Origin of the sequence: Flavobacterium piscisymbiosum (genome assembly GCF_020905295.1) — a bacterium.
GTDB lineage: Bacteria > Bacteroidota > Bacteroidia > Flavobacteriales > Flavobacteriaceae > Flavobacterium > Flavobacterium piscisymbiosum.
In genome coordinates this window covers 2,306,256-2,421,598 of sequence record NZ_JAJJMM010000001.1, presented here as the reverse complement: position 1 = coordinate 2,421,598, position 115,343 = coordinate 2,306,256, and the positions used below count along the sequence as shown (strand labels likewise).

General features: G+C 32.9%; 95 protein-coding genes, 6 tRNA genes and 1 pseudogene (2 of these 102 cut by a window edge). 39 read left to right on the top strand and 63 right to left on the bottom strand.

Annotation, left to right across the window (positions count from 1 at the left end):
* From tuf to LNP81_RS10710, 9 genes are all read right to left on the bottom strand, one after another.
* Window positions 1-885, bottom strand: partial view of an elongation factor Tu gene (gene tuf, locus LNP81_RS10750; RefSeq protein ID WP_031456758.1) — the 5' portion only. 303 nt of this gene lie to the left of the window's left edge; only the first 885 of its 1,188 coding nucleotides appear in the window; its start codon is at window positions 883-885; the stop codon falls past the left edge of the window.
* 55 nt (window positions 886-940) lie between these two features.
* A tRNA-Thr gene (locus tag LNP81_RS10745) sits at window positions 941-1,012 on the bottom strand.
* A 92-nt stretch (window positions 1,013-1,104) separates the two neighbouring features.
* Window positions 1,105-1,185 (bottom strand) — tRNA-Tyr (locus LNP81_RS10740).
* A gap of 122 nt (window positions 1,186-1,307) precedes the next feature.
* Window positions 1,308-1,381: transfer RNA gene (locus tag LNP81_RS10735), tRNA-Thr, on the bottom strand.
* 91 nt (window positions 1,382-1,472) lie between these two features.
* A complete protein-coding gene (gene hpf, locus LNP81_RS10730; RefSeq protein WP_056245753.1) occupies window positions 1,473-1,775 on the bottom strand; it encodes a ribosome hibernation-promoting factor, HPF/YfiA family in 303 nt (100 codons plus the stop codon).
* Between the two features lie 34 nt (window positions 1,776-1,809).
* Complete coding sequence (locus LNP81_RS10725) at window positions 1,810-2,703, bottom strand: tyrosine-type recombinase/integrase (protein WP_230035705.1); 894 nt, start codon at window positions 2,701-2,703, stop codon at window positions 1,810-1,812.
* 138 nt (window positions 2,704-2,841) lie between these two features.
* Window positions 2,842-3,036, bottom strand: coding sequence for a 30S ribosomal protein S21 (rpsU, locus tag LNP81_RS10720; RefSeq protein WP_026985791.1), 195 nt, complete (start codon window positions 3,034-3,036; stop codon window positions 2,842-2,844).
* A 181-nt stretch (window positions 3,037-3,217) separates the two neighbouring features.
* Window positions 3,218-4,360 carry an acyl-CoA dehydrogenase family protein gene (locus tag LNP81_RS10715; protein ID WP_230035703.1) on the bottom strand — a complete coding sequence of 381 codons (1,143 nt, stop codon included), beginning with the start codon at window positions 4,358-4,360 and terminating at the stop codon, window positions 3,218-3,220.
* Window positions 4,361-4,377: 17 nt separating this feature from the next.
* Window positions 4,378-5,265 (bottom strand): ComEA family DNA-binding protein, encoded by an 888-nt coding sequence (locus tag LNP81_RS10710; RefSeq protein WP_230035701.1) that lies wholly within the window; start codon window positions 5,263-5,265, stop codon window positions 4,378-4,380.
* A gap of 274 nt (window positions 5,266-5,539) precedes the next feature.
* Here LNP81_RS10710 and LNP81_RS10705 point away from each other — a divergent pair, with 274 nt between their 5' ends.
* Window positions 5,540-6,991 carry an amino acid permease gene (locus tag LNP81_RS10705; protein ID WP_230035699.1) on the top strand — a complete coding sequence of 484 codons (1,452 nt, stop codon included), beginning with the start codon at window positions 5,540-5,542 and terminating at the stop codon, window positions 6,989-6,991.
* Window positions 6,992-7,066: 75 nt separating this feature from the next.
* Here LNP81_RS10705 and LNP81_RS10700 read toward each other — a convergent pair whose 3' ends face one another.
* The 5 genes and pseudogenes from LNP81_RS10700 to LNP81_RS10680 form a co-directional block, all read right to left on the bottom strand.
* Window positions 7,067-7,294 carry a PspC family transcriptional regulator gene (locus LNP81_RS10700; RefSeq protein WP_007810860.1) on the bottom strand — a complete coding sequence of 76 codons (228 nt, stop codon included), beginning with the start codon at window positions 7,292-7,294 and terminating at the stop codon, window positions 7,067-7,069.
* A gap of 178 nt (window positions 7,295-7,472) precedes the next feature.
* Window positions 7,473-8,744 (bottom strand): annotated as a pseudogene (locus tag LNP81_RS10695) (DUF2851 family protein).
* 76 nt (window positions 8,745-8,820) lie between these two features.
* Window positions 8,821-9,303, bottom strand: a complete 483-nt coding sequence (locus LNP81_RS10690) for a 3'-5' exonuclease (protein WP_230035697.1) — start codon at window positions 9,301-9,303, stop codon at window positions 8,821-8,823.
* An 80-nt stretch (window positions 9,304-9,383) separates the two neighbouring features.
* Window positions 9,384-10,745, bottom strand: coding sequence for a pyridoxal-phosphate dependent enzyme (locus LNP81_RS10685; RefSeq protein WP_230035694.1), 1,362 nt, complete (start codon window positions 10,743-10,745; stop codon window positions 9,384-9,386).
* Window positions 10,746-10,792: 47 nt separating this feature from the next.
* Window positions 10,793-12,760 (bottom strand): putative porin, encoded by a 1,968-nt coding sequence (locus LNP81_RS10680; RefSeq protein ID WP_230035692.1) that lies wholly within the window; start codon window positions 12,758-12,760, stop codon window positions 10,793-10,795.
* A gap of 173 nt (window positions 12,761-12,933) precedes the next feature.
* Between LNP81_RS10680 and rnhB the strand changes: the two genes are divergently transcribed.
* On the top strand, window positions 12,934-13,596 hold the full coding sequence (gene rnhB, locus LNP81_RS10675) for a ribonuclease HII (protein WP_230035691.1): 663 nt from the start codon (window positions 12,934-12,936) through the stop codon (window positions 13,594-13,596).
* 59 nt (window positions 13,597-13,655) lie between these two features.
* Here rnhB and LNP81_RS10670 read toward each other — a convergent pair whose 3' ends face one another.
* The 6 genes from LNP81_RS10670 to LNP81_RS10645 all read right to left on the bottom strand — a co-directional run bounded on the left by LNP81_RS10670 (window position 13,656) and on the right by LNP81_RS10645 (window position 18,555).
* Window positions 13,656-14,507 (bottom strand): nuclear transport factor 2 family protein, encoded by an 852-nt coding sequence (locus LNP81_RS10670; RefSeq protein ID WP_230035688.1) that lies wholly within the window; start codon window positions 14,505-14,507, stop codon window positions 13,656-13,658.
* Between the two features lie 171 nt (window positions 14,508-14,678).
* Entirely contained in the window at window positions 14,679-15,278 is a 600-nt protein-coding gene (locus tag LNP81_RS10665; RefSeq protein WP_230035686.1) for an NAD(P)H-dependent oxidoreductase, read from the bottom strand.
* A gap of 78 nt (window positions 15,279-15,356) precedes the next feature.
* A complete protein-coding gene (locus LNP81_RS10660) occupies window positions 15,357-16,175 on the bottom strand; it encodes a DUF6597 domain-containing transcriptional factor (RefSeq protein WP_230035684.1) in 819 nt (272 codons plus the stop codon).
* A 111-nt stretch (window positions 16,176-16,286) separates the two neighbouring features.
* Complete coding sequence (lipB, locus tag LNP81_RS10655) at window positions 16,287-16,988, bottom strand: lipoyl(octanoyl) transferase LipB (RefSeq protein ID WP_230035682.1); 702 nt, start codon at window positions 16,986-16,988, stop codon at window positions 16,287-16,289.
* Window positions 16,989-16,993: 5 nt separating this feature from the next.
* Window positions 16,994-17,737, bottom strand: coding sequence for a hypothetical protein (locus tag LNP81_RS10650; protein ID WP_230035680.1), 744 nt, complete (start codon window positions 17,735-17,737; stop codon window positions 16,994-16,996).
* An 86-nt stretch (window positions 17,738-17,823) separates the two neighbouring features.
* The gene (locus LNP81_RS10645) at window positions 17,824-18,555 is read right to left on the bottom strand and encodes a hypothetical protein (protein ID WP_230035678.1); all 732 of its coding nucleotides are present in this window, start codon (window positions 18,553-18,555) and stop codon (window positions 17,824-17,826) included.
* A gap of 415 nt (window positions 18,556-18,970) precedes the next feature.
* Here LNP81_RS10645 and lysS point away from each other — a divergent pair, with 415 nt between their 5' ends.
* Window positions 18,971-20,674: a lysine--tRNA ligase gene (gene lysS / locus LNP81_RS10640; protein WP_230035676.1), complete on the top strand. Its 1,704-nt coding sequence runs from the start codon at window positions 18,971-18,973 to the stop codon at window positions 20,672-20,674.
* Window positions 20,675-20,770: 96 nt separating this feature from the next.
* Window positions 20,771-21,193 carry a hypothetical protein gene (locus LNP81_RS10635; protein ID WP_230035674.1) on the top strand — a complete coding sequence of 141 codons (423 nt, stop codon included), beginning with the start codon at window positions 20,771-20,773 and terminating at the stop codon, window positions 21,191-21,193.
* Between the two features lie 280 nt (window positions 21,194-21,473).
* Here LNP81_RS10635 and LNP81_RS10630 read toward each other — a convergent pair whose 3' ends face one another.
* The 4 genes from LNP81_RS10630 to LNP81_RS10615 form a co-directional block, all read right to left on the bottom strand.
* Window positions 21,474-22,073, bottom strand: coding sequence for a hypothetical protein (locus LNP81_RS10630; protein ID WP_230035672.1), 600 nt, complete (start codon window positions 22,071-22,073; stop codon window positions 21,474-21,476).
* A gap of 73 nt (window positions 22,074-22,146) precedes the next feature.
* Window positions 22,147-23,172: a 2-hydroxyacid dehydrogenase gene (locus LNP81_RS10625; RefSeq protein WP_230035670.1), complete on the bottom strand. Its 1,026-nt coding sequence runs from the start codon at window positions 23,170-23,172 to the stop codon at window positions 22,147-22,149.
* An 85-nt stretch (window positions 23,173-23,257) separates the two neighbouring features.
* Window positions 23,258-23,674 (bottom strand): hypothetical protein, encoded by a 417-nt coding sequence (locus tag LNP81_RS10620; protein ID WP_230035668.1) that lies wholly within the window; start codon window positions 23,672-23,674, stop codon window positions 23,258-23,260.
* Window positions 23,675-23,680: 6 nt separating this feature from the next.
* Window positions 23,681-24,604, bottom strand: coding sequence for a DUF4274 domain-containing protein (locus LNP81_RS10615; RefSeq protein WP_230035666.1), 924 nt, complete (start codon window positions 24,602-24,604; stop codon window positions 23,681-23,683).
* Between the two features lie 235 nt (window positions 24,605-24,839).
* Here LNP81_RS10615 and LNP81_RS10610 point away from each other — a divergent pair, with 235 nt between their 5' ends.
* Both LNP81_RS10610 and LNP81_RS10605 read left to right on the top strand, forming a co-directional pair.
* Window positions 24,840-25,271 (top strand): DUF4890 domain-containing protein, encoded by a 432-nt coding sequence (locus tag LNP81_RS10610; RefSeq protein WP_230035665.1) that lies wholly within the window; start codon window positions 24,840-24,842, stop codon window positions 25,269-25,271.
* A 165-nt stretch (window positions 25,272-25,436) separates the two neighbouring features.
* Entirely contained in the window at window positions 25,437-26,177 is a 741-nt protein-coding gene (locus LNP81_RS10605; protein WP_230035663.1) for a DUF4890 domain-containing protein, read from the top strand.
* 47 nt (window positions 26,178-26,224) lie between these two features.
* On the opposite strand, the gene hemL is transcribed toward LNP81_RS10605, so the two are convergent.
* From hemL to LNP81_RS10585, 4 genes are all read right to left on the bottom strand, one after another.
* On the bottom strand, window positions 26,225-27,511 hold the full coding sequence (gene hemL, locus LNP81_RS10600) for a glutamate-1-semialdehyde 2,1-aminomutase (protein WP_230035661.1): 1,287 nt from the start codon (window positions 27,509-27,511) through the stop codon (window positions 26,225-26,227).
* 128 nt (window positions 27,512-27,639) lie between these two features.
* Window positions 27,640-28,536 (bottom strand): glucosaminidase domain-containing protein, encoded by an 897-nt coding sequence (locus LNP81_RS10595; protein ID WP_230035660.1) that lies wholly within the window; start codon window positions 28,534-28,536, stop codon window positions 27,640-27,642.
* The gene (locus LNP81_RS10590) at window positions 28,529-29,425 is read right to left on the bottom strand and encodes a 1-aminocyclopropane-1-carboxylate deaminase/D-cysteine desulfhydrase (protein WP_230035659.1); all 897 of its coding nucleotides are present in this window, start codon (window positions 29,423-29,425) and stop codon (window positions 28,529-28,531) included. Before LNP81_RS10590 ends, LNP81_RS10595 begins: the two co-directional genes overlap by 8 nt.
* A gap of 9 nt (window positions 29,426-29,434) precedes the next feature.
* On the bottom strand, window positions 29,435-29,770 hold the full coding sequence (locus LNP81_RS10585) for a hypothetical protein (RefSeq protein ID WP_230035658.1): 336 nt from the start codon (window positions 29,768-29,770) through the stop codon (window positions 29,435-29,437).
* Between the two features lie 113 nt (window positions 29,771-29,883).
* On the opposite strand from LNP81_RS10585, the gene LNP81_RS10580 reads away from it, so the two are divergent.
* From LNP81_RS10580 to ilvA, 5 genes are all read left to right on the top strand, one after another.
* Window positions 29,884-30,066, top strand: a complete 183-nt coding sequence (locus LNP81_RS10580) for a C1orf53 family protein (RefSeq protein ID WP_059115986.1) — start codon at window positions 29,884-29,886, stop codon at window positions 30,064-30,066.
* Between the two features lie 13 nt (window positions 30,067-30,079).
* On the top strand, window positions 30,080-31,054 hold the full coding sequence (locus tag LNP81_RS10575; RefSeq protein WP_230035657.1) for a 2-hydroxyacid dehydrogenase: 975 nt from the start codon (window positions 30,080-30,082) through the stop codon (window positions 31,052-31,054).
* Between the two features lie 643 nt (window positions 31,055-31,697).
* Window positions 31,698-33,674 carry a urocanate hydratase gene (hutU, locus tag LNP81_RS10570; RefSeq protein WP_230035655.1) on the top strand — a complete coding sequence of 659 codons (1,977 nt, stop codon included), beginning with the start codon at window positions 31,698-31,700 and terminating at the stop codon, window positions 33,672-33,674.
* Window positions 33,675-33,750: 76 nt separating this feature from the next.
* Entirely contained in the window at window positions 33,751-34,290 is a 540-nt protein-coding gene (locus LNP81_RS10565; protein WP_230035653.1) for a DUF4136 domain-containing protein, read from the top strand.
* Window positions 34,291-34,849: 559 nt separating this feature from the next.
* Window positions 34,850-36,094, top strand: a complete 1,245-nt coding sequence (gene ilvA / locus LNP81_RS10560; RefSeq protein WP_230035651.1) for a threonine ammonia-lyase IlvA — start codon at window positions 34,850-34,852, stop codon at window positions 36,092-36,094.
* Window positions 36,095-36,176: 82 nt separating this feature from the next.
* Here the strand turns inward: ilvA and LNP81_RS10555 are convergent, their stop codons facing one another.
* Complete coding sequence (locus LNP81_RS10555) at window positions 36,177-38,327, bottom strand: RICIN domain-containing protein (protein WP_230035648.1); 2,151 nt, start codon at window positions 38,325-38,327, stop codon at window positions 36,177-36,179.
* Window positions 38,328-38,710: 383 nt separating this feature from the next.
* On the opposite strand from LNP81_RS10555, the gene LNP81_RS10550 reads away from it, so the two are divergent.
* The 3 genes from LNP81_RS10550 (at window position 38,711) to LNP81_RS10540 (ending at window position 41,723) form a co-directional block, all read left to right on the top strand.
* Window positions 38,711-39,121: a group III truncated hemoglobin gene (locus LNP81_RS10550; protein ID WP_230035646.1), complete on the top strand. Its 411-nt coding sequence runs from the start codon at window positions 38,711-38,713 to the stop codon at window positions 39,119-39,121.
* 93 nt (window positions 39,122-39,214) lie between these two features.
* Window positions 39,215-39,661 carry a hypothetical protein gene (locus LNP81_RS10545; RefSeq protein ID WP_230035644.1) on the top strand — a complete coding sequence of 149 codons (447 nt, stop codon included), beginning with the start codon at window positions 39,215-39,217 and terminating at the stop codon, window positions 39,659-39,661.
* A 304-nt stretch (window positions 39,662-39,965) separates the two neighbouring features.
* Window positions 39,966-41,723, top strand: coding sequence for an aromatic amino acid hydroxylase (locus LNP81_RS10540; RefSeq protein WP_230035642.1), 1,758 nt, complete (start codon window positions 39,966-39,968; stop codon window positions 41,721-41,723).
* 154 nt (window positions 41,724-41,877) lie between these two features.
* Here the strand turns inward: LNP81_RS10540 and LNP81_RS10535 are convergent, their stop codons facing one another.
* The 6 genes from LNP81_RS10535 to LNP81_RS10510 form a co-directional block, all read right to left on the bottom strand.
* On the bottom strand, window positions 41,878-42,507 hold the full coding sequence (locus LNP81_RS10535; RefSeq protein WP_230035640.1) for a DUF4230 domain-containing protein: 630 nt from the start codon (window positions 42,505-42,507) through the stop codon (window positions 41,878-41,880).
* Between the two features lie 225 nt (window positions 42,508-42,732).
* On the bottom strand, window positions 42,733-45,051 hold the full coding sequence (gene tamL, locus LNP81_RS10530) for a translocation and assembly module lipoprotein TamL (protein WP_230035638.1): 2,319 nt from the start codon (window positions 45,049-45,051) through the stop codon (window positions 42,733-42,735).
* The gene (locus LNP81_RS10525) at window positions 45,035-50,134 is read right to left on the bottom strand and encodes a translocation/assembly module TamB domain-containing protein (protein ID WP_230035636.1); all 5,100 of its coding nucleotides are present in this window, start codon (window positions 50,132-50,134) and stop codon (window positions 45,035-45,037) included. The genes tamL and LNP81_RS10525 overlap by 17 nt, the downstream gene beginning before the upstream one ends.
* A 194-nt stretch (window positions 50,135-50,328) precedes the next feature.
* Window positions 50,329-51,288 carry a GSCFA domain-containing protein gene (locus LNP81_RS10520; protein ID WP_230035634.1) on the bottom strand — a complete coding sequence of 320 codons (960 nt, stop codon included), beginning with the start codon at window positions 51,286-51,288 and terminating at the stop codon, window positions 50,329-50,331.
* A 97-nt stretch (window positions 51,289-51,385) separates the two neighbouring features.
* Window positions 51,386-52,150: a hypothetical protein gene (locus LNP81_RS10515; protein ID WP_230035632.1), complete on the bottom strand. Its 765-nt coding sequence runs from the start codon at window positions 52,148-52,150 to the stop codon at window positions 51,386-51,388.
* 119 nt (window positions 52,151-52,269) lie between these two features.
* Window positions 52,270-53,094: a hypothetical protein gene (locus LNP81_RS10510; protein ID WP_230035630.1), complete on the bottom strand. Its 825-nt coding sequence runs from the start codon at window positions 53,092-53,094 to the stop codon at window positions 52,270-52,272.
* Between the two features lie 211 nt (window positions 53,095-53,305).
* Here LNP81_RS10510 and LNP81_RS10505 point away from each other — a divergent pair, with 211 nt between their 5' ends.
* Window positions 53,306-55,051 (top strand): ABC transporter ATP-binding protein, encoded by a 1,746-nt coding sequence (locus tag LNP81_RS10505; RefSeq protein ID WP_230035629.1) that lies wholly within the window; start codon window positions 53,306-53,308, stop codon window positions 55,049-55,051.
* Between the two features lie 314 nt (window positions 55,052-55,365).
* On the opposite strand, the gene alaS is transcribed toward LNP81_RS10505, so the two are convergent.
* Window positions 55,366-58,110, bottom strand: a complete 2,745-nt coding sequence (gene alaS, locus LNP81_RS10500; protein ID WP_230035627.1) for an alanine--tRNA ligase — start codon at window positions 58,108-58,110, stop codon at window positions 55,366-55,368.
* A gap of 262 nt (window positions 58,111-58,372) precedes the next feature.
* On the opposite strand from alaS, the gene LNP81_RS10495 reads away from it, so the two are divergent.
* The 8 genes from LNP81_RS10495 (at window position 58,373) to LNP81_RS10460 (ending at window position 65,880) form a co-directional block, all read left to right on the top strand.
* Window positions 58,373-59,350: a peptidoglycan DD-metalloendopeptidase family protein gene (locus tag LNP81_RS10495; protein WP_230035624.1), complete on the top strand. Its 978-nt coding sequence runs from the start codon at window positions 58,373-58,375 to the stop codon at window positions 59,348-59,350.
* A gap of 49 nt (window positions 59,351-59,399) precedes the next feature.
* A complete protein-coding gene (locus tag LNP81_RS10490) occupies window positions 59,400-59,732 on the top strand; it encodes a MerR family transcriptional regulator (protein WP_055094707.1) in 333 nt (110 codons plus the stop codon).
* Window positions 59,733-59,766: 34 nt separating this feature from the next.
* Complete coding sequence (locus LNP81_RS10485; RefSeq protein WP_230035623.1) at window positions 59,767-60,354, top strand: LemA family protein; 588 nt, start codon at window positions 59,767-59,769, stop codon at window positions 60,352-60,354.
* Window positions 60,355-60,425: 71 nt separating this feature from the next.
* Window positions 60,426-60,863 carry a TPM domain-containing protein gene (locus LNP81_RS10480; protein ID WP_230035621.1) on the top strand — a complete coding sequence of 146 codons (438 nt, stop codon included), beginning with the start codon at window positions 60,426-60,428 and terminating at the stop codon, window positions 60,861-60,863.
* Between the two features lie 3 nt (window positions 60,864-60,866).
* Window positions 60,867-61,688 (top strand): TPM domain-containing protein, encoded by an 822-nt coding sequence (locus tag LNP81_RS10475; RefSeq protein ID WP_230035619.1) that lies wholly within the window; start codon window positions 60,867-60,869, stop codon window positions 61,686-61,688.
* Between the two features lie 74 nt (window positions 61,689-61,762).
* Complete coding sequence (locus LNP81_RS10470; RefSeq protein ID WP_041517419.1) at window positions 61,763-62,176, top strand: RrF2 family transcriptional regulator; 414 nt, start codon at window positions 61,763-61,765, stop codon at window positions 62,174-62,176.
* A 251-nt stretch (window positions 62,177-62,427) separates the two neighbouring features.
* Window positions 62,428-64,974, top strand: a complete 2,547-nt coding sequence (locus LNP81_RS10465; RefSeq protein WP_230035617.1) for a TonB-dependent receptor — start codon at window positions 62,428-62,430, stop codon at window positions 64,972-64,974.
* A 162-nt stretch (window positions 64,975-65,136) separates the two neighbouring features.
* Complete coding sequence (locus tag LNP81_RS10460; protein ID WP_230035615.1) at window positions 65,137-65,880, top strand: DUF2490 domain-containing protein; 744 nt, start codon at window positions 65,137-65,139, stop codon at window positions 65,878-65,880.
* Between the two features lie 77 nt (window positions 65,881-65,957).
* On the opposite strand, the gene LNP81_RS10455 is transcribed toward LNP81_RS10460, so the two are convergent.
* The 4 genes from LNP81_RS10455 to era form a co-directional block, all read right to left on the bottom strand.
* Window positions 65,958-68,720, bottom strand: a complete 2,763-nt coding sequence (locus LNP81_RS10455; RefSeq protein WP_230035613.1) for an outer membrane beta-barrel protein — start codon at window positions 68,718-68,720, stop codon at window positions 65,958-65,960.
* Window positions 68,721-68,876: 156 nt separating this feature from the next.
* Entirely contained in the window at window positions 68,877-70,187 is a 1,311-nt protein-coding gene (der, locus tag LNP81_RS10450) for a ribosome biogenesis GTPase Der (RefSeq protein WP_065448301.1), read from the bottom strand.
* A 380-nt stretch (window positions 70,188-70,567) separates the two neighbouring features.
* Window positions 70,568-71,530 (bottom strand): hypothetical protein, encoded by a 963-nt coding sequence (locus tag LNP81_RS10445; RefSeq protein ID WP_230035611.1) that lies wholly within the window; start codon window positions 71,528-71,530, stop codon window positions 70,568-70,570.
* Window positions 71,531-71,593: 63 nt separating this feature from the next.
* Window positions 71,594-72,475, bottom strand: a complete 882-nt coding sequence (era, locus tag LNP81_RS10440; RefSeq protein ID WP_056194996.1) for a GTPase Era — start codon at window positions 72,473-72,475, stop codon at window positions 71,594-71,596.
* A gap of 116 nt (window positions 72,476-72,591) precedes the next feature.
* On the opposite strand from era, the gene LNP81_RS10435 reads away from it, so the two are divergent.
* Window positions 72,592-72,664, top strand: a tRNA-Met gene (locus tag LNP81_RS10435).
* 273 nt (window positions 72,665-72,937) lie between these two features.
* Here LNP81_RS10435 and LNP81_RS10430 read toward each other — a convergent pair.
* The 4 genes from LNP81_RS10430 to LNP81_RS10415 all read right to left on the bottom strand — a co-directional run bounded on the left by LNP81_RS10430 (window position 72,938) and on the right by LNP81_RS10415 (window position 75,753).
* Window positions 72,938-73,498: a hypothetical protein gene (locus LNP81_RS10430; RefSeq protein WP_230035609.1), complete on the bottom strand. Its 561-nt coding sequence runs from the start codon at window positions 73,496-73,498 to the stop codon at window positions 72,938-72,940.
* Window positions 73,499-73,505: 7 nt separating this feature from the next.
* The gene (locus tag LNP81_RS10425) at window positions 73,506-73,883 is read right to left on the bottom strand and encodes a DUF2071 domain-containing protein (RefSeq protein ID WP_230035607.1); all 378 of its coding nucleotides are present in this window, start codon (window positions 73,881-73,883) and stop codon (window positions 73,506-73,508) included.
* 162 nt (window positions 73,884-74,045) lie between these two features.
* Window positions 74,046-74,681 carry a hypothetical protein gene (locus tag LNP81_RS10420; protein WP_230035603.1) on the bottom strand — a complete coding sequence of 212 codons (636 nt, stop codon included), beginning with the start codon at window positions 74,679-74,681 and terminating at the stop codon, window positions 74,046-74,048.
* 607 nt (window positions 74,682-75,288) lie between these two features.
* Complete coding sequence (locus LNP81_RS10415) at window positions 75,289-75,753, bottom strand: DUF6314 family protein (protein WP_230035601.1); 465 nt, start codon at window positions 75,751-75,753, stop codon at window positions 75,289-75,291.
* A 662-nt stretch (window positions 75,754-76,415) separates the two neighbouring features.
* Here LNP81_RS10415 and LNP81_RS10410 point away from each other — a divergent pair.
* Both LNP81_RS10410 and LNP81_RS10405 read left to right on the top strand, forming a co-directional pair.
* Window positions 76,416-77,558 (top strand): helix-turn-helix domain-containing protein, encoded by a 1,143-nt coding sequence (locus LNP81_RS10410; protein WP_230035599.1) that lies wholly within the window; start codon window positions 76,416-76,418, stop codon window positions 77,556-77,558.
* A gap of 126 nt (window positions 77,559-77,684) precedes the next feature.
* A complete protein-coding gene (locus LNP81_RS10405) occupies window positions 77,685-78,575 on the top strand; it encodes an alpha/beta hydrolase (RefSeq protein WP_230035597.1) in 891 nt (296 codons plus the stop codon).
* 168 nt (window positions 78,576-78,743) lie between these two features.
* Here the strand turns inward: LNP81_RS10405 and LNP81_RS10400 are convergent, their stop codons facing one another.
* The 3 genes from LNP81_RS10400 to LNP81_RS10390 form a co-directional block, all read right to left on the bottom strand.
* Window positions 78,744-79,862, bottom strand: coding sequence for a DUF6794 domain-containing protein (locus LNP81_RS10400; protein ID WP_230035595.1), 1,119 nt, complete (start codon window positions 79,860-79,862; stop codon window positions 78,744-78,746).
* A gap of 336 nt (window positions 79,863-80,198) precedes the next feature.
* Window positions 80,199-82,049, bottom strand: coding sequence for a TlpA family protein disulfide reductase (locus tag LNP81_RS10395; protein ID WP_230035594.1), 1,851 nt, complete (start codon window positions 82,047-82,049; stop codon window positions 80,199-80,201).
* A 112-nt stretch (window positions 82,050-82,161) separates the two neighbouring features.
* Window positions 82,162-82,662 carry a hypothetical protein gene (locus LNP81_RS10390; RefSeq protein WP_230035592.1) on the bottom strand — a complete coding sequence of 167 codons (501 nt, stop codon included), beginning with the start codon at window positions 82,660-82,662 and terminating at the stop codon, window positions 82,162-82,164.
* A gap of 232 nt (window positions 82,663-82,894) precedes the next feature.
* On the opposite strand from LNP81_RS10390, the gene LNP81_RS10385 reads away from it, so the two are divergent.
* The 4 genes from LNP81_RS10385 (at window position 82,895) to LNP81_RS10370 (ending at window position 86,220) form a co-directional block, all read left to right on the top strand.
* Window positions 82,895-83,590: a pseudouridine synthase gene (locus tag LNP81_RS10385; protein ID WP_230035590.1), complete on the top strand. Its 696-nt coding sequence runs from the start codon at window positions 82,895-82,897 to the stop codon at window positions 83,588-83,590.
* Window positions 83,591-83,905: 315 nt separating this feature from the next.
* Window positions 83,906-83,977: transfer RNA gene (locus LNP81_RS10380), tRNA-Glu, on the top strand.
* A gap of 245 nt (window positions 83,978-84,222) precedes the next feature.
* Window positions 84,223-84,726: a GNAT family N-acetyltransferase gene (locus tag LNP81_RS10375; RefSeq protein ID WP_230035587.1), complete on the top strand. Its 504-nt coding sequence runs from the start codon at window positions 84,223-84,225 to the stop codon at window positions 84,724-84,726.
* A 399-nt stretch (window positions 84,727-85,125) separates the two neighbouring features.
* Window positions 85,126-86,220 carry a Ppx/GppA phosphatase family protein gene (locus tag LNP81_RS10370; RefSeq protein ID WP_230035585.1) on the top strand — a complete coding sequence of 365 codons (1,095 nt, stop codon included), beginning with the start codon at window positions 85,126-85,128 and terminating at the stop codon, window positions 86,218-86,220.
* Between the two features lie 67 nt (window positions 86,221-86,287).
* Here the strand turns inward: LNP81_RS10370 and LNP81_RS10365 are convergent, their stop codons facing one another.
* From LNP81_RS10365 to LNP81_RS10355, 3 genes are all read right to left on the bottom strand, one after another.
* Window positions 86,288-87,169 (bottom strand): helix-turn-helix domain-containing protein, encoded by an 882-nt coding sequence (locus LNP81_RS10365; RefSeq protein WP_230035583.1) that lies wholly within the window; start codon window positions 87,167-87,169, stop codon window positions 86,288-86,290.
* 201 nt (window positions 87,170-87,370) lie between these two features.
* A complete protein-coding gene (locus tag LNP81_RS10360; RefSeq protein ID WP_230035581.1) occupies window positions 87,371-89,311 on the bottom strand; it encodes an oleate hydratase in 1,941 nt (646 codons plus the stop codon).
* Between the two features lie 120 nt (window positions 89,312-89,431).
* Window positions 89,432-89,908, bottom strand: coding sequence for a GNAT family N-acetyltransferase (locus LNP81_RS10355; protein ID WP_230035579.1), 477 nt, complete (start codon window positions 89,906-89,908; stop codon window positions 89,432-89,434).
* Window positions 89,909-90,124: 216 nt separating this feature from the next.
* Here LNP81_RS10355 and LNP81_RS10350 point away from each other — a divergent pair, with 216 nt between their 5' ends.
* The 4 genes from LNP81_RS10350 (at window position 90,125) to LNP81_RS10335 (ending at window position 93,112) form a co-directional block, all read left to right on the top strand.
* Complete coding sequence (locus tag LNP81_RS10350; protein ID WP_230035577.1) at window positions 90,125-90,667, top strand: DUF4494 domain-containing protein; 543 nt, start codon at window positions 90,125-90,127, stop codon at window positions 90,665-90,667.
* Between the two features lie 185 nt (window positions 90,668-90,852).
* Window positions 90,853-92,379 carry an ArnT family glycosyltransferase gene (locus tag LNP81_RS10345; RefSeq protein WP_230035575.1) on the top strand — a complete coding sequence of 509 codons (1,527 nt, stop codon included), beginning with the start codon at window positions 90,853-90,855 and terminating at the stop codon, window positions 92,377-92,379.
* Window positions 92,380-92,387: 8 nt separating this feature from the next.
* Window positions 92,388-92,912, top strand: coding sequence for a DUF4269 domain-containing protein (locus LNP81_RS10340; RefSeq protein WP_230035573.1), 525 nt, complete (start codon window positions 92,388-92,390; stop codon window positions 92,910-92,912).
* 127 nt (window positions 92,913-93,039) lie between these two features.
* A tRNA-Met gene (locus LNP81_RS10335) sits at window positions 93,040-93,112 on the top strand.
* A gap of 379 nt (window positions 93,113-93,491) precedes the next feature.
* On the opposite strand, the gene LNP81_RS10330 is transcribed toward LNP81_RS10335, so the two are convergent.
* Together LNP81_RS10330 and LNP81_RS10325 are read right to left on the bottom strand one after the other, a co-directional pair.
* Window positions 93,492-94,058, bottom strand: coding sequence for a hypothetical protein (locus tag LNP81_RS10330; RefSeq protein ID WP_230035571.1), 567 nt, complete (start codon window positions 94,056-94,058; stop codon window positions 93,492-93,494).
* Between the two features lie 495 nt (window positions 94,059-94,553).
* On the bottom strand, window positions 94,554-96,566 hold the full coding sequence (locus LNP81_RS10325; protein ID WP_230035569.1) for a M13 family metallopeptidase: 2,013 nt from the start codon (window positions 96,564-96,566) through the stop codon (window positions 94,554-94,556).
* A 491-nt stretch (window positions 96,567-97,057) separates the two neighbouring features.
* On the opposite strand from LNP81_RS10325, the gene LNP81_RS10320 reads away from it, so the two are divergent.
* Entirely contained in the window at window positions 97,058-98,605 is a 1,548-nt protein-coding gene (locus LNP81_RS10320; RefSeq protein WP_230035567.1) for a S41 family peptidase, read from the top strand.
* A 226-nt stretch (window positions 98,606-98,831) separates the two neighbouring features.
* On the opposite strand, the gene LNP81_RS10315 is transcribed toward LNP81_RS10320, so the two are convergent.
* Entirely contained in the window at window positions 98,832-99,137 is a 306-nt protein-coding gene (locus LNP81_RS10315; protein ID WP_230035565.1) for a hypothetical protein, read from the bottom strand.
* Between the two features lie 254 nt (window positions 99,138-99,391).
* Here LNP81_RS10315 and LNP81_RS10310 point away from each other — a divergent pair, with 254 nt between their 5' ends.
* Window positions 99,392-99,880: a DUF1761 domain-containing protein gene (locus tag LNP81_RS10310; protein WP_072959598.1), complete on the top strand. Its 489-nt coding sequence runs from the start codon at window positions 99,392-99,394 to the stop codon at window positions 99,878-99,880.
* Between the two features lie 114 nt (window positions 99,881-99,994).
* The gene (locus LNP81_RS10305) at window positions 99,995-101,140 is read left to right on the top strand and encodes a peptidogalycan biosysnthesis protein (protein ID WP_230035563.1); all 1,146 of its coding nucleotides are present in this window, start codon (window positions 99,995-99,997) and stop codon (window positions 101,138-101,140) included.
* A gap of 40 nt (window positions 101,141-101,180) precedes the next feature.
* On the opposite strand, the gene LNP81_RS10300 is transcribed toward LNP81_RS10305, so the two are convergent.
* The 3 genes from LNP81_RS10300 to LNP81_RS10290 all read right to left on the bottom strand — a co-directional run bounded on the left by LNP81_RS10300 (window position 101,181) and on the right by LNP81_RS10290 (window position 104,533).
* Entirely contained in the window at window positions 101,181-102,572 is a 1,392-nt protein-coding gene (locus LNP81_RS10300) for a hypothetical protein (protein ID WP_230035561.1), read from the bottom strand.
* 18 nt (window positions 102,573-102,590) lie between these two features.
* Complete coding sequence (locus tag LNP81_RS10295) at window positions 102,591-103,496, bottom strand: hypothetical protein (protein WP_230035558.1); 906 nt, start codon at window positions 103,494-103,496, stop codon at window positions 102,591-102,593.
* A gap of 167 nt (window positions 103,497-103,663) precedes the next feature.
* Window positions 103,664-104,533 carry a diacylglycerol/lipid kinase family protein gene (locus LNP81_RS10290; RefSeq protein WP_230035556.1) on the bottom strand — a complete coding sequence of 290 codons (870 nt, stop codon included), beginning with the start codon at window positions 104,531-104,533 and terminating at the stop codon, window positions 103,664-103,666.
* Window positions 104,534-104,599: 66 nt separating this feature from the next.
* Between LNP81_RS10290 and LNP81_RS10285 the strand changes: the two genes are divergently transcribed.
* Window positions 104,600-105,562 (top strand): App1 family protein phosphatidate phosphatase, encoded by a 963-nt coding sequence (locus tag LNP81_RS10285; protein ID WP_230035554.1) that lies wholly within the window; start codon window positions 104,600-104,602, stop codon window positions 105,560-105,562.
* Between the two features lie 520 nt (window positions 105,563-106,082).
* On the opposite strand, the gene LNP81_RS10280 is transcribed toward LNP81_RS10285, so the two are convergent.
* Entirely contained in the window at window positions 106,083-107,996 is a 1,914-nt protein-coding gene (locus LNP81_RS10280; protein WP_065449499.1) for an ABC-F family ATP-binding cassette domain-containing protein, read from the bottom strand.
* 75 nt (window positions 107,997-108,071) lie between these two features.
* On the opposite strand from LNP81_RS10280, the gene LNP81_RS10275 reads away from it, so the two are divergent.
* Complete coding sequence (locus LNP81_RS10275; RefSeq protein ID WP_230035552.1) at window positions 108,072-108,464, top strand: DUF983 domain-containing protein; 393 nt, start codon at window positions 108,072-108,074, stop codon at window positions 108,462-108,464.
* On the opposite strand, the gene LNP81_RS10270 is transcribed toward LNP81_RS10275, so the two are convergent.
* The 6 genes from LNP81_RS10270 to porK all read right to left on the bottom strand — a co-directional run.
* Entirely contained in the window at window positions 108,405-109,508 is a 1,104-nt protein-coding gene (locus tag LNP81_RS10270; RefSeq protein WP_230035550.1) for an NAD(P)/FAD-dependent oxidoreductase, read from the bottom strand. The genes LNP81_RS10275 and LNP81_RS10270 overlap by 60 nt on opposite strands.
* Before the next feature lie 73 nt (window positions 109,509-109,581).
* The gene (gene porN / locus LNP81_RS10265) at window positions 109,582-110,571 is read right to left on the bottom strand and encodes a type IX secretion system ring subunit PorN/GldN (protein WP_230035548.1); all 990 of its coding nucleotides are present in this window, start codon (window positions 110,569-110,571) and stop codon (window positions 109,582-109,584) included.
* Window positions 110,572-110,881: 310 nt separating this feature from the next.
* Entirely contained in the window at window positions 110,882-111,871 is a 990-nt protein-coding gene (gene porN, locus LNP81_RS10260; RefSeq protein ID WP_230035546.1) for a type IX secretion system ring subunit PorN/GldN, read from the bottom strand.
* 45 nt (window positions 111,872-111,916) lie between these two features.
* A complete protein-coding gene (porM, locus tag LNP81_RS10255; RefSeq protein ID WP_230035544.1) occupies window positions 111,917-113,458 on the bottom strand; it encodes a type IX secretion system motor protein PorM/GldM in 1,542 nt (513 codons plus the stop codon).
* A gap of 52 nt (window positions 113,459-113,510) precedes the next feature.
* Window positions 113,511-114,146: a type IX secretion system motor protein PorL/GldL gene (porL, locus tag LNP81_RS10250; RefSeq protein ID WP_208682420.1), complete on the bottom strand. Its 636-nt coding sequence runs from the start codon at window positions 114,144-114,146 to the stop codon at window positions 113,511-113,513.
* A gap of 57 nt (window positions 114,147-114,203) precedes the next feature.
* Window positions 114,204-115,343 carry the 3' portion of a T9SS ring complex lipoprotein PorK/GldK gene (gene porK / locus LNP81_RS10245; protein ID WP_230035541.1) on the bottom strand. 264 nt of this gene lie beyond the right edge of the window, so only the last 1,140 of its 1,404 coding nucleotides appear in the window; its start codon lies beyond the right edge, outside the window; the stop codon is at window positions 114,204-114,206.

The following is a 115,343-nucleotide window of genomic DNA, read 5'->3' as shown; positions in this document are numbered from 1 at the left end:
AATGATAACCATTCCTCTTTTGATAGATTCTTTATCAATACCTCTTAACAATAAACCTACGTTATCTCCAGCTTCACCTCTATCAAGGATTTTACGGAACATCTCAACTCCTGTAATAGTAGAAGTTAATTTATCAGCTCCCATACCAATGATTTCAACTGGATCTCCTGTATTAGCAATACCTGTTTCGATACGACCTGTAGCAACAGTTCCACGACCAGTAATTGTAAATACATCTTCAACCGGCATCAAGAATGGTTTAGCTACGTCACGTACTGGCTCTTCGATCCAAGCATCAACAGCTTCCATTAATTCAATGATTTTTGGTACCCAAGCAGGATCATTATTCAATCCTCCTAAAGCAGAACCTTGAACTACAGGACCATTATCTCCATCATATTCGTAGAAAGATAATAAATCTCTGATTTCCATCTCAACAAGCTCTAACAATTCAGCATCATCAACCATATCCACTTTGTTCATAAAAACAACGATTCTTGGAATACCTACCTGACGACCTAAAAGGATGTGCTCACGAGTTTGTGGCATTGGACCATCTGTAGCAGCAACTACTAAGATAGCTCCGTCCATTTGAGCAGCACCAGTAACCATGTTCTTTACGTAATCCGCGTGACCTGGACAGTCAACGTGAGCGTAGTGACGGTTAGCTGTTTCATACTCTACGTGTGATGTATTAATAGTAATACCTCTTTCTTTCTCCTCTGGAGCGTTATCGATTTGATCAAACGATTTTGCTTGACAGTAACCAGCATCAGACAATACTTTTGTAATTGCTGCAGTTAATGTAGTTTTTCCGTGATCCACGTGTCCAATTGTACCTATGTTTAAGTGCGGTTTGGAACGATTAAAATTCTCCTTTGCCATTTTACTTAATTTTTAATCTTAGTTATATATTAATTTTCAATTTCCTACTTACTTGAGCCAACTACGGGAATTGAACCCGTGACCTCTTCCTTACCAAGGAAGCACTCTACCTCTGAGCTAAGTCGGCAGAGAGTTCTAATTTTAGATTTTTGATTTTAGATCTTAGATTTTTCAATCTACAATCTCAAATCTACGCTCTGAAATCTTAACTTCTTTTTGTGGGGAGAGCAGGATTCGAACCTGCGAAGTTCACACAGCAGATTTACAGTCTGCCCTCGTTGGCCGCTTGAGTATCTCCCCAGACAATCTTAGATTTTTGACTTAAGATTTCAGATTACTCTAAAACCAAATTAAGAAACCTAAATTTGTTTTATTCCATAATTTTAAAGAACAAATTTCAAATCGCATTTGAAATATTTTAGAGCCGGCGGAGGGACTCGAACCCACGACCTGCTGATTACAAATCAGCTGCTCTAGCCAACTGAGCTACGCTGGCAATATCAATAAAAAAGTCCGCTATTTCTAACGGACTGCAAATGTAGCTATTTTATCTTTTAATCAAAACATTTTTTAAAAAAAATTTTCAATTATATGTGTGCTCGTATTTTTTCTTTCCTTTTTACCAATACACGTTCTAGGGATTCTGCCGAAAGCTCGACCGCTTCTTCAAACGTTTTGCATTGTTTTTTAACCAAAAAATCATCCCCCGGGACATTAATCTTAATCTCTACCGCCTTATTCTCCTTATCACTCGTTCTCTCAACCTTTAAAAAAATGTCAGCCGAAACTACTCGATCGTAATATTTTTCTAATTTATCCATTCTTTCCTGAATAAAATCCACTAATTTTCTGTCAACAGTAAAGTTAACTGCATGAACATCTACCTTCATAATACAAATTTTAGGGTTAAACATTTAAGAACCATCATTTATTTCTTGGATGCGCGTCACCATACACCTTTTTAAGCTCTGCTAAACTATTATGAGTATAAACTTGTGTAGACGCCAAACTCGAATGTCCTAATAATTCTTTAACTGAATTTAAATCTGCTCCGTTATTCAGCAAGTGAGTTGCAAAAGTATGCCTAAGCACGTGCGGACTCTTTTTCACCTTTTCAGAGACTTTACTAAAGTATGAATTTATTAATCGATACACAAAAGATTCACTCAATTTTAACCCTTTTGCTGAAATAAAAAAATAATCATCATCAACAATCTCCTCAAGCAAAGCTCTTTCCTGCAAATACAAATTAAACTGATCAATAATTATTGGCAAAACCGGAATAATACGCTCTTTATTACGCTTTCCTAAAACCTTAATTACATTTGAAGATAAATCAACATTGTACTTCATTAAACTTATCAGTTCTGCCCTTCGCATTCCTGTAGTATAAAAAAGATCTACTATCAATTTATTCCTCACTTCTTCGAATCCGGAAGGGTTTCCAAATTGCTGCATCAAATCTGCCAATTCTTTTTCTGAAAATGGAATCTGAACAATTTTTGGTGTTTTTAACGCCTTATGCTTCAGCATTGGACTCACCTCTATTTGTTTTGTTTTTAAAAGAAATTTATAAAAGGCTTTCAGGGAAGACATTTTTCGATTGACAGACACATTAGAAATATTATCATCTACAAGCGAAACAATCCAACTTCTTATTTGACTGTAATTTACCTGTTCGATATTTTCCTGCTCAAAATGTTCTTTATTGAATGTTTCGAAAAATAAAATATCATTCAAATAAGCATTGACTGTATGTGGGGAATATTTTTTCTCTAATTGAAGATAATCGCGAAATGCTTCTTTATTTGATTTCATAGGAATACACACTTTTCATTTACACAAACCCATATTCTACTTATATAAAGAATATTATTTACCTCAAAATTAAGCATAAAAAAACCGTTAGTATCAAAATTTTGATAACTAACGGTAATTATTTTTGAAAAGCTAATACTAACTCTCTAAACCATCTCTCATGTTTTGGATGTAAGCAGCTTTTTGAATTTGTGCTCTTTTGATAACAGAAGGCTTAATAAAAGCAGTACGTGCTCTTAGTTGACGAACAGTTCCTGTTTTATCAAATTTTCTTTTATAGCGCTTTAATGCTCTATCGATATTTTCTCCGTCTTTAATTGGTATAATTAACATAATATTGACACCTCCTCTCGTTAAGGGTGCAAAAGTATGTATTAATTATGAATTATGGGTTATGAATTCTAAATTATTTTAAAAGAAAATAGAACATAGAAAAAAGAGAATAGATTTCTCCATAAATCGATCCCTAGAAAAGAGCCAATAATAATATTCTTTATTCTTTATTCTTTATTCTTTATTCTTTTAGCAAATTTCTCGAAATAACTAACTTTTGAATTTCGGTAGTTCCTTCTCCTATAGTACATAGTTTTGAATCGCGATAGAATTTCTCTACAGGATAATCTTTTGTGTAACCATAGCCTCCATGAATTTGAACGGCTTCGTTTGCGATTTTTACACAGGCTTCTGATGCATACATTTTTGCCATTGCACCAAGTGTGGTAACAGGTTTGTGCTGCTGTTTTAAGAATGCTGCTTTATGCAATAATAATTCTGAAGCTTCGATCTCTGTTGCCATATCGGCCAGTTTAAACGAAATTCCCTGAAAACTGCTAATAGGCTGACCAAACTGATGTCTTTCTTTTGAGTATTTAAGTGCGGCTTCGTAAGCACCTTTTGCGATTCCTAGTGACAAAGCTCCAATTGAAATACGTCCTCCATCTAATATTTTCATGGCCTGAACAAATCCCTGCCCTACTTCTCCTAATCTATTGGCATCAGGAACACGGCAACCATCAAAAACTAACTCTGCAGTTTCGCTGGCACGCATTCCTAATTTATTTTCTTTTTTACCTGACGTAAAACCTTTCATTCCTTTTTCGAAAACAAAAGCGGTCATTCCTTTAGAATCACCTTTTTCTCCGGTACGTACAATTACAACTGCAATATCTCCAGAGATTGCGTGCGTTATAAAGTTTTTGGCACCATTTACAACCCATTCATCCCCGTCTTTGACAGCTGTTGTATTCATTCCGCCGGCATCAGAACCTGTATTGTGTTCTGTTAAACCCCAGGCTCCTATATGTTCTGCCGTAGCTAATTTTGGTAACCATTTTTTCTTTTGTTCTTCGTTTCCAAAAGTTAAAATATGATTGGTACATAATGAATTATGCGCGGCAACCGATAAACCAATTGAAGGATCTACTTTTGAAATTTCCTCGACAACTGTAATATATTCATGATAGCCTAATCCTGATCCTCCGTATTCTTCAGGCACTAAAACTCCCATAAATCCCATTTCGCCTAATTTTTTAAATAGGTCAACTGGAAAAATCTGAGCCTCATCCCATTCCATAATATTAGGTCTGATATTTTTTTCGGCAAAATCTTTTATAGACTGAGCAATCATCGACTGCGTTTCGTTATATTCAAAATTCATTGTAAGCTGCTTTTGTTTTAGAACTCCAAATATAAACTAATTATTTTTGCTTTATCAACAGGAAAACCTTTAATTTTTGATAAATCCTCAATATTATTAATATTTCCGTTCATACTTCTATAAGTTACAATTTGTTTTGCCAATGTATATTTAAAATAAGCGAACTGTGACAATTCTTTTAAGGACGCATCGTTTATGGCGATCTTTTTAAAATTTGGAGGTACTATAACTTTAAAATGAGTATTAAGTTCACTGATAACTTCTGGCGAGAGTCCCCAAATATCACTCATTTGTTCCATAGAAACAAAACAGCCTAAAATTTCTTTTTGCTTTAGAATTCTTACTGATAGTGCTTCTCCAATGCCATAAATCTTAACTAAATCTTCCTGTGTTGCCTGATTGATATCTAAAACGTTGATCTTTTCTTTTTTATTGAATTCTTTTTTTACAAATTCTTTTCTTTCGTTTTTGAAGGTTGTTTTGTTTTGAACCCAATCCGGAAATTTGAAAAGCGGAGCCATTACATTTAATAAAGAATCTGAAACTTTTGTTACTTCCTGAAACTCTTTTGCAGAACTGACATATTTATTTTCTCTCCGAAAAGCCAACAAACGATCTATCTCCTCAACAGACATTCCTAACTTATATCCTTTATAGTCTGTTATGAAATTTGGATTGAAAGAATACACCTTGGGCTTATCATTATATTTTGAAATTTTGAGAGAATCAATTTCCGACTGTAAAGACAACCATTGTTCTTTTTCGGGGAAAGATTTTTCAGCTACATTAAAATCAGCAAAAAAATAAATTGTCTGTAATATCATTATAATTCCAAAAAGTAAAAAAATTCCTGTACGTTGATGATTTGTAAACTTGAAATACTTTCCAAATATTTTAAAATTCATTTTATTAAAATTTTTCTGTTTCTAATTAAGCGCCTAAATTAAAGGAAAAAACAATATTTTATTAAGAATAATACTAAAAATATTAAAAATTTTAAAATTACATTTTTCACTAATAAACCTCAATTAGTTTAATGAATCTCAGCCTGTAAAGAATAATCAACGATGGTTTTAGCATAAAATTTAATATTTTATAACTTAAAAAGAGATATTTGTTTTTATTTTTTACAAAAAACGATACATTTGGAGCTTAATAACAATAAACCAATATTATAATATGTCAATTTGGAAAACTAAACCACTTTCGGTATTGCTTGACGAAGCTTCCGAATCTGAAAAAGGCTTGAAAAGAACTCTATCTTCACGGTCGCTCGTTGCACTTGGAGTTGGAGCCATTATTGGAGCCGGATTATTCTCGTTAACAGGAATTGCTGCTGCAGAACATGCAGGACCAGCAGTTACTCTTTCTTTTGTTTTAGCAGCCGTTGGATGTGCTTTTGCAGGACTTTGTTATGCAGAATTTGCTTCTATGATTCCGGTTGCGGGTAGCGCATATACATACTCTTATGCTACAATGGGAGAATTTATGGCTTGGATTATTGGTTGGGATTTAGTTTTAGAATACGCTTTGGGAGCCGCAACCGTCGGGGTAAGCTGGTCCCGTTACTTATTAGAATTACTAAACAAATACGGAATTCACCTCCCCCATCAATTTATATGTTCACCCTGGGAAACTCTTAAACTTAGTGACGGTACAGTAATCGAAGGCGGTATTGTAAATTTACCGGCTATTTTTATTGTGTCTATGTTATCTTTATTATTAATAAGAGGAACAAAAGAATCTGCGTCTTTAAACAACTTTTTAGTTGTTGTAAAAGTTGCTGTAGTACTTGTTTTCATCATTTTAGGATGGAGCTTTATTGACACTGCAAACTACACACCTTATATCCCGGCTAACACTGGTGTTTTTGGTGAATTTGGATGGTCAGGAATTGCTGCAGGTGCGGGAACTGTATTCTTTGCCTTTATTGGTTTTGATGCTGTATCTACAGCTGCACAAGAAGCTAAAAATCCTCAAAAAGGAATGCCAATTGGTATTTTAGGATCTTTGATTATTTGTACCTTATTATATGTATTTTTTGCTCACGTAATGACAGGTCTTGTTAATTATAAAGAATTTGCCGGTGATGCTAAACCTGCTGCAACTGCTTTTGCCAAAACAGGTTATGACTTTTTACAAACAGGTTTAATTGTAGCTATTTTAGCAGGTTATACTTCTGTAATATTAGTAATGCTTTTGGGCCAAAGCCGTGTATTTTATACTATGAGTAAAGATGGTTTGTTACCTCCATTCTTCAGTTCTATTCACTCTAAATTTCGTACTCCATGGAAAACTAACCTTTTCTTCTTAGTATTCGTAAGTTTATTTGCTGGATTGGTTCCAGTAAGTGATTTAGGACATATGGTAAGTATTGGAACATTATTAGCCTTTGTACTTGTTTGTATTGGTGTAATGGTGATGCGTAAAAGAATGCCAGATGCTCCAAGATCTTTCAGAACACCTTTAGTACCATTTGTACCTATCGCAGGTATCGTAATTTGCTTGGCTTTGATGTATTCATTACCTAACGAAAGCTGGGTTAGACTTGTAGTCTGGATGGCATTAGGAGTAGTAATTTACTTTGTTTATGGTAAGAAAAACAGTAAACTGAACAATCCGGGAAAATAATTTCCTAAAGAGATATAAAAAAAGGATCATAGAGTAAATTACTTTATGATCCTTTTTTTTATGTTTTAAATAATCTTATAAATCGAAAACTGATGTTCGTTTTGCACGAATTAAATCTTTTAGGCGAATCCAAAATGCCAAAGTAAGATAAACTCCAAATCCTAAACCTGCCGTAACAAACGAAATATAGATAAAAAATAATCGTACACTCGTTACGCGCATACCCAATTTATCTGCCAATCTTGAAGAAACATGAAAACCATATTTTTCGAAAAAGAATTTAAGTTTTAAAATTGCTGACATATTTAGATTTTAGATTTTAGATTTTAGATTTTAGATTTTAGATTTTAGATTTTAGATTTTAGATTTTAGATTTTAGATTTTAGATTTTAGATTTTATCCTTCGCATTCGCTCAGGATGAAATTATATATGCAAGTAACAAAAGTACAAAATTATCTCATTGACACATTTTCTAATTATCTAATTATTCTTTAGCAACTCCATTCCTAATGCACATTTTAGACATGATTTTTTATTGCAATATTCATTTTTAAGTTCTAATAATGTTTGTGTTTCAAAAGCATCTTTAGCAGAAATTCCAAAAGATTTAAATTTATCAATTATAGCATTTTTCTCAGGACTAACTTAATTCATAAATGTTATCAACTCTTCGGCAATAGATTCACCTCTTATGTTTGAATAAGCAAACTGAATAGGAATTATGGTATTTATAATAATCAAATCCAGGAAAGATTTCGACAAAGATTTTGGTTTCTTTATACTTTCTTTATCAAACTGATAATGATTGCTCCAATACACACTTGCTGAAACATTCAATAAATCGTAAACGCTTTTTACTGACTTTAGAACTGTTATTTTCGAAAATAAATTTTGATGTTTATGATATAAATTAGCCAATTGCGAAAGCCTGATTGTTGGAAAATTATCCGGTCGATGTTTGAAAAACTGGACTGAATCGATATGAGATTTTTCTAACTGGTATTTATTAAGCAAATAATAATACCTTAATTTTAGATCTGTAAAATAAATATCTTCTTTATTATCATCTAATAAACCGGAAGCGCCTAAAAGTAATGCTTCGAGGTTTTCTATTTCGAAGCTTTCTTTACGGATAATGGAGAAAGGAATGGATTTCGCAATTTGCAAAAAAGTATTGCCATTTGTATTTAAACCAAAATTCTTTGCTAGCAAGGAAAATAAAACCCCTTCCCAATCCTGATTTGTTTCTTCTAGTAAATCGTAAATAAATTTTGATTTGCGCTCTAAGCGATCAAAGAACAATCTTTCCTGCCAGTTTTTTAATATAAAATCATCAATTTTCGCGATATCTTTTTCGCAAAATATCCACGATTTAGGTGCTACTAACGAATTATAATTGGATAAAATTTCCGATGAAACATAATCTTTCAGGATCAAAACAGGAATTTCTCTATTGCCTTTACCAAATATTTCGGTGTCATGTTCCCAAACTATGTGTAAAATTACATTTTCGTACGCTGGGTCTTTTTCATGACCATGAACATACCAATCTGAAGATTTTAAATGAATCTCGACATTTCCTGCCCATTTTTGATTTCCTATTGTTATTTGGGCATTAAAAAAATCCGGTCCTGCAAGTTCTAAATAATCTCCGGTTTTAGTAATCGTGATTTGTTCATCTTGAGCAGTTTTCAAATTCAAAGTGTCGAACTTTTTGAATTTCCAGAGATAATGAAGAAAATCTTCTTTCATTTTTTAGACTTTTACTTTGATTTATAAAAAGCCTAAAATTAATTAAAATAATATTAATCTTACAAAATATTTATTTTTATCTCAACATATATAATTTTGCACAAGCTCTCGCATCAGATAATGCTTCGTGGTGATTGAGCTGAATTTTCATTTCGCGACAGCAGTCACTTAATTTAGTGGGCTTGAATCCTTTTGCTTTGTAGATCTTAACGGTACATTCCCATTTTTCGGCAATATTCAAATCCTCATATTGCAAACCGTAAAGCGTCATCGATTTCATTAAAACATTACGATCAAAACTTTCGTTGTGTGCGACCACTACTCTGTTTTTTAATCTTTTTTCGATCTCGGGATAAACCTGCACAAAAGTTTTAGCATTTACAGTATCTCTTGGATAAATACCGTGTACACGAATCGTAAACGGATTGTACTCATTTTTGGGAGGCTTAATCAAAGTAACAAACTCATCTGTAATTATCCCGTTCTCTACAGTAACGATACCAACAGAGCACGGATGATGTCCTGTAGCAGTTTCAAAATCTATCGCGGTAAAAGTCATTTTCGAATATATTAAGCTAAAAAATCCATAAACCTAATTTCAAAATTAGATTTATGGATTTATGAATTATTAAAATCGTATTATTTTATAGATCCAATGATATCATATTTTGTAATAATATGATGATTACCATTTCCTAAATCAACCAAAACGGCGTCATTTTCTTTGGTAAATAATTTAGAAACTTCTTCGATTGGTGTTCCTAATTTTACAATTGGAAAAGGTTTTCCCATTACTTCTTTGATTGGTTTTTCGGCTACGTTTTTATCTGCAACATAACTTCTAAACAAATCTGTTTCATCAACAGAACCAACAAAACCAGTAATATCTACAACAGGAATCTGCGAGATTTTGTATTTACGCATACGTTCGATCGCGTGAGAAACCAATTCTTCTGTACGAACCACGATTAATTCTTTATCGATATGATCTTTAATTACGTCTTCGGCCTTTGTAATGTTTTCTTCTAAGAAACCACGTTCGCGCATCCAGTCGTCATTAAACATTTTACCTACATAACGGCTTCCTGAATCGTGAAACAATACCACAACCACATCTTCTGGCGTAAAGTGTTCTTTAAGCTGTAACAATCCTTTTATACAAGCTCCTGCAGAATTACCAACAAAAATAGCTTCTTCCAGAGCAATTTTTCTGGTATAAACCGCTGCATCTTTATCGGTTACTTTTGTAAATCCGTCAATTAAAGAAAAGTCAACATTTTTAGGCAAAATATCTTCTCCAATTCCTTCGGTGATATAAGAGTAAATTTCGTTTTCGTCGAAAATTCCGGTTTCATGGTATTTTTTAAAAACAGAACCATAGGTATCAATTCCCCAAATTTTAATATTTGGATTTTTCTCTTTTAAATATTTTCCAACACCCGAAATAGTTCCTCCTGTTCCTACTCCCACTACAAAATGTGTAATTTTCCCATCAGTTTGTTTCCAGATTTCTGGTCCGGTTTGTTCGTAATGTGCCAAAGAGTTTGACATATTATCGTACTGATTTACATACCATGAATTTGGCGTTTCTTCGGCCAGACGTTTTGAAACAGAATAATAAGATCTTGGATCTGTTGGTTCAACATCTGTAGGGCAAACTACAACTTTGGCACCCACAGCACGCAAAATATCCATTTTTTCTTTAGACTGCTTGTCAGATATTACACAAATCAGTTTATATCCTTTAATGATCGCTACAAGCGCCAATCCCATTCCTGTATTTCCAGAAGTTCCTTCAATAATAGTTCCTCCAGGTTTCAATCGGCCATCTGCCTCTGCATCTTCAACCATTTTTACGGCCATTCTGTCTTTTACAGAATTTCCGGGATTAAAAGTTTCGACTTTTGCCAATACTAACGCATCAATTTCAGCAACAATTTTGTTGAGTTTTACCAATGGTGTATTACCAATTGTTTCTAAAATGTTATTTGAAAAGTCCATTTCTATTTAATTTAATATTTGATTTTTAATATGATATAAGCCTAATTCTATTGGAAGAAATTCCAAACTAAACCAAAGCGGATTACAAAATCACGATAAGGATTATTAGGAGCCGAATAATAGTCGCTTTTAGAAAAAAGAGCATTTATGTGTTCTGCTTTAAGATAGAATCGGGTTTGGCGAATTCTGGCATTTAGGAAAAGATCAAATAATGGATAACCTCCAATTTCTTTTTCTTTCTGAACATAAAACTCTCCAACAACAGGGTTGTAACCATTCGCGTAATACTTTGTAAAATAATTAAAAACGATTCCGGTTTGCATATACAGTGCTTTCTTAAAAAAGTAACCTGAATAATAAAATGTATTTCTTGTTACAAAATCAGGCACATTTAAAATTAAATCTGACTGATCTACTTTTTGATATAAAAGTGTATTATCAAGAGCGAAAGGACCAAATTTAAATTCACGACTTGCTTTTATCTCCAGATAGTTAATTGCATTTCCGTATTGGGCCGGATTTATAATCTGTGTATTTACAGCCTTTTGAGCTGGCGAAGAAACATCTGCAAAATACAAATGATCATTTAGAACCGTATACTGAACTTCTGCATTCAGCCAAGGCGTGCTAACAGCGGCACTAAGCGAATTGATTTTCTCGTTTTTGAAATTATTCGACCAATTGTATTGCACATAACTACTTTGGTACAAGTTGTAGTTATTATTTGGTAATTTATTGATGTTACGGTATCTAAAATCAAACTGAATTTTATCATTAAAATCATATTTTAACTTAGCATCTAAATCAGAAAGTGACTGGTTTGTAATCGATCTTGAATATAAAAAACGTCCGTTCCATTTGTTTTTTTGATATTCAAATTGACCGCCAACATTATTAATTTGCAGAAATAAATTATCCGGAATAACAGTTCCATCGGCATCTACCAAGATTCTTCCGTATTTATAATTCGATCTGTAGTCGTCTACAAAAAAATTAAATTTCCCTAAAAGAGAATTTTCATAAGCTACTCCTACCTTATTGTATAATCTTTCGTAATGTGTCTGATCGTTTATACCACTTGTTACGTACGAATCTCCAAATCGTTTTACTGATCTGGTTCCAACAGTCGAGAGAACAGTTGCCTGCTTGTATTCGAAAGCCTTGTTTTCGTAATTAAACTGATGCGTTACATATAAATTATTATTCCCCTCAGTTGGATTTATTCTAAAAGCATGATCAAAAAACAAACGTCGGCCTTTTAAAAATGATTCCGCATCGGTAAGATACACTTGCAATCTTTGACGGTTTTTATAATCCGGATTATCACTTTCAAAGTCTGCAGGCGTAGTAATTCCGCCATTTTCTTCGTTTAAAACATCCTGATACGTATAATGTGCATTTATCGCATATCTTCTGTCGCTTGTAGCGTAACTTGTTGTAAATCTAAAATTTCCTGCACTTACCAATTGGTTTATATAATCTCCCTCTGAACGTAAACCTCTGTATGCGATAGAAAAATTAAGGTTTTTTGATGTATTTAATGTAATAAATGAATCTACGTTCTGACCTTTATTTATTGTTGTATTAAAAAACAACTCCGTTAAAGGTGTTGCCGCTGAATAGTAATTGATTTGATCTGCTTGAAGATAATTAAAATGTTTTCCGTTAAAACCAATTTCCGGATAAGGAGAAAAACTAGTCAGACTGTATTGCAAAGTATTATAAGCTTGTCCGATATTTGCGAAAGACAAAAGTCCGAAATCATCTTTACGAAGATTATTTTGTTTGTAGGCGCTTTTTAATGTTAACGAAGTATCAACATAAGTAGTATCATGCTCCAGCGTAATAATCTGATATTGATCTATTGTTGCTATTTTTGCTTTTTTCTTTTTTATAGTATCAGTTATACTTGAATATTTAGTATTCATATCTAAACTATTTTTAGAAGTATTTTTTTCCTGAGAAAACAATAAAGTGGGTACAACTAATAGGTATAGAAAAAAGAATATTCTCATTTGATCGCTTTATATGGAATTATTTTGGCAAAATTTGTCTGGCAAAGGTAAAAGATAAAAACGTATAAATAAAAAAACACTTGAATTTATACTACTGCTTTGGCAAATAGTAAGAGAACGAATGTTTTTAAAGAAAATTTTATAATATTTGCCAATTAAAACACAAAAAGGAAATGCTCGAAAAAAATTTCTCAGGATTTAATTTAGAAACCGGAACTGACGAAGCTGGCCGAGGTTGTCTGGCTGGTCCGGTAACGGCTGCTGCAGTAATTTTACCAAATCATTTTGAGCATGAATTTTTAAACGACAGTAAACAATTGTCTGAAAAGATGAGAGTTTTTCTAAAACCAATCATCGAGCAGCATGCGCTTTGTTTTGCTGTTACGCATTTGCATCCTAATGAAATTGATGAAATTAATATTCTAAACGCTTCAATGAAAGGTATGCAGGAATGTATCCTAAAACTACATCATATACCTGAATTTATTATTGTAGATGGTAATCGTTCTTTAAATGCAAAATTGGGTTTAAAGAATACTTTTGGCAAACAATTTTCTATGACTGAAATTGAATTACTAAAATCGATTCCAAATCAAAGCATTATAAAAGGTGACGGTAAATTTTTAAGTATCGCCGCAGCTTCTGTCCTGGCCAAAACGTATCGCGATGAATACATGGATCAGATTCATGAAGAATTCCCGATGTACAACTGGAAACAAAACAAAGGTTATCCTACCAAAGAACATCGGGAAGCCATAAAAAAATATGGAACTACAAAATATCACCGAATGAGTTTTAGGCTTTTGCCGGATCAACTCGAATTGAATTTTGAATAACAAAAAAGACTTATCCGTTTAGATAAGTCTTTTTTGTTATTGAGAGATTTAACTTTGTATTATTTTTTACTTTTCAGGAATTCTGCAAATTGCTTGGTATCAAAATAGAAAGGTCTTATTGCTGTAATTTTTCCGTTTTTTAAATCGAAATGTTCCGAGATTGGCACTGAAAGTGTTTTACCTGATTTTTTTGCTTTCGCCTTTATGGCAAAATAAATAATTACCTCATTTTTTGTCGCATCGCTAAAATAAACAGGCTCTTTTTCTATTTCTAAATCAAAAAACTCAGCTGATTTCGCATACATTTTTACCCATTCATTAAAACCTGTAAATTTTCCTCCATAAGGCAATCCTTCGGCCTGATTATAAACTGCACCTTCTTCTATTAAATGTGCCATTGCAGTAAAGTCCCTGGTTTTAAAAAGGCTTTCGTAATATTGCGCCACAATCTTAAAATTGTCTGTTTCAAGGTTATTCAAAATCTCTGCCTCAGATAAAGTGGCTTCCGGATTCCAAAAACCAATAATCTTACTTACCTGACCTTTTCCGTTGAGTCGGGCAAAATCACGTCCGGCCATTATAAGTTTACTTTTTGCATCTAAAATTTCCCAATCCCAGCTTACATAATTGTCTTTTACCACTTTTGGTCCCGAAGTAAAAACTGCATCCGGGTATTTTTTATAAAATTCATTTATAACATTGTTTAAGGCAGCCGTTCCTTTTATGGATGCAGAAGGATCTTCAAAAGTACTTTCCTCCAGCCAGATTGTTTTAATTATTTTTAGCCTTACATCGCTCTTGCGTTCTGACCAGGCCTTTTCATAAACATCGATTGGATTTAATTTATCTTTCTTTTGAGCAAAAAGACCATTAATCATAAAAATAAAACAGATAAAGTAGATTTTTCTCATAAGTCATTAAATTAGGTTAGCTAAAGCTTTTATTAAAAGTATAAAACCAAATTTAGTATAAAAAACTCATAAATAACCACACTTCCTATAATTTACGGTACATTCAAAAACTTAGCTTTTAGTAAACTACTTTTATCTTTTTTACAATTATTATCACTTTTAAATCAATTTTTATCCCAAAACAGATTCTTTATCGATGCACTTAAAAGTAGTTTTGATCTGATTTTCCCACTCCGAAATACTTTCTGCCGAAGCTCTGTCTGCTTTATCGAAATAAAAATGCTGCTCGATTTCTAATCCGGAATACGTAAAAATTCCTGTATCCGAAGTTAATGCCAAAGCTTTATCCATTCCCATTGCTTCATATTCTGCATTTGATTTCCCGTGCGAATTAATAATGATTGTTTTCTTCCCCGTCAATAAACCTTTCTGAACGCCCTGATCGTATCTGTAGGCAAATCCGTAACTAAATACGCGATCAATATAACCTTTCATAATGGCCGGCATTCCTGTCCACCAAATGGGGTAAATAAAAATAATACGATCTGCCCAGGTGATAAAGTCTTGTTCTGTTTGAACATCATCGGCAACCTTTCCCATTCTTTGTCCGGTCATATCTTCTAAAGAAAGTACGGGATTAAAATTGATCTCATTCAAATCGCGAATTGCAATTTCTTCTCCGGATTCCTGAAGGCTTTCGAGTACGGTTTGTTTGAAGAAATGATTTAAACTACCTGAATTGGGATGTGCATAAACAATTAAATTTTTCATATTGTCTGTTTTTAAAGATTAACATGACAAATGTAGAACGCAAGGTTTCAGTACAATTGTAAGAAAACGAAATCTGATTTATTCTGATTTTGAGCTGCAGATATCGTTTTGAAATTTCAGGAATTTCGTGGGTGAAATATTCATATAATATTTAAAGTCATGAATGAGCTGACTTTGATCGTAATAACCGCATTCGGTAACAATCGTTAACCAATCTGTTTTAGAATTGTTTATTATATTTTCCTGAATTTGATTTACCGCTTTTAAAAACCTCTCATACCGATTCGCTTCTTTAATAGTATATCCAAAAAGTTTCTTTTGATTGAGCTGAATATTTCTTTCGGTTTGATTGATCTGCGAAGCAATTGCTTTTATGGGATTCAGATTATGGTTTTGAAAATCTGTTAAAAGCGTTGTTATCTCGTTTTGCTTCCTTAAATATGGTTTGCAGAAATCTAAAATATAATCGACACGCTCTTTTGTATCAGAAAGTTTTTGAAGTTCTTCCCACAAAAGAGTAAAGCAATTTTCATCAATTAAAGCGTCAGGATGATTGGGCAAAGAATCAAACATTGCATTGCCAAAGAATCTGTAAAAAGCATCTTCTTTGAAATTGGCTACCAAAATCTCTGAATTGGGTTCTAAAGTATAATCGAAAGCTTGTTTTATAGGGCCAAGAACCATACATTTTTCAACTTCTAAAAAAGTATTTTGCTGTGATTTTAAAGATGATTTTGTCCCAAAGTTAAAAACCAAAATGGTTTGAAAACTTGGTAATAAGGTTTTTGTTATGGGAAATGCCGTTTTATTTTCGGCAAAGTAAAAATGAGAAAAAACAGTTTCAAATGCTGAAGGAACGGCAATTCTATAATTGTTATTTTCTTCAGCATTTTTCATACTAGTTGAGTGTAATTATTAACACAGAGAACACAAAGTTTTTTACCCTTAAAATTTTGTAAAAACATAAAGAGCACAAAGCTTTGCGAACTCTTTGCGGTTAATTAAGATTTACGAAACAAATTCTGCTTCGAATAATTGGGTCAAATGTTTTACGATTTTAGCCTTTACTTCGGCTTCATCAACTTTTTCTACACCAAGTTCTACTTGTAGAGAAGTAACCCCTTTTCCGCGAATTCCACACGGAATAATGTTGTCAAAATATCCTAAATCAACATTTACATTTAGCGCAAATCCGTGCATGGTTACCCATCGTGAAGCGCGTACGCCAAGCGCACAAATCTTGCGTGCAAACGGAGTTCCTGCATCAAGCCAAACCCCAGTTTCACCTTCGCTTCTTCCGCATTTTAAGCCGTATTCTTCTAAAGTCAGGATTATAGCTTCTTCCAGAAAACGCAAATATTTATGAATATCTGTAAAGAAATTTTCTAAGTCTAATATCGGATAACCTACAATTTGTCCCGGCCCGTGATAGGTAATATCTCCACCACGATTGATCTTATAAAAAGTAGCTCCTTTTGCTTCAAGCTGTTTTTCGTTTAATAAAAGATTTTCAAGATCTCCGCTTTTACCCAAAGTATATACATGCGGATGTTCTACAAAAAGTAAATAATTGGGGGTTGGCAAATCGAGTTCTTCTCTTCGGTTTTTAATTTTTAAGTCGACTATATCCTTAAAAATCTCTTCCTGATATTCCCAGGTCGATTTATAATCTTTACTTCCTAAATCCTGAAGTTGAATTTTTTTATTCATTTTAATTATTTTTCAAACTCTACATCAAAGTTAAGTTTGTCAGGATTCTCCATATAATCCGTAAAAGGGTATTGAATTGTAATTGATTTTCGATCCTCGCTAAACAAAGCATTTGGGTTCGATACTTTTTTTATTTTCTTAGGAAAATGATACTTTATAATATAGGTCGAAGAAGCAAAAATCATCTTAGACATATCTGCGGTAGAATCTTTCGCTTTTGCAGCTAATTTTTGTTTATCGATTACTGCTGTACGTGTAAATTTCTTTCCATCGTATGTATAGCTTAATTTACTGTTATTATCTCCTAAGCCTTTCCCCAATGGTGACGCAGCATTTGCTCCGCCTTCTAATTTTTGAAGTGCGCTCAAAGATTGCAAAGCATCTTGTAGCTCATTTACATTTTTAAAATCAGTCGAAATGGTCATTAAAAACTCTTTTTTCTCACCATTCATTTTGGTATTTACTACAAAATTTTCGAGTTTTTTAAGTTCTTTTTGGGCTTCGGGAGACAGTTTTGCAATGCTGTCTTTTTTCTCTTCAAACAATTGCTTGAAAGTAAAAGTAGAATCTATATTCTTTTTGGCATCAGGTCCAAGCTGGTCACCAGCCATCGCCATCAAAGATGAACCATCCATATCTACAGAAAATTTTCCGGTTCCGTTATCGTTTACATATATATTTTCGGTTAGGGTGCAGCTTGTTAATGTTGCTAATACAAAACAAAAACTAAGTAACTTGTATAATTTCATAATGGCTAATTTTTTATCAAAGATACGAAGACTATTTTATTTTTTGAGATTCTAAGAAACTAAGGTTCTAAGATACTAAGACAACACTATTGAAGGTCTTTTTGCTCTAAAACCACTTCCAGATTCGTTATTTCCGGATTTTTTAAACAATCTGAAAGTTGAAATTCTAATGTCATTGTTTTTTTATCTGAACTAATAATAGCTTTTTCGTTTGAAACCGATTTTATTTCTTTTGGAAAATGATATTTTAAGGTATAGGATTGCGCTAATTTATACTTAGCATACATTTTTTTCCTTTCTTCCAGCATTTTTTTGTCCTTATCAAACTTTTGCTGATCAACAATTACAAGATTTCTTTTGAAAGTAGAACCATCGAAAGTATATTTTATTTTGAAGGATTCTTTTGAAACCGGATAATTTTCTTTTAAAGAACTTGCCAAACTAAGACTTTCATAAAGATTAGGTATTTCTTCTATTTTTTTAAAGTCAGAAGAAATTACATTAAAATTTTCCATTTGAACCGGATCCACTTTAATATGCATTTTTACATTGGCATGTTCCTGAAACAATGCTTGGTCAGATTTATTAAATTTTACAAACGTTGCTGCATACTTTGTTATATAATCCTGAAAAACGAATATTGTATCTGTAAATTTTTCAGAATCAGAATAAGGACGTCCTAATTGCAAATAACTATTTTCGTCGCGTAATTGAAAAACTTCAATAGTTCCGCTTCCGTCTGGATTGATGTTGATAGTTTCGGTAATTTGGCAGCTCGAAATTAAGAGTAAAAGTAAAAAGGCTTTTATGTAGTTCATTTTCTTTAAGATACTAAGGTTCTGAGTTGCTAAGATACTGAGGTTTTTTTGTTTAATTTTTACAGAAATGTTTTTTCATTCGTTTAGTTTGTCATCCCGAACGGAAGATCGCACGAGAAGTGCCGCAAACTAAATCGCCAATCTTTGTCGAACTTCTTGTGTGATCCTTCGTTCCTGAGGACGACAAAGATTTTGTAAACGCACTAACTAAAATGCCTTTTAAAAACTAAAACTTCTAAAATAGCCCCGATAGCAGCGGTATCCTTTTTTGCTTTTTCGGCAAAAAAGATACAAGTGAATAGCGGGACAAAAGGTCTTTGAAATGCAATAAATTACTGCTTCAAAAAATCTAAAACCTGCATTCTGAAATCTACATTCTTTTCTTTATCTTTGCGCACTTAAAAAAGAGCACAAAATGGCATTATCAGAACAAGAAATCATCCGAAGAGAAAAACTTCAAAACTTACGCAACTTAGGAATCAATCCTTATCCGGCTAATCTTTTTCCTGTAAATCATACTTCGAAGCAGGTGAAGGAATCTTTTGAAGAGGGTAAGAAGGTGATCGTTGCCGGACGTTTAATGAGTGTGAGAGATCAGGGGAAAGCTTGTTTTGCTGAATTGCAGGATAGCGAAGGACGTATACAATTGTACGTGAATCGCGATGTTTTGTGTGAAGGTGATGATAAAACTTTATACAATACTGTATTTAAAAAACTAACTGATTTAGGTGACTTTATTGGTATTGAAGGTGAATTGTTTACTACAAAAGTTGGCGCTCAATGTATTCGTGTTGACGGATTTACTTTCTTGAGTAAAACTTTACGTCCGTTACCTTTACCAAAAGTAGATGAAGAAGGAAACGTACACGATGCTTTTAATGATCCTGAATTACGCTACAGAATGCGTTATGTAGATTTAACTGTGAATCCCCAAGTAAAGGAAAATTTTATCAAACGTACCAAGTTGTATACTGCAATGCGTGGTTATTTTAACGATGCAGGATATCTTGAAGTTGAAACTCCGGTTTTACAATCGATTCCTGGTGGAGCTGCCGCACGTCCGTTTATTACGCACCATAATTCGCTTGATATTCCGCTTTATATGCGTATTGCAAACGAATTGTATTTGAAAAGATTAATTGTTGGTGGTTTTGAAGGTGTTTATGAATTCTCGAAAAACTTTAGAAATGAAGGTATGGACAGAACGCATAATCCTGAATTTACCGCTATGGAAATATATGTAGCCTACAAAGACTACAACTGGATGATGGAATTTGCTGAAGGTTTGCTTGAGCATTGCGCAATCGCCGTAAACGGAACCAGCGAAGTGACTTTTGGTGAACACCAAATTAACTTTAAAGCGCCTTACGCTCGTGTTACAATGACGGATTCTATCAAGCATTTTACAGGATTTGATATCTCTGGAAAAAGCGAAGAAGAATTGTTTGACGCTGCAAGGGGAATGGGAATCGATGTTGATAAAACAATGGGTAAAGGAAAATTGATTGATGAAATTTTTGGCGCTAAATGCGAAGGAAATTATATTCAACCTACTTTTATTACTGATTATCCTAAAGAAATGTCGCCTCTTTGTAAAGAACACCGTGACAATCCTGAACTTACTGAGCGTTTTGAATTGATGGTTTGTGGTAAAGAAATTGCAAATGCGTATTCTGAATTAAACGATCCAATTGATCAACGTGAGCGTTTTGAAGACCAAATGCGTTTGGCTGAAAAAGGTGATGACGAAGCAAACGGAGTTATCGACGAGGATTTCTTAAGAGCATTAGAATACGGTATGCCACCAACCTCCGGAATGGGAATTGGTATGGACCGTTTGATTATGTACTTAACAAACAACGCATCGATTCAGGAAGTTTTATTGTTCCCGCAAATGCGTCCGGAGAAAAAACAAGCTCAAATTGAATTGTCTGATGAAGAAAAATTCATCGTAGATTTATTGAAAGGAAATGAAAACAAAATGGATCTTCAGCAACTAAAAATTACTGCTAATTTAAGCGGTAAAAAATGGGATGCTTCTATGAAAAACTTATCTAAACACGGTTTGACGAAAGTGGCTGTTGAAGGTGAGTTTAAGTTTGTGGAATTGGTGGAGTAAATTTGAAAATTCCAAAATTGTATTAATATTCAAACCCGACAGATTTTTAAAAATTTGTCGGGTTTTCTATTTAAATTTAATGACTTAGAAACAATTATGTCGAAAATCAAAAATTATTTTCTTTATACAGTATTTATTTTATTCACAATATTGGGTGTGTATTTATTGGTTGATTCATTTATAAATAAAGAATACTTTTCTGAGACTGTTGTAGTTAAAAAAAGAATTGAGTATTTCAATTGTATTCTTTTCTTCGGAGGTTTAGGCTACATCTATTACCTTATTAAAGAGAAGAAAATTGACACGAATACAAACACGTTTAAAACGAATATTGCTATGTTTTTTGGCTGCTTAATATTTGTTTTGAATTGTTTGTTTCTGATTCTATACCCTGAAGAATTTAAAAGAGGAAATAAATTAATCAAAATAATTATTGGCTACACTGGTATATTATTTTTTGGCGCTGGTTTACTTATGGCAGTGTATAAATTAATAAAAAATCTTTCTAAGACAAATTAATAAAATCTATCATAAACCCGACAGGTTTTATTTTATATACCTTGCTTTAAAAAAGTCGAATTGATTCAGAACGAATAGAAATATTCCGTGTAGGAATATCTCATCGGTAGAAAAAAATATTGTTTTTGTATGGTGTGTCCTGTAGGGACACCTGTTTTTTTTACAGAAATAAAACATCTGCTTCGTTAATCAAACGTTCCTACGGAACGTATAACCATATTTCAATTTTAATTCTACCGAGCATACATTCCTACGGAATGATTTTTTTATAATAATCTGATTAAAACGAATACTTCTCTAATTTCTTTCCCTGAATATCTAAAACCTTAGTATTTTCTTTAGGAGTTTCACCTTTCCAAATTTCCTGAACGGATGGGTTTGACGGGTATTTGCCGTTTTTCATTTTTATGAGATGAAATTTTCCACCAGTTTCGAATATAAGATCGTAAAACTTTTCAGATGCTGAAGTGGTAACGAGAATCGGGAAATCGGTTACGGTAAACTTATTGATTAAACTTCCGTCATTATTTAGGATGTAACCGGAACAACCTCCGCTTCCGCAAAAATAAGGATTAGAGAAACCAACGAAATATTCGTCTTTTTTATCGTTATTCAAATCGAAAGCTTCGTAGTAAAAAAATCTGTCTTCTTTTGTCATTGCAGGAAGATCTGTCTTTAATAGAATATTCAATTGCTTACGGATCAATTCGACTGCTTTGTCCTCTTTTACTGGAGCATCGCTTACATCTGCCGTTCCCGCAACGGTTTTTGATAAGGTATCTTCTACAATTGTTTTAATAACGTTATCTGCAGGTTTTTCTTTGTTTTGGCATGAAATCATTCCCAGAATCATAACTGCCACTAAAATTTTATTTTTCATATTTCCTATTTTTTAATTCTTGTGATTACGTTTATAAACCTGTCGGGTTTGCCAATCTTATTCAATTTATTTTTTAAACCAGCAAAGCTGCTTTGTTTTCAATATTATTATTGGTCAATAAATCTTTTATGTTATTGAAAGTTACCAAAGCAATCTGAGTTAAAGCTTCGTTGGTAAAAAAGGCCTGATGCGCCGTAACCAAAACATTTGGAAAACTCATTAAACGCTGAATCGCATCGTCCTGAATAATATCAGCAGAAAGATCTCTGAAGAATAGTTTTTCTTCCTGTTCGTAAACATCGATTCCGAGATATCCTATTTTACCTTCTTTTAAACCTTCAATTACAGAAGAAGTTTCTATTAATCCGCCACGACTTGTATTGATAATCATAACGCTGTCTTTCATTTCGTCGATAGACTTTTTATTAATGATATGTTTGGTTTGCTCGTTTAATGGACAATGCAGTGAAATAATATCACTCGATTTGAAGATTTCTTCAAGAGAAACAAATTTCACTCCGTCTTTTATCATTTCATCATTGGTGACAATATCATAAGCCAGAACTTTGCATCCAAAACCTAAAGCGATTTTTGCAAAAGCTTTCCCGATATTTCCCGTTCCAATGATTCCGATTGTTTTTCCGAATAAATCAAAACCTAATAATCCGTTTAGGGAAAAGTTTTGTTCACGAACTCTATTGTAGGCTTTATGAGTTTTTCTGTTTAAAGTCAAAATCATTGCGATCGCATGTTCTGCAACTGCCTGAGGCGAATATGCCGGAACACGACATACTTTTATGTTATATTTTTTTGCTGCTTCAAGATCGACGTTATTGAAACCGGCACAACGCAACGCAATAATTTTCACACCTTTTTCTGCCAATTGTTTTATCACGGCTTCATTGACAATATCGTTTACAAAAACACAAACAATTGTAGCATTTTCGATTAGAATTACAGTTTGAGGATTTAGTTGTGTTTCGAAAAAATCCAACTCAAAACCAAAATCTTCATTGTACTTATTAAAGAAAGATTTGTCGTAAGGCTGTGTCGAAAAAAAGGCAATTTTATTATTGTTTGATGTGGCATTTAAACTCATAATCGTTTGTTTTGGGTTTTAACTTCTGGTATTACTAAAGTAAGCAATTAATTCTGAAGTAAATTTCTGATACTAAAAAATCAACTTATTTTGGATATTCTTTGCCATGCGCTATAGTAATTCCGTCTTTTGGGTGTAAAGGAGAAACATCATAATCTAAACTCACCAATATTTTTAAACCATCAATAGGTTCTACTTTATTTTGACCATTCCAACCCATTTTTAAACCATATAAAATAAATTCTCTAATATATTTAGGCCTGTTTAAATTAACAACTTCTTCATCTTTAGTAGATAATTTGGTTAATTTCGTCCCCGTACTTAAAGGATTTCCAGCATAAGCGTCTTCCCATGTAATAAAATTAATTTGCAATGGAGTTTGCTTATAATTCTCTAAGAATATTGTTATCGCAAATGTTGCGATTTCTGTGCTACCTCCAAATCCTGTGACAGTTTTATATAAGTAGACATTGTCTTCAACAGTAATTTTTCTTAATACCATGATTTATTATACTCTAAATTTCAAATGATCTGTACTAAAAAGCAAACCAATTCCGCTATAAGGATCTTTTTTCAAATCATAAAAATTATTTACTCCGGCCAGATCCTGATATAAATCTGAAATTATCGAAGATTGCTGAAATCCATCTATGGTATGGTTTATAATAGTATCTGCCAAACACGTCAATTCTTTCGTAGCATTTGCAACTCCTATATTATTTCCGGTTTCCCAATCCCAAATAACCCAATTCCAGTTGTGTTTTTTATGAACGCAATCCATCCATAAATAAGAGAGATTCTTAATTTTTACCTTCCCTAATTCTTTTGTTTTCCAATGTTCAACGCTTTCAATTATAGCGTTAATCGCATCATCAGTTTTATCATAAACAAAATCGGGATTTGAAATCTGAATGATTTTTACAGCATCTGCAATCTTCGTATTGATTGTTTTCAATTCTTTCTCGTTGGGATTCCTTAAAAAAGCAAACTCAATATCTTGTCGTTCGAAAACAGTTCCTGGTGATTTTTCCAGCATTTCTGGCGGAATACATTTTGTATTAGAATTTTCATCCAAAAACTCTTCTTGAGGATCAAAAGAAAAATTTTCCTCTTCATAAAAGCCGGAAATATATCTTTCTTCAATTTCTTTTATTAATGGATAACTTTCATAATTAATATCTTCTTTTATGTCTTCTTCATTTTTGAATTTACAGAAATAATCCGGCTGCAACATCCAATACAAACAAAGCGCTGTTCCTTTGTCCAGATGTTTTTGTTTGATGATCCATAGAAAAGGTTCGATTCCATCATCATAATTCCAATGCTGTACAAATTGATGCAATTCGGCAGCATTTAATTTTTGATACGACATTTCTCCGTTTACGGCTTTAAGAACTCGGTTTTTGTTTTTCTTATTAAATAATTCTTCCATATTGTATTCTGGTAATTCTATTTTAAAATTTTTAATACACTAACAAATTTAAAACCTATTCTTGTAAAATAGCATGATCTCCGATAATTAAACAGTTAAAAAGCCATTGCACATCAATACACAATATCGTTATTCGCTTTTTCGTTTTGTTAAATAAACTACAATTCTGATTATCAGATTAAACCTATTCAATTTGATAAAGTCTAATTACTATAACAATTAAAAAACGTACATCATGAAAAAATTATTTATCGCAGCTTTGCTATTCGTTGGAGTAGTAAGTTTTGCACAAGAAGCAGATCAGGCTCCTAATCGTGAACCAAGAGAAAGACTAACTCCGGAACAACGTAATGAGAAACAGTTAAAAAAAATAACTACTGAATTAAATTTAGACGCAAATCAACAAGCTCAGGTAAAACAACTTTTAGCGGACCGAAGTGCTAAAGCTGAAAAATTGAGAGCAGAACGAAAAGACCGAAAAGAGAAACCTACTGCTGCAGAAAGAGAAGCTTTTAAAACTGAATTAAAAGCTGAAAAAGATGCCAATGATGCTAAAATGAAAGCTATCCTAAATGCAGATCAATACAAAAAATGGACTTCTATTCAGGAAGAAAAAAGAGAGCAGGCGAAAGAAAAAATGAGAGAGTACAAAAAAGAAAACAACTAATAACAGTTACAAAAAGAGGTCTAAATGGCCTCTTTTTTAGTTTATATACTATTTTATGTTTTCATTAATAGTTTGTGTTAATTAAAAGACAAATCTTACAATCTAATTAAACCTAGCAAACTTCTTGAAGTCTAATCGATATAAACCTCTTAAAAAAAACGAATTATGAAAAAATTATTTATCGCAGCTTTATTGTTCGTTGGAATGGTAAGTTTTGCACAAGACATCAATCAGAAAGCTACACGTGATCAAAGAGAAAAATTAACTCCGGAACAACGTAATGAGAAACATTTGCAAAAGTTAACTTCTGAATTGAATTTAGATACAAAACAACAAGCGCAAGTAAAACAATTATTAGCCGAAAGATCTGCTAAAGGAGAAAAAATTAAAGATGCCAATAAAGATCGTAAAACAAAACCAACTGCTGCAGAGAGAGAAGCTTTTAAAAAACAATTGGAAACTGAAAGAGCTGCAAATGATACTAAAATGAAAGCTATTTTAAATGCGGATCAATACACAAAATGGACCGCTTTGAAAAAAGATCACAAAGGTAAAGGAGATCATAAAGGTCACCGAGATATGAAATCTCCGCAAGAACGTGATCAGGCACATTTGCAAAAATTAACGACTGACTTAAACTTAAGTGCAGATCAGCAAAAACAAGTTGGTCAACTTTTATCTGACAGAAGTACTAAAATGGAAATGCTGAAAAAGAGCCGTGGAGAAAACGCTGCAGCACCAACTGAAGCAGAGAAAAAAGCCATGAAAAAACAAATGGAAGAAGATCACAAAGCGACTGATGCCAAAATGAAATCTATTTTGAATGCTGATCAATATACAAAATGGACAGCGATTCAGAAAGAGCGTAAAGACAAAATGAAAGAACACAGAAAAGGAAAAAAATAATCCTGATCAACAAAAAAGAGGCTCAAATGAGCCTCTTTTTTTATGTATTAAAATGTTTTCGAAACTTTATCGATCGCATTAATTGTAAAGTCTAAATCTTCGTAAGTCAGCGCATCTGTAATAAACCAGGTTTCGTATGCAGATGGCGCAATGTAAACACCTTCGTTTAATAAACCGTGAAAGAATTTCTTAAACGTTTCGTTATCTCCTTTTGCAGCGGTTTGAAAATCAACCACCGGACTAGCATCAAAATGAACAGAAATCATAGAACCCACTCTATTGATGGTAAAAACAATATTGTTCGCTTTTAAAACTTTATCAATTCCTGCTTCCAGATAAGCTGTTTTTTCTTCTAAACGGGTAAAAATTTCACGATCATTATCAAGTGCCTGTAACATTGCCAATCCTGCAGCCATTGCTAACGGATTTCCTGATAATGTTCCTGCCTGATAAACCGGACCAAGCGGTGCCAGATAATTCATGATTTCTTCGCGTGCAGCAAAAGCACCAACAGGTAAACCTCCGCCAATAACTTTCCCAAAAGTTACAATATCAGCATTGATATTATATAATTCCTGAACTCCACCACGAGCCAAACGGAAACCAGTCATTACCTCATCAAAAATTAATAAAATTCCGTTTGCTGTACATAATTCTCTTAAACCTTCTAAGAAACCTTTTTGTGGCGGAATACAACCCATATTTCCGGCAACTGCTTCGATAATAATCGCTGCAATTTCGCCTTTATTCGCTTCGATTAAAGTTTTTACATTCTCTAAATCATTGTATTTCGCCAACAAAGTATCTTTTGCGGTTCCTTCTGTAACGCCAGGGCTATTTGGCGATCCAAAAGTTACGGCTCCACTCCCAGCCTGAATCAAAAATGAATCAGAATGTCCGTGGTAGCAACCTGCAAATTTTATTATTTTATCTCTTTTTGTAAATCCGCGCGCCAGACGAATTGCACTCATACAAGCCTCTGTACCTGAATTTACAAATCTTATTTTATCTATATTCGGAACCATAGAAACCGCCAAAGCAGCGATTTGAGTTTCCAATTCAGTTGGCATTCCAAACGAAGTTCCCAATTTTGCTTTTTCAATCACAGCATCAACAACGGGTTGATACGCATGGCCTAAAACCATTGGTCCCCATGAGTTGATGTAATCTATTAATTTATTTCCGTCCTCATCATACAAATACGCACCTTTGGCACTTTTTACAAAAATAGGAGTTCCCCCAACGGCTTTAAAGGCTCTAACTGGTGAATTTACTCCTCCCGGAATTACTTTTTCTGCTTCAGCAAAAAGCTGACTACTTCTTTTATATAACATTTTTAGATTTTAGATTTTAGAGTTCTGATTTTAGATTATAAACTGCGAACTCTATTTTAAAATTTGAATTTTAGATTTTTTGAATACTTCCAAACTGAGACTGAAAACCGCCACTGAAAACTTAAAACTTATTTCACTTTCAATCGCTGCCCTATAGAAATGGCATTGTCTGAAAGATTGTTTTTCTGTTTTAAATCATCAACCAATACGTTGAATTTTTTTGAAATTGAATATAAGGTATCTCCTTTTTGAACTTCGTATAAATTAGGATCGTTCGAGTTTGAATTTGATGAACTTCTAGATGGAATTGAAGAATTTTTAACTGTAGTTGATTTCTCAAAAGGCTTGTAATTTCTTCCGGTAACCTGACAGTCATATTGATGCAGATTGTATCTTTCGATATAACTTATTAATTTGTCCGGATAATTAGGATCTGTAGCATAACCGGCAGCTCTCAAACCTTTTGCCCAGGCTTTGTAATCGTCTTTTTCGTAAGTAAATAAAGTTTCATATCTTTTTTTACCAACCAGAAACAGAGCGTGATCTCTATAAGATTCTGCTGCTTCGGGATATTTTCTAAAACATTCCTGAGCTGAATCATCGTCATGGCGAACACTTTCTCCCAACCAGTCTTTATGACATTTTATTCCAAAATGATTGTTTGCTTCTAATGCTAAATCACCTCTTCCTGCACCGGATTCTAAGATTCCCTGTGCCAAAATAATACTGGCAGGAATACCGTATTTCTGCATATTGCCCATTGCAATATCTTTAAACTGCAAAATATAGTTATTGATTAAATCGCCTGTTACAACTGTTTTCGAAGTAGATTGAATAACCTCAGTTGTATTATTTGTAGAAGGATAATTTTTACCAATTGGCTTAACAGGAGTTTGCTTTTTGGTAGCTGCCACTCTTGGCCTCTGTATTGCTGCTGCTTTTTTGGTCGTTGCAATAGCAGGTTTACTGGACGAACAACTTACTAAAGTAGCAAGAATCAAGAATGTTATTATTTTTTTAACCATTGCTTTTAAGTATTGGTAATTTTTTCTGTTTCAATTTTATATTCATCCCCTCTATTCCCTGCAATCCGCCGGTATGAAGGAGTAATATTTTTGAATCTTCAGAAAAATAGTTTTTATGGATTAAATCTATAACGCCAAAAACCATCTTTCCTGTATAAATTGGATCTAAAGGCACTTTTGTTTCTTCAAAAAAAGTATTGATAAATTCAATTAATTCTAAATTTATCTTCCCATAACCTCCAAAATGATAGTCAGAAATCAAATTCCAGTTATCTTGTTTTGCAAAAATACGAATTTCATTGGTTAAAAAGTCACCTTTTAACGCCGGAAACCCTAAAACTTTCTGATTTGGCAAGGCACTATTGATCAATCCGGAGATTGTTCCGCCTGTTCCAACTGCACAACAAACGTAATTAAAAACGGAATCTTCCTCCGTCAAAATCTCTTCGCAGCCTTTTACGGCCAATTCATTTGTTCCGCCTTCGGGCACTAAATAAAAATCGCCAAACTTCTCTTTTAGTTTTTCGATAAACGAAATTTCACTTTTATTTCGATACTCTTCGCGGGTTACAAACTCAAATTGCATTCCGTTTTCCTGAGCGAATTTCAAGGTTGGGTTTTCTTCAATTTTATCAAAAAGCTCGTCTCCGCGAATGACGCCAATTGTTTTAAAACCTTGTTCTTTTCCTGCATACGCGACCGCCGCAATATGATTCGAAAAAGCTCCGCCAAAAGTTACCAATGTTGTTTTATTTTCGGCTTTCGCCTGAAGTAAATTGTATTTTAATTTTCGTAATTTATTCCCCGAAATAAAAGGATGGTTGAGATCATCTCGTTTTATAGTCAGCGAAATATGATTAGGAAAACTGATATGAATTTCCTGATTCAAAATCTATTTTTATTTTAAAGTTATGTAATTCAAAAAACCAAAAAAGGATCGGTTTTTCAAATAATCTAAATCCGTTTCATTTGCATATGCTTCTCTCTCAAAACTTATATTTCTATAAGCCAAATCTTTGTTTTTGTATTGTACGAGCCTGATTATATATTCTAAAACATAAAAGATATAAAAAGGTAAAATCAATAATTCTAATTGTTGTCTCAAATGAATTTTTTCATGATTGACAAAAATAGGATTATTTTTATCCAAATCATATTTTAAAATTACAAAAGGAAATACAGCCATTCCGCGATATCCTTTCGGAATTAAATATTTAGCAACAATTAGAAACATTCGCTGTAAAATTTATAAATTTGTAGATAAAAAATGTTCGATTTCATTAAAATCATAATCAAATTCGTTTATTTGATTTTAAAAAGAAAAGAACATCAACCCTATGCAGATTTATGAAAGAGCAAAGTAATGAAAATAAACTAATCGAAGGCGAAGATTTTTACTATACGCCCGAAGGTTATAAATGTTTTACCGAAAAACACCATTTAAAACGTGGTTATTGCTGCAAAAGTGGTTGCCGTCATTGTCCTTATGGATTTGATAAAAAAACAGGACGAATAAATAAACCGTTATAAAGAATAAACAAGTATGAAGGTTTTTATAAATAAAAATATACCAGAAGCAGGCATTTTATTACTTCAGGAAAAAGGCATCAACATTACCGTAAATCCAACAGAAAATGTATTGTCAAGAAATGAGTTTATAAAAATCTGTCAGGAAAATGATGTTTTACTAAATGTTGGAGCCAATAATTTGGACGAAGATTTTTTTCAGCAATGCCCAAATTTAAAAGGAATCGCTTTATTTTCTGTTGGGTTTGATGCTGTTAATATTCCGTCGGCCAATAAAAGGAAAATTCCCGTTGGCAATACGCCGGATGTTTTAAGCAGAGCCACATCAGATATTGCTTTTTTATTGATGCAAAGTGTTGCCAGAAAATCATTTTATAGTCATAAAAAAATTATAAACGGAAAATGGGAAAGCTTTAATGCTTTAGAAAATTTAGGACAGGAACTCTACGGCAAAACATTAGGGATATTTGGTCTGGGAAGAATTGGTTTTGAAATGGCCCAAAAATGTAAAGCTGCATTTGGAATGAACATCATTTACCACAATCGTTCTCATAATGAAAATGCCGAAAAAGAACTTGATGCCAAATATGTAGATTTTGAAACTTTACTTTCTAAAAGTGATGTTTTAAGTGTTCATTCGAATTATAGCGAAGAGAACAATGAACTATTCAATAAAAATGCTTTTGCAAAAATGAAATCCAATGCTATTTTCATCAATACGGCAAGAGGAAAATTTCATAATGAAGATGATTTGTTTTACGCCCTGACTAATAATGTAATTTGGGGCGCCGGACTTGACGTGACCAATCCAGAACCTATGAAAAAAGACAATCCGTTATTATCATTGTCCAATTGTTGTATTTTACCGCATATTGGTTCAGCAACATACGAAGCAAGAAATGCAATGGCAGTTTGCGCCGCACAAAATATAATAGCACTTTTTGAAAATAAAAAAATGCCGTTTTGTGTTAATGAAGAAGTTTATTTATAAATTAAAATTCCAAATTTTTAAATTCCAAATTCCAATTTAAAATCTAAAATATTTATATGGATATCCGCTCAAGAAAATTTAAGATTACGATCCACAAATCGTATCACAGGTCGGATATTCGTTATCCTTAGTTTAATTAGAAAATGTGGCAATATTGGGAAGTAGATAATTTAAATAAATTCCAAATTTTAAATTCCAAATTCCAATTGCATCAATTAATATTTTGCTCCGATGGAGCTTTTATGAAATGACGCATATTGTTTTCTATAAATATTACGCCTTTCCAAGGCTAAAAAAACTCCGTTATGAGTGGCATATTTATAGAATAAAACATTATCATGGCTTTGAGCTCCAGCGGAGCGATATAATTAAGCATAATAATTTCAGATATTGAATTTTACGTTTACAAAAATCTAAAATCAACAATCTAAAATCTAAAATTTGATCTCCAGCGGAGCGAAACATAATAATTTCAGATGTTGAATTTTACGTTTTTACAAAATCTAAAATCAACAATCTAAAATCTAAAATTTGAACTCCAGCGGAGCGATATAGTAAAAAAAACAAAAAATTAATCTGTTGTTAATCTAACTAAAATACCTTAGTATCTTAGAATCTTAGCAACTTAGTATCTCTAAAAAAAATGACTTTTCAAGAACAAATAAAACAGGGAATTCCATCCATACTTCCTCCAAAAAAAGATTACGATTTAGCGATTAACCACGCGCCAAAACGAAAAGATATTCTTTCGTCAGAAGAAAAAAAACTGGCTTTAAAAAATGCATTGCGTTATTTTGAAGCCAAACATCACGCTGAATTAATCAAAGAGTTCTCAGAAGAATTAGAAAAATACGGTCGTATCTATATGTATCGCCTGCGTCCGGATTATAGAATGTACGCGCGACCAATTGACGAATATCCTGGAAAATCATTGCAGGCAAAAGCGATAATGCACATGATTCAGAACAATCTGGATTATGCTGTGGCACAACATCCGCACGAATTAATTACGTATGGAGGAAACGGAGCTGTTTTTCAGAACTGGGCGCAATATTTATTAACAATGCAATATTTGTCAGAAATGACAGATGAGCAAACGTTGACAATGTATTCAGGTCATCCAATGGGATTATTTCCTTCGCATACTGAAGCGCCAAGAGTTGTGGTTACTAACGGAATGGTAATCCCGAATTATTCTAAACCCGACGATTGGGAAAAAATGAATGCTTTAGGCGTTTCGCAATACGGACAAATGACCGCCGGAAGCTATATGTATATTGGTCCTCAAGGAATTGTACACGGAACTACGATCACGGTTTTGAATGGTTTTAGAAAAATAAAACTAAATCCTGAAGGAAATTTATTCGTAACTTCAGGACTTGGCGGAATGTCTGGCGCACAACCAAAAGCCGGAAATATTGCGGGTTGTATTACGGTCTGCGCCGAAGTAAATCCGAAGATTACCAAAATTCGCCACGAACAAGGCTGGATTAATGAAATCGTAACCTCGACAGAAGAATTGGTAAAAAGAGTCACTTTGGCGAAAGCCAATAAAGAAGTGGTTTCGATTGCTTATTTAGGAAATGTGGTGGATGTTTGGGAATGTTTTGATAAAGAAAACATCAAAATTGATTTGGGTTCAGATCAGACTTCACTTCATAATCCGTGGGCTGGAGGTTATTATCCTGTTGGAATTTCGTTTGAAGAAGCCAACGAAATGATGGCCAATAATCCGGACTTATTCAAAGAAAAAGTTCAGGAATCTTTACGTCGTCAAGCGAAAGCAATTAACAAACATACTGCAAAAGGAACTTACTTTTTCGATTACGGAAATGCCTTTTTACTTGAAGCTTCCCGCGCGGGTGCTGATGTTATGGCGGAAAATAATATCGATTTTAAATATCCGAGTTATGTTCAGGATATTATGGGACCAATGTGTTTTGATTACGGATTTGGGCCTTTTAGATGGGTTTGTACTTCAGGAAAACCAGAAGATTTACAAAAAACAGATAATATCGCCAGTCAGGTTTTAGAAGAATTGGCAAAGACTTCTCCAGATGAAATTCAGCAGCAAATGCAGGATAATATCAAATGGATCAAGGGAGCGCAGGAAAATAAACTGGTTGTAGGTTCTCAGGCAAGAATTCTTTATGCCGATGCCGAAGGACGAATTAAAATTGCCGAAGCTTTTAATCAGGCGATTGCGAAAGGCGAAATTGGAACTGTTGTTTTAGGGCGCGATCATCACGATGTTTCGGGAACTGATTCTCCTTACAGAGAGACTTCTAACATCTATGACGGCTCTCGTTTTACGGCCGATATGGCGATTCAAAACGTGATTGGTGACAGCTTTAGAGGAGCAACCTGGGTTTCGATTCATAATGGCGGAGGAGTTGGCTGGGGAGAGGTTATAAATGGTGGCTTTGGTATGGTTCTTGATGGTTCTAAAGAGGCTTCAAAACGTTTAGCATCAATGCTTTTTTGGGATGTTAACAACGGAATTTCAAGACGAAGCTGGGCCCGAAACGACGAAGCTATTTTTGCAATAAAAAGAGCAATGGAAGTTCAGCCGTTATTAAAGGTAACTTTACCCAATATTGTAGATGAAAATCTATTTTAATAAATTGTCACCCTGAGCAAAGTCGAAGGGCACTCAGCCTGACAAAAATACCAAGAACATTAAAAATTTTAAACATATGAAAACATTCAAATTAGTACCCGTTTTTTTGCTTTTGATACTAGCCTCATGCAGCACGGTAAGTGTATATTCTGATTACGATAAAAACGTAGATTTCGCGCCATATAAGACGTACGCTTTTTTTAAGCCCGGAATTGATAAGGTCGAAATTTCTGATTTGGATAAAAGACGTATCCTACATGCCATAGACGAACAAATGCAAGCCAAAGGTTTTACAAAAAGCGAAAACCCTGATTTATTAGTAAATATTTTTACAAAATCAAGAGAACAAGTAAATGTAAACCAATTTAGCGCCGGTTGGGGTTACGGTTGGGGTTGGGGATGGAATCCTTACATGATGTACGGAGGAAACCAAACTACAGTATCAACTTCTACCGAAGGAACTTTATTCATTGATTTAATCGATGCTAAAAAGAAAGAAATGATCTGGCAAGGTGAAGGAGTTGGAACTTTAACCAAAAACGTCGATAAAAAAGATGCAAGAGTAAAAGAAATTGTATCGAAAGTTTTAGCGCAATATCCTCCGGTTAAAAAGTAATTTTTAGTCGCAGTTTTCAGTTTTTTCAAAAAAACTAAATAAAGCTGCTGAATATTTCGTAAAATAATCAATACATTTGCCATTCAATTATCTGAAATGAAAAACTTAAATATCATTATTATCTCTATTAACATTATTGCAATTCAGCAATAATGGTGAGGTATTATATAAATAAGTAAACAAAATACAATTTATTAAACCTCCCAAACGGGAGGTTTTTTTATTTAATGATTTTTTTGCCACAGATTAAAAGATTATCAGATCAATTCTAAGACCTTTGGATAGGAAAAAAAATTACCACGGAGAACGCAAAGTTTTTTAAATATGCTAAGTTTAATAAAAACACAAAGTTCACAAAGCTTTGTGTACTTAGATTGTGTAACACAACTTAATCTTAGTGAACTCTGCGAAAAACCTTTGTGTTCTCTGCGGTAAAAAATAATTAGGTAGTATTACCTTTTTAATATTTCTCCACAATATTTAGCGTTGATCCAGATTATCATAGATTAAAATATTTTTAAATCATTTAATCTGTGGCAAAAACAAAAAACAAAACAAAATGAATTTATTTAACGAAGTACTTGCTGCAAAAAAGCAACTCGAAAATGTAGTTGCCGCTACTCCACTCACTCAAAATTTAAATCTTTCAGACGAGTTTCAATCGACTATTTTATTGAAACGGGAAGATTTACAAATTGTGCGGTCGTACAAGATTAGAGGCGCTTACAACAAGATTTCTTCGTTGAATGAAAAAGAAAAAGCAATAGGAATTGTTTGCGCCAGTGCAGGAAATCACGCGCAAGGTGTAGCCTATTCTTGTAATCTTTTGCAAATACAAGGCAAAATTTATATGCCAAAAACAACTCCGAAACAAAAGGTAAAACAAGTGCAGTTGTTTGGAAAATCTTTTGTAGAAATTGTACTAACCGGAGATACTTTTGATGATGCTTATGCTTCGGCCACAGCAGATGCAATCCAAAATCATAAAATATTTATTCATCCTTTTGATGATGAAAAAGTAATTGCCGGTCAGGGAACTGTAGGTTTAGAAATTCTGGAAAGCTACAAAGAACCAATAGATTATATTTTTGTTCCGATTGGTGGTGGCGGACTGGCTTCTGGTTTATCTGAAGTTTTTAGGCATTTGAGTCCGAATACTAAAATTATTGGGGTTGAGCCCAAAGGTGCGCCTTCGATGAAAACCTCGATTGAAGAAAACAAAAATACAGCCTTAAAAACGATTGATAAATTTGTAGACGGCGCCGCTGTAAAACAAGTTGGAGACAAAACTTTTGAAATTTGCCGATACAATCTTGAAGACATAATTCTGGTTCCCGAAGGAAAAGTATGTACGACAATTTTACGTTTGTACAATGAAGAAGCAATGGTTGTTGAACCTGCAGGAGCATTAACAATCGCTGCTTTAGATTTTTATAAAGATAAAATAAAAGGCAAAACAGTAGTTTGTGTTGTAAGCGGAAGTAATAATGATATCGAAAGAACTGCCGAAATAAAAGAGCGCTCTTTACTATATGAAGGTTTGATGCATTATTTTATGATTCAGTTTCCGCAGCGTCCAGGAGCTTTAAAAGAATTTGTGAATAACATTTTAGGCCCGGATGATGACATCACTTATTTTCAGTTTGCAAAGAAAAACAGTCGTGAAGTTGGTTCTGTCGTTGTTGGTTTAGAATTAAAAAATAAAAAAGATATCATGGCTATCAAATTAAATATGACCAAAAATGGTTTCGAATTTCAATACCTGAATGACAATCAGGATTTGTTTACACAACTCATAGGATAAAACAAAAGGCTGTCTGAATTTAAAATCAGACAGCCTTTTTCAAACCAAAATAAAATCACTAATTAAAATTCAAAATTGGTAATTATTTCTTTATCACTTTTTTAGAATATGTGCTTTTACTATCGTTAACTTTAACTACATAAATACCTTTTGGTAATTGCGAAATTTCTATTTCGGCTTCAGTACCAGTTGTAAAATCAACGCTTCTTTTTAAAACATTTTGACCTGAAGCATTGTAAACTTCGACTTGTCCTGAACCTGAATTTGGCGTATTAATTTTTAAATAGTTGTTTGTTATATTGATATAAAGAGAAAAATCAGATACGGTATTGGCCTCTTCTTCTACAGCAGCTTTCCTGGCTGCAGAAGCTTCAACCTGTACCAATTGCCATTGCTGATTTAATCCTCCCGTATACGCCCAAACCTGAATATTGGCTCCGTTTGCAGTAGAAACACTTTCGACATCCAATGATTTTCCGCTATTTACATTAATAATACTATAATAACCTCCGCCAAGATTGTTCACGGTCCATTTAAATTCATTTGAAGATGAGAATGCTCTTTGCTGTACTTTTATTCCATCGGCAGTACTATTACTTTCCGGAGCCAAATACAATCCTGTCGATTTTACAATGATATAGTAATTGCCGCTTCCGTCAGGAACAAACTTCCAACGTTGGTTACTTCCTCCTCCACCGGTAATATCATATTGCTGAATGCGTCCTCCGCTTGTAGTCGAATTATCTGCAACATCTAATCCTTTATTGCTGTTTCTTGAAATAATGTTGTAATATCCAGGCAAAGAAGATGATGGCGGCGATCCTGCAGACCAATTGAAAGTAACTGCTGATGAAGCGGGAACTGTATAATTAAATGCTGATGATCCTGAAACCACTTTTATCGTATTGGCCGATCCTGAATTGTAAACCACAAGTGCAATCGATCCGTCAGGATTTCTAAATCCGACAGTTTGAATTGTGCCGCTTGTACTTGAAGATGAAATTCTTACAGCGCCCGGTTTTACAAATTTTGAGATCTGACCAATAATATAATAAGCCACATTTTTAGTATAACTTGTACTATTATTTACTGTAACAGCTCCTAAACAACTGTTGCATCCTCCAGGAGTACGCGGTCCTAAACTTGGATTATTGGCCGCGTTCCATTCCAGAACTGTTTTTGACCAGTTATTGGTACTTCCAATCACGACATTTTGCATGTGCCAGCCAAAATCTCCGCTAAAACTTCCGCCTGATCCGGTGTATTGTTCTGTAAAATAAACATTTTTGTTTGTAGCATTTCGTACTGTTGACATGGCCGAAATATTTCCTAAATACAAATGAAACGCTGCACCATCAACATAACTGCTATTGTTTAAAACATCGATAGGATAAGCTGTATTGTCGCAATTATGATCAAAAGCGATGATTTTTATGTTTCCGTAACCTGCCGCAGCCATTTGAGGCCCAAGTTGCTGGTTAATAAAATTCTTTTGTTCTGTAGAATTCATTAGCATGCTTGGTTCATTATGGGGATTCTCTGGTTCGTTTTGAGGTGTGATTCCCCAAATTGAAATTCCCTGCGCTTGCATTGCTGCAAAATACTTTACAAAATATCTCGCGTAGGCGGCGTAATATTGTGTTTGTAAACTTCCGCCAATCCAGGAATTATTAGTTTTCATCCAGCGTGGCGCTGACCACGGAGTGGCTAATATTTTTATGTTTGGATTGATCAGCTTAATCTTTTTTATAATGGGAATTAAATACGTCAAATCTGGTCCGTTGAGACTGAAATTATTCATATTAACGTCTCCTGAAGTTTCGTTATAACTATAAGACGAACTGCTTAAATCAGAAGCCGCTATACTAATACGAACTACACTGGCGTTTAAGCCTGTAACAGGATTGTACAAATCATTTAATAATTGATTTTGCTGAGTCGCTGCCATTGCGCTTATTACTTCGCAGCTTCCTTCGGTAAGGGTATAACCAAATCCGTCCATGGTTTGGTAGGTTGTTCCGGCATTTATCGTAATTGTAGAAGGATTAGTTCCTGAATTTGTCCCGAAACTTACTGTAGATTGCTGCTGTAATAATCTTGTCTGATCACCTGATGTGATAAAAGGTGTTACTGTTTGGGCATTTGTTTTGATAATAACGAAAAGCATTATAATAATGACCTGAGTCAAAATTGCTTTTACCCGATTTGTAGGTTTGTGAGTAGTTTTGTGCATTTTTTTAAAGTTTTGTGGTTTTTAGATAGTTAATTTTTTGTCATTTTATTATGATTATTTTTATTAAAACGCATCTAAATTACATCAATCTTTCACGAAATCGATATAACTGAGACTTTACAAATACACATCATTTGTAAAAATTACCTTAACAAAAACTCATCTTTTATTTTTCCAAATAATTAATTATCAATTACTTATACTCTAAAAAATCACAAAACATTACTTTTATATTTTATTACACAAATAAATATTTTAAAATCAAGCTTTTAGATCATCTTCTAAATACCCTATCCTGTTATAAAATTTTCACAAATGATAAATCTCATAGAATAAACTTAGAGTTATAGCTTATTTTTGCGGTTTATATAATTACTAAAAATATGGAGACGCTTAAAGATATTTCGAACTTAGAAGACATTAAACAAATGGTGAACAGCTTTTATGCAAATGTTCGAAAAGATGAGCTGATTGGTCCTATCTTTAATGACAAATTGCTAGATCGCTGGGAACCTCATCTGCAAAAAATGTACGGATTCTGGCAAACTATTTTATTTGATGTAAGAGCTTATTCAGGAACTCCTTTTCCGCCACACAAACAATTACCTGTAGATAAAACGCATTTTGACCGCTGGATTGCAATTTTTAATACCACAATCGATGCACAATTTGTCGGCCCAATAACCGAAGAAGCTAAAATGCGTGCTGCAAATATGGCCTATATGTTCAGCCACAAAATTGAATATTTTAGAAATGCTGAAAACGAACTGAGAAATACATCAGGTAAATCTTAAAAATATTCAAGATTTAGATTGGATACTATTTTTTATTAAATAAATTTGATTTGAAAATACTGCTAAAGCCAAATCAAAAACAATTTAATTAAAATGAAAAAAGTTATCCTGTTCTTTACAATCTGTTTCTCTTTTTTAAGTCATTTGAATGCACAATCTCAAGCTCCGGTTTCTAATTTATACAAAGGAACTATTGATGGAAAAACACCCATAACTCTTTATATCAAAACAGAAGAAAATCCATGTACTGCTGATTTGATGTTTGCCTCAATGTATCGCTACAATAAATCAAGCAAATGGATTCAAATTTATCCCACGCAGAACAAAAAGGCTGAAAATGAATTTGTAATGGTCGAACATGATTTTAGCGGTGTTTTAATTTTAAAGAAAACGGGAAATACTTTTTCAGGTTTATGGATCAGCCCTGATACTAAAAAGCAATTGAAGGTAGATTTAAAAGAGGCTTCAATGACTAAAAAAGAAGTTGAAAGCTATGAAAAGACAATGGAAAGAGTGAGTTTTGACAATAACGACTGCTAGAATTTTCACTTTTATATTAATGCTTCAAAATCTATAAAATCAAAACAACTCTTGCGCAAAAAAATAATATCTTCTGAAAACTAAAGTCCTAGCCCTGATAGAAGCGGCATCCTTTTGTGGCGGGGTTCGCCACAAAAGATATAGCGGATAGCAGGAAACAGCTCCTAAAAACTACACAGGCTCTTAAGACAAACTTCACGAAAAACGCAATAATAAATCATTTCGAATAAAAAAATTGTAACGAATAGCAAAAAATAGCGGTCTTAATTCGTAATTTTACATTCTAATCTACAACGTTTTCGAAATGAATGCAAGTATTGAAACAAACCCGTTATTAGAGCGATTGCCTAAACATTTAAAGCAATTTATTAAACCTCAGGATTATAGCGATTACACTCCTATAAATCAAGCTGTTTGGCGTTATGTAATGCGTAAAAATGTAGATTATTTATCGAAAGTTGCGCATAGTTCGTATCTAGACGGATTGCGTAAAACGGGAATCGAAATTGATTCGATCCCAAGTATGTACGGGATGAACAGAATTCTGACCGAAATTGGCTGGGCTGCTGTTGCCGTTGATGGGTTTATCCCGCCCAATGCTTTTATGGAATTTCAGGCGTATAATGTTCTGGTTATTGCCTCGGATATTCGTCAGCTTGAACATATTGAATATACGCCTGCGCCGGATATTATTCACGAAGGTGCCGGCCATGCTCCTATTATTGCAAATCCTGAATATGCTGAGTATTTGAGACGTTTTGGTGAGATTGGCTGTAAAGCGATTTCATCACACAAAGATTATCAGATGTATGAAGCGATTCGTTTGCTTTCGATTTTGAAAGAGGCTGAAGATACACCGCAAGAAAAAATCGATGAAGCCGAAAAAGCGGTTGCCGATTTACAGAATAATATGGGAGAATTGTCTGAAATGGCCCAGATTCGAAATCTGCATTGGTGGACGGTTGAATATGGCTTGATTGGAACGGTTGAAAACCCAAAAATATATGGTGCCGGATTACTTTCGTCTATTGGTGAAAGTGCCTGGTGCATGACAGATAACGTAAAGAAAATTCCTTATGATATCTCGGCTGCGAATCAAAATTTTGATATTACGCAGTTACAACCTCAACTTTATGTAACGCCAAATTTTTCTTATTTAAGTTTGATTTTGGAAGAGTTTGCGAATAAAATGGCATTACGTACGGGAGGTCTTTCGGGGATTCAGAAACTGATTCATTCGAATGCTTTAGGAACTATTGAGTTGAGTACGGGTTTACAAATTTCGGGAGTTTTTACTAATGTTCTGGAAGAGGAAGGAAAACCGGTTTACATTCAGACTACCGGAAAAACAGCTTTATCGTACCGTGAAAAAGAATTGGTGGGTCACGGAACTTTGACGCATCCGGAAGGTTTTGGAAGTCCGATTGGGAAACTGAAAGGCTTTAATCTTGCGATTGAAGATATGAGTCCGAAGGATTTACAGGCTTATTCTATTGTTGAAAATGAAACCGTAAAACTGGAATTTGAAGGTAATATTATTGTTGAAGGCGAAATTATAACCGGATCAAGAAACTTACATGGAGAAATTATCCTGATTAGTTTTAGAAATTGTACGGTAACGCATGGCGAAACAATTTTGTTTCAGCCGGAGTGGGGAAATTATGATATGGCAATTGGTAAAAAAGTGGTTTCTGCTTTTTCCGGTCCAGCCGATGTGAATAGTTTTGATTTGATTAATTCTGTTCCAAAAACAACTACTATTAAAGCCAAACATACGGACGAACGTGATGATCTTGAGGTTTTATATCAAACGGTTCGTATGATTAGAGAAAACAAAGATTCTAAATCTGAATTGAAAGCTGTTTTTGAAAAACTTCAAAAAAACCATTCTAGTGATTGGTTACTTTCTGTTGAAATTGCTGAGCTTTTGAAGGATTCAAACGAAGACCAGCTTTTACAGGAAGTCTTGGTTTATTTGGATCAATTGAAAGTAAAACGTCCTGAAGTGGCGCATTTGATTGCTGGTGGATTGGATTTGATTTTCGATAAGAAAGCGGTTTAATTTACTGCCCGAAATTTTTTTTTAATCTCGCAAAGACGCAAAGTTTTTAACTTTAAGTTTTTTTCTTTGTGACTTTGCGACTTTGCGAGATTCTTTATTTAGCCACTTTATAATCTATAAAAAAAACTTTGTGTCTTAGCGCCTTCGTGGCAAATCACAACTTCAAATCTTCATTAAAATCCTTATCAGATTCTATTGTTTTTCCTTCATATTGCAATTTCCACCCCATTGAATTGGTTAGGATTAAAATCTTAGATAATTCGCTGATTAATCTGTTTTGAGCGTTGGTTTTTAGTGTCGATTTTTCGATTTTCTTGGCCAGATTTGCTTTTACTGATTTGTTGATTTTATTGTAATCTTCTCCTGTAAACGGATTCAGTTTGCTTTGTTCTACATCATAGAATTGAATATCAGGATTGATGGTTATTTCTTCTTTCGGAATATTTAGAATGGTGATGGTTTTGTTTTTTTCGTCGATATCGTATTTCATTTTATGCAAATCGTAGGCAACGGTAACATTTGCATTTACGACAACAAGGGCTTTCTTTTCAAAAGAAACCATATCCATCAAATATTTCTGTTGGTTTTTGTAGGTGATGACTTCTGAGAAATGTCCTTCGGTGACTACCAGTTTACCAACATTAAGGATTTGTTGCTGAATAAGATTGGTATTATAATCAATAGTAGAATCGTCGTCTTTTTTGAACTCGCAATATTTGAAACCCAGAACTATTACAAGTACGAGCGCAGCTAAAACTATTATTCTCTTTATTAAATTTTGCATTCTATTATTTTATTAGACCAATTTACTTCTTTTTCTAAGAGGATAAAAGTTTTTGACTAGGAAGTTTCTTTGTCATAAAGTTTTTTTTTCGCCACAAATTTCACAAATTTTCACAAATTCATAGTTTGCGCATAATAATCAATTTTAAGAATTTTAAATTCACGCCATTAATAAATTATACACAAAGTATTAGCGTAAATTCGTGTAATTCGTGGCTAACTTTCTCTAGAACGGATATCCAATTGCGATGTTTAAAATCAGGTTGTCTTTTCTCCACGGTCCGCTTCCGAAATTAATATCATCGATAACCCATCTTTGACCGTCTGGTAAATCAGGTCTGCGCAATGGAAAAGCTAAATCGGTTCTTAGAACCAGAAAAGACAAATCAAAACGCAATCCGGCTCCGGCTCCAACAGCAATATCTTTCATAAAGTCTTTGGTAATTTGTCCACCCGGTTTATTGGGATCAGCGTTTAGCAGCCAAACATTTCCCGCATCTACAAATACAGCTCCGCGAACGATGCTAAAAAGTTTTGCTCTATATTCTGTACTAAATTCCAATTTTAAATCTCCTGACTGATCTGGCAAATATGAATTGTCTGTTACCGTATTTACATAACTTCCCGGCCCCAGAGATCTGGCTCTGAAGGCACGAATACTATTGGTTCCTCCTACTACAAATTGTTTTGATGTTGGCAATGCACCAGAATTTCCGTATGGAAGTCCAGCCCCAATAATAATCCTACTCGCCCATTCACTTTCTTTACTTAATTTTAAATAATGTCTGAAATCAGCTCTTATTTTTACAAACTGACTAAACGGAACATCGAAAATTTTTATCGTATCGTTCTTTCTTACATTTGCACCTGTAGCCAAACCCGTAATATTTCCTGCTAAATCTAATTCGCCATTAAAATAGAAAGTATTCTTTTTACGTTTTTGCATAGTGTTCGTATACGTATATGAATACGTTGGACCAAAAATTAATTGCTTTTCAATTACTTTTCCTAAAGATGCATCTTCCTTAATATCTTCCCTATATTCTGCCGTTACATTATTGGGACTTACATAGGTAACATCAATAATATTCAACTGGTGTTCTTTTCTAACATTCTCTTTCCATTGATAACCAAAGGATGTTTTAAACGAATTCAAAGCATAGAGTTGCGTTCTGTTTTGATATTCGTATCGTACTGTTGCTTTGGTTCTTGGTACATATTCGCTATTTCCTTTAACATGAAAAAACGGAACAATAAATCTGGGCCATGTCAAACTAGTTTCTGTTCCCAGTTTGTATATGTTTTTCCCGTTATTGGTTCCCGAAAGCTGAAAATCAGCTCCTCCAAAAACAGATACGGTAAGCAATTCTGCACCACGAAAAAGGTTTCGGTTGTTCCAGTTTACGTTCACTTCTGTTCCTGTATAACTTGCTGAGTTTGTTTTTCCTAAAACTTCTACACGAATAAATTTCTTAGGTAAAAGTGTTAAGTAGTAATACGAATCTAATGCGTTTTTTATACTGTCTGATGGTTTGAATTCATTTTTTACAAAACTAAAGGTGCCCAGATTTACAAAACGGTTCAAGGTCAGATTATGATCTTTTCTGTTGTATACATCTCCTTTTTTGAAATAAATCGATCTATCAAAAACTCTGGGTTTAAACGTATTTGCCGTATCAATAATAGTAAAATCCTTATATTGAAGAATATCTTTCTGAGTGTATTTTACACTGTCTTTCGAAACTGTAAAATTAGGATATACTACAATTTTATTAATCTTATATGCGGTCAAAGCTTTTGGTGGCGCATCTGCTTTTATTACCAGCCTTATTTTTACTTCATGATCACCTTTACTGCTGTCTACCTGAGCCAGAAGATAATCGGGATTAAAATAATAATATCCTTTTTCTTTCAGCCTTGCATCTATCCTTTCTCTTTCTGCTTTTATAATATCAAGATCATACGGTTTTCCTACTTTCAACAAACTTCTTCGGCTTGATCTTCCAATTATTCTTGACATCGCCAGAGAATCATCCGGAAAAATTACACTTTTTATAATGTATTGTTTTTTGGGTGTAACGGTATATTCTGCTGTTACTCGTTTGTTACTTACAGTCGAATCTGCACTGACACGAGTTTTAAAATAACCACGATTTTCAGTAAAATTTCGTAAAACCGATGCATTATAATCTAAATCGACTTTACTAAAAAGTACTGGCGGTTCGCCTACTTTATTGCGCAGCCAATATCGAATTCCTTTTTGCTTTTTAGGTTCTCCTGCAATATTGTAAATCCATAATTTAGGGCGTAAACCAAATATTTGCTTATTGGGTTTTGGACGCAATAAATCTTCCAGTTCTTTCTCCAGTGCTTTTCTGTCTTTCTTTTTTATAATAGAATCTTTTACTGTCACAGAACCTCCTGTGTACAATAAATCTCCTTCAGGCAAATATTTTGTACTGCTGCATCCAAAAACAAAAAATAAGGATAGCACTATAAAATATTTTACATATCTAATGTTCATATTGCTATGTCTTTTGCTCATTTCCTTCAATTTTATTTTCTTCGTTTTCTTCTTTTTTCTTCTCTTCTTTTTCTTTTTGCTTTCTTTTTTCGTTGCGCAATTTCTCTTCTTTTATCATTTCCTTTTCGGCTGCACTACGATGAAAAAGTTCTCTGAATTTATTATAACTCATCGTGATAATAAAAGCGACTCCGGTCTCAACTACCTGTCCTTCTACCGCAACCTGATATTCATTTTTTCTATACGCACGAAGCATGTATCGTCCGTCTTTGGTTAGTTGATAATCTAATGCAACATCTCCGGCAATATTGGTACTTTCTTCATTGGCGCGTTCCTGTCCTTCGACTGCAAAACTGCTTCCTACGGTTACTTTTAACCTGTCGTTTAATAGTTTTTTAGAAACCCCTACATTTAGATCGGTTCTGTTTTCTCTGGTTCCTGTTGTATAATCATCTGTTGATTCCAGGTCGAATTCAAGCTGAACTCCGGTAATTAATTCTCCCGCCAAATCATTTAATTGTTGCGAAAGTATTTTACTCACACTTTGTCTGGCTAAGGATTCTGCACTTGTTCCGCCGCTTTCGCTTGCAAATGGATTTTCTCCGATGAATCTATTCAATAATAATAGCGCAAAAACCTGTTTGTTTAATTCTGCTGGTTCTTGTCGTAATTGTTCCAATTTGGTTTGCGTAAGCGATACAACATCTGTAGAAACATCATAATTTCCGTCCGGAAGTACGATATCAAAAGTAATTTCCGGTTTTAAAAGTTCACCATTCATTTTCAATAAGGTCTGAAAAGGAATTTTTTGTTTATAGGTATTTCTCACCGTCGGATTGTCTGTTGGTAATTGATTGCCAAGCAAATCTATCGGCGCTGTTTCTACTTTATAAATAGCCGTAATATTCAAAGTTGCCATTGTAGGTTCTCCATTCCAGGTAATAGAACTTCCTTTTTGAATATCAAATTTTCGTCGGATCATATTGAAATTCATTTCGTATGCACCTTCAGAAAACTCGTATTTACCTGTTAAGGTCGTTTTACCTGACGGATCTATTCCTCCTGTAAGTTGTGCCTCACCTTTTAGATTCAGGTAATCCCCGTTTCCTTTGTCGATCACCAATGTCAGTTCTGCTTCTTTATCGATAGCGATTTCAACGCTTACATCCATACCAATCAACTGCGATTGATTTAACTGATTTTCCATTGCAACAGTTTGCTTCAATAACATATTATCTTCATCAACAAACTCTACAATACCTTCACGATCTGCGATTGAAGGATCTGACTGCGGCAGTACAACCGTAAAATTGGTTTCTTTATTAATTTTTATCGTTCCATCGATAACCGGGCTGTCAAGATTTCCTTTAATATTTAGTTTTGTGTCTAAAAACATATCACCATAAAACAAATCATTATCGGCTTCTTTAGAATGTATTGCTCTAAAATCGTCTGCCGTAACTACTAAACCAAAGTTATATACTTTGAAATCCGGAGACTGAATCGTTCCGTCTACAGATAATTCGTTGTCGTTTTCGTCTTGAAGTGTGAACTTATCAAAAGTGATTACATCATTATTAAAGGTGATTTTTTCCTTATCTGTTTTGAAAAATGAATTCAGTTGCGTGATTCTAAATCCTGTATCATTAAAATTTAATTCGCCCGAAACTTTTGGACTTGATGCATTGCCTACAATCTTGAAATTTCCTGATAAATATCCCGTTCCATCGGTAACATTACCCATTGTAAAGCCCTGGATACTTTTGATATACAACTTATTCAAATCTAAATTAAAATCAAGATTTCCATCGTCTATTTTGTAATTTCCGGTCAGGTTTACTTCGTTTCCTTCTCCGGTCAATGCTACATTTGCATTCAGTAAATTGTCTGTTTTATTATCTACTTTTACGGTAATATCTCCAACCGGTTCTCCTTTAAAAGCAAACTGATCTATTTTTAAATCTGATGTAAAAGTAGGTTTGGTCATTACATTTTCGACCACTGCATTACCATTAATCAAACCTTGCATTAAAATTTCATCTTTTTTGACGATATTCATAATCGTCTCAATTTTAAAGTTTACAAATTCAACTTTTAACGGCGCATTATCCTGCTCTCCCTGAGATTGTATTTTTAATTCGTTTCCGGAATTTGCCAGATAAAATTTATTGATATACAATCTTTTTCCTCCAAACTCAATTACATTTTCAGGATCAATAGTCCATTTATCATAATTCAGTATAAAGTTTTCAGCATCGATTTTAAAGATATTTTTAGAATCTTCCGTTTTAAATTCTCCGGCAATAAAATACTGTTGTTTGTCTTTTACATCTTTTACTTCAAGTGCATAAGTCAAAAGATTATTCTCGACTTTTCCTGATAAACTAGTAAACGGAATTTTTAAAGATCCGCTTTCGATCGTTGCTACAGAAACCATATATTCTAAAGCATTTTCTTTGGCCTCGATATTTATTTTTCCGTCAGAAATGGTATTATCAGCATATACAATTCTTGGGATTGTACCTTTTACTTCTAATGAATCTGTTACGTTATTGTATTTTCCTGTAATATTGATAGGTTCTAAACCTGTTAATTTGGGAACTAGTTTAAAAAGTATCGGGTCATTATCTATTTTTAAAGTAAAGGCCAAACGTTGTTCATCTGATTCTCCGTTTACTTTCGGATTTTTCAAATCGATATATTTCGATAATGATTTTTTTATCGCTGCCGTAAGTGTTGTCAGTTTGTATTTCCCATCAACTTCAGCCTTTAAAAACTGAGAAGAAATTTTAATATTATTTCGATTATTATCAGCAAAAGCAATTACGCGAACAGAATCCAGAACAATTGGTTCTGCAGATTGCAAAACCTGAACGTTCGACAGAAACACTTTTCCGTTAAGAAAATCAGGATTACTATTGGCAATATCCGCATCTACATTACCTCTCAATTTCATTGGTCCGGCATGAAGATTCAACTTTTCTAAATCGGCAATATCAAGGTTTAATTTTAATTTTATTGATGGATATTTATCTTGTGTATTTCCGCTAGCAACCAAGTCAAAATTCAAATTTGGATCTTTCATTCCTGATTTTACGTCGAATGAACCGTTTGCGATATTTCCTTTTAATGCTAAATCTTTGTAAGTATATCTATTGAAAACAGCTTTCTGAACCAATCCGTCAAATTGGGCACGAGCTGTTTTTGGGTCTAAACCATTTCCTTTTACTTTCGCTTTAAGCGTAATTTTCCCAATCGAATCGTTTTTGATCAATCGCCCTAAATCAAAATCTAACAGATAAACCGTCGCATCGTATTTCTCTTTTTTCTTAACACGCTGATCAAATAAACCATCCACTTTTGCATTTCCGAAACTACTGTTTAAAGCCAGATTGGTTTTGAAATTTTGAACAGATCCTTTAAATTTTCCCTGCAAATTTAATTGAGAAGGCAACTGAATATTTTTAGGGATTGTTCCTGTTGGCACAAACGAATATATATCTTTAGAAGTACTTGAAACTTTCTTAATATCCAGATCGTAATACGCTTTTTGAGCATCCGGTAATCCTTTTATTTTCCCCGAAAGGGAAACCTTTGTCGTTCCTATTCCGCTCATTTCGAATTGCGGAATATCAAGGTCTTTTATTTTTCCGCTCAGGCGTGTATTCAAATACAAAATTGCATTTGGATTACTTTTAAACGGATTTGTTTTTTGTAAATCCGGAACGAAAAGCAAAATATCTTTGAACCCAATTTTCGACTGATTTAAATTCGCATCCAGAGAAAGATTTCCTAAATCTTTAGAAATCGTTGCAATCGAAGAATAGGCTACTTTAACTTTGTTTTGCAATAAAGTTTGAGGCGTTTTTAAATACAAATCATTCAGATACGCATTTTTAGGTCCGTAAAAGAAATTGGTTTTTAAAGATTGAATCTGTAATCCGCTTTTATCGTTTGCGGTTAAAGCTTTTATATTTCCTGAAATAGTATCGTTTCCGTAGTATAATTTTTCTGCTTTAAAATTCAGTTGATCCAAATCTAAATGACTGTAATCAATTCCTTTTAAAACGGGTTTCGATTGCATATCATCAAATTTGAAAGCAACATCCTGTATATCGATATCATTCAGTTTTACTTTCCAGCCTGCTTGTTTAATGGCAGTTGAATCTAAATTGGGTGTTTTTATTTGTTTGTCTTTTGTACCTAATCTCAGGTTTCCTTTTAGATTTTTTAGTTCGAAAGTATCGAAATCCAACAACTGATTGTTCAGATCGATTTTGTTTACCGATAAATCAAGATTACCGAGTTTTATTCCTGAATCTAATTTTGAATCTTTATTATCATAAGCAATGTCAATTTTAGACAAACTGATTTTGCCTAATTTTAGATTGAAATCTTTTCTTTTCGAAATAGTGTCAACGGTTTCTACCGAAACTTCGGCAATTTTTTCTACTGCATCCTGATCTAAAACCAATTTTAATCCGTCTAATTTAATGTTCGGAATATCAAAATTCATTTTATCCAAATCGAATTCCTTGAATTTGGTATCGAAATGTGTTAGATTCACCTTGACATCATTCTTCGAAAAATCATCTTTAAAACTGAATTTCACATTATCCAAATTCACTTTTACAACTGATATCTTGAATGGTTTCGCATCAGGATCTTCCACTTTTGGCTCTTTTGATTCGAAAGCTTTTATGATGTAATCGAAATTGAAAACGCCGTCTTTATTTCTCGAAATATTCGCATTCACATTTTCAAGTGAAACCGAATTGATTTCTAATTCGCTGCTTACCAGTTTAAACAAATCGACATCAACCTCTAAACGTTTACCAGCCAGTAAAGTATCTTTTTTTTGGTCTTCAAAATAAAAACCTTCCAAAACTATATCTTTCGGGAATTTAATCGAAATATGATCTAATGAAACTTTGGTTTTAATCTTATTATGAAGATAGGTAATCGCTTTGTCCTTCGCATAATTTTGAATAGACGGAACCTGAATTAAAACAATTAAAAGTAATAAAAGTGCAATGATAGAAACCACGCACCAAAGAAGTATACGTAGTGTTTTTTTAAGAAAATGAATGGGTTTCTTATTCATACGTCAATAAAACACGATTAGATTAAAGTTGCGTTATTATAAAGCTGTATTTATACAGTTTACAAAATTGAGAATTTTAAACTTTAACAATTTACATAATTACGCTCAATTATTCTAGAATTTTACTCACAAATAATTATTTTCTTACTTTTGAATATCCCACGAAGGCGCTAAGACACAAAGAAAAGTTAACTTTAAAACTTAATGTGCTTCCATTTTTCCTGAATACTGCTTATCTTCTGTTGAAGTTTAGTTAAGAATTTCTGATGTTGTTCGGAATCCGGATTGAAGCTTCTGTGTCGGAGACTTTTTTGTATTTCTGAAACTTCCTGCATGGTCGAAATACTCTCTTCTGAAATATAGTTTTCACTGAATTTATGCCAGATATAATCGATTGCTACCTGATTAGGATGCAACATATCCTCGGTATAAAAACGATAATCGCGAAGTTCATCCATCATGATTTCGTAAGAAGGGAAATAATTATGAGTTATGAGTTGTGAGTTATGAGTTTTTAAAACCTCATGAAGACCCGCAAACAAATGTGATTTACTTAATTGATTTTCTGCAAAACCATCTTTGATATGTCGTACAGGCGAAACGGTAAAAATGAAGTTTATGTTTGGGTTTAAAACCTGAATTAAATCTATTGTATTCTGGATACTTTTTTGAATTACTTCAACAGGCAATAATTCTTTTGAGAATTGCTTTTGCGGCACTTTATGGCAATTGGCGACGATTTCATCACTTTCTATATTTCTATAAATCCAGGAAGTTCCGTACGTAATGATAATGTGCGTGGCTTCTTTTAAGTGTTTATAGGTTTCTGAAATAGCTTTATTCAACGTTTCCAGCAATTCTTGTCGGTCTGAATTACTTAAATCAGAATGAACTTCGTAACTATGCCAGCGCTCGTTATAAAAGAAGACATCTTTCTCTGTATAAAATTCTTCCTTAACTATTCTTTGAATTATTTTTTCGATCGACACTGGATTAAAAATAATCCCAAACGGATTTGTTGAGTTTTGAAATTTAAAGTAATCGAATTTCTCCGCCATATTTTCTGCAAAACAGGAACCAAGAGAGATCACTTTCGAATTATAATCGATTGGATTATTGGTTTTAGAAATTGGTATTTGGGTTCTGAATTGCATGGCTTTTTATTTAAACACGAATTTCACCAATTTTCACGAATAAAAAAACCAAATACAGAAGTATTTGGTTTTTATTCAATCTTTAAATATTCAAAGGCTAGTATGTATATTCTGTTATTTCATCACTATCAGAATCATCTGTTTGAGTTTGCTTTGTAGGATATCCTTTTGCATCGTATTCGTAAACACTATTAAAAATATTAGTTGTAATTTCCTCTCCCCGTGTGTAAACAGTTGTTAGTTTTGTTACATTATTTAAACTAGCGCTAGTTTCATGATCAATAAGTAAATTAAATCCTAATATATTTTTAAAAGGATTATTTTTAGCATCATATTCATATGTTTTAGTATACGAATATGAATCGAAAACCTCTGTTTTCTTCGTTAGGTTTCCATTTGTATAAATTAAAACACCTTCTGAGCTTTTTGTTTCTACTTTTGTCGTCGGGTCAACAGAATAATTCACAAAAGATATTGTTCCATTTGTGTTATAAGTGTATACTCTTTTAGAAATATAGGTTCTATCGCTCGCAATTTCAGTTAATACATCTGTTTTTAATTTTCCACTTTCATACGTAAGTTCATTTATAGAACTAATATTCCCTTCTTCTGCAAAATCTTCAATTTTAGAGATAACATCTCCAGTATAAGTGTACACTTCTTTATCATTTGCTGTATAACCAGCAGTTACTATCTTATTTCCGTTATACGTTATTGTTGAAAGATCATTGTCACCCGGAGAATCAGAATATTTATAACTAACTATTGTAGGCAGAATGGTATCTGATCCGTTTTCGGAATCACTAGAACAAGAAGCCAGCGTTAAAGCAGCTACTACAAAAAGGCATAATTGTTTTTTCATTTTTGATTAGTTAATTTATTAACGCTGCAAACATACTATAACATTCAATCAAAACCTTACGGGATTCCACATTAAAAGCACGTAATGATTTCGATAATTTCAGCAAAAAAAAAATATTCTTAATAACTATAACCAATTACATCTGTAAATTCATCTGATCTCTTTTTTGTTGGATATCCATTTTCATCGTACTCATAAGTTAGTTTTTCAACATAAGTTTCTACACCCACTTCGGAAGTTACGGTTGTAATTTTTTCGGAAATATTATTAAGTCCAAAATCATTAATTCCAAAATCTCCATTAGACATATCATGTCCGCTAAATATTCCTCCTTCTAATAAAATAAGATCTAATCCTAAAATATTCTTTAGCGGATTGTTTTTATTATCATACTTATATTCATAGACATATTTATAATAAGGATTCAAGTCAGAATATTCTGTTTTGCTCTTCACTAAATTACCGTTTATAAAAGTTAAAGTATGTGTACCATCTTCCGGCTCACCAAGATTTTCATGACGGTATATTTTATAAGAAATTGTATTATCACTATTGTGGGTGTATACTTTTTTATAATAAATGCCTTCTAATTGTGTAGGTAAAAAATAACTTTCTTCTTTTAGTTTTCCATTATCATAAGTATACAAAATAGTACTAAATAATTGATCATCTGTAAAACCTTCTGTCTTAGTAATTAAGTTACCCGTATAAGTAAAAACTGTTTTCATAATGCGCCCATAAGCAAGACATGAAGCGCTCACAATTTTATTCCCGTTATATATTAACGTATTAACATCGATATTTTCCCCATTTTCTCCCTGATAGGTTATGCTTTTTGGAGTTATCATACTAACGGGCACAACTGGCTCGTTATTATCATCATTAGAGCAAGATGTAAGTACTAACAAAGAAGTGGCTAAAAAGTAAAATAATTTCTTTTTCATAATGTTTTTATTTAATTGATTATTAAACAAAAAGAAACATTAAAAAAAAGAACAACTATCTGTATAAGTTTCATTACTAATAGTATAAGGCACATTTAATACATAAATCAGGTAACTAATAAAATTAACATTTTTAATAACATAAATCAACTTCACAAACTCAAACTATTCACTACTTTTGCATCTTCTGTTTTTTTAACATTCTCTCTATATGAAATTATTATATTCTTATATAATCAAGCACAAAATGCTTTTGCTTTTTGCTTTGATTATGGCCTCTATAAACATCTGTTTCAGCTTATCAGACTCTATTATTACCGGTAAATTAATGCAGGATTGCGGAGTTGGTTTGCATAAATACGAAGGAAATGAAATTGGTTTTTTAAAGTCTTTATCCTTCTGGCTCGGACTTTCGCTTGGTGCTGCAATGATATCCAGAATCACCAAAAACTTTCAGGATTACTTTACCAACGTCGTGATTCAAAGAACCGGAGCACAAATGTATACTGATGGTATCAAAAAATCTCTTGATTTGCCGTATGCCGAATTTGAAGATCAGCGAAGCGGTGAAACTTTAAGCAAATTGACGAAAGTTAGATCTGATTCTGAAAAATTAATTACGCTTTCGATCTCTTTGATTTTTCAAACCATTATCGGGTTCATCTTTGTTATTGTTTACGTTGCCCGAATTGATTATCGCATTTCTCTTATCTTTTTGGTTACTGCTCCTATTATTGCTTTAATTAGTTCTTATTTAGGTAAAAAGATTAAAATTGTTTCCCGAAAAATTGTCAACCAAACGAATGCACTTGCAGGTTCTACAACCGAGAGTTTGAGAAACATCGAACTAGTAAAAAGTCTTGGATTAACGTATCAGGAAGAAAAACGTTTGAATTTAAATACATTTAAAATCCTTCAACTTGAATTGGAGAAAATTCGTTTTATCAGAAGTTTGAGTTTTATTCAGGGAACAACAGTTCACTTTTTAAGAACTTGTGTTGTTTTTACTTTATATTATTTCTTGTTTGGAAATAAAATTATTGTAGGCGATCTATTAACGATGGTTTTCTTTACTTTCTTCATCTTTGGACCGTTACAAGAGTTAGGGAATTTCATTATTGCTTTGAATGAAACCAAAGTATCAATGGAAAACTTCAAAACTTTATTAAGTGCTCCAAAAGAATTCCGTCCTAAAAGTCCCAAACATGTTGGAGCGATTCAGTCTTTGCTTTTCGAAAATGTAAGTTTTCAGCATAAAACTGCCAAATTTAAAGCAGTTGAAAATATTAATTTCGACATCAAACAAGGAGAAACTGTTGCTTTTGTTGGCCCATCAGGATCCGGAAAAACAACTTTGGTAAAATTATTAGTGGGACTATATACGCCAGCCGAAGGTCAGGTACTGTACAACGATATTGATTCGACCGAAATTGATTTACTCGATCTAAGAAAACAATTAGGATTCGTAACGCAGGACGCGCAATTATTCTCGGGAACGATTCGTGAAAATTTATTGTTCGTAAGACCAAATGCAACCGATGAAGATTTGTACGATGCATTGAAGCGTGCCAGCTGCGAAAAACTCCTTCAACGTGCTGAAGATGGTCTAAACACTACAATTGGTGAAGGCGGAATTAAAGTTTCCGGTGGTGAAAAACAACGTTTGTCTATTGCCCGTGCTATCTTAAGAAATCCAAATTTATTGATTTTTGATGAAGCTACATCTGCTTTAGATTCGATTACCGAAGAAGAAATTAATGCTACAATTAGAAATATATCCGACCAAAACAGAATCACGGTTTTAATCGCCCACAGATTATCTACTGTAATGCATGCTGATAAAATATTTGTTCTTGAACAAGGTAAAATTATTGAATCCGGTAAACATGAGGATTTGATTGTGGAGAAAGGGTTGTATTACGCTATGTGGCGTCAGCAAATTGGAGAAAGGAAGTAATTTTTTAAGTTGCTGAGATGCTAAGGCTCTAAGGCACTAAGTTTTTTTTTTTTTAAAATAGTTCGTTAAACGTACTATTTGTCATTTCGACGAAGGAGAAATCTCCGCAAGTAACTCCGCAACGAGAATCAAATCTTTGTCGAGCTTCTTGCGGAGATTTCTCCTTCGTCGAAATGACATAAAAATGAGAAAAATTATAATACTATGAACACAAAACCCGAAAGTTTTTTAAAAAACTTTCGGGTTTATTTTTTCTAAATACTATAAAAAACTTAGAACCTTAGTCCCTTAGAATCTTAGCAACTTTAAAAACCTTATTTCACAAAATCAATTGCGTGAGCTAAAGCTTCCTTAACTCCAGCAGCATTTTTACCTTTTCCAGATGCGAAGAAAGGCTGTCCTCCTCCATTTCCTTCAATATATTTTCCTAATTCTTTGATCACTGCATTTGCATTTAAGCTTTTTGACGCAACCAATTCTTTAGCGATATAACAGTGAATATTTGGCAAACCATCTTCTACAGAAGCTAAAAATACAAATGAATTTTCTTTTGAACTTCCTAAAGCGGAAGCTAGGTCTTTCGTAGAAGCCATGCTTAAATCTACTTGTTTTGCAAGGAAATTTACTCCGTTTACTTCTTGGAAATCTTTCTCTAATTCAGATTTTAAAGCACCTACTTTTTCTTTTAGTAATTGCTCTACTTGTTTTTTCAGTTTCGCATTATCATCCTGTAAAGAAGCCACTGATTTTAAAATATCCTGTGGATTTTTTAAGGTCTCTTTTATTTCAGCTAAAGTATTCTCCTGATTTTGATAGAAGTCTTTTACTGCATCACCTGTAATCGCTTCAATACGACGAATTCCAGCCGCTACTGCACCTTCAGAAATGATTTTGAAATGCCAGATTTCTGCTGTGTTTTTCACGTGAATTCCACCGCAAAGTTCTTTACTATCACCAAATTCAATCATACGAACATTATCTCCGTATTTCTCTCCAAATAAAGCCATTGCACCTTTATCTAATGCTTCTTTTATTGGAATATTTCTGTGTTCTGTTAATTGCAATTGTGCTTCAATTTGCGCATTTACACTTGCTTCAACCTGACGTAATTCTTCATCAGAAACTTTAGAAAAATGAGAAAAGTCAAAACGTAAATAGTTTGGATTCACTAATGAACCTTTTTGCTCTACGTGAGTTCCCAAAAGGTTTCTCAAAGCCAAATGCATTAAATGCGTAGCCGAGTGATTTTTAGAAGTTGAACTTCTTAAATCGGTATTAACTTTGGCAGTACCTAAGTTTAAAGGATTCTTTGGTAACGATTTTGTAATATGAATTATTAAATTATTTTCCTTTTTTGTATCTAATATTTCTATAATATCATTGTTTTCACTTTCGAATGAACCAAAGTCTAATATTCCTTTATCTCCAACTTGCCCACCACCTTCTGGATAAAAAGGTGTTTTGTCTAAAACTAATTGATATAAAACTCCATCTTTTTTTGAATCAATTTTTCGATATTGAAGAATAGAAACAGGCTTTTCTTCAGTTTTATCATAACCTACAAATTCTGTTGAAACTCCATTGACTCCGTAATCCATTATTTTAACCCAATCATCAGCCGAAACTTCAGAAGCTGCACGAGAACGCGCTTTTTGTTCTTCCATCAATCGATCATATTCATCAACATTAACGGTTAAACCATTATTCTTTGCCATTAAGACAGTTAAATCTAATGGAAATCCATAGGTATCTTTAAGTTCGAACGCAAAAAAACCTGGAAAAACACCTTGCTCCTTATCTGAATTAGATAATTCAATACCTGCTAACCTTTTAAATTTCCCACTATCACCCTCATTTACTAATTGTGAATATAGATCGAAATATTTTATACCATTCTCTATGGTAAGGAAAAACATTGTTTCTTCTTGACGAATAACATTAATAACAAAATCTTTCTGTTTTATAATTTCTGGAAAAAAATCCCCCATTTGATTTGCCAAAACCTCAACCAATTTATTAACAAATGGTTCTTTAGCATTTAAGAATTTATATCCATAATAAACTGCTCTCCTCAAGATTCTACGAATAACATACCCCGCACCACCACTTGACGGAACTTGTCCGTCGGCAATTGCAAAAGCAACCGCACGAACGTGATCTACTACTACACGAATCGCAATGTTGGTTTTATTTTGTTCTTCTGACTCTTCGACTCCGCTCAGAGCGACATCATTTGGTGTATATTTTAAACCTGTAATTTGTTCTACTTTCTCGATAAGCGGCGTAAAAACATCAGTATCATAATTGGATGTTTTTCCTTGCAATGCCATACACAAACGCTCAAATCCCATTCCGGTATCTACGTGTTGTGCAGGAAGTTTTTCAAGAGAACCATCAGCTTTACGGTTGAATTCCATGAATACATTATTCCAGATTTCTACCACTTGCGGGTGATCATTATTTACGAGACTTTTTCCTGAAACCAAAGCTTTTTCAGCTTCCGGACGTAAATCAACGTGAATTTCAGAACAAGGTCCGCATGGTCCCTGATCGCCCATTTCCCAGAAATTATCTTTTTTGTTTCCAAGAATAATTCGGTCTTCATCGATTAAAGTTTTCCAGATATCCCATGCTTCCTGATCAAACGGAACATTGTCTTCTTTACTTCCTTCAAAAACAGAAACATAAAGATTCTCTTTTGGAATTTTATATACTTCTGTCAATAATTGCCATGCCCAGTTGATTGCCTCTTTTTTGAAATAATCTCCAAAAGACCAGTTACCCAACATTTCGAACATGGTATGGTGATAGGTATCAAAACCTACATCTTCAAGATCGTTATGTTTTCCTGAAACACGAAGACATTTTTGCGTATCGGCTATTCTTTTACTTTTTGGTGTTCCGTTTCCTAAAAAATATTCTTTAAACTGGGCCATTCCCGAGTTATTGAACATAAGAGTTGGATCGTCCTTAAGAACGATTGGAGCAGAAGGAACGATTAAGTGTCCGTTGCTTTTAAAAAAGTCTAGAAATTGTTTACGTACGTCTTGTGATTTCATGTTATAATTAGAAATGTGATAATTTGATAATGTGTCAATTAGATAATTTACTTCATCTGAAAATATGTTAATGTTGTTTTTTAATTAGAAATTTACCATTCAAAACAATAAATTTCACCTTAAAAACATTATCTAATTATCAAATTGACACATTATCTAATTCTATTTTATTCTTAAAAAAAAGCTTCGAACAACTGAAACATTTATTAAATTTGTTCGACTAACTTATTTTACAAGCTGCAAAAATAGGGTATTTTAAAATATGGCGAAAGTAAAATATTATTACGACTCAGAAAATCTGGCTTATACGAAAATAAAAACCAGAAAAAGAATCAAAATCGGTTATGCATTACTGTTTTTGCTGGCTTCGGCATTATTTGGTTTTTTAGTTTTTGTACTATTAATTAATACACCTTATTTCGAAACACCAAAAGATCGTTTGCAAGCACGGGAAATCGAGAATTTGAAATTGCAATATGCGATTTTAAACAAAAAAATGGATGAAATTGATGATGTAACTGAGGCATTAGAAAACAGGGACAACAATATATACAGGGTTTATTTTAATAAAACCGAAATTCCGGATTCTATCAGGAAAGCAGGTTTTAGAGATCCTAAACGTTATAAAGATTTAGAAGGTTACAACAATTCGCAACTGGTATTAAGCACCACAAAACGAATTGACAGATTATCGAAAGAATTGGCTATTCAGTCCAAATCATTAGATGAAATTTTGAAATTGGCGAGTACAAAAGGAAATCTGTTATTGGCAATTCCTGCCATTCAGCCTGTCAGAAATGAAAATTTAAAACGAATGGCTTCCGGTTTTGGTTACAGAACTGACCCTTTCACGAAAGTGCGAAAAATGCATAACGGAATGGATTTCACCGCAAATACAGGTTCGCCGGTTTATGCCACAGGCGACGGTGTTGTAGAAAGAGCCGATGCCTCTGCTTCGGGGTTTGGAAATCATGTTGTGATCAGGCATGGTTTTGGATATGAAAGTTTGTATGCGCATTTAAGCAAATACAATTGCAGAGCCGGACAACATGTCAAACGTGGAGATGTTATTGGATACGTAGGAAGTACAGGAAGATCTGAAGGGCCGCATTGTCACTATGAAGTGCATAAGGACGGAAAAGTCGTGAATCCTTTGAATTTTTATTATGGAAATATTTCGGCCGCAGAATACGTTGCAATTTCACAAATGGCCAACCAGGAAAATCAGTCATTAGATTAATCCTCGAAAAAGTAGTATTTTTGAAATTAAAATAGAAAATTAAAAAAACATGCATATTGAGCTTTCAAAAGATAAAAGGTATTATAGCATTGGCGAAGTAGCCAAAGCCTTTAATGTCAATGCATCATTAATACGGTTTTGGGATAGCGAATTTGATATTTTAAAACCTAAAAAGAACGCTAAAGGCAATAGAATGTTTACGCCCGAAGATATTACCAACCTGCAACTGATTTATCATTTGGTTAAAGAAAGAGGTTTTACTTTAGATGGCGCCAGAACGCACCTGAAAGAGGGTCAAAAGAAAACATTAGATAAATTCGAAATAATACGTAAATTAGAGACCATAAAAACACAATTAAACGAAATCAAAAACGAATTGTAATTAAAAATAGAAATAAACTTAAATTAAAACGAATATGAAAAAATGGTTAATCCCCGTAGGAATTATAGTAGTACTGATTGCTATTATTGCTTTTTGGTCAATTGGAATTAAAAATACTGGTTTGCAAAAAAATCAAGCCGTTAATAAAGAATGGGGAAATGTGAGTACAACTTACCAAAGAAGAAATGATCTTATTGGAAATTTAGTGAACACGGTAAAAGGTGCAGCAGATTTCGAAAAATCAACTTTGACAGCTGTAATCGAAGCTCGTGCAAAAGCTACTTCGGTAACTATTGATCCAAGTAATGTAACTCCTGAACAATTGGCTCAATACAACCAGGCTCAAAGCGGAGTATCTTCATCATTATCAAGATTATTGGTTTCTGTTGAACAATATCCAACATTAAAAGCAAATGAGAATTTCCTGAAATTACAAGACGAATTGGCTAGTACAGAAAACCAAATCTTAACAGCAAGAACTCGTTTTAACGAAGCTGTACAAGATTATAATGGTTATGTTCTTGCAATTCCGAATAGCTGGTTCTTAAGCTACAAAGAAAAACCATATTTTGAAGCTGTTGCAGGAGCTGAAAAACCAGTTGAAGTAAATTTCAATAAATAATTTATTTTGACTACAAATTTTTAGAATGTAGTTAAATCTAAAATCAATAATCTAAACTCTAAAATACTCCCATGTCTAAAGTAGAAGATTTTTTATCCAAAGAAGAAGAATTAACCATTGTTGAAGCTATTCGCGTGGCTGAAAAAAATACTTCTGGCGAGATTAGAGTACATATAGAACAAACAACTTCCAAGGTTCCTTTTGACAGGGCTTTGGAAGTTTTTCATGAATTAAAAATGAATGAAACCCAACAACAAAACGGGGTTATATTTTACTTTGCCGTAGCAGATAAAACATTTGCTATTTGCGGAGACAAAGGCATAAATGATCTTGTTGCAGCAGATTTTTGGGATTGTACCAAAGATGCCATGATCAGCCAATTTAAGTCAGGAAACTTTAAACAAGGTATTGTTGATGGTATTTTGAATGCCGGCGAACAATTAAAAAAATACTTTCCTTGGTCTGAAGGTGACACTAATGAATTATCAAACGAAATCTCAAAAGGATAAATAATGAAAATTTCCAAAAACAAAATATCTTATTCAAAAGGACTTTTTCAGTTTACCTTTTTGTTCATCGCTTTTTTCACCACCAATTGTATTTTTGCACAATTTACAATTCCGGAAAAACCAACTTTGCAAACTTCAGTTTATGATTATGCAAATGTTTTAAGCGCCTCTGAAAAAACACAGCTGGAAGAAAAACTAATTCGCTACTCAGATTCTACTACGACTCAAATCGTAGTGATTACAATCGAAAGTTTAAAAGGCGAAGATGTGAGTCAGCTGGCTACAAAATGGGGACAAACCTGGGGAATTGGAGGGACGAAACAAGATGATAATGGTGTAATTATTTTATTGGCTAAAGCCGAAAGAAAAATTGCCATTAATCCCGGATACGGAGTTGAAGATCGTTTGACTGCAGGAATTGGCGGAACCATTATCAGAAATATTATTATTCCGGAATTTAAAGCCGGAAGTTTTTATAATGGGCTTGATAAAGGAACAGATGCCATAATTGATGTTTTTAAAGGAAAATTTAAAGGCGAACGCAAGCAAGCCAAAGGAAATGATTTTCCGATATTGCCATTCATTGTTATTGTTGTAATTGTATTAATTTTACTGTCACGAAATAAAGGCGGTGGAGGAAATTCAGGCAATAATAGCGGCGGAGGCCCTAGTCTGATGGATGTAATTCTTCTAAGCAGCCTTGGAAGAAGCGGCGGAGGCGGATTTGGAGGTTTCGGCGGTGGATCATCTGGCGGTGGCGGAGGCTTCGGTGGAGGTTTTGGCGGCGGCGGATTCTCTGGTGGAGGTTCTAGCGGAGGCTGGTAGAAAGGAAGTCACAGTTTGCAGTGACAGTTTTCAGTTTTAAAAATTTATAATTTACAATTAATACTTCAATATAGATGTTATCACATAAAGCAAAATACGCCCTTAAGGCCTTACTTTATTTAGCAGAACAAGACGAAAATCACATTTCAAGAACAATTGAAATTGCTGATGGCGCCAATATTCCTAAAAAGTTTTTAGAACAAATTTTATTGGATCTAAAACGAGGACGTTTTGTGAGTAGTAAGCAAGGAAAATTTGGCGGATATTATTTGATACGCTCCAAAAACGATATTACTTTGGCAGAAATTCACCGTTTATTTGACGGTGCAATTGCGCTTTTACCATGTGCTTCGTTAAACTTTTACGAACCATGCTCAGATTGTAAAACTGAGGAAGAATGCAGTCTAAGACATGGTCTGATGATTATTCGCGACGAAACTCTTAAGGCAATGCAAGGCATCACAATCGCTTCACTTGTAAAGAAATAAAAAAAATATTTCTTAATTCCTAGTAAATCTATAGAATTTACATATATTTGCAAAAAAACCAACAAACCATTTACAAAATTTTAAACCATATGAAAGTAAATTACAATCGATCAGGTGTGTCAAAAAATCTTTTGCAAAGAAACCAAAATATTCATTTCACGAATGTGAAAAACAATTCTTCTATGATGTGTATGTGCTGATAAAAAAAATTTTATTTTAAATTCTACTAATCACATATACTTAATATAAAAATGAAAAATTCTATAAAAAATATACTTACCATATTATCCTTTTTAACTTTCTCAATATCATTTGCCCAAAACATTGAAGGTGTAGTTAAAACTAGCGAAAACACACCACTTGAAGCTGTTAATGTTGTTATCAAAGGAACAACTACCAATACCACTACAGATAGCGAAGGAAGATTTACAATCGACAGCAAAGGAAAACTTCCTGTTACAATTTTAGTTCAGTATGTAGGTTACAAAACTACAGAAATAGAACTTGCTGATTTACCAACTGCTCCATTACAAGTAACACTTAGAGAAGAAAATGAACTTATAGAAGTTGTCGTTTCTTCCCGACGCAGAATAGAAAAAGTTCAGGATGTGCCAATTGCGATCTCTGTTATTACAGGTAAACAAGCAGAACAAACAGGCGCTTTTAATGTGAACCGTATTAAAGAATTGGTTCCGTCAGTACAATTGTATTCTTCTAACCCTAGAAATACCGGAATCAATATTCGTAGTCTTGGTTCTCCTTTTGGACTTACCAATGACGGAATCGATCCTGGAGTTGGTTTTTATGTAGACGGTGTTTATTATGCACGTCCGGCTGCTACAACTTTAGATTTTATCGATGTAGAACAAATCGAAGTATTACGCGGGCCACAAGGATCTTTGTTTGGAAAAAATACTACTTCGGGGGCATTTAACATCACAACGCGTAAACCAAGTTTTACTTCAGGAGCTGATTTTGAAGTGAGCTACGGAAACTATAATTTCCTGCAAGCTAAAGCCTCTGTAACAGGAGCTTTAGGAAAAAAAGTAGCAGGTCGTTTGTCTTTCTCAGGTACACAACGTGATGGTCTTATCGATAACGTTGCAACAGGAAGACCTACAAATACTTTAAACAACCAGGGAATTAGAGGTCAGTTACTTTGGACTCCAACAGTAAATACCAATATTATATTGGCAGCAGATATTACAACACAACGTCCTGACGGATATGCGCAGGTTGTTGCAGGTGTTGCGCCTACTCAAAGAGCTGCTTATCGCCAGTTTGATGCTATTATTAAAGATTTAAATTATCAATTACCAAGCTTAAATGCTTTTGATCGTAAAATTGATCATGATACACCATGGCGTTCAGGACAAGACATGGGGGGTATTTCTCTTAATATCGATACCAAAATTGGTTCAGGAACACTTACTTCGACAACAGCGTGGAGATTTTGGAACTGGGATCCATCAAATGACAGGGATTTTACAGGATTACAAGTATTGGCATTATCTCAAAACCCAACAAGACAAACTCAATTTACACAAGAAGTTCGTTACGCAGGTCAGCTTACAGAAAAAATTAGCGGTGTTGTAGGTGTATTCTTTATTGACCAAACTTCTCAAACCGATGGTACAGAAGAATCTGGGAATGCACAATGGAGATTTGCTCAAAGTACAACCAGCCCTTTATGGAAAACTCCGGGACTTTTTGAAGGATACGGAATCAAAACTGATGCCAACATAAGAGCATCAAGTGCGGCAGTTTTTGGACAAATTGACTGGGCTATTACAGATCGTCTTCACGTTTTACCAGGGTTAAGATATAACTTTGATAAAAAAGACGCTCATTATTCTCGTACAACATACGGAGGTTTACAAACTACTGATCCGGCATTATTAGCTTTGAAAAAATTAGTGTATTCTGATCAGGCATTTGATTCTAGTACTGACAACACTGACTTTTCTGGAAACATAACGTTGACTTTTAAAGCATCGGACAAAATCAATGCTTATGCTACTTATGCAAAAAGTTACAAACCGGTTGGTGTAAACGTAGCGGGACTTCCTACTGATTCAAAAGGTGATCCCTTATTAGATCTTGCCGTAATTAAACCAGAGAAAGTAAATCATTACGAAATAGGAGTTAAAACTTCACCGTTTAGAAATTCAGTATTCAATCTTGCTTTCTTTAACACAGAAATCAAAGATTTTCAAACCAACGTTCAGGCAGCTGAATTGGGTGTAAACCGTGGATATCTTGCTAATGCTGATAAAGTACGTGTAAGAGGTGCTGAATTGGATGCCAGCTTTGTTATCAGTCAAAACTTAACTATAAATGGTGCTGCAACATATACAGAAGGTACTTATGTTAAATTTACAAACGCACCGCTTCCATTAGAAGAAACAGGAGCTCCTGTAGCCTTCAAAGATGTTTCAGGAACTGATTTACCAGGTGCTTCAAGATGGGCAGGATCTCTGGGAGGTGAATATTCTAACAAAGCAAAATTCTTCGGAAATGCTGGAAAAGCTTTCATCGCATTAGATTCTTACGCTCGTTCTGAATTTTCATCTAGCCCATCGGCTTCAAAATACTTAGTCGTTCCTGGTTATGCTATTTTTAATGCCCGTATTGGTTTCCGCGCTTCGCAAGGTTTATCTGTTCAATTCTGGGGACGTAATCTTTTAAATAAAGATTACTACGAACAATTATTACCTGCAGGTGGAAACACAGGACAATATGCAGGAGTAATTGGTGATCAAAGAACTTATGGCGTAACTTTGAAATATTCACTATAACCACAGTTAGTTAGTTTAAATATATGAAACGAGACGGGTTTTTAAATCTGTCTCGTTTTTTTTATGAAATGAAATCACAAAATAGAATTTAAAACAAATTTTATTGTTCGATACATCTATTCTGATTTGTATATATTCGCAGCCTGAATTGATACAAATTGAATGAAAGTTCTCCAATTATTACTCTTTTTTATTTTTATTAGTCCTTTTTTATCGGCACAAAGTCTGAAAAAGACCGATCAGCAAACCTTAACCTGGATAAGATATTACAATATTTTGCCGATTACTGAAAAATGGGCAATACATTCTGAGATCGACAACAGAAGTTTTTTGAATCCCGTGCATGAAAATTTATTTGTTCTAAGAATTCAGGCAAGATATCGAATTCATAAAAACATAGATTTAGGTGGCGGTTTTGCTTATTTTAATGTGAACACGCAAGACCCTCACATTGATCCTGATTATTCTGTTCCTGAGTATCGCATTCAGCAAGATGCTACTTTTATTAATGAGATTGCTAAAGTTACTTTTCATAACCGTTTTCAGCTCGAAGAACGTTTTATCCAGAAAGCAAATAAAACAGCATTACAGGATGATTTTTCTTTTGCGTATCGATTTAGATACAGATTACAAGCAACATTTGATCTTTGGAAAAAGGATAAACGAAGTCTAAAAGGAACAATTTCTGATGAAATAATGTTCAATTTTGGAAAAGACAATAAAAGAAACACTTTCGATCAAAACCGAATTTATACTGCTTTGCGTTATCATTTTAATCCTAATATTGGTTTGGAATTAGGTTACCTCAAAAGTTTTCAAAGACGTTCAAGCGGAATTGATTTTTATGATCGCGATATTATCAGATTTACTGTTTATCATAGAATAAATAGGAAACCAAGGATTTAGAAAATAAAATTCCACTGCTGTGCGTCTCTACATTAAAACCTTTGAACCTCTGTCACTTTGAAACTCTGAACCTTTTTCTAATCCATTCTCTGTCTCTTCTTCCCTCCTTTTTCAGCACCGGCAAAGTTTCCTATTTTATAACTTACAGAGAACATTACATAACGTTTCAGTACGGTATTTTCTTCATCACGAATAGAGGTTGCCGAAATAGTTCTTGTAGCACTTTGATTCTGATTTAAAACATCATAAACTTTCACTTTTGCGTAGACTTTTTTATCAAAAAATCCGTAAGATAAACTGGTATTCCACAAATAGAAATCTTTTTTGAAGTTGCTCGAAATACTTGAATTGTAAGTGTATCCAAAATCATTTCCGAAAATTAAGTTGGCTGGCCAATAACTTGTCGTTTGCAAATTGATTCTGTGTACTACATTCGAACTGGCATCTCTCGAAGAGTTTTCATAATTGGTCTGATTGTATGATAAACTATACGATGGCGAGATAATAAGCAATTCTCCATATTCATAAGTCAAGTTTACTTTTGGCGTTACAGCCGTAGATTTTGCATTGTACAAAATAGCATTGGTAAAACCTTTATCGAATGAATAACTACCGTTTAACCCAAAACCATATCGTAAAACATGAGCGTCTCTTTTTATCGATTGATTCCAGTTTCCACCAATCGAAGCCATATAAGTTCCCGAAATATTTACATAAGTAGTAGTTCTTTTTCCGCTATCGTCATAAATAGAAGTCGAAACCACATCGTTATTATAATAATCTCCTTTTACATACAAACTGTAACCGGAACGCGTACGGAAATCGTAATTTCTAAAACTAAAATTAGCACTGTTTTTTTCGATGGGCTTCAAATCAGGATTTCCTGTTATGGTATTTAATGGATTGGTTAAATTTAAAACCGGCATTAATTGAACCGCTGTAGGAAGTGCATTTGAATAATCGTATTTGAATGATAAATTCTTTGAACGGCTAAACTTATACCTTACCTGAAAATCTCCGTATGGCAAAGCATATCGTTTGTTTAAATCGGTTGCATTATTAAGATATAACGAATGATTATCAAACTCTACAATGGAAGTTCTCGAATTCAAATTGACCGTATATTTACTTTTTTGCCAGGTAATTCCAATTTTGGGACTAAACGAATTTTGCTTTGAAGTCGTATAATTGCTCAAAGAATCATTTAAACTACTGTACGATTGCGATGCAGCATCAAAATCGAATGTTTTTACGTCTTTCATATCTTTGTTCCAGTCAAAATCAGACCCAAACCTTATTCTCAATGAATCTGTTACAGGCTCTGTATATTCAAGTTCAAGAGAATAATTATCAGTAGTATTTTTGTTATTACTTTTCTGATTACGATCATCATTTGGCTTAGCATCCTTATAAAAAATAGTCTGAGAAAGATTCAAAGCCTCAGCATCTGTTTTGGCATTGTTATTATCAAAAACAACACTAAAATTACGGGCCTTTTTCTTAAAAGCTTTATTGAAGTTGATCGTGTTGCCAAAAGTAGTATTGTCACTTTCTGAATATGATTTGGCTGTGCTTTCATTCAAAGCTTCGCCGTTTTCATCCTCAGAAAAACTAGAAGAAGTCGAATTACTATTCGAACGGGATTGATTGAATTTTGGTACCACAACCAATCTCGTTGTGGGATCAATTTTATATTCTAATTCAAAATTTACGTTATTTCCTGTATTTTCATTTCTTGTTTTAGAATCTGATGAAGTGGCAATATTTCCGGTTGGTAAAAAACTAACCTGATCAGATTTACTATCGTTATTATTAATTGAATTCGAAAAATTATAACTTCCCATTGCCATCAATTTTTCCGACCAGTCATCAGAATAATTAAGTCCTACTAAATTCGACTGCGTGATACCTTTACCACTTCCTGAACTGCCGCCGCCTCCACTGTTGCCTTTTGCATTTCGGCCGCCTCCCATATTATCAAATACCTCATCCATTGCAAAACCTGTAGAATTGATATTGTTGGATGAAGCTAAAACACTGATCTTTTGCTTATTGTTGAAATAATTCAATAAAAGACTGCTTTCGTAACGATCATCAGAGCCATATCCTCCAAGAATTTTCCCGAAATAACCTTTATTTTTCTTTTCGTCAATTGTGATATTTATACTCGAATAATCCGAAGTCGATTCCTGCTTCGAAAGTTCTTCTTTCTTAGTTTTAAAATCTGAAACCTGAATTTTTTTAATGATTTCTGCCGGCAGATTCTTCAACGCAATGGCACCATCTTTATCAAAAAATGTTTTTCCGTTTACCAAAACCTGATTTACTTCGCGTCCGTTTACAGTAACCTTACCATCTGTACCCACATCAAAACCAGGCAATTGTTTCAGCAAAGTTTCTACATTAGAATCTGGCCTTACTTTGTACGAAGCGGCATTAAACTCCAGAGTATCTTTTTTTATGGTAATAGGCGGAGCTTCACTTTTTATCACCACATTATCCAAAGCATTTGCAGCTTCCAATAAATACAATTTGCCAAAGTCTTTGCTTTCCAGAAGTCCTTTTTCTTCTTCAAAATAGGGTTGATAACCCATATAGTTTACCTTTAAGAAAATAGGCTTGTCGTATTTTTTGGTTTTTATGCTAAAGGATCCGTTTTTATCGGTTGTAGCATATTCGATTACAGTAGAATCTTTTACGGTTGTAAAATAAACAGTTGCCAACTCCAGCGGTAATTGCGTATTAATATCTACAACGGTTCCTTTAAGGACAATTTCATTCTGGGCACTTGCCGAATAACAAAAAAGCGAGAAAATTAGAAAATAATAAATTTTGGTCATAAAATGGTTGGTTAAAAATAGTAAGACTCGAGTAGAGTCAAAAGGTTTAATTGTAAGCTCAACATTTACGCAAACAGTGTGCCATTAACCTTGATAAAAATATTTGGATTAATAAAAAGACATAAAAAAAGTCCCCATTTCTGAGGACTTTTACTTTTATTTTTCTCTAATATAAATATCGATCGGCACTCCTGAAAAGTCCCAATTTTCTCTAATTTTATTTTCAAGATATCTTTTATATGGTTCTTTAACATATTGTGGCATATTGGCAAAAAACACAAACTGAGGCGTTAAAGTTGGCAACTGCATACAATATTTAATTTTTACATATTTACCTTTTGTCGCTGGTGGCGGATAAGCTTCGATCACCTTCAGCATAAATTCGTTGAATTTAGAAGTTGGGATTCTTTGTTTTCTATTTTCAAAAACCGTAACCGTAGCTTCTAATGCTTTCAATAAACGTTGTTTCGTTAAAGCCGAAACGAACAAAATTGGCACATCAGTAAAAGGCATTAATTCTTTCTTGATTTTCTCTTCGTAATCACGAGTCGACATGGTATCTTTTTCTACCAAATCCCATTTGTTTACTAAGATTACAACACCTTTACGGTTTTTCTCTGCCAGCCAAAAAATACTTTGATCCTGACCTTCAAATCCACGTGTTGCATCAATAACCAAAATACAAATATCAGCATGCTCAATCGCACGTACAGAACGCATAACTGAGTAAAACTCTAAATCTTCTTTCACTTTAGCTTTACGACGGATTCCCGCAGTATCAACCAGGTTAAATTCAAAACCAAAACGATCAAATTTTGTATCAATTGCATCACGTGTAGTTCCAGCAATATCCGTTACCATAAAACGTTCTTTACCAATAAGTGCATTGATAAAACTAGATTTACCAGCATTCGGACGCCCTACAACAGCAAAACGAGGTAAAACTACTTCTTCCTGAACTGGTTCTGGTTTTTCTGGAAAAGAGTCAATTAAAGCATCTAATAAATCTCCTGTTCCACTTCCCGATATACTCGCAAACGTAAAATATTCACCTAAACCAAGGTTATAAAACTCAATTGCATCTTTTTCACGCATTGCGTTATCTACCTTATTTACAGCCAATAAAACCGGTTTTGTCACTTTACGCAATAAACGCGCAACAACATCATCCATTGGTGTAATTCCTTCCTCAACATCTACCACAAAAATAATAACATCAGCTTCGTCGATAGCAAGCTCCACTTGTTTACGAATTTCACCTTCAAATACGTCATCAGATCCGCGAACGTATCCACCGGTATCAATTACAGAAAACTCTTTTCCGTTCCACTCGCTTTTACCATAGTTTCTATCACGGGTAACCCCAGATACAGAATCTACAATAGCTTCTCTTCTTTGTATCAGCCTATTAAAAAGGGTTGATTTCCCTACATTAGGTCTTCCTACTATCGCAACAATGTTATTCATTTCTTTGAATTTTAGATCTCAGATTTTAGATTTCAGATTTTTAGTTCCCTAAAAACCTAATCCCTTGTAATCCAAAATGCTTAATTTTAATTTTTTGCAAAGGTAGTTAAAAAAGTGACTAAGTCGCTAAGTTTCTAAGTACCTAAGATTTTTATTGTTATTCTTGTTATTTTCGGGAGCTGTTTCCTGCTATCCGTTTCAATCTTTTCCTGGCTGGCAGCAGCCAGAAAAAGGATTTCCACTTCTATCAGGGCTAGGGTTTCGGGGTATAAAGAAATTCAGTCAACATCAAAAATTAATAATTGTTTTGTATCAACAATCTATTTTACAACCTCTAGAAAAACTTCAACCTCTTAATTTCCAACTAAGTATTTCTGAAATTATTTACACTTTTCATAAATATATTGCGGCCTTGCTCCCATTCTGTAAGAACTAAAATCACCTTTATTGGATAATTTTAAAGTAAGTCCATCGTCTTCCTTTACATTAAAAAATGTAATATCCCGAATTTTAATTTTTGCCGAAATAACATTCAAAGGACCTATTTTATATTTACTAAACGGAAAAGGCTCATCACCAAAATCCCAGTATAGAAGTTCTTTTTTATCAAAATCAACATATGCTTTATTCTCTACATCGCAAAACCTTCTGTTATTTGATAAAAACGCCTCGACTTGCTTTTCTGTATCTATTGGCACAAACTCTTTTTCCGGAGCTGTGTACAAAACATCATCTACAGCATCCTGAGTAATTCCAACCAAATATTTATTATTTTTATGAATACTAAAATACAATGTCAAAACCCTGCTTTTATCTATCGACATTACATCGGCTCTGTAATTGCATAACTTTTCAAGCTTTCGAAATGGCTTTTTATACTCATCTGACCGATTACTATAAGTATCTTCAAAATCATCCAAACGGAATTTATTCTGGTATTTCACATAATAAAAACCTGTCTTTTTAAATTCGCCGTCTCCCAGATATTCAGGAAATTTTCCAAATTCTATATTCTCATAGATTTTAAAATCAAACCATTCGATCCAGTCATCAATTTTATTAGGAAAGCTTAAAATAGGATAATAGCCATCTTTCACAAATATGGCCAATCCGTTAGATTTATCAATGAACTTATTAATATTTGAAGCCTTATTGGTCTGGAATTGCTTTATGAATTCGCTTAAAAACAATCTCACTTCTTGATCACAACAAGCCATTGTATCAAAAGCTACAGAATCTTTCTCTACAATAGTTTCCGTTTTTTTGATTACAGGTTTAGAGGGAATTGCTTTCTCTTCTGTACCAAAAAGACGAGCCAAACCCACAATCACTATAAGTCCCAAACATATTGGTATTGAATACTTCGTTGAAACTTGCATAAATTATGATCTGGCGTTTAGAAAAAATTATTGATTATATCCAAAACGTTTCAGCATATTGGCATTGCTTCTCCAGTTTTTGTTCACTTTTACAACCAGTTCAATATGTATTTGTTTCCCGAAGAACTTTTCTAAATCAGCACGAGCATCGGTTCCTACTTTTTTCAAAGCCGCACCTTTATGTCCAATAATAATTCCTTTTTGAGTTTCGCGTTCTACCATAATGATCGAACGAATTCTGATAATTTTTTCGTCTTCAAAAAATTCTTCCGTTACGATTTCAACCGCGTACGGAATCTCTTTGCTATAGTTCAGTAAGATTTTCTCACGAATGGTTTCGTTTACGAAAAAACGTTCCGGTTTGTCTGTTAATTGATCTTTTGGGTAATATGCCGGTGATTCCGGCAACAATTCGATGATTCTTCCAAAAACTTCCGGAACATTAAAATTCTGTAAAGCCGAGATTGGGAAAATTTCAGCATTTGGCACTTTTGCTGTCCAAAATGCTACTTGCTCTTCTAATTGTTCCTGATTTGAGTTGTCGATTTTATTCAACAATAACAAAACCGGAATTTTAGCATGAATGATTTTATTAAAGAAAGCCTCGTCTTTTAAGTCCTGCTCTCCTATTTCGACCATATAAACCAGTATATCAGCATCTTCAAAAGCCGATTTTACAAAGTTCATCATCGATTCCTGCATTTCATAAGCGGGTTTGATGATTCCGGGAGTATCCGATAATATAAGTTGAAAATCCTCGCCATTCACGATTCCAAGAATACGATGACGAGTTGTTTGTGCTTTTGATGTAATGATAGATAATCTTTCCCCAACAAAGGCGTTCATCAATGTTGATTTTCCAACGTTTGGATTCCCGATGATGTTTACAAAACCTGCTTTATGTGACATTTGTGTATTATTTAATTTGCAAAGGTAGTCATATCAACTCAATACAGAAAATAAAACATTTTTTAAAGTTTTCGTTGGATTTCTTAAAAATCGGCGTATCTTTGCACTCGAAACATCGCGGGATAGAGCAGTAGGCAGCTCGTCGGGCTCATAACCCGAAGGTCACAGGTTCGAGTCCTGTTCCCGCTACTAAGTAAAGCTTCAGAGAAATCTGGAGCTTTTTTTATGCAATAAATTTCAGCTCATCGGGCTTATATCCGCCGCCGCGGACACAGGTTCGAGTCTTCGCCGGGGCGAACTACTAAGACAAAAAGCTTCACAAAAATCTGGAGCTTTTTTCATTATAATAATTTATAAAAGTTGAAATAAAATTTAATATTTGCAAAAAAAGCGCAAAGTTAGACATTTGCGCAGTTTTTTATGAGAAGACTTCGGATAGCGGAATTCTTTTTTCTATAACCATTATTTTTCTGGAATATATTCATATTTCTTCAATCTTAATAATTCAGTTCCGATCTTCTTGAACCATTGTTGCTGATTTTTAAAATTACCAGAAACTTGGTGGTCATATAAATATTGGTATTTATCACATTTTGAAATATTTAAATTGTAAATTTCATTGTAGATATAAACATTATTATTATTTTTAACCACCAGACTGTCAAATGATTTTCTAATTTTTCTTGCATATAATTCAGCAATGTCAAAATGGAGTTGTTCGTGTGCTAAAGTTTGAGTATCTGTAGTAATAGTCCAAGATTTACTTTTTATAAAATAATTTTCGACTTTATAATTTAATACAATATCATCTAAACGTTCGTACTTTAGTTTAATAGAATATCCTGTTATAGCTTTCACGAATGGTTCTGTTGTTTCAGGAATAGCCCCTGTGAAATCACCCCAAACTAATTTTCTTTTACTAGACCAAAGAACTTTATCATCTTGATTTTCTAAATAAGTATATTTTGTTACTGAAGTACAAATAATTATAATTAATCCAAACAAAATTAGTCTCCTTTTCATATTTCAATTATTGACTTTGTATACTTGCACTTTTTGCATCTTTTTCAATTACACCTTTTCCTATAGATAATCTAACGGGATCAATACCTACACTTGATGAAGAGCGTGATATTGGAATATAAACTCCTGATTTTGTTTCACCATTTTCATCCCATTCCACTGCAATTCTGTGAGCGCCATTTTCAGAGTTTACACCAACAAAGTCAGGAAATCCTTTTGGTTTTATGTTTTTCAGTCTGATTAAGCAAATTCCAACGATAGCTTTGTCTTTGTATAGTTTTGGCCTAAAAGGAAACGGAATAATTTTCTCCACCGATTTTGGGTCAGCTGTGAAGTTGATTAAAATTCTTCTGTCGATATATCCGTGTATTGTCGGGATTTTCATTGTTGTTTCGATTTTTGCACCATTGGCTATAACGTTCTGGCGCTTGGCGAGGTTGGGGATTAAAGATGCGAGATTTTTCGGTTGAACATAATTTTACAAACACAAAACTATCTTTAAATTCAGCATAAAAACCCAATCTAGCCAAACGGCTGTTAGCAACCGTTAATATACGTATTCAGATTTTCGTTCTTCAAATACATTTCCACTTTCTGCATCGATTGATATTGAATTGCAATGGTTACATTCGTTGGTTATTTCCCAATAATAAAGAATAGAATTTTTTGATTTGTATTTCGGACTTGATTTGGGATATTTATAAATCTTAAAGAATATGTTTATATTTTCTCCTGAAATTTCATATTTCCTTGCGATCTCTAAAGCCGTTTGTCTATTTATTTTAATTTTATTGTCTGCAAACCTACGTAAACCTTTCAGTAAATCTGTATTTACATTAATTTGCCTATTCAAAGAATCAAAATCAATTTCGATTGTTTCTTGGAATTTATTTTCAAAACTAAAATCATAGGAAATTCTATAAAAGTTTGGCTTACAATTTACAGAATCATTTAGCCGAAATTTATTTTCTCCACATCGTAAATAAGTCTCTTTAGAGTTAAGTTTGAAATATTTTTCGAATTCTTTTTCTGAAAAACTTTTAAGAAATAACTCTTCACATTTTTGATTTAACAAACTAACATTATTTAAAATATTTCGATCTTTTGTTTTAAACTCAAATTCTGTTACACTTTTTTTACAACTACTAAAAATAATCATTATAATCAAAAATGTCTTTTTCATACGAGTTCGAAATTAATGGTTGCTAACTTGTATATATGTCTGATAAAATCAGACTTATATACCCTAAAGAGGGTTGCTATGTCTGACAAATATCAGTGTTTATTTGTTTTCAAAAATAGGATATTTACTTAACAATATTCAAACAACTTATATTTATTGAATCCTTTAGTATATATGAGTGCAATTTCAATAGTATAAAACTTTATGTCAGGTCAATTCTTGTTTAAACTCTAATTAGTTCTACTTTCTAAGAATAAAATAAGAACTAAATAAGCAGAGTTTTATTCCACCGATTCAATATTATAAATGACTAAAATCAATTTTAAATATGGAAATTAATATACAATAAATATTTATTTATTTTAAGTCATCCACAAAATGGTTCGAAAATTGTCCCGTTAGGCTTCTAAGAGAAAAAGCTTCAGAGAAATCTGGAGATTTTTTATTTTTAAATACTTTACGTTCACGAGCGGGACGCTCGCGCCAGCGGGAGCGGGGGAATAAAAATGCGAGATTTTTCGGTTAAACACAAATTTCCCAAATACAAGACCATCTTTCAATTAAGCCTAAAACCTCAATCTGGCCAAACGGCTGTTAGCAGTAGGCATTATTTTTCTTTACTATAATTTGTTCTAATTAATAAATTAGTTTTAGGCCCCTTAATTGTAAATTCAATATAAAAATTATTTTCGTCTATAAAAAAATATCTACCATTATGTCTATCAAGTTTACAAATATGCTCAGAGCCATTTAATTCGTCTTTATCATTCTCAAATATAAGAGTTTGGAATAATTTACCTTTTGTAACTCCATCATCCAATATTATATCTATTCGGTCTTCTACTATTTTGTAGATATATTTACGAGTGAAGTTAATTGACTTACCTCCTTTTTTCAATAAAAGCTTTCCTATTTCTTTATAGTACAAAAAATCAATATCATCAAAGTTTGATTGAAACGAAGCTTTTCCACTAGCTGTGTTTATCTCATTGAGCTTTAAGTCTTCAATTGTCCTATTTAAAATCCAATCTCCTCTTAGATTTTCAAATATATCTCTTGTTCTTTTATTCATTTTGGCGGATTCATTTTATACTTACTGCTAACTTGTATATATGTCTGATAAAATCAGACTTATATACCCTAAAGCGGGTTGCTATGTCTGACAAATGTCAGTGTTTATTTGTTTTCAAAAATAGGATATTTACTTAACAATATTCAAGCAACTTATATTTATTGAATCCTTTAGTACATATATGAGTGCAATTTCAATAGTATAAAACTTTATGTCAGGTCAATTCTTGTTTAAACTCTAATTAGTTCTAATTTCTGAGAATAAAATAAGAACTAAATAAGCAGAGTTTTATTCCACTGATTCAATATTATAAATGACTAAAATCAATTTTAAATAAATATGGAAATTAATATAAAATAATATTTATTTATTTTAAGTCATCCACAAAATGGTTCGAGAATTGTCCCGTTAGGGCTACTAAGTAAAGCTTCAGAGAAATCTGGAGCTTTTTTATTTTTAAATACTTTACGTTCACTAGCGGGACGCTCGCGCCAGCGGGGGCAGCATATTATATTATTAAAGAATTTGTTATTTATATTCTCTTTTTTAGGCTAACTTTTTATTAGAATACCAATTAAAAAGAAAACACTTTGATTTGTATATATTTGTTTATTTTATCTTTCTAAGAAAATATCAAACACATATATGTATTATTTTTTTTAATGGATCAACTAATCAGCTTCTTTGTTGCGGGAACGACTTTATTACTGGCATTCTTAATCTTTACTAATGTTAATCAAGTAAACAGTAAGGCTAATCGATGGTTTGGTTCTTTTATTTTGTGTATATTCATTATTCAGTTTAATGATTTATTAGAAAAAACTGAGTTTTTAAAAACACGAATGCCTATAAATGACTTTTTGGCATTAACGGATTATATAGTAGCCCCGGTTTTTTATTTTACTGTTGCTTATTTTGTTAATCCTAACAGAAAATGGCGAACGAAAGATAATTTGCATTTTGCATTTGCTTTTATAATGCTATTTTTACTTTTAGTTTCAGTTCTCATTAATGTAGAGCAACCTTCTACTGATACCGATAAAAAAAATGGCGTTATAATCATTACCGCTTTTAATTTAATTTTTTGTTTTCAGGTTATTACTTATGCTATTATGGCGTACAGAGAAATAACTACTTATCAAAAAAAATTGTTTCTGTACACTTCTAACATCGATACGATCAACTTAAAATGGCTGCAGAAAGTAGTAATATGCGTGTTGATAATTACCAGCCTTTGGTTAATTGATATATTTTTTAAATTAGCAAGAACGAGTGTTTTATTTGACCATTTTGCTAGTCTGGTTTATCTTGTCTGCATTTTTTTTATGGCCTATTTTTCTTTAAAACAAAAAGAAATTATACCGCTTAATAAAGAAGAAAAAAAGGAAATTGACGTCCTTATAAATGAAACTTCTGATTTGAAAAACAATCAGAAAAAATTGATTTCTGATGATGAATTAACAGAGATGAAATCCAATTTAATCCAGGTAATGGATCATAAAAAACCTTTTTTGGATCCGGAGTTAAGCTTATTTAAATTGGCTTCACAATTGAATATTTCAACTCATCTGCTTTCTTATATAATAAATAAGGGCTGTAATGAGAATTTTTATCAATTTATTAATACGTATCGAATCGAAGAAGCAAAAAAAATGATTCAGGATTCTAATATGGAGCATTTGAGTTTAATGGGAATTGCTTTTGAAGTTGGTTTTAATTCTAAAACAGTCTTTAATACTACTTTTAAGAAACATACGAATCAAACTCCATCTGAATTTAAAAAAGCAATCCTCGCTGGGATATGATTTTTTTTGCGAACAGGAAATTTCTAGTTTTTAAATAGGTTCTGATTCATAAATCAGAACTTTTTCATGGTAAATAATACTAATATTTGTATCGATTTTACTTTCAACAAAAACTAAAAATTACAAATGACCTTAAGAAAAACACACCCCAAATCAAAGCTACATAAAGCTATTATTAGATTATTATGTCTTTTAACTTTTATAATTTATACACTCTCTTTTGTCTCTTGCTCTGATGATGATAAAAAAGATTCTCCCGAATATCCGGGAACTGTAATCGATTTAGGAACACATAAACTGATGACCTACTTTGTATCAAAAAAATCAAAATATTTAGTTGTTTTTGAATCTGGTCATGGAAACGATCATACGTCGTGGTACAGCACCGGAAAATCTTCAGAGATCTTATCCATATCTAATTTTTTAGATTCTGACGTTTTATTATATGACAGAGCTGGTTACGGAAAATCAGAATATGACACTGAACCTAGAAATATCAGTAAATTAAGTAGTGAGCTTGAAAAGGTCATAGATAAATTTGCAAACGACAGAAAGGTACTCCTGGTAGGACACTCAATAGGCGGATTGATTATTAGAGATTTTGCTATAAAAAATCCTGAAAAAGTTGCCGGCTTAGTATTTGTTGATGCTTCTCACGAAAAATACAACCATTTTTCACAGAGTCAGATAGACTCATTTTATAATATTTATAAAGCTACTTATGGTGAAAATTCGGGAATAGCATTAGAAACTCTGCAATTAATAGAAGATTTTAAATATATGGAAGGATTGCCTAATTTGCCTGACGTTCCGGTTATCGCAATAACAAGCATGAAAATTGATGCTGAACATGATTCAGCTGATAGACAATTATGGTACGACTCTAAAGAATCACTTAAGGCAGGAGTAAAAGATTTTACACATATAAAAACGATAAAGTCAGGACATTTTATTCAACTTGATGAACCTAAACTTGTTTTAGGTAACATCAGGTTATTGTTATCAAAACTACCTTAAGAAATGCAGTAATCCTGTAATAATATTCAAAAAACTGCTCAGATATTTGAATACTTCCCACTCTAAAACAAAGCTTCAGAGAAATCTGGAGCTTTTTTGTTTTTAAATACTTACGTCACTAGCGGGACGCCAGCGCCAGCGAGGGACTATTAGATATAGGACTTTTCATTATTCTATAGTTTCCCAATCTTTATATTCAAACCACTGCTCTTGATTTGATTTGATTCTTTTTATAATTCTTTTTGGTGGATTACTCCATTTTTTTGTTTTTGGGTCATAAATTCTATATCCTTCATTGTCATAATAGATAATTCCTTTTTTGTCGCAAGTTTCAATAATTTTCACTTTAATTAGAAAATCTTTTTCATTGCGTTCAGTAATTATGCATTTAGCAATACAAATGTCATTGTCAAATTTATTTTCTTGTTCTTTACTGACATAGCCTTTATTATAATTGAATTCGAGTGTTTTTCCAATTTTGTATTTGATAAATTCTTCTTCTTTTCTTTTCTGTTCTGCTTTTTTAGAATTTCCCCAGTACTCTTGATAATATTTTACTTGTTCTTCAAGTTTAATATCTGTTTTATTTAAATATCTGTGATAACTATCTAAAATAATTCCTGACATATCATCTGGATGGTGAATTCCCAAGTCGTTGAAGTATTTTGAAAGTCTTGAACCACCCCAAAGTTGCCAATTATTTCTTATCCACATTCCAAAACCTAAATGTACTTTACCAGCAAACTCATCTTCTTTCCAATTTTTTACTTGTATTTTTGTGCTGTCATTCCAAAAAGAATTTATCTGTTTAAAGCAATCATTTAAATCTTTTGGTATATAAATACCATTTATAGTATCTGTTACAAACTTTATTTTGTCTTTTTCTTCTGATTTTTTCTGATTTTCAATATACTTATTAAGTATTTCTTTTTCGTTGATTTTTCCATTTAGTAAATATTGTCTAAATGAATATAGTAAGACTTCTGATTGATAATCAAAAATCCCTTTGTTTTCTAAATACTTTGTAATTTTTGGATTACCATTTTCATCACTTGTCCAATCAAATATTGTTTTATAGTTGCTGTATGGTTCGGTTTTAGCAAACGGATAAACAGCATAAATAAGACTATCTTGGTGAATCGTTTTGATTTTGTTTTTTACGCTGTCTGAACAATCTTTATCCAAATATTGAACAGTCTGTTTTAAATTTTTCGGAAGTTTATTCTGTCCAAACAAATTTAATGTTGTCAAAACCGTTAGTGTGAAAATTAATATTATTGTTCTCATAACATTATATATACCTTATTTATATATGGGACAAAACAACACAAAAGCCATCCAAATTTGGCTAAATATCTGTGATAAATTTCACACATTATTTATTTCAAATGTATAATTTATTAACCACAAATTATAAAAAGGATTTTTAATTTGATTGAGGCTTTTGGCATTTATATGAATGCTATGCAAACAAAAAGAAGAGAAAAAGCTCCAGAGAAACCTGAAGCTTTTTTACTTTTATACTAATTTTACGAAGTTGCTGCCATGAATAAGATTACGGATGCGAATTCTGAGCATATCCGTATAACATTTCATAAGAATTCATCGTGGAGCGATTTAAATTTAATTCAATTGCTGATCAATTAAATCGATAAGAGTTGAATCTGAAGCATCACCAGTAATAATTTTTCCGTTTTTATCAATAAGTATTTTTGTTGGGATAGCCTCAATTTTGTAGTTAGAAGCAACATCAGTTTTATAATCAAATATAACGTTGAAGCTGTATTTTTTATCTAAGATATAAGTATTGACTTTTTTAAAAGTGTCTTCTTCTTTTCCTTTTTCAAAAGTATTTACAAACAAAAACTCTACATTTTTACCTTTATATTTAGTCACTAATTCCTGCATTTTAGGAAAAGAAGCTTTGCATGGTCCGCACCAGGTTGCCCAAAAGTCAAGAATTACTACTTTTCCTTTGTAATCAGAAAGGTTGACTTCTTTTCCTTCCAGATTTTTAAGCGAGAAATTTGAAGCTGTTGCACTTCCAAATCTTGCAATAACCTGTTCTTCCATTTTGGTTTTGGTCAACAATTCGGCTTTTTGCTTTAGTTTCTCATATTGATCCAACGGAATATTTTGTGCGGTATAATTCGTTTTTAATGTAGATAAAAATGCAGGAGGAACAAGTTGGTCGTTGTTGATTTCGTTTTCAATATATTTATTGACCTCATCTTTGCTTTTCACCTTTTGCATATAGGCTAAATAACGTTCTTTTCCGCCGGAATCAAAACCATTGAATCCTCTAACAATTTCCTGATATTTAAAAGCTCCGTCATAATCACCTTCTTTGTATAAGATCAATGCATAAGTATCTGCAAACATATTATACATACTTTCATATTCAGAATTACTAGTTATTTTTTGATTTTCATGAAGAATATCGAGAGATCTTTTTGAAATTTTTTCGGCAAATTCAATATCCTTTGCGGGTGTTGTTAAATCTTGCCCTGACAATTCCCATGCAGTTTGATTATAGCTGGATGTAATTGCGAATTTATTTTTTAAGGTATTTTCTAAATTAATTATTTTTTCAAAATCTCTATTTTGGAGGTAAACATTCATTAAAAAATACTGGAAAGTAAATAATGTATTTTCAGAGGTATCATGATACTTCGTTTTTACGGTATTCATGCATGCTAGAATAGAGGCTTCGGTTTTATTGGGATTAGATAAGAATTCATTAAGAAATTTCGTTTTTTCGAGTTCACCACCAGGATATTTTTTTAAAATTTTCTGATCCAGTATTTCTTTTTCTTTTACCATTTCGGTTCTGCCGTAAATATTTGAAGCTAATATTAAATATTCTTCAGTATTTTTCCTGATGCATTTTTGGGCAAAAGCTAAAAATTCCGGTTTGGTTTTATCTTTACTTATTTGTTCTTTTTGACCAAGATACTTGTAAAAAGATTTATCATTTTTTAAATTTGGATATTTTGCAAACAAAGCCTCATAGTCAGCAACCATGACTTCAGGTTTATTATCCGTTTTTAGTTTTAAACCATAAAAGCCATAATTTCTCATAGAAATTTCGTTGGCCAAACTTTTACTTAATTCAGTCTTGTTTTGAGTTCTTAAAAGTACAGAATATCCTTTTTCACTATTGTCATCTATTACTTTTTGATCATTATTGATAGTTAACAAAATCGTTCTGGAAGAATCTGGTACTTTTATTGCAAACTCGTAAAATTTGTCTTTTTTGACTAATTTTTTAAATTCAATACCATCTTCGTTATTAGATGCGTAGATTATTCTGGCTTTTGATTGGTCAGGAATTTCGATCCCTGTGGGAGGTTCATAAATATACGTGTTTTCCTTTCCAATATTAAATTTAGAGTCTTTTAAATACACTTTTCCGGTTTGAGAAAAAGAGTTATTAATAACGGTAACAAACAATAAAATGAGGATTTTTTTCATTTGGTTTTGGAATTTGTTTACAAAGATCTTAATTTTCTAACGATAGCTAAATTATAGAATATTAGACTTACTAGTTTTTTATTAAGAAAATATTAGCAATGTACTGCCGTAATTATTTTGTAAACCTCCATTTTTCAAGAGCCATCGTCACGATAACATCTGGCCAAGTTTCATAACCAACTAACTTTGGTTGAATAGGAATAATACTTGTAGGTGACCATTGCTGTCCATCAACAGTATATATCATTGCATCGTAAATCAATTTTCTATCAAAAGGATTTACAACAGAAAGCATCATTTGTGTATTGTTCCGATCAGTTACATTTTGTAAAAACTTTAATTTTATTGTTTTTTCAGGAAAAGTAACTTTATCGACTACTCTCATTGAAAAAATACTATCTCCTTTAGTTTCAGTTTCTATATTCAATTCTTCGCCAGGATAAATTTGGAGAACTTTTTCTTTTACGAAATAGGGAGATTTAGAAATATTAGCAGAATAATTATTCTCAGCATTAGCAACTAATTCTAATTTGAAAGGTTCTCTGTCAATCTTTTGATTTTGTGAATAGCAAATCACTGACAATAGAAGTAGTGCAAAAGTTATTTTTTTCATTTGGTTGAATTTAATGCGGCGGATCTTGAAACTAAATTATGTCTATTCTTCGAATTTGCCAAATCTTCCTGGAAGTTAAGTCACTCCTACACAAAACCTCACTGTTTTCTGTAGATCACAATAAAATGAAAACCTCTCAGAATCTCCGACTTTAAAAAAACCAGTTGCAGAGAAAAGTATAGAAATAAATTATAAAAGTGATTTTAATCGAAATCTCTTCTACTTTTGCCAAATGTTAGAAATTCTTTACCAAGACGAATATATTATCGCAATTAATAAACCCAGCGGATTGTTGGTTCACAAATCATTTTATGCACGCGATGCAAAAGTGTATGCGATTCAGGAATTGAGAAATCAAATAGGCCAACACGTTTATCCTATTCATAGGTTAGATCGCAAAACATCTGGTATTTTGTTATTTGCATTAGACAAAGAAGTTCTAAAAATTATGAACGATCGTTTTGCCACACGCGAAGTCGAAAAAAAATATTTAGCAATTTTACGTGGTTGGTCACCCGAAGAACTAACGATAGATTATGATTTAACCAATGATGATGACGTTAAACAAAATGCAATAACATACTTTCATCGTTTGCAAAATGCCGAAGTTGAGTTAGAATTCAACAATAAACCAACATCGCGATATTGTTTGGTAGAAGCGATTCCTGAAACTGGACGTATGCATCAATTACGAAAACATTTCAAACATATTTTTCATCCCATTTTAGGAAGTCGTCCACATGGCTGTAACAAACAAAATAAATTATGGCTGGAGAATTATGAATTGAAGGGAATGATGCTTCATGCACATCAGTTAATTTTTAATCATCCAATAAAAAATGAACAACTAATCCTGAATGCAAAGATTAATGAAGAGTTTAGCAAAGTAGGTAATATCCTTAATCTAGATTTGAGTAAATATCAATAGATTTTATGAGCATTTTTTAAAAACCAGCTAAAAAAACGAAAGCAAAACCATAAAAATATTCTTTCAAAACAAATAATTATCAATAAGATCTAAAATTATTTTAAAGTTTTTCTTTTAGCAAAAGAAGAAAAAACCATTTTTTAGATATAAAACAACCAATTATTAATCAAACAAATACACTTTAATTAACTCAATTCTGTTTATGAACGAAGCTCTCAAACGGTACTATTTTCAGGATAACCAAAAAAAGTTTTTCGGAAAAACTATTGTGTATTTTAAAATTGATTGTATTTTTGCACCCGCAATAGCAAAGTAGGCCCGTTCGTCTATCGGTTAGGACGCATGGTTTTCATCCATGTAAGAGCGGTTCGATTCCGCTACGGGCTACTAAAAAAAGCTTCAGAGAAATCTGAAGCTTTTTTGTTTTTAAATCAATTTGCTTTTTATCGTCTTTCGTAAAATAGAAGAACCCAAATATTTTCTTTTTATAAAAAATCATAGAATATCTTGAAGAGCAGAAAATTATTCTACATTATTATTTTCTGTAAATTTGGCTGTAATTACGAAACAGAACCCTGCTAATATTTTAGTAAAAAAGTTCTGAATTATTTATCAAATATTAACGACCATCCATGTCTACTCTTTATCAAAGCCCGAAAATAATTATTCGAGAATTTTTACCTCAGGAACAACAAACATTTTTAGATCTTTTTAAAGACAATCAGGTTACTCAATACCTTCCTGTTGTCTCACCAGAAAGGTATTTGGAAATGTTTGATGAATTACTTGAAAATTATGAACAGAAAAAACTTAGTCGTTGGGCGATATTCGATACTACAAATAATAATTTTATAGGAATGTGTGTTGCTCGTATTTTTGTACACAATACTAACCAAATAGAAATTGGCTATGTACTTAGTAGAGAATATTGGGGAAAAGGTATTGCTACAGAAGTATGCAAGGCTCTAACTCAATATAGTTTTGCCAATACAAATACGAAAGAAGTTGTAGCTATAACAGATATCAACAACAGCGGATCGCAAAATGTGCTGCAAAAATCAGGATTTGAACGGTTAGATAATTTGATAAGAGATGAGGAAGAAATGGCTTATTTTAAGATAGAAAGATTCTCGTAATTTACTTAGCAGAATTAAGGAATAAACCTCGTCTCTGCAAGGTTTTCATCGTCAATACTACACAAATCTCTCTGGCTTTGGGCTGCTTTTTGAAGAAATTCAACCTAAAAACGAAAATATCATAACGTCTCTGACTGTTATGCAAATTGTATATTATTACTCAATTTCAGCACGTTAAAAACATAAAATCGCATATCATTAACGTCGAAACAATCCTTAATAATTAAATAATATGTTTTCTTAATAACTGCGTTTATGTTCGTAAATGTTTTTATAAATTTGCAATCTCATATTGAAACCCATTATTTTTAATTTAAAATTATGACTTTCACATAAATACCACCTATAATTATCTTAAAGTCGTTATTAAAAATTATATTATAACCATAATTAAATCCAATGCTTAAAAAAAACAAATCCCAAATCCTGCTTTTTATTCTTTTGAATTTATTTTTTTCCATCAATTCATTTTCTCAAAAAAATCTTTATGTCGGAATTGAAATCGGGCGAAGAGCTATAAAAACTTCGGTGCTTGAGATCAATAATATCAAGAAAGCAGACTACAAGATTCTCTACTTCTCGAACGAGAGAATAAGTCTTGCTGATCATATTGCTGCTTCTGGCGAAATTCCTCAGGATGACATCAATAAAACGAGTATTATAGTTGTCGATCAATTGAAGAAAATAAGAGAGGAATTTAAAGTTCCTGAAACAAATGTATTTATAGTAGCCGCTCCCGTTTTTGCAACTGCCCGCAACGTTGACGCTTTAAGAAATAAAATCAGCACCCTAACCAGCAAAACTTTTGATGTAATAAATGTTGATGAGGAAGCTAAAATACTAGTAAAAGGTGCGATCCCGCCTGTTGATTATTCTAATGCTTCATTACTTGATATTGGCGCACAAACTACTAAAGGCGGATACATTGACGAGCTTGAAGATAACAAGCTAGAGTTTATACCTTTGGAACTTGACTTTGGTACAATGACACTTACAGATGCTGTAAAAAAGACAGTAGTAAATCAAAGCCAGGTTAATGATATGTCAACCTATCAGGAAAAATCATTTGATTTTAATACCGTATTGCGCAAGAAGATCAAAGAGATGCTAGATGCCAATCCTCTTTTATTAAAGAAAGAAAAGATATATTTATCCGGAGGTGCTGTATGGGCTTTTGCAACTTTATATTATAACGAAAACGTAAAGGATCATTATATTCCTTTGACTCTGCAAGACGTGATTGATTATGATGCGATCCTGAAAAACAATTTCAACAAGCTTAATAATCTTGCTAAAACCAATAAAGAAGCGGCAAGAGTTTTGAGCACATACGACCAGAAATACCTTATTTCTGCAAATAATATACTAGCAAACTTACTGGAAAGTATTCCAAATTTAGAAGGAAAGAAAATCTATTTTGTAAAGGACGGACAAGTAACATGGCTAATGTCCTACATTGCAGATCGTTCTAAAAAAGTAAATACTAATTTTTAGAAAATCTTTTTTACTGATTTATAAAAAATAAAGCTTCGGAGAAATCTGAGGCTTTTTTCTTTTATTATTAATGCGACAAATTTTGCAGACGACGATAATCAGTAGGAGAAATAGCAGAATGTTTCTTAAAAAAACGTCCAAAAGCAGAAACTGAATTAAAACGCAATCGATACGCAATGTCGCTTATATTGATCGCAGGATTTCCTAACAATACAACGGCTTCTTTTAATAAATGTGCATCGATGATTTCGTGAGGGGTTTTATCTACAGCCTTCTTTACAATCTGGATCAGATATTTGTTTGAAATGTGCAATTTTTGAGCGTAATAATTGACTCCTTTATGCTGATTTATATTTTCCATCACCAGACTCAGAAATTGAAAGTAGATTTCTTTAGGATTATGAAGTACTACATCATTTTGTGGTTTCTCTTCTGGTAAAAACTCAGCCGTTTCAAGAAGTAAATTAAAGATTATAGTCCGGACAATTTCATCTTTAAACTTAAGTTTTGCATTAATTTTATTTTCAAGGTATTTCATCAGCTTAATCAACTTTTTAGCTTCCTGCTCCTTGAGATGAATGAGTTCGTAAGATCTGTCTTTAAAAAATGTAAGTCGCTCAATAATAAAAGGATCTGATATGTTTTTTAGCAGAAATTCTTTTTCAAAAAAAAGTAATTTCACCTTAAAATCATCGCTAATATCCTGAAAAGCAATAATTGTTGCCGGTCTGGCAAGCAATAATGTATATTGACTAATATAATACTGCTGTCCATCTATACCAATAACGATATCTCCTTCTGTACAAATACACAACGAATAATAATCCATCCTGAAAGGTTTTTGAGGATAATCTATTTGCTTTTTGCCAGAAGACACATAATAGGGCAAATTATTATCTACCTCAAAGTAGGCCAATGTATCGCTTATTTTATCGTAAGATTGATCCATTCTGCATAAATATTGCTTAAATTATTGTTCTTGAAAAACTGATTTACGTATAAAAATAAGCAATAACCTTTGATATTTCTCTATAAAACTTACTGATTTAAGAAAAAATAACAGCTAAATAGTATAAAAAATGACGCTAAGCAAAACCTTAGCGTCATTTTTTTTTGAATTATTATTTCGAATACAAAAGTGTGTCTTTATTTAATCTCTGACTCCTCCTATCCAGTGTTTTAATTTATTTAATTGCTCTGTAAAAAAGGATTCATGATCTTGTGGATCTTCTGCATTTTCTACCAGAAGATGTTCGTAATAGGTTCCTTTTAGAAATTTTCTTAAAAGTCCCTCTCCTACTATGGGTTCATAATCGTTTAAGGATTGTGCTGCTTTAAGCAAATGACGAATATCGTACTGCAGCGGATTAATGTCCGGTACTTGTTTGTTTAGATTCAATAATTCGTAAACCGCAATTCTGGCAGTTCGCACAGAGCTTTCCATCGTAAATACAATATCATTATTGGTTTCTACAAATTGTCCTACCAAACCTAAATTTTTACAACCTTCAGGAACTACTTGCGGACGATCGCCTTTTGCTCTTGGCATAAACATAGATGTGATATACGGCATGAATGAACTGCGAACAATTGTATTTTCTATAATATTATCTACTTGATCAATAATCCCTAAATGATAGGCTAATTCTTCCAGAAGCTCATTACCTGTACATTGCGGCATTGTTTTTTTGACATAATCACCTTCTTTATCCATAAAAAGGGCATATACCCAAATCACTAAAATATCATCCGGCTGATCAGGGAAATGCGGTTGTCTGTTACAAGTAAAGCTCATCAACCAATTTGAATCGCTAATTGTAACTATTCCTCCGGTTGCAGTTTTGCCTGAATAAGGATCATTTACGCACAACTCTTTTACTTTTTCTGTAAATGCAGAAGGTTTACAAGTAAGTGTCGCAGATTCCCAAGAGGATTTTTCGATGTTTCCACAAAATTTTTCCGGTTTCCCAAAAACAGGTGATTTAGCTGCCAGGTTTTTCCACAGTTTCCAACCAGCACTTTCTCCGCTTTTGTTCTTGTTTAAATCTATGGCCGGAGCCGTTGTATTATCTCCGTAAAAAGTATCTTCGGTCATTGAACCTGTTGTGGCAATTACATAATTTTCTTTGCCTACAGGAATTCTTTCTTCTTTGCCCTCTTTTTCTATTATGATGGCTTCGACTACTTTACCATTTACATCACTATGAATATCTAAATCTTTCACCAGCGTGTTAAGATCGATTTGCACGCCTTTGCTCTGAAGAAATTTTCTAAGTGGTGTAACAAATGTATCATACTGATTGTATTTTGGGAAAACCAAACACGAAAGATCTTTCATTCCGTCTATTGCGTGCAGAAAACGATGCATATATAATTTACATTCTAATAAACTATGCCAGTTTTCAAAAGCAAACATAGTGCGCCAAAAGAACCAAAAATTACTTTCGAGAAAGGATTTACTAAAATAATCTTCGATGGTGATATCGTCTAAATCTTCTTTCTTTTTAAGCAGCAGTTTAATAATAGCAAGCTGATCTTTTTTATCGAGTCCAAATTTGCTAAAATCTTTAATTTGTCCTTTCTGATGAATTAATCTCGCTTTTGAATAATTAGGATCATTATCATTTACCAAACGGTATTCGTCTAACACGCTGTAAGGTTCAGGCAACTCGAGAGCCGGAATATCCTGAAAAATATCCCAAAGATTTTCATACGTCATATCCATCTCACGACCCCCACGAATGATATAACCATCTGTAGTATTTCCGGCACCATCCAGCGATCCGCCATCTACGTGCAACTGATCGAGAAAAATAATATTCTCGCCCGGAATATGACCGTCGCGAATAAAATAATAAGCAGCCGCCATTCCTGCGATACCGCTTCCTACAATATAAATTTTACTGTCTTTATATGATTTTGAGGGAATTGCTTTATTGCGCTGATAATTCCCGATTTGATCTGAAAAAGGCATTGTTTTCTCAGGTGTATTAATCTGAATCTCTTTACTAGAGTCGGGTTGGTGGTTCACATTTCCATATTCTTTAGAACCATTTAATAATTTTTCGAATTTTGAAGTGGTAGAACTCATAACTAATTTATTTTGATTTACTCAAAGTTAAGCCTACCCAAAGGATAATGTGCATCCCGAAATTCATTATTGCTATCCCGAAATTCCCTCTGTAAAAAAGATTCGATACCAAATCAAGTCTTAGCCAATATTGCAACGCATCATTGTAGTTAGTTTTTTGAAACCCGCTTTTTCATATGCCCTGACAGCCGATTCATTTTCGTCATAAACTTGTAACCTAACCTCATTTATTCCTTGATTTAAGATCCATTTTTTAAGGTCATTAAGTAATAAATTACTAATTCCTTTTCCTCTAAACTCCTCATCTACAAACATAAACCCCAAATAACCAAATACTTCATGTTGTTCGTATTCGTTTGCTTCCCGAATTTGAGCATATCCACATCCAATAACTTCGCTATTATAATCAACAACCAAAACCTCTGTTTTTTGATCTAATATAAGTTCCTGTATATCGTAGTAAAATATTTCTCCCGTCTTTAAAGTTGGGTCAAATGGGCGTTCTGCATCTACAAGAACTTGTAGAAATTTTGCAAGCTTAGGCAAGTCGCTATTTTTGGCGCTTCTAATGGCAATGTTTTTCATATTGATACTCATATTTCAAATATATGCAAAAATATTTTTTGAGTAAATCATTTTGTTATCCTCTTTATTATTTTAATCAAAGTAAAAACCACAGACCTTTAAAAAACTAAATCACTAATAATCAAAAGATTCCTAAACTCCCTTCAAAATTGTGAATATCTATTTCGGGATTTAAGAATTTATTTTCCTGTAAAATCTATCTTTGACATCCTTAAAAAAATAATAGAGATGAGTGCAACTTGGTACGAATGCAAAGTAAAATATAGAAAGACAGACGAAACGGGAGGACAAAAAGTGCTAACAGAACCTTATTTGGTTGACGCTTTATCCTATACCGAAGCTGAAAAAAGAATTAACGAAGAGATGGCAGCTTATATAAGTGAAGAATTTAAAATCACAAATATAAAAGTGGCGAATTATGCCGAAATTCATCCTTTTGAAAATGCTGACCGTTGGTTTAAATCGAAAGTTTCTTTATTGGCTTATGATGAAGAAAGCGGTAAAGAAAGAAAAACGAACATGTATATGTTAGTGCAGGCAAATGATGTAAGAGAAGCTTACGACAACACACTTCATATCATGCAAAGCACGATGGGCGAATATTCGATTCCGGCTGTTTCTGAATCTCCAATTATGGATGTCTTCCCTTACTTCAGCGGTGAAGAAGGAGAAACGGAACAATTAGAAAGATTCAACAAGCTAAAAGCTTCTAAACCTGTCGAAGTTGAAAAAATCGACCACATGGAATTTGAAGAGGCATTAGAGGAATAATCTTTAAAAAAAATCTAAATTCCAAAAAAACAACTTCAATTCACGATATTGAATTTTAATAATAGCTTCAGAGAAATCTGGAGCTTTTTTATTTTGTAACATTTACCAAAGAAATCTGTCTTATTCTACATTCAAAATAAATTATATATTAGCTACACCATTAACCAACTACAAACCAAATCTTCATGACCAAAAAAACAATAATCCTGATTGGGTTTATCCTTCTAAAATTTGTTTTGCAATATGTATTAATAAGTCCTGAATACGATTTGCAGCGCGATGAATACCTGCATCTGGATCAGGCACATCATTTGGCCTGGGGTTATTTATCTGTTCCACCAGTTACCTCATGGATTTCTTATATTATATTTTTATTAGGCAATTCTGTTTTCTGGGTGAAGTTCTTCCCTGCTCTTTTCGGCGCTCTGACACTTTTGGTTGTCTGGAAAACTATCGAAGTTTTAAAAGGCAATTTATATGCTTTAGTATTAGGAGCGACTTGCATTTTGTTTTCAACATTATTGCGACTCAATACACTTTATCAGCCAAACTCTTTAGATGTATTGTGCTGGACAGGATTTTATTATGTGATCATTCAATATATTTCAACAGAAAAACCTAAATGGTTTTATATAGGCGCTGTTGTATTTGCATTTGGATTTCTCAACAAATACAATATTCTATTTCTGTTAATTGGTTTATTACCTGCACTTTTGTTATCCAGCCAAAGAAAAGTTTTTGCCGAAAAAAAACTATACTTTGCCTTGATTTTAGGATTAATCCTGATTTTACCCAATCTATTGTGGCAATACAATAATCAGTTTCCGATCGTACATCATATGAAAGAACTGTCCGAAACACAATTGGTAAACGTAGACCGATTAGGATTTCTAAAAGAACAATTATTATTTTTTATAGGCTCTTTCTTTGTTATTATTGCTGCTTTGTATGCTTTGTTATTTTACAAACCTTTTGCGAGATATAAATTCTTTTTTGCATCACTAGTTTTCACGCTTGTTATCTTTATTTATTTTAAAGCCAAAGCATATTATGCTATAGGTCTCTATCCTATTTACATTGCTTTTGGCGCTGCTTTTCTCTCTCAAATTCTACAAAACGATTGGAAACAGTATTTAAAACCGGTTTTTATCATCATTCCGTTATTGTTTTTTATTCCGATGTACAATCTGACTTTCCCTAATAAAAGTCCGGAGTATTTCATAAAAAATCCTGAGAAGTATAAGAAATTGGGAATGCTGCGTTGGGAAGACGGAAAAGACCATGATTTGCCGCAGGATTTCGCTGATATGTTGGGCTGGAAGGAACTCGCACGAAAAACAGATTCAGTTTATGCTTTGATTCCAAATAAGAAAGAAACGATTGTACTTTGCGATAATTATGGACAAGCCGGAGCAATAAATTATTATACTAAAAAAGGAATAAAAGCAGTTTCTTTTAATGCTGATTACGTGAACTGGTTTGATCTGAATATCCAGTACAAAAACCTGATCAGAATTAAAAATCCCGAAGAAAATAGTACTGAATTTGCGGAAACAAGCCCCTACTTTCAATCTTCTATTATCGCAGGACAAATAACCAATAAATATGCGCGGGAATACAAAGCCACTATTTTTGTTTTTACTAATGCTAAAATTAACATTAATAAAAGGATTGAAGACGAGATAAAAGAAGAGAAAAATTACAGCAAGTAAAACATAAAATGATAGACTTTTGTACTATTGAATATTTAAAAAAGGGAAATCAAAAACAAATTCGCGCTTTTGAGATCTTAACTCAAAATAAGATTTTATCGAATCTCGCTGAATTTGAACCTATTCTGGTTGGCACAATCCCAATCGATATCGATATTGAAAACAGCGATCTTGATATTATTTGTTACTGGAAAAACAAAACTGATTTTACAGCAAAACTGAATTTGCTTTTTGGAAAACAAACTAAATTCAACATCAGAGAAACAGTAATTGACAATAAAGAATCTGTGATTGCAAATTTTAGAATTGATGATTTTGAAATCGAAGTTTTTGGACAAAATATTCCAACCAAAAATCAAAATGGATATAAGCATATGATTATTGAGTATCAAATTCTGCAATCGAAAGGTGAAAATTTTAGATTAGAGATTATCAGGCTCAAACAAAATGGTTACAAAACAGAGCCTGCTTTTGCTTTTTTATTAGGTTTAAAAGGAGATCCTTACATAGAATTATTAGACTATAAAATGTAAGCTTTACATTCTACATATTTAAACCGTTATATTTTAGATATTTACAACAAAATTCCATCGATTTAAAAATAATTCACAATTTTCTTTGCATAACCGTATTTAGTGCTTATCTTTGCACCCGAAACATCGCGGGATAGAGCAGTAGGCAGCTCGTCGGGCTCATAACCCGAAGGTCACAGGTTCGAGTCCTGTTCCCGCTACTAAGTAAAGCTTCAGAGAAATCTGGAGCTTTTTTATTTTAAAAATCTAAACTGTCGGGATCATATCCGCCGCGGCGGACACAGGTTCGAGTCTTCGCCGCGGCGAACTACTAAGTAAAACTTCAGAGAAATCTGGAGCTTTTTTTATGGAATAAATTTCAGCTCGCCGGGCTTACATCCGCCGCGGCGGACACTGGTTCGAGTCTTCGCCACGGCGAACTACTAAGTAAAGCTTCAGAGAAATCTGGAGCTTTTTTTGTTTTAATCCTCTTTATCAACGTCTCGTTGCGTTCACGAGCGGGACGTTCGCGGCAGCAGGAGGGATAAAAACTCTTTGATTTACCTTTATTTTGTTTTTCAGATATAAATTCCTTTATTTTTAATTAGTATTCATATCAAAATCAGTCCAAATACTATCGTCAAATAGTAATTTTTCGTTTTTTATCTCCTCATTTGTAAAACGTATTGATTTCTCCTTTTTGTTATCAAATGAAATAAATTTAAATTCTACATAGTCAATAGGTTCGTCTTTACAATAATCTACAGAAAAAAACAAATAACCTACTTCGGGAGAATCCTTTTTTAGAATACTTAAGTTATTCAAAAAAGTATTGTCTGGAACATTTAGCTTTTTGAAATTACCATCAATATTGAAAACGACTATTCTATTATTTCTTGAAGTTGAAATAATTTCAGAACTTGATTTAAATTTTATTTTTAAATCGATATCTTTTAATAAAAAGTCTTTATTTGTAGCAACAATTGATAATTTATACAAAAAAAATATTTGAGTTTTATCTTTGTTTGTATTATTGTACGAACTAATTATTTTACCTTCAATTTTTTGCTCTTTTAAATTTTCAAGAATAATAGGTAGCCAGGCTAATGCACCAATTAAACCAATTATTAAAGTACTCCAAAATTTAAAATCATCGCTAAGTCTCATGTTTTTTTTAGTTTTTATATGTTAATTTCCAGCAACGTCAGTCTGTAAAAAAACTTCCGTTTAGTTAGAAACAAATATAGTAAAACAGTAGTATTATAACAGGATTTTTCGTGTTTTTTTAAGAACACAACATATTACAGACATTCCCCTTCACCATCTACATTTTATAATTTGCAAATTACTCAAATTATTTCAATCGTTCTATAGTTCAAAGCAGAGTGGCTAATTTTTTTCTACAAACAAATTATCATAATATTTAAAATTAAGATGCACATTTCAAAATACCGTAATGATCTAAGATAAACTGGCTAGATATTCGAATGCTTCTTGCTACTAAGAGAAAAGCTTCAGAGAAATCTGAAGCTTTTTTGGTTTAAATTACAGCGCAAAAAGTTTAGAGCCTTTTATAAAAAATACCGTTTCCAAGAAACAAAAAACTGCGCAAAGTCAGAAACATTTGCGCAGTTTTTCATGGTCACACTTCGAAGAACGAAATTACCAAATTGTTATTCTGTCTTTCTTCGGTACAAACATTTTATCTCCGGCTTTTACATTAAATGCCTCGTAAAAAGGTGTAGTATTCATTAGAGGACCATTAACACGCCAATTTGGTGGAGAATGCGGATTATTGTTAATCCACAAACGCAGGAACTCGTCTTTCATTTTTACTCTCCATATTTTGGCTATAGAAATAAAGAAGCGTTGGTCTGGAGTAAAACCATCAATTTTTATATTCCCTTTTCCTTGTTCGGTCATTTTAAAAGCATCATAAGCAACTGCTATTCCGGCAATATCAGCCGTATTTTCGCCCACTGTCATTGCGCCATTAATATGTAAATCTCCTAAAACGGTATAGGTACTGTACAAATCGATAACCTGTTGTATTCTTGATTTAAACTTTGCATAATCCTCTTTTGTCCACCAGTTTTTCAAGTTACCATCCTTGTCATATTGAGCACCCTGATCATCAAAAGTATGAGTTATTTCGTGACCTATAACCATTCCAATACCGCCGTAGTTTAGTGCATCATCTGCATCATTATCAAAATATGGAGGCTGTAAAATACCTGCAGGAAAAACAATTTCATTTGCGGTAGGATTATTATATGCTGTAACTGTTGGAACTGTAGTATACCATTCTGATTTATCGACTGGTTTGCCCAGTTTTGCCAATTGAAATTGATATTCAGCTTTAGAGGCCGAAACCATATTCTCAAAATAGGTATTTCTGGCTATATGTACATTACTATAGTCTTTCCATTTATCCGGATATCCTATTTTCTTAGTCATGGCTGCCAATTTTTCTTTAGCTTTTTGTTTCGTGCCAGGACTCATCCATTCCAATTTATCAATTCTTTTGGCATAGGCTTTTTGTAAATTATTCACCAGAACTAACATACGTTTTTTGGCATCTTCCGAAAAATATTTCTTTACATACAATTCACCCAATGCTTCACCTAAGTACGTATCAAGCACATTAGCCATTTTTTCTCCACGTGTTTTTTGAACAGCCTGACCAGAAAGTACTTTGGTATACTCAAATGAGGCATCTGCAAAAGGCTTACTTAAATCATCTGCATATCTTTCAAGAGAATTTGCTTTTAGGTAAATTTTCCAATTATTAATAGGAATGGTTTTTAAAAGCTTATTAAGGGCATCATAATAGGCCGGCTGTCCCACATTAATAGAATCTGTTTGAGCACCTAAAGTATTTAAAAAAGTAGTCCAATTGATGTTAGGATGTTTTTTTACAAGATCTGTCACAGCCATTTTATTGTAATTTGCCTGCACATCCCTAAGTTCAACTTTTGTTTTATGCGAAACGGCAAGTTGTTTGTCTATATCGTAAACCAAATTAGCATTCTTGTTAGCCTCTTGAGCATTGCTGCCTGTTTGCTGAAATAATGCAGCAAGGTATTTTTTGTACGCTTTCTGTATGGCAACAGTTGATGAATCTGATTTCAAATAATAATCTCTGTCAGGCAAACCAATACCTGTTTGATAAATTTGTGCAATGTTCATACTGCTATTTTTATCATCAGGTCCCACTCCAAAACCTATAATAGAAGAATTGTTTACTTTTTCTTCATTAACAACAAAGTTCATTAAGGACGGCAAATCGCTAATTGCTTCAATTTTGGCAAGTAACGGTTTTATAGGTGTATAACCGCGTTTGTCGATGGTTACAGTATCCATACCTGATGCATAAAAGTCTCCCACCTTTTGTGCTATACTTCCTGCTGAATTCTTGCTTTGCGAAATACTGTCTAATATTCCTTGCAGGCGCATTCGTTGTGGATAATTCATAAACATATAGGCACCAACTCCGGATTGAGATGCAGGTATTGATACAGAATCGTACCATTTGCCATTTACATATTTAAAAAAATCATCACCAGGCCGCAATGTGGAATCTATTCCAGTAATAGCAATATTTTTTTTCCCTTGATGTTTTGAGCACGCTGTAAAAGCTAAGAATGCAATGAAAAGCATTAATGATTTTTTCATAATCTAGATGATTTCTATTAAAAATAAACTGACAAACGTTTGAAAGAGATATATTAAAATGTATATACCTGGCATAGTTAATTTTAGCACAACAATATACGAATTCAGTTTTTAATTCTAAAGTTTTGTTAAAAATACTATTTATAAAAGTCAGAATTATAAGCCGTTATTTATCATAAATGTGTTAAATCAGGCATAACGTTCTGGGGCTAAGGTGGCTTTAATCCTAGATTAATCTGAAGTTTTTTTGTTTAATTCACAGCTACTTTAAGAGTATTGCAAGATGTTTCTTCTTTTTTATAAAAACTCTTCTAAATAAAAACAAAACACTATTAATCAACACATTAAAAACCAATCTCTAGCTAATTTTATTGCTTTTTATTGATCTATTTAAATTATTTTCCTTTGTCATAATGCAAATTTTATCTTATTTTTATCACAAAACTAACATAAAACCAATTATCTACTACAACCTATAGCCACATGTAATTATGAATAATAAAAATCTAATATCAATTTTTACATTATTATTTTTCTTTTCCTGTAAAATTCAGGCACAAGGATTTGATAAGAACGCGAAGGATAGTTTAATGCTGTACAATAAAATGCTTTCAGAAAAACAGATGCATCAGGATCTTAAAATACTCCTTGCTATAAATGAAAAAGCAAATTCCGGATTATATCAATACCACTCTAAAAAACAAATAGACAGCATTTATAACACTACCATTAAAAGTATTAAAAAACCTATGAGCACTACTGATTTTTACAAAATAATGCTCCATCTGGCAGATTACGAAGGAAGTGCACATAATTACACTATCCCTGATCTCGACTTAATAAATTTTCTTAATCGGCAAAAATCATTTTTTCCATACCCTCTTATTTATGTTAACGGACAAATTATTTTCGATGGTCAATCATCAGACATACCACCCGGTTCGAGAATAAGAAGCATAAACGGCATAAATGATGCACAATTAATGCGATCTTTTTATAAATATTATACAGCAGATGGTTATAATATTACACAAAAAAAATCTGCCAGTGTCAACAAATCGTTTGGGATAAACTATCTGCTAGAATATGGACTTTGTAATGAATTCATTATAGAATATAATTCACCAAAATCTGAATCTCTTGAAAAAAAGATACTTCCTGCGGTAACGCTGAAGCAAAGAGAAGCAAACATTAAAAATAGATTTAGTGCTCCTGTTACGGACTTGATAGATTACAAAAAGCAGTCTCCCTATAGCTTTCGCGTGCTTAATCCAGCTACAGGTTTATTAAACTTAAGATGGTTTGGCATGGCATACGGATCTGACGATCCTAAGTTTGAACCCTATGTTCAATTTTTGGATAGCGTTTTTACAGAACTGGACAAAAACAAGGTTTCTAATTTGATAATTGATGTTAGAAATAATCCTGGCGGTAGTGACCCAAACTTTGAACAGCCTGTAATGTACTTAACAGATAAACCATTCAAAGAAAATGTAAAAGCTACTATAACATTCGACCCTCACTTTTTACCTTTCGAGAACTATTTCTGGGGTGTTTCAACATCACAAAGAATGGATAGTGTTTCCAAAAAAATGGGAAAAGAATATCTAAAAGATGTGTATCCGGTTTTTAAAAATAATATAAGCCTGCAAAACCAAAAATACAATCCGGTTTATTATCCTAAATCACCCGGTTTTAAAGGCAATGTTTATCTTTTGATTAATGAAAATGTAGCATCAGCAGCTTCGCATTTTGCTTCTTTGGTAAAAGCCTATGTACAAAATGTAACCATAGTTGGTGTAGAAACCGTTGGCGGTTACTATCGTCACAACGGGCATTCGCCATTGGTTTATGAACTTCCCAATTCGAAAATAAAAACACAATTTTCAATTGTAAATCTCGTACAGGATGCCCCAAAAAAGGATAATCAACCAGAAGGCCACGGTATTATGCCAGACTATGAAGTATGGCCCTCTCTAGATGATTTTTTCCAACATAAGGATACACAAATGGAATTTATACTTAAGCGCATAAGATAATTTGGATTTTTTGATACTTCCCAAAACCGACAAAAAGCTCCGGAGAAATCTGGAGTTTTTTTAGTTTAAAAACAATTCATTTTTTTTGTTATTCTGATGTGAAGCCAAAAAATCGCAACTTATTAGTATAACTTTTTGATTTCTTTGCTGGTAAGCCCGAAAAAATCCACAAAAAAAGACCATTCAAATGAACAGTCCTTTTTATATTTTAATGAAAAGAAATAGCTTAAGCCATAAACAAGGCATATTTGTTATAATTATACAAAACCTGATCGTAAGGTACTAAAGGAGTTGCTACTTTTTCTGATGAAGCATTAAATACAATTCCGTTATGCTTTCTAAACAAATAAATTTCTTTTAGGCAGTTCGATAAACTTTGATGAATTGATGTTGTAAAAGTTGGCAGTTTCTTATCTCCTACCAATAAATCGATTTGATAATTAGAGCTGCTTTTAGACAAATTGTTCCCTATAATTCTTATTGTAAATGTTGTTGTTTTTCCGTGTTGTTCACCTTGATATTGTACTACCATAATTTTGCTATTAAAAGGTTAGAATATTTTTATCATTTTATTTGATTATGCAAATTGATGAATTAAAGTTATGAAAAAAAAGCAAATTCTTAAAAAATTAACTCTTAATTATATATTATTTTTTTATCCGAAGAAATAACAAATTTCAAACCTAAATAGAAGAACAATATTCCTCAAAACTATTACATCATATAAACAGTAATTCTTTTACTTTTTTGTTTAAATTTGAACAACTAATCTAAAAACCTAATCTCATGGAAATGAATTTCTTACCCTTTTTTATTTCAGCATTAATTACGCTTGTAACCGGTTTTATCTGGTACAATCCTAAAGTATTTGGAACTGTCTGGATGCGAGAAGCCGGACTAACACCCGAAGCGCTGAAAAACGGAAATATGATTAAAATTTTCGGACTCACCTACATCTTTTCCTTAATGATGACGATGATCATCTCAGCATTAACAATTCACCAGTCCGGCGCAGTAGGAATGGTTGGAGGACCGCCTTTAATAGAAACTGCAAAACCTTCCTTCGCTGCTTTTATGGCCGATTACGGAACTGCGTATCGTACTTTTAAACACGGAGCTCTTCATGGTTTTATATCCGGTTTATTCTTTGCTTTTCCAATGTTGGCTATCAATGGTTTATTCGAAAGAAAATCCTGGAAATACATTTTTATCAATTCAGGATATTGGATTTTAACCTTAACGCTTATGGGCGGAATTATATGTGCATATGCATAATGACAAAAATGCAACCCGTTTGAAACAAAATCAAACGGATTTTTCTTAATAATAACTTAAACGAAGTGAGTTATTATAAATATTATCTAATTTTGAAAAAATTAGCGCACACTTTTGAATACAACTTATTCTTTTCAAATCTACAACAGCACATCATCATTGCCTTTAGAATGGAATTCGCTGGCTGTAAATAATATTTTTTTGACCAGAGAATATCTCGAAGTACTGGAAAATTCTTGTCCGGTAAATATGATTTGTCATTTTATTGGAATTTTCAACGAAGATAAATTAGCCGGGATTGTCCTGACCCAATTTTTATTTGCAGAAAAACTGGATTCTTTTGGAGAACGCGATCAGTGCTTAAAAACTTCTGTGCGTAATTTTGCTTTCAAAAATTTTGCATCGCATGTATTATTCGTGGGCAACAATATGCTTACGGGACAAAATGCCTTTGCTTTTGATAAAAATGTAAAACAATCTAAGGCGATAAAAACACTTCATAAAGCAATCAACCAGCTTAAGAAAGACCTGAAAGCGAGCGGAAAAAAAGTACATATTACCAGTATAAAAGATTTTACTGCTTCAGAGATCGAACCACTACAAGCTGAATTCAAGAACAACTATACTTTTTCGACCCAGCCTAACATGATTTTTGAAATCAATAAAAACTGGACGGCTGAACAGGATTATATTGATGCTTTATCAAAAAAATATCGTGATCAATACAAACGTGCCCGCAAAAAAGCTGACGGAATTCAAAAACAAAAAATGTCTCTGGAAGATATTAAAAAATACGAAGATGTTATTTATGATTTGTATTTTCATGTGGCTAAAAATGCACCTTTCAATACTTTTTTCTTAGCGCGAAATCATTTTAGTTTTTTTAAAGAAATCATGAAAGATAACTTTTTGTTTTACGGTTATTTCTTAGACGAAAAACTAATAGGTTTCAACACGTTGATTAAAAACGGAAATACAATAGACACGTACTTTTTGGGTTATGACGAAACCATTCAGCGCGAAAAAATGTTGTATCTGAATATGTTATACGACATGATCGCGTATTCAATCAATCAGGGTTTCTCTAACATTGTCTTTGCCCGCACTGCACTTGAAATTAAAAGTTCAGTAGGCGCAAAACCCCTAAAAATGTACGGACTTATCACACACAGCAATGCTTTGATCAATCATAACATTGCTAAATTATTCAATTATCTTGAACCCAAAATCGATTGGCAGGAAAGAAATCCGTTTAAATAATTAAATCCATTATTATACCAAATTAGATAGGATTTCCTTTTTATAAATCATCAAATAAAATTCCTTTTTTGTTCATCCAGCCTCCGGTATGATTCCTTCTTTTATATCTTATATAGTTATAACTAAAAAAATCAATAGTAGTAAAACGCATCGTATTCACCTTAAAATCTTTATCATAAAAATCCATTTGATTGTTTTTGTTTAAAATTACAAAACCATTTAATAAATAAATTTTATCATATTTTATAGGTACTATTTCTTTCAAAGTGATAGTGTCATTTTGTTGTTTAAATGCATAAAGTCCTTCCTTTTTATTTTTTATTAATATCACTCGATCATCAAAACCACCATTCACAGAATAATCCATAATCTTTTTACGGCTTATAAAAAGCAGCGAATCAAATTTTATTTTAGAGTCGATAAAAATATTTTTAGGTGGCGATGTGTACCCACTAATAATTTCTGCATCGATAATTTCTCTAATTCTGTTCCGTTTTATACTTAATATATGTCTTGTAACAGTTCCACAGCCAAAAACCTGGTCATTGTAAAATGTAGGGGTAAAAAGACGAGTGTCAATTTTTTTAATTTTGTTTTCTGTCAAAATCTCTATATTCCCAGATCCTTGATAAATATCACGGTAGGTAAAAGTGCTGTCTAATACAAAATCAGAATTGTAGAATTTTACAGTCTTATCATCGGTCGTAACAAAATGTTTGCTATTGTAATACTTTAATGGCAAGTCATCCAAGATCTTTTGATTGCCTTTAAAAACCGTATAATTGTTGTCTTTTCTTATTTTAAGAGTATATTTTCCTATTTCAAAATAGCCTGTTTCCATATTAACAGCATTTTTATCCTTTATAGAAAATTTAAGGCCATAAGTATTATAATCACTTTGCAAATCCAGAAAACTTGTTTTTATCTCATTATCTTTTTTATAAATCAAACCTAGATATGAAGACCAATAAATAATTTTATTATTGGCCATGACCATTTTATGTATTTCATCTTCTTTTTCCTTTTCTAATTTCCAAACCTTATTCTTTCTTATTATTCTACAAACCAAAACACTATCATTTTTCAAGAAATAAAAATGTTTCAAATGAGGCTGATCCACAAAGTAAACTTTGCCTCTAAACTCTTTTAACAAATCAAAATCACTATCCAAATCAGAGAGTTTTATCGCATCCATACTGCCATAATATTCTTTGCCTATAGAATCTACTTTTCCTGTAGCATAAACATTGAATATATTACCATGAAAGAAATTGCCACGACTTTGAGTAAACCCTTTTTTCTCAATTTTATAAAAACAAAGCGTGTTACTATTTACTTGGCAATAATCGTAGTTTGTGATGTCCGTAACTTTGTTTTGTGCCTTCATGATTGTCACAAAAACAAATAGAATTAAGAGAAGTTTATTTTTCATTAATAATAATATTATCCGCTAATCTTCTTGTTCAGCATTTTGAATTAAAGCTTGCATAATTACTATTCTTTCCTCAAGAGTTATTTCATTAGTTAATTTTTCTTTTTGCTTTCCCATTACACTATCATCCATATAGCCTGTATTTGTAGCCCTTTCGTACGCCTCAGTAAAATCATAAGAACTAAAATACTCGTCGTCTTCATTTTTGCTTAGTATGACCTTCATTTTATTAATATAAAATTGTCTAACTTCTTCGGGGAATTTTTTCGAAATCAATTCATAATAGCTTTCATTTCCCTTCAAAAAATTATCTTTAGCCAAGATTAATTGTTTCTCGGTTAAGACTAAAGTATCTGATTTTAAAACTTTTACTTGTCTATAATAATTTATAAAGTCATACCTAGGCAAATCATTACACTTCAAATAATAGTCAATACTTTTTCCATAACGTTCTTCTGGCGATTTTGAATTTTCAATTTCTTTTACGTTTTTTATTTTCTCAATTATACTTTTCCAGTCAGAATCACTTTTCGAAAGATTCGCCAATAGTGTCAGTTTCTTTTTTTCTTTTTTAAAGAATAGAATACAATAATATTTTCTGTTAGCTTCCAAGATCTCTCCAAAACCGCAGGATCCTCCATTCATCATATCGCTACCATAATAGTCATTTTCACTTTGAGGGCAAAAAATTTCTTTATCTATAAATTTAATATTGGAATCATTTTTTATGATTTCCTCATAATTATTTACTTTAATATATCCGGCTTTAAAATGGTCATTAATATACTTATTTACGTAATCAAAATCTGAATATTCAACGAAAAGGATTAAATGGCTATTCATTGTCAAACTTCTCAAATCAACACTTTGAGAATGTATTACACTCTGAATCAGAATGAAAATTGTAAAAAATATTTTTTTCATTATTAATAAATATATGACGGGGTTATTATAAAAAACTAAAATACTTTTTTACATTTAAAAACTTACTTTTTTAGTAAAGATCTTTCCCTTTTTATTAACCCTTGTATAAATTTCAACCCTAAACCGATTTTTGTCCTTGTTTTTTCTTTCAAATTAAAACCTCATTTTTATGGCACCGCAATTTTCATTTGTTTGTGCAGAATATGGATATCTAACGAAGTTTGCGCGCCGCAATATTCCCCATCAATTTGAAAATTAACCGGATAATTGGTTTTTATAGTCGCTTTGTCTGTCGAAATAATTACAATATCATCAGAATCAATTGGCATATTTCCGGTAATGATTTTTCCGAGTAATAATAAATCGAGGCTTTTTAGGATAACCAATTCAAATTTTCCGTCGTTCATTGCTCCATTTGGATTAATCGTCACGCCAGTTCCGTACTTTTTAGAATTGGCTATTACAATCATTCTTGCCGTATGATCCACAGTTTCTTTGTTTGCGGTAATTGTGGCAACAAAAGGCTCGTTTGAATCAGCAAGGGTATTGTATGCCTGTAAAGCATATCCCCAAATTCCTCTCAGGTTACTTTGTTCGTAGTTTTTAACCAAATCGGCATTAAGGCCAATATCGCTTAAATGAATACTTTTTTTGCCGTTGATACAAATCATGTCCATTTCGATATAACGGCTTAAAAAGGCAATTTTCAGGTTCTCCTCAATTGTAGTGGGCAAATTAAGATCTACAGATAAACCATTTGCCGAACCAGCAGGCAAAATGCCAATAATGACATCAAACTGTTCTACTGCTTCGGCAACCATTTTTATAGTTCCGTCGCCTCCCGCTACTACAATTCGTTCGGGTTGGTATTGGTTATAAAGCGATTGTATTTCTTTTTGGTCACTTTTGCCTGTGGTTTCATAAACTTCCAGGTCAAAATTATTCGTAGTTGCAAACTCCTCTACGGCCTCAATCAAATCTGATTTATCAAGGTCTCCGGAAATAGGATTTACAACAAATATGATATTCTTTTTCAAAGTTTTATTTTTAAAGTCAATTAAAATAATTAATTTACAGCATCTATCTATAAATATACGCAATTAATGAAACCAATTTTACAATTATATCGAGGTTATGCCAATGAAGAAGAATTAATTGTAATGGGCCATGTTTTTAAAAGAACGTATGATTATGATTTTCAGAAGAAAAACTTAAAAAATGCGCGTTCAATTATTAATCAGTTTAGAATAAAAACGCTTGAAAATTTTGATATTTATCTAAAGTGTGGTAATCAGGAGATTCATACCAAAACATTGGATGACGGTTATTTTAAATTTTGCATTCCGCTTGAAACTGAAACCAATTTTGGATGGATGGAATATGAAGTGAGCATTAAAGATGAAAATGAAACCATAACCGAAAAAGGCAGCTTTATAAGACCTCATAAAGGAAAACTAGGAATTATATCTGATATTGATGATACTTTTTTGATTTCGCATACTCAGAATTTCTTTAAAAAAATCTATATCCTTTTATTTAAAAATGTAAATGATCGTAAAGTTTTTACAGATGTTGTACCACATTATCAGGCTTTGAGTTCAGCCGGAAGAAACAACAAAGAAGAAGAAAATGCTTTTTTCTATGTTTCAAGCAGCGAATGGAATTTGTATCGTTTTATTGTAAAATTTACTAAAATACACAAACTCCCCAGAGCTGTAATTTTATTGAAAGATATTAGAAGAGGCATCACTGACTTTTTTATGAGCGGACGCGGAAATCACGATCATAAGTTTGATAAAATAAAACACGTTCTGGAGTTCTACCCTAACCTTAAATATGTTCTATTAGGTGATGATTCGCAACATGATCCCGTTTTGTACGAACGAATCTGCAAAATATTTCCCGTTACCGTAAAAGCGGTTTATATCAGACAAACTGGTAAACATCAAAAAGAAGCCACTAAAAAAATCATGAAAAATCTAGAGGCTTTAGAGGTTTCTGTTTGTTATTATAAAGATAGTAGTGAGGCTATTATGCATTCTAAAAGTATTGGGCTTATTCAGTAGTTTTTTTTGCTGAAATGTGGGATGTGAAATACGGGATGTGAAAATGCTGTTGATATTGGCACACGGATGACGCGGATTTTAACGGATTTTTTTTCTTTTGTTAATTGCATCTCATTTTTGTCAATTTCAACGGAGGAGAAATCGCACAAGGAATTCCACAAATAAAATCGTCAATCTTTGTCGATCATCGAGTGTGATCTCTCCATTCGGTCGAGACGACAAACTTTGTAAAAACTGTTGACTGAAACTGAAAACTGCGACTGAAAACTTTACCTCCTAGCCCAGATTGAAGAGGAAAGCCCGGAGCAAAAAAAACTAATTTTTCTTGCCAGAAAACAGCGACCAACGGAAGCTCGTTTTATGGCTTAGAAAAATAGTTTTTTTTTTGCGTCCCGATAGCTATCGGGATGAAACGGAAAGCTGGAATAGCTTCTAAAATTTAAACATAAAAAAACCTTTGTCAAAGCTTAAAAACTTTAACAAAGGCTCTAAAAAAACTGTGACTGTGACTGAAAACTAATTAAGCATTAAAATTATCAATCTCTTCCTGAACAACTTCCCAATCGAGAAGTAGTTGATCTAAATCTTTTTTCTTTTTGTTGTATGCGGTGAAAAAAGAAGCATCTTCGATATGTTTGTCATAATTAGAAAGCAACAATTTATCGTCATGCTGAATGTCTTTCTCTAATTGTTTGATCTGACTTTCGACTTTACTTAATTTGTTTTGTAATGCTTTACCTTTTTTCTGATCTTCGTAAGAAGTTTTATTACTTTCTTTGGGAGCAGCGGCTTTTGCCACATCTTTTTTCTCGACTTCACGCATGTTTTCGAGATTTCGTTGCTCTAAGAAATAATTGATGTCTCCTAAATATTCTTTTATTTTTTGATCTTTGAATTCGTAAACTATATTCGACATTCCCTGAAGAAAATCCCTATCGTGAGAAACCAATAATAAAGTTCCGCCAAATTTTTGAAGTGCTGCCTTAAGAACGTTTTTAGATTTAATATCTAAGTGATTCGTAGGCTCATCCATAAGCAAAACATTGATAGGCTGTAACAACAACTTACAAAGTGCCAAACGGTTACGCTCGCCTCCTGAAAGTACTTTTACTTTTTTCTCGACATCATCGCCACGAAACAAGAACGATCCTAACATATCACGAACTTTCGATCGGTTGGTATCCATTGCCGCATCTTCCATTGTTTGAAGCAAGGTGATTTCACCATCCAGGTATTCGGCCTGATTTTGGGCAAAATAACCTAACTGTACGTTGTGCCCTAATTTGATATTTCCCTGGTACTCAAACTCGTTTACAATGGCTTTAATAAAAGTTGATTTTCCTTGTCCGTTTTGTCCAACAAAAGCAATTTTGCTTCCACGTTCTACTAATAAATCAATATCTTTTAAAATAACTTTATCTCCGTACGCTTTAGTCACATGTTCTGCTTCAACCACTACTCTTCCTGGTTCTTTTGAAACGGGAAAAGAAATATTCATTACAGAATTGTCGTCTTCATCAACTTCGATTCTTTCTACTTTATCTAATTTTTTAATCAACGATTGCGCCATTGAAGCTTTTGAAGCTTTTGCACGGAATTTCTCGATTAATTTTTCTGTTTCTTCAATTTTCTTTGCCTGATTTTTTTGAGTTGCCAATTGCTTCTCGCGAATTTCATGACGTAATTCTAAATATTGAGAATAAGGTTTATTGAAATCGTATGCTTTTCCTAATGAGATCTCGATGGTACGATTCGTAACATTATCAAGGAACATTTTATCGTGCGAAACGATTACTACAACTCCGGGATAATTACGAAGAAAACCTTCTAACCAAATAATACTTTCGATATCTAAGTGGTTGGTAGGCTCATCCAGCAATAAAACATCATTAGATTGTAATAATAGTTTAGCCAGCTCGATTCGCATTCTCCAACCTCCTGAAAATGTTTCGGTTTGGTTATTGAAAACTTCTCTTTTGAAACCTAATCCTAAAAGAATTTTCTCTGTATCTCCCACATAATTGTAACCTCCAAGAAGTTCAAAACGATGTGTATAATCAGATAAATCTTCGATGATCTGGCTGTATTCTTCGCTTTCATAATCGGTTCTGGTAACCAATTGATGATTGATTTGTTCTAGTTTTTTTTCAACAATTTTTATCTCTGTAAAAGCTTCATAAGCTTCTTCAAGAACAGTTCGCCCTTGCTCAAAATCGATATCCTGACGTAAAAAACCCATTCTGATATCTTTCTCCTGAGAAATAACTCCAGAGTCTGGAGCAAAATCTCCTGCTAACATTTTAAGCATGGTAGATTTTCCTGCACCATTTTTCCCGACAAGTCCAACACGATCTCCTGCACCTAAACGAAAAGTTACTTCTTCGAATAAATAAGTACCACCAAAAGAAACCGATAAATTGTGTATATTAAGCATGTAATGTTATTTTATAACTAATTGATTGTGTAAATTTACACACCCAAATCAATGGGTAATTTTAATTTTTTGCAAATGTTAAAAAAAGGATCGAAACTAAATAGTATTTTAACAGGAAGTTGTCCAAAATGCCAAAAAGAAAGCATGTATTCAGACAAAAATCCGCTTCACTTGACTAAAGTTCTCAAAATGAACGATCATTGTAGTCATTGTGGATTTAAATATCAAATTGAACCTTCATTTTTTTACGGTGCAATGTATGTAAGCTACGGATTGAATGTTGCCGTAGGAATTGCAGCTTTTATTATTTCGTTTGTATTTTTTAAAGCTACAATCGAAGAATCATTTATTGCAATAGTAATTGCACTGATTATATTGTTTCCTTTTGTTTTACGACTATCAAGAAATCTATACATTAATATGTTTGTTTCTTATGATCCTAAGGCCGGTAGAAATAAGACTTTTTAGATATCTCTTATGAAATCTTTTAATATCAATTTCACGCGTTAGAGGAATTTCATTTTCGATATAATCATATAAAACTTTTGCCATTGATGGTCCAAGCATCACTCCTCTGGTTCCTAATCCGTTAAGAATGTGGAGTGATTTAAACTCTTCATGAGTTCCTATCAGTGGTCTTCTGTCTTTTACCGTAGGACGAACTCCGCCATAATGCTCTACAATCTCGAAATCGCAATTGATAATTTCTTTAATTCGATCTATCAATTCCTGTTTTCCTTCTTCGGTAGGTAAATCGGTTTTATCTTCCCAGTTATATGTAGCGCCTACTTTGAATAAATCATTACCCAAAGGCAATATAAATACGCTTGTATTCATGATAACATCCAGATCTAAATCAGGAGCTTTTATTACAAACATCTCGCCTTTTGTACCATCAAGGGGCAAATAGTTGAAAAAAGGATTCTTATGCAGTCCAAACCCTTCTGCAAAAACAATATTACGTGCCTGAATATTTTTATATTGAATTCCGAAATCGAAAAACTCAATATAAGCATAATCAAAAAACTGATTTAATAGCAAATTATTCTCTTGCAGATATTCTCTATAGGTATCCAATAACAACATGGTATCTACATAACCGGTATGTAGTACTTCGCCATAATCATACGGAGAATCAATGCCTTTATACTTTTTTGAAATTATTTTTGTAGATAAAAAAGGTGCCAGATTTATTTTATCCGAAGCAGCAAACCAATTGTTTTGTTCTTCGATAGAGAAAAATTTTCTGAGGATAGGAAGTTTAAAATTAAATTTAGTCTGAAGCTTATTTTCGATATGATCATAAAAATCATTCATGATAACCAATTGTTCCTGAGCATTCCAAACTTCGCTAAATCTCTTTAGAATAACCGGGTTATAAAAACCTCCAGCAACTCTTGAAGATACCTGAGACATATTATCTACTATTAAAATAGATTTATTGTTTTTAAGGGCAGCTTCGGCAAAAGAAATTCCGGCCAATCCGGATCCAACAATTAAATAATCTAACATGTGTAAAAGATAAAATAAAAAAACTCTTAATACAAAGGTACTAAGAGTTTTTGTTTTAATGTTATTTAGATCCTTAGTAGTTCCACATATCTTCTTCGAAATTACGAATCTTCTCTTTTACTCTTTCAGACTCCAATAACTGATTTTGTGCATTATCTTTCATATAATCTTTAATCTCACGATCTCCGTACATATTTTCTTCTTTATAGATAATAGCATTAAAACGTCTTGAATTTAAGATTTGATCAAATGAAATTGGAGTTGCCGAATTCTTATCATTAAAAGCTTTTCCTTCATGCAGCACTTCCCGCGCATTCGGGAAGAAAACCCAAAACAGCTCGATATAATCTTTCTCGTCACTATTCATCGTGTAAACGTCTGGCGTAACAGGACAAATTCCGAGTAAGCGATATTTTAAATCACTTTGCCTTTTGTCAAAATACCAGTATCCTTTTATTTTATATTGGGTAACGTCAGCAGCAGTTAAATCTTGTTTTAAGATATATTCTGCAGGCACTGATCTTGTTGGTCCAACGGTTTCATCAACATAAGTAACAGATTTCTTTTTACCTGTACCGGTAACTACTTTTTTCTTTACAACACGAGTTCTGTAGTCATCCGGATATTGGTTTATTAATTCCCTACCAGCATCTGTTGTATCAACACGGGATAATGCACCCTGAATATCCTTTAAAGATTTTTTAGTATTAAAATAACTATCGCTATAGACTTCGGTAATTTTTCCACTTTTAATACCTCTGGTTAGCACATCATAAAGCGAACGTCTGTCGGCACCGATATTAGCAGTGTCTACAGGAAAGTATAATGGGAAGTTGATTTTTTCGTTTAAATCAATAATTTCCCATACTGTTTTCCCCATCAAAACATCTCTGTCATCTACATAACCATAAGACAATGGCTTATCATTGTCTGAAATAAGCTGTGCCGGACTCTTTATCCCGATTTGATCCGCCGTTTTTGCATTAAGTAAATTCGATTGTGCATTTGAAACAAAACCTCCTGAAACAAAAACAATAAGCAATAAAAAAAATTTCCCTTTCATCATAACAATTTTTTGTAACAAAGCTAACGCAATATTTTCTATTTTATTGTTATTTTCCTACAATTAACTGAAATTTTAATATGTAAGCCTGAAAAAACTACATTTAACAGCGATACACGTAATAAAACGACATCAAAAAAACTAACAGATAAACTACTCACTATCAAATGTGTAACATCAATATTTCATATCAAATTATAAATCTTTAAATTGTTAATTGTAAAAGAACCAGAAAAGACAAATTACATCCAATAAAAAAGCCCTTACTACCGTGGCAGTAAGGGCTTTTTTATAATGTACTTTTAGATACTTAGTAATTCCACATATCTTGTTCGAAGTTACGAATCTTCTCTTTTACTCTTTCAGATTCTAACAATTGGTTTTGTGCGTTGTCTTTCATGTACTCTTTGATCTCACGATCTCCGTACAAGTTTTCTTCTTTATAAACAACTGCATTAAAACGTCTTGAATTTAAGATTTGATCGAATGAAATTGGAAGCGCAGAGTTACTGTCGTTAAATGCTTTTGCTTCATGTAATGCTTCTCTCGCATTAGGGAAGAAAATCCAAAATAACTCGATATAATCTTTCTCGTCACTATTCATTGTATAAACATCCGGAGTTACAGGACAAAGACCCAGTAAACGATATTTCAGTTCACTTTGACGTTTGTCAAAATACCAGTATCCTTTTATTTTATATTGTGTAACATCAGCTGCTGTTAAGTCTTGTTTCAGGATATACTCAGCCGGTACAGATCTTGTTGGACCAACTGTTTCCTCAACATAAGAAACAACTTTCTTTTTACCAGTACCAGTAACAACTTTTTTCTTCACAACGCGTGATTTGTAGTCGTCCGGATATTGATTGATTAACTCTCTACCAGCATCTGTTGTATCAATACGAGATAATGCACCTTGAATGTCCTTCAAAGATTTTTTAGTATTGAAATAACTGTCGCTATACACTTCAGTTATTTTGCCGTTTTTAACAGCTTTCGTCAAAACGTCGTAAAGCGAACGTCTATCAGAACCAATATTAGCCGTATCTACCGGAAAGTACATTGGAAAGTTGATTTTTTCATTTAAATCAATGATTTCCCAAGTAGTTTTTCCCATCAAGATGTCTCTATCATCTACATAACCATAAGCCAAAGGTTTATCATTATCAGAGATAAGTTGCGCAGGAGTTTTAAGTCCTATCTGAGCAGGTGTTTTCGCATTTAGCAAATTAGATTGCGCATAAGAAGAAAAACCTCCAGCGATAGAAACAATAGCTATTAAAAAATTTCTTACTTTCATCGTGGTATCGTTATAAGATATTGAGTGTAGTTTTACCTACTTTTATTATTGTATTTCGAAAATTACTGGAGCAGTTCTTGGCAATAAATAACTACCAGCTCCAACAAGTTTAGTTTTAATTTCAGAAATAGTAACCTGGTCTCCTTTTCCTGCTCTTGAAAGTACTTGTTTACATTGTGCATTCAATTTATTTCCAGAAACAACAACTGTAGGTTGTCCTGCAATTTTCATATTAAATCCAACAACGTCTAAACCAACTTCAAAATCAAAGTCATTTAATTTAGCTCCAATAGTAGCAATTTCTAAGTTAGATTTAGGCCCTTTAACAACACCTTGATCTCCTCTAATTGTACCAGTTGGACTAGGAATACCTTTAATTCTAAATGTTTTCTTGTCTGTAACTTTATCTCCGTTTGGCAAAGTACCTGTTACAGCAATTGTAGCTTCATTACCAGAACCTGGACTCATATTATATTTCCCTGGTTTACCAGCAGAAGATAATCCAGGTGCGCTTGCAACAACTTTGTTATCAGCAACACCAGCGAATGATACAGAGATTGGATTAACTACACCTCTATATACAACATTCATTTTATCAGCAGAAATAGTAGCAGAGTTCGGTCTTGGAACTACAACATAATTTCCAGCAAATTTAAGTGGAATATTTTTTCCGTCTTCTAAGAATGTAAATTGTCCATTAATAGTTTGCTCACCTACTCCACCAGCAGTTAATGAAATAACAGCTTGTCCGTTAACAATTTGTCCTGGACCTTGGAAAGAAGTTGGTTTTGTATTTTCGTCATAACGACCTAAAACTACTTTACCTGTTACTTTTTCTCCTTGGAAGTAAGCATTTTTATCTAAAACAACAATTGCCTGATAATTGCTATAAGAAGCAGCAGCAACTGCAGCTTTTCCTAAAGCAGCACTATATACATCAGATTCTGCTTTTTTAACGTCATTTTGCCAAGCTGAAAGTTTTGCAACTGAAGCTACAGCAGGAAATCCTTTAAAGTGGTAAGATAAATATTTATCTTTTACTCCATCTTTATTTTTTACATCAGAAACATCAAATTTTTTCTCAACCTCCGCAACAATTGCAGAATATTTTTTGTCAGTTCCTAAAGCAGCTTTAATATCAGCTTTATACTTTTCAATTTTAGAAATAATTTCAGTCCCTTTAGCACTATATCCTTCTCCTTTAAACCAACTATCGACATTGTCTCCTTTATCCATAGCCTCGTAAGGCAATTTACCTGTCTCTTTATCTACATCAAATCCTTTAACAACATCTGTTTTTAAAGTACCAATATAAGCATAAAAATCTTTTGAAATTCCTTCAACTTTATGTGCTGTCTCAGAAGCTTTAACAAACTCTCCTTTTGCTTCAGCAGCTTTTTGATCTAAAGAAGTAAGCATTGAAGCATTACTTTCTTCTGATGATTTATTTGCGCTTTCGAATTTTTCATTCATTAAGCCAAAAGCAGATAAAACTTCTTTTGACATATTCATTGCTAACATTGCGATGAAAACCAGATACATCAGGTTCACCATCTTCTGTCTAGGGGTTAATTTTCCTCCTGCCATTTTTTCTAATTAGTTCTTTATTAATAAATTTAATATAATAGTCAAAAACTAATTATCCTTTGTTACTCATTGCAGAAAGCATACCACCATAAACACTGTTTAATGAAGCAATGTTTGCAGTCATAGATTGCATTTGTTCTTTTAATTTAGAAGCATTTTCAGCAATTTCGCTGTTTGCTTGTGCGTTTCTTGAAGCACTTTCTAATTGTACTTTGTATAAACTGTTCAATGATTCCATTTGTGCAGCAGCCATAGACATTTCTTCAGCATATTTCTTTTGTCCTGCAATAGAATCTACTGTTGGAGAAATTGCTTTAGCAGCTCCTTCGAAATTTTTGATGCTGTTTCCTAAGCTTGCCATTAACTCACCGTCAATTTTAGCTTCTTTCAACATTACATCTAATTTTTGTGACAATAATCCTTGAGCATCAGCTGGAGCTTCAACTTTGTCAGCTTTTTTTCTAGCCTGACCGTTAGCTAATTCCGGGTAAACAAGAGTCCAGTCTAATTCATCATCAACAGGATCAAAAGCAGACAATGCAAAAATAAACGCTTCTACACCAAGACCAATAATCAACATGATACTAGCACCTTGCCAGTGTTGCAACTTGAAAAGTGCACCGATGATTACTACTGCCGCTCCCATACCATAAGCGAAATTCATTGTTTTTTTACTTAATAATGCCATAATACTTTTTTTTAGGTTTTAATTTAAAATAGATTTGATTTGGTTATTTGAATTTAATTATAATTTACTTTTTTTTCCGCTTCCTGTTGTTTGAGTTCCCATGTAATCTTGTACAGTTCTGAAACCAATATAACTTCTTGCTGAATCTGCGTATTCATGGTCACGAGTACTTACCTGTAGGAAATAAGCAACATCTTTCCAAGAACCTCCACGAACCACTTTTCTTTGGTTGTTTCCGTCGATTACGTTTGGATTCATTGTAGAAACATATTCGTAAGCATTTGGATTATAAGCTGAATCTGTCCACTCTGAAACGTTTCCTGCCATATTATATAATCCGTAACCGTTTACATCATACGATTTAGCTTCAACTGTGTATAAAGCCTCATCTGCAGCATAGTCACCTCTGCTTGGTTTAAAGTTTGCTAAGAAACAACCTCTGTCACTTTTAGTATAAGGACCACCCCAAGGATAAGTTGCAGATTCCAGACCTCCTCTAGCAGCATACTCCCATTCTGCCTCTGTTGGCAATCTGAATGCATTTACTAGATCACGTCCTTTTTTCTTAGATTTGATATAGCTGTTTTTGTTCAAAGTTCTCCATGCACAAAATGCTTTTGCTTGTTTCCATGTTACACCAACTACAGGATAATCTCCGTAAGCTTTGTGCCAGAAATAATCATTGTGCATTGGCTCATTATAAGAGTAAGCAAAATCTTTAATCCAAACTGTAGTATCAGGATAAACACTTACTTGTTCTGTTTTAACGAAGTCTTTTCTTTTTCCAACTTTGGCTTTTGCAGCAGCCTGAATATCCATCCAAGAATAACGGAATTTCAATTTATTTACATCAATTGTTCTTAAACCATTATATGATTCTTCAATTGGTAAATACATAGAATCCATTACCTCAGCATAATACTCATCTGGGTAAGCTTTAGTATCTTTAATTAACTTAACTTTTTTGTTTAATTTTCTACCAGCGTACGGATCATCTTTTGTTCCTACACTATAGTAGTTATCATACATATATTTATCATACGCCGTCATTTTATCCGGCTCTGAATCATTAAATGCATAATCTGCAATACTTCCACCTTTTTTACCTTTATCACCAGTAGATTTTTGTCCTGTTTCGTCAGCTAAGATTGCTAAACGAACTCTCATTGTAGAATCTTTTACCCATTCTACAAACTG

Bases quoted from the DNA above. Each gene is read 5' to 3' on its own strand.
- LNP81_RS10690 (WP_230035697.1), bottom strand. From the start codon at position 9,303: ATGACTTTTACCGCGATAGATTTTGAAACTGCTACAGGACATCATCCG.
- LNP81_RS10395 (WP_230035594.1), bottom strand. From the start codon at position 82,049: ATGAAAAAAATCCTCATTTTATTGTTTGTTACCGTTATTAATAACTCT.
- LNP81_RS10545 (WP_230035644.1), top strand. From the start codon at position 39,215: ATGAAAAAAGTTATCCTGTTCTTTACAATCTGTTTCTCTTTTTTAAGT.
- LNP81_RS10365 (WP_230035583.1), bottom strand. From the start codon at position 87,169: ATGGATCAATCTTACGATAAAATAAGCGATACATTGGCCTACTTTGAG.
- lysS (WP_230035676.1), top strand. From the start codon at position 18,971: ATGGCATTATCAGAACAAGAAATCATCCGAAGAGAAAAACTTCAAAAC.
- lipB (WP_230035682.1), bottom strand. From the start codon at position 16,988: ATGAATAAAAAAATTCAACTTCAGGATTTAGGAAGTAAAGATTATAAA.
- LNP81_RS10725 (WP_230035705.1), bottom strand. From the start codon at position 2,703: ATGAAATCAAATAAAGAAGCATTTCGCGATTATCTTCAATTAGAGAAA.
- LNP81_RS10685 (WP_230035694.1), bottom strand. From the start codon at position 10,745: ATGGACTTTTCAAATAACATTTTAGAAACAATTGGTAATACACCATTG.
- LNP81_RS10300 (WP_230035561.1), bottom strand. From the start codon at position 102,572: ATGAAAAATAAACTTCTCTTAATTCTATTTGTTTTTGTGACAATCATG.
- LNP81_RS10510 (WP_230035630.1), bottom strand. From the start codon at position 53,094: ATGAAAAAGAAATTATTTTACTTTTTAGCCACTTCTTTGTTAGTACTT.
- LNP81_RS10490 (WP_055094707.1), top strand. From the start codon at position 59,400: ATGCATATTGAGCTTTCAAAAGATAAAAGGTATTATAGCATTGGCGAA.
- LNP81_RS10385 (WP_230035590.1), top strand. From the start codon at position 82,895: ATGTTAGAAATTCTTTACCAAGACGAATATATTATCGCAATTAATAAA.
- LNP81_RS10355 (WP_230035579.1), bottom strand. From the start codon at position 89,908: ATGAGTATCAATATGAAAAACATTGCCATTAGAAGCGCCAAAAATAGC.
- LNP81_RS10580 (WP_059115986.1), top strand. From the start codon at position 29,884: ATGAAAGAGCAAAGTAATGAAAATAAACTAATCGAAGGCGAAGATTTT.
- LNP81_RS10605 (WP_230035663.1), top strand. From the start codon at position 25,437: ATGAAAAAATTATTTATCGCAGCTTTATTGTTCGTTGGAATGGTAAGT.
- LNP81_RS10410 (WP_230035599.1), top strand. From the start codon at position 76,416: ATGGATCAACTAATCAGCTTCTTTGTTGCGGGAACGACTTTATTACTG.
- LNP81_RS10425 (WP_230035607.1), bottom strand. From the start codon at position 73,883: ATGAAAATCCCGACAATACACGGATATATCGACAGAAGAATTTTAATC.
- LNP81_RS10480 (WP_230035621.1), top strand. From the start codon at position 60,426: ATGTCTAAAGTAGAAGATTTTTTATCCAAAGAAGAAGAATTAACCATT.
- LNP81_RS10700 (WP_007810860.1), bottom strand. From the start codon at position 7,294: ATGTCAGCAATTTTAAAACTTAAATTCTTTTTCGAAAAATATGGTTTT.
- LNP81_RS10575 (WP_230035657.1), top strand. From the start codon at position 30,080: ATGAAGGTTTTTATAAATAAAAATATACCAGAAGCAGGCATTTTATTA.
- LNP81_RS10505 (WP_230035629.1), top strand. From the start codon at position 53,306: ATGAAATTATTATATTCTTATATAATCAAGCACAAAATGCTTTTGCTT.
- LNP81_RS10400 (WP_230035595.1), bottom strand. From the start codon at position 79,862: ATGAGAACAATAATATTAATTTTCACACTAACGGTTTTGACAACATTA.
- LNP81_RS10275 (WP_230035552.1), top strand. From the start codon at position 108,072: ATGTTAAAAAAAGGATCGAAACTAAATAGTATTTTAACAGGAAGTTGT.
- rnhB (WP_230035691.1), top strand. From the start codon at position 12,934: ATGCTCGAAAAAAATTTCTCAGGATTTAATTTAGAAACCGGAACTGAC.
- ilvA (WP_230035651.1), top strand. From the start codon at position 34,850: ATGAATTTATTTAACGAAGTACTTGCTGCAAAAAAGCAACTCGAAAAT.
- LNP81_RS10465 (WP_230035617.1), top strand. From the start codon at position 62,428: ATGAAAAATTCTATAAAAAATATACTTACCATATTATCCTTTTTAACT.
- LNP81_RS10330 (WP_230035571.1), bottom strand. From the start codon at position 94,058: ATGAGACTTAGCGATGATTTTAAATTTTGGAGTACTTTAATAATTGGT.
- hpf (WP_056245753.1), bottom strand. From the start codon at position 1,775: ATGAAGGTAGATGTTCATGCAGTTAACTTTACTGTTGACAGAAAATTA.
- LNP81_RS10645 (WP_230035678.1), bottom strand. From the start codon at position 18,555: ATGAACTACATAAAAGCCTTTTTACTTTTACTCTTAATTTCGAGCTGC.
- LNP81_RS10485 (WP_230035623.1), top strand. From the start codon at position 59,767: ATGAAAAAATGGTTAATCCCCGTAGGAATTATAGTAGTACTGATTGCT.
- porN (WP_230035546.1), bottom strand. From the start codon at position 111,871: ATGAAAGTAAGAAATTTTTTAATAGCTATTGTTTCTATCGCTGGAGGT.
- LNP81_RS10315 (WP_230035565.1), bottom strand. From the start codon at position 99,137: ATGGTAGTACAATATCAAGGTGAACAACACGGAAAAACAACAACATTT.
- porL (WP_208682420.1), bottom strand. From the start codon at position 114,146: ATGGCATTATTAAGTAAAAAAACAATGAATTTCGCTTATGGTATGGGA.
- LNP81_RS10615 (WP_230035666.1), bottom strand. From the start codon at position 24,604: ATGGAAGAATTATTTAATAAGAAAAACAAAAACCGAGTTCTTAAAGCC.
- alaS (WP_230035627.1), bottom strand. From the start codon at position 58,110: ATGAAATCACAAGACGTACGTAAACAATTTCTAGACTTTTTTAAAAGC.
- LNP81_RS10495 (WP_230035624.1), top strand. From the start codon at position 58,373: ATGGCGAAAGTAAAATATTATTACGACTCAGAAAATCTGGCTTATACG.
- LNP81_RS10345 (WP_230035575.1), top strand. From the start codon at position 90,853: ATGACCAAAAAAACAATAATCCTGATTGGGTTTATCCTTCTAAAATTT.
- LNP81_RS10470 (WP_041517419.1), top strand. From the start codon at position 61,763: ATGTTATCACATAAAGCAAAATACGCCCTTAAGGCCTTACTTTATTTA.
- porM (WP_230035544.1), bottom strand. From the start codon at position 113,458: ATGGCAGGAGGAAAATTAACCCCTAGACAGAAGATGGTGAACCTGATG.
- hemL (WP_230035661.1), bottom strand. From the start codon at position 27,511: ATGTTATATAAAAGAAGTAGTCAGCTTTTTGCTGAAGCAGAAAAAGTA.
- LNP81_RS10460 (WP_230035615.1), top strand. From the start codon at position 65,137: ATGAAAGTTCTCCAATTATTACTCTTTTTTATTTTTATTAGTCCTTTT.
- LNP81_RS10295 (WP_230035558.1), bottom strand. From the start codon at position 103,496: ATGAAAAAAATATTTTTTACAATTTTCATTCTGATTCAGAGTGTAATA.
- LNP81_RS10555 (WP_230035648.1), bottom strand. From the start codon at position 38,327: ATGCACAAAACTACTCACAAACCTACAAATCGGGTAAAAGCAATTTTG.
- LNP81_RS10390 (WP_230035592.1), bottom strand. From the start codon at position 82,662: ATGAAAAAAATAACTTTTGCACTACTTCTATTGTCAGTGATTTGCTAT.
- LNP81_RS10540 (WP_230035642.1), top strand. From the start codon at position 39,966: ATGAATGCAAGTATTGAAACAAACCCGTTATTAGAGCGATTGCCTAAA.
- LNP81_RS10585 (WP_230035658.1), bottom strand. From the start codon at position 29,770: ATGTTTCTAATTGTTGCTAAATATTTAATTCCGAAAGGATATCGCGGA.
- LNP81_RS10515 (WP_230035632.1), bottom strand. From the start codon at position 52,150: ATGAAAAAACAATTATGCCTTTTTGTAGTAGCTGCTTTAACGCTGGCT.
- LNP81_RS10680 (WP_230035692.1), bottom strand. From the start codon at position 12,760: ATGAGAATATTCTTTTTTCTATACCTATTAGTTGTACCCACTTTATTG.
- LNP81_RS10710 (WP_230035701.1), bottom strand. From the start codon at position 5,265: ATGAATTTTAAAATATTTGGAAAGTATTTCAAGTTTACAAATCATCAA.
- LNP81_RS10430 (WP_230035609.1), bottom strand. From the start codon at position 73,498: ATGAAAAGGAGACTAATTTTGTTTGGATTAATTATAATTATTTGTACT.
- LNP81_RS10535 (WP_230035640.1), bottom strand. From the start codon at position 42,507: ATGCAAAATTTAATAAAGAGAATAATAGTTTTAGCTGCGCTCGTACTT.
- LNP81_RS10630 (WP_230035672.1), bottom strand. From the start codon at position 22,073: ATGAAAAATAAAATTTTAGTGGCAGTTATGATTCTGGGAATGATTTCA.
- LNP81_RS10360 (WP_230035581.1), bottom strand. From the start codon at position 89,311: ATGAGTTCTACCACTTCAAAATTCGAAAAATTATTAAATGGTTCTAAA.
- LNP81_RS10350 (WP_230035577.1), top strand. From the start codon at position 90,125: ATGAGTGCAACTTGGTACGAATGCAAAGTAAAATATAGAAAGACAGAC.
- LNP81_RS10320 (WP_230035567.1), top strand. From the start codon at position 97,058: ATGAATAATAAAAATCTAATATCAATTTTTACATTATTATTTTTCTTT.
- LNP81_RS10455 (WP_230035613.1), bottom strand. From the start codon at position 68,720: ATGACCAAAATTTATTATTTTCTAATTTTCTCGCTTTTTTGTTATTCG.
- LNP81_RS10370 (WP_230035585.1), top strand. From the start codon at position 85,126: ATGCTTAAAAAAAACAAATCCCAAATCCTGCTTTTTATTCTTTTGAAT.
- tamL (WP_230035638.1), bottom strand. From the start codon at position 45,051: ATGAGCAAAAGACATAGCAATATGAACATTAGATATGTAAAATATTTT.
- LNP81_RS10520 (WP_230035634.1), bottom strand. From the start codon at position 51,288: ATGCAATTCAGAACCCAAATACCAATTTCTAAAACCAATAATCCAATC.
- der (WP_065448301.1), bottom strand. From the start codon at position 70,187: ATGAATAACATTGTTGCGATAGTAGGAAGACCTAATGTAGGGAAATCA.
- hutU (WP_230035655.1), top strand. From the start codon at position 31,698: ATGACTTTTCAAGAACAAATAAAACAGGGAATTCCATCCATACTTCCT.
- LNP81_RS10375 (WP_230035587.1), top strand. From the start codon at position 84,223: ATGTCTACTCTTTATCAAAGCCCGAAAATAATTATTCGAGAATTTTTA.
- LNP81_RS10610 (WP_230035665.1), top strand. From the start codon at position 24,840: ATGAAAAAATTATTTATCGCAGCTTTGCTATTCGTTGGAGTAGTAAGT.
- LNP81_RS10705 (WP_230035699.1), top strand. From the start codon at position 5,540: ATGTCAATTTGGAAAACTAAACCACTTTCGGTATTGCTTGACGAAGCT.
- LNP81_RS10625 (WP_230035670.1), bottom strand. From the start codon at position 23,172: ATGAGTTTAAATGCCACATCAAACAATAATAAAATTGCCTTTTTTTCG.
- LNP81_RS10665 (WP_230035686.1), bottom strand. From the start codon at position 15,278: ATGAAAAATTTAATTGTTTATGCACATCCCAATTCAGGTAGTTTAAAT.
- LNP81_RS10415 (WP_230035601.1), bottom strand. From the start codon at position 75,753: ATGAATAAAAGAACAAGAGATATATTTGAAAATCTAAGAGGAGATTGG.
- LNP81_RS10340 (WP_230035573.1), top strand. From the start codon at position 92,388: ATGATAGACTTTTGTACTATTGAATATTTAAAAAAGGGAAATCAAAAA.
- LNP81_RS10595 (WP_230035660.1), bottom strand. From the start codon at position 28,536: ATGGTTAAAAAAATAATAACATTCTTGATTCTTGCTACTTTAGTAAGT.
- LNP81_RS10635 (WP_230035674.1), top strand. From the start codon at position 20,771: ATGTCGAAAATCAAAAATTATTTTCTTTATACAGTATTTATTTTATTC.
- LNP81_RS10650 (WP_230035680.1), bottom strand. From the start codon at position 17,737: ATGAAATTATACAAGTTACTTAGTTTTTGTTTTGTATTAGCAACATTA.
- LNP81_RS10620 (WP_230035668.1), bottom strand. From the start codon at position 23,674: ATGGTATTAAGAAAAATTACTGTTGAAGACAATGTCTACTTATATAAA.
- porN (WP_230035548.1), bottom strand. From the start codon at position 110,571: ATGAAAGGGAAATTTTTTTTATTGCTTATTGTTTTTGTTTCAGGAGGT.
- rpsU (WP_026985791.1), bottom strand. From the start codon at position 3,036: ATGTTAATTATACCAATTAAAGACGGAGAAAATATCGATAGAGCATTA.
- LNP81_RS10270 (WP_230035550.1), bottom strand. From the start codon at position 109,508: ATGTTAGATTATTTAATTGTTGGATCCGGATTGGCCGGAATTTCTTTT.
- era (WP_056194996.1), bottom strand. From the start codon at position 72,475: ATGTCACATAAAGCAGGTTTTGTAAACATCATCGGGAATCCAAACGTT.
- LNP81_RS10715 (WP_230035703.1), bottom strand. From the start codon at position 4,360: ATGAATTTTGAATATAACGAAACGCAGTCGATGATTGCTCAGTCTATA.
- LNP81_RS10325 (WP_230035569.1), bottom strand. From the start codon at position 96,566: ATGAAAAAATCATTAATGCTTTTCATTGCATTCTTAGCTTTTACAGCG.
- LNP81_RS10280 (WP_065449499.1), bottom strand. From the start codon at position 107,996: ATGCTTAATATACACAATTTATCGGTTTCTTTTGGTGGTACTTATTTA.
- LNP81_RS10420 (WP_230035603.1), bottom strand. From the start codon at position 74,681: ATGAAAAAGACATTTTTGATTATAATGATTATTTTTAGTAGTTGTAAA.
- LNP81_RS10670 (WP_230035688.1), bottom strand. From the start codon at position 14,507: ATGAGAAAAATCTACTTTATCTGTTTTATTTTTATGATTAATGGTCTT.
- LNP81_RS10405 (WP_230035597.1), top strand. From the start codon at position 77,685: ATGACCTTAAGAAAAACACACCCCAAATCAAAGCTACATAAAGCTATT.
- LNP81_RS10660 (WP_230035684.1), bottom strand. From the start codon at position 16,175: ATGAAAAATGCTGAAGAAAATAACAATTATAGAATTGCCGTTCCTTCA.
- LNP81_RS10550 (WP_230035646.1), top strand. From the start codon at position 38,711: ATGGAGACGCTTAAAGATATTTCGAACTTAGAAGACATTAAACAAATG.
- LNP81_RS10475 (WP_230035619.1), top strand. From the start codon at position 60,867: ATGAAAATTTCCAAAAACAAAATATCTTATTCAAAAGGACTTTTTCAG.
- LNP81_RS10565 (WP_230035653.1), top strand. From the start codon at position 33,751: ATGAAAACATTCAAATTAGTACCCGTTTTTTTGCTTTTGATACTAGCC.
- LNP81_RS10310 (WP_072959598.1), top strand. From the start codon at position 99,392: ATGGAAATGAATTTCTTACCCTTTTTTATTTCAGCATTAATTACGCTT.
- LNP81_RS10525 (WP_230035636.1), bottom strand. From the start codon at position 50,134: ATGAATAAGAAACCCATTCATTTTCTTAAAAAAACACTACGTATACTT.
- LNP81_RS10285 (WP_230035554.1), top strand. From the start codon at position 104,600: ATGAAACCAATTTTACAATTATATCGAGGTTATGCCAATGAAGAAGAA.